Genomic DNA, 98,656 nt, shown 5'->3' with positions numbered 1-98,656 from the left:
AGGAGGCCACGCGGCAGCCAGCCGCGCCCTACCTCCAAGCCCGGCCCTTCAGGGCCGGGTCAAGTTGACTTACCTCAATCCGATCCTCACGGATCTTTCCGGGTTCTCCGAGGGCGAGGTTCCCTACCTTCTCGTCGCGTACGGGGCGGCCACGGTCGTCGGCAACAGCGTCGTGGGGCGCCTGGCGGACCGGTACACCATCCCCGTCCTGACGATCTCACGCTCAACCTCGCCTTCCTCACCGGATTCGCGCTGACCGCCGAACTCCCCGTGACCGCCCTGGTGTTCATGCTGGGTGTGGGTCTCGTGGGGGTCACGATGAACCCCGCGATGGCAACACGTGTGCACCGCGCGGCCGGAAACGCCGGGCCGCTGGTCAACACCGCGCACACTTCGTTCATCACGTTCGGCGTCGTGCTCGGTTCGTCGCTCGGCGGCCTGGCCATCGACGCGTACGGCCTGCGCGCTCCCCTCTGGCTCGGCGCGGGCCTGGCCGCGTGCGGACTTCTCACTCTGCTCCCCGAACGCCGCCGTCGCCCGGCAACGCCCAAGGCGCCTGAGACGCCATGTCAGGGACAAAGCGCGTTGGCCGCGAGGTCGTTCACTGCTCGATCGGTGGCCTCGCTTGCCTCGCTGGTGACCACCAGGGCGTACGCGCGACGGGCGTCCGGCGTGACGCCGCCGCGCGTGGAGTAGCCGAAGGTGTCGCCGGGATGGCTCCAATAGCCGCCGCAAGGCAGCGGAATCCAAATGATCCCCAGGCCGTAGCGCGACCCCGGCCAGGCTTCGTTCAGGTCGCCCGCCGTGGGGATGGTGCGCAGGATCTCGGCCTGTTCTCGCGGCGGGAGCAACCGACCGGCGACCAGGGCGGTGAAGAACCGGTCGAGGTCGTGCGCGGTGCTGGTCATCGCCCCCGCCGCACCGGCGAAACTGGGGTTCACCTCGGTGACGTCGACGGGCTCGGGCTCGTCCGGGAACGTGCGGTAGGCGTGCGGATGCGGTCCTCGGATGTGCTCGCTGGTCGCGGGGGCATCGGTCTGCGCCAGTGCGAGCGGGCCGATGATGCGCCGCCTGACCTCCTCCTGCCACGAGTTGCCCGTGACGCGCTCCACGATCATGCCGGCGAGGTGGTAATTGGTATTGGAGTAACCGAAATCCGTGCCCGGGGCGAAGTCCGGCGCGTGCCGCAGCGCCGTTCCGACCAACTCGGCGGCGGTGTAGGTACGGAACCGCAGTGCACGGAACGCCGACGCGGAGCGTGTCTGCGGGAAGTCCGCCGGGTCGGCGTAGACATCGTGCAATCCGCTGGTGTGCCCGAGGAGTTGCCGAATGCTGATCCGGCGGCCGTCGTTGCCGTTGCCCGCCACCACGCCGGGCAGTCGGCTGTCCACGGTGTCGTCCAGGGACAACTTGCCTTCGGCGGCGAGCTGGAGCACCACCACCGCCACAAACGTCTTGGTAGTGCTGCCGATCCGGAAATGGCTGTGTGGTGCCACCGGATCGGTGCCGTGGAGTTCGGCGCGCCCGGCACTCGCGGCGCGCGCTCCGTACGGTCCGTCGGTACGCGCCAGGACTCCCAACGCACCGGCGTCGTGCACCGCGCGTACGTCGTGCACGAGTTGCGCGGTGTCCCGCAACGGACCTGCCGCCGCCGAGACGGGCGTTGCGGGCAGGGACACGGCTGTGAGCGCGCAAGCCAGCAGAACGACCGGGATCCTCCTGACCGCGGGGGTCACGGCGTCCTCTCGCACAGTGCGCGGTCGACCATCGGCAGGACCAGGCCGGTGTCGGTCTCGGCGATGGTGTGATCCGCGTTGCCGGTGACCGCGACGACGACGCTGCGGCGTCCGTCCGGGGTGACACCGCCGCGCGTGGACGCCCCGAGCACGTTGCCCCAGTGGGTCCAATAGCCGCCTCCGCAGGTGAGGTTGACCCATGTCAGACCCAACCCCCAGCGGATTCCGAAGGATTCGTAGCCGGGTACATCGACCGGTACGGTCCGCTGCATTTCCGCCGTCATGCGGGGCGACAGCAACTCGCCCCGCATCAGAGCGGTCCAGAATCGGCCGAGGTCGGCTGTGGTGCTGACGATGGAGCCCTCGGCGTCCATGTCCTTGACGTTCAGGTCGGTGGTGTCCAGCCACGATTCCCCGGGCGCGAACTGCCGGTAGGTGTGCAGGCGGGGACGAGGGAGAAAGGGGTTGTCGCCCGGAACCATCGTGTCTTGCAGGGACATCGGGACGAGGATGCGCCGCATCACCTCGTAGGCCCACGACTTGCCCGTGACACGCTCGACGATCATGCCGAGAAGCACGTAGTTGGTGTTGGAGTATTCCCACCGCGTTCCGGGAGCCGTGCTCGGCGGGTGGTTCATCGCGAGGCGCAGGATGTGCTCGGGAGTGTGCGAGTCGTAGCGGTGCCGAAGGAATTCGGCGGCGCTTTCGCCGCCGGGCAGATCGAAGACCTGGGGGAGGCCGCTGGTGTGCTGGAGCAACTGCCTCACGGTGATGCGGCTTCCGTCGTTGCCGTTGCCGGTGACCACGCCGGGCAACCAGCGTTCGACGGTGTCCTCAAGTGCGATCCTCCCCTCGTCCGCCAGTTGGAGGACGACCACGGCGGTGAAGGCCTTGGTGGCACTGCCGATGCGCAGCGACGCGTCGGGGGGAACGGGTTGTCCGGTGTCGAGCTCGGCGACGCCGCTGCGTGCCGTCCATCGGCGTTCATCCGCGCGTAGCTCCGCGAGCACGCCCACGGCTCCCGCGGCGGTGACCGCATCGGCGTCGCGCTGGAGCACGCTGCCGGGCCCGCCGATTCCGGCGTCCGGCGGAGCCGCGTCGGGTGCCGTGGCCGCCGGCGCCGTCGCGGCGGCCAGCGCGGCGAGAGCGACGGCCACAACACCGATGCGGCGCCTGATGTGATGTTCCGACACGTTCGTTGGCTCCTCGTCACGTCGGGGACCTCAGGAACCCTTCGGCGCGCGCCGCCTGCGGGCGTATCCCCCGATCGGATGGAGCCGCCGACAACGGGCTCCCGGGACGGCGCTTCGCGGCGGTCCGCATGCCGTGCCTCTTGTTTCACCCGCCCCCTGCTGCCAAGGTGACGCTTCGTCAGTTTCGTGTTCCGGGACGGGCGTAGACGCGGACGACCAGCGGGAGGCCGGGGATGTCGGCGACGGATATCGCGGCCCAGGTGGCCGCAGGGACGCGATGGCCCCTGCGGTTCGGCGTGTTCCTCGCGCCGTTCCACAAGGCCGGCCGCAATCCCGCGCTCATGCTGGAACAGGACCTCATGCTCCTTGAACACCTGGACCGGCTCGGGTACGACGAGGCCTGGATCGGCGAACATCACTCCGGTGGCTGGGAGATCATCGCCTCGCCGGAGGTGTTCATCGCGGCCGCGGCCGCCCGGACACGGAATCTGCGCCTGGGCACCGGCGTGATCTCGCTGCCCTACCACCATCCGCTGCATGTGGCGGACCGCATGGTGCTGCTCGACCACCTCACGCGCGGACGCGTGATGTTGGGCGTCGGTCCGGGTCAACTCGCTTCCGATGCCCACATGTTGGGCATCGACACGGCGCGTCAGCGGGTGATGATGGAGGAATCCCTGGAGGCCGTCGCCGCGTTGCTCGCGGGGGACGCTCCGGTGACCCGCAAGACCGACTGGTTCACCTTGCAGGACGCGCAGTTGCAGCTCCGCCCCTTCCAGCACCCGTCGTTCGAGATCGCGGTGGCGGCAACGTTCTCACCCGCGGGCCCGCGCACGGCGGGTCGCTTCGGTGCCGGTCTGTTGTCGATAGCGGCCAGCCAGGAAGGAGGCTTCGACGCCCTCGCCTATCACTGGGGTGTTGCGGGCGAAGTCGCCGCGCGCCATGGCCAGGTGATGGACCGGCGGCGGTGGCGGCTCATGGGCATGATGCACATCGCCGAGACGGAGGAGCAGGCTCGCCGTGAAGTGGCGTACGGCTTGCGGGATGTGCAGGGCTACCAGGCGAAGATCCTGCCGATCCCGTACGACCCGGCGACGCCGCTGGACGAACGCCTCGACCACGGCAACGAGACCGGTTCGTTCATCTGCGGCACGCCGGACATGGCGGTGCGTCAGATCGAACGGCTGTGGCGGAAGTCCGGTGGTTTCGGCGCCTACCTGTTCATGGGTGCCGACTTCGCGGATCCCGAGGCGACCCGCCGCTCCTACGAGTTGATCGCGCGTGAGGTGATCCCGCACTTCACGGGCCAGTCGGCGGGTCCGTACGGGTCGCAGGCCTGGCAGGTGGAGTTGTCCGAGCGCTGGCGCGACCAGACCGCGCAGGCGGTCGGCGTCGCGGTACGCGACTACGAAGCGGATCGGGCGCAGGCGTCCGGCGGTTCACCGGCATCCGCCCCTGCGGACGAACCAGGCGCGTGACCCGGCGTACCCACAGGGACGCGACGACGCGCGAAGTCACCGGCGAATCCCGGGACGGCAGTTCCACCGGACAAGGTGGGGCCGCCGAGTCGGCACGCGAAGCAGTCCGCCACGCGCACGAGCGGCTGTCGTGGGCAATTCGGGTGGGGACCCTCGTCGGTCGGACCGCGCGGCCCGCAACCGGAACCCGGCTCGGGCCGTGACGCCGTGCGCCCGCCCTCGGCGGGCGTTGACCGTTTGCCACCGCAAGGGGCGACAACTCGCAGCCCTCGCAGCGATTTTCGACAACCATCGAGCGCTGTTGCCGTCCGTTGTCGACCGCTCGGCGGCCGAGTGTGACCGATCCGGCCTCCGACGCCCGCGACGGGTTTTCGCCGCCCTCCGGCCGGGCAGGGAACGGACGCTGCTGGTCGACGCCCCGGGCTCCTGACACCCGGACGTCGCGGCCCCGAGCGGCGACGTGCGCCGACGGCCGGGATCACTCCCCCGTGCCCGGTCGTCGGCCCTCCCGCGATCTCCCCTCAAGCCCCCGGCTGCATTCGTCGGCGTCGGACATGAGGGTCCCTCAACCGAAAACGCGAGGGATATAGTCAATGAATCGCCACAAAACCCCGCCAAGAGCACCCGATCTGCCCTCGCCACCACGAGGGACCCTCGGGGGAATCACAAATAAATGTCCCAATTATCCGTATATCGTGACGCCGATATCCACTGCGCCCAGAGCCCTCAGCCAGGGTGCCCGACGTCAACGGATGGCGTGCCCCATGGCGATCCCCCGTGCCACCGGCAAAAACGGCAGGTCCACCGGAAGCCGCAAGACGGTCGCCCTCGTGACGTGCGCGGAACTCCCCGACCTCGACACCGACGAACGCGCCGTGATCGCCCCGCTGGCCGAGCGCGGCATCGCCGCGGTACCGGCCGTGTGGGACGAACCGTCGGTGAAGTGGGAGGCGTTCGACGCGGTGATCGTGCGTTCCGCTTGGGACTATCCGCACCGGCACGGCGAGTTCCTGCGCTGGGCGGAGACCGTCCCCAATCTCTGGAACCCCGTGGACGTGCTCGCCTGGAACACCGACAAGCACCGGTATCTGCGCCATCTCGGCGACGCCGGCCTGCCTGTCGTGCCGACGATGTGGGTGGGGCCCGGGAGCACCGTGACGCTTCCGTCCACCGGAGTCCACGTGGTGAAGCCCGCCGTCGGCGCGGGATCGCGCGACGTGGGCCGGTACGACATGGGCGACCCCCGCGAACGCGCACTCGCCGCCGGTCTGGCCGCCAACCTGACATCGTCGGGACGGACCGCGATGGTGCAGCCGTACCTCGACGCCGTGGACACCGCCGGTGAGACCGCGCTTCTGTTCTTCGGCGGCCGGTACAGCCACGCGATCCGCAAGGGCCCGATGTTGACCGGCCCCGCCGACACCGGAATGGGCCTCTACAAGCAAGAGAGCATCACCGCACGGGAGGCGACGGACGCCGAACTGCACGTCGCCCAGCGCGTACTGTGTGCGGTGCCGGGCGGCGTGCAACGACTGCTGTACGCGCGCGTCGACGTGATCCCCGGCCCCGACGGCACGCCGGTCGTGCTCGAACTGGAGCTGACCGAACCGTCGTTGTTCCTGGGCTTCGCCGCACAGGCCGCGGAGCGTTTCGCGGCGGCGATCGATGCGCGGCTGAACGCCTGACACGGTCCCGCAGGCCCGTTTCCGACCTCCCACGATGCGCCCGCCTCGAAGCCCGCGCCGGTGTCGGTGTCGGTAGGAACTCCTACGCTCGGCTCCATGGACGAGTCCGCGATCCCGCCCGATGTCCTCACCCGCCTCAGGGCCGTGTGCCTCGGGCTGCCCGAGGCGTACGAGGAGCCGGCCTGGGTCGGCACTCGGTGGCGGGTGCGCAAACGGACCTTCGCACATGTGGTGGCCGTCGAAGAGGGTTCGACGTCGGTCTTCGCACGGGTCTCGGGCGCGGACGGCCCCGCCACGGTGGTCACGTTCCGTGCCGCCGGCGACGAGTTGCAGGCGCTGCGCGAAGCCGGGCCGCCGTTCTTCCACGCCGGGTGGGGCCGCGATGTGCTCGGCATGTTCCTCGACGACGACACCGACTGGACCGAGGTCGAGGAACTGCTCACCGACAGCTACTGCCTGTTGGCACCGCAGAAGCTGCGGTCACTGGTGGACCGCCCGCAACTGCCCGGTGACGACTGAGGGCCGGTCGCGGTTTCCCGGCATGCGGATTTGCGGGCTCCTGCTTCGCGGCCGGGTACAACCCGGTTGTGGAAGACAAACCCGCCGGAGAGTCACGACACGCCGACCCGTCCCAACTGCTGCGCCGACGGCTCATCGAACGGCTCCGCCTGTCCGGCCACCTGTGGTCCCCGGAGGTCGAGCGGGCGATGGCAGCGGTGCCGCGCGACCTGTTCACGCCCCCGGACGCCGATCCCCACGACGCGTACGCCGACCGCGTGATGGTCCTCAGCGCCGACGCGTCCGGCATACCGCTCAGCACGATCAGCCAGCCCGCGATCGTGGCGCTGATGCTCGGGCAACTGGACGTCCGCGCCGGGCAGCGGATCCTCGAAATCGGCACCGGCAGCGGCTACAACACCGCCCTGCTCGCCGAACTCGCCGGCCCACGCGGCCAGGTGACGAGCATCGAAGTCGACGCGGGGCTGCTCGCGGGAGCGGCGGCCCGCCTTGCGGAACTCGCTCCGGGCGGGGGCACGCCGCTCGATCTGCGGCGCGGCGACGGGTGGCTCGGCGTACCGGACGGAGCGCCGTACGACCGCCTGCAATCCACCGTGGGCGTCGACGACCTGCCGCCCGCGTGGCCGGAGCAACTAACCGACGGGGGTGTGCTGGTGGCACCGCTGTGGCTGCGCCCCGGCCTGGAGCTGTCGACGGCGATGCGCCGTGCCGGCCCGGTGTTGCACAGCGTCTCGGTCGCGCAATGCGGCTTCCTGCAACTGCGCGGACCGCACGCCTCCGACCCGCACAGCCGCGCGCTCGGCCGCGACCTCGCGGTGATCGGCGAACATCTCGGCGCGCAGGACGCCGAGCTGATCCGCGCTCTTGCGGACAGCCCCGAGGCACCGACCTGGGCCCGGCACCGCCGATGTCGGAACGCCTGTGGTGGGGCCTGAGCCTGACCGATCCGCGCACCGTGCTGTTCACCGGCCGACACGGCGGCCCCCTCGCCTGGGGCATCTACGAGCCCGCCGGTGCCGAGGGCCCAGGGCTGGCGATGGCGTACGACGGCCGCCTGGTCGGCTACGGCGATCCCCTGGCCGCCGACGTCCTACGGCAGCGGATCGACGACGCTCCGCCCGTCGACCCGAGCAGGCTCACCCTCACGGCGTACCCGACCGGCCACCCGATGCCGGCACGCCCGGCCAACGGCTTCACCTGGCGGATCACCCGGCAGCACCACGTTTACCGGGTTCACTGGGATCCGTCGGGGCCCTGAAGCTCGTCGCAGGCTGTTCGGCGGCGTGTCGGCCTTCGAGTGGTCCGAGTGCCGCGGAGTCTCGGCGCTGTCGGGAAAACGGGCCGTCAGCGCTGCGGCACCGCCCGCATGGCCTGCGTGAACCGCGGGGACCCCGAGACGTGGCCCGTTTGCCCGTGCCACTGCACGTCGAGTGCTTCCACGGCACCCTCGTGCCACCACAGCGGTCGGGCGGCCATCGGGGGTTGCCCGCGCGTCAGTTCGTGACCGGTGGCGAACATGTGGCCGACCATGTCGAGCACGCGCGGGTTGTGGATCGGGATCAGGAGGAGAGTGTTCTCCTCGGGCAGCGTCACCAGGGCCCCTGCGGGCAGTTCCTCGCCGAGGGCTTCGCCGAGCCGGGCGAGCTGCGCGGTGCCGGGCCATGCCTGGCCGGTGAACATCGTCATCGGCACGCCGGACGCGGTGTCGAACTCGCTGCGGGAGAAATGCTCCGCGCGCAGGTTGGTCGCCGATTGCAGCCAGACGTCCTCGGGACCGAGACCCCATGCCTGGGCCATCGGAACCTCGGCGGTGACGATCACACCGTCCGGCAACCGGACGCAGGCGACCGCGGCGACCTCGTCGGTGAGCGGCCACGCGAGCGCGGGCGGGGCGACGTGCGGGCCCACGCGCGTGACGGTGAGCCGCAGATCCTGCCGGACCCGCTCGGCGGGCGCGCCCAGCAGCATGTGCCGGACGTCCGGATGTCCGCCGGATCCCCCGGGCTGGCCGGGCGAACCGGGCTGGCCGGCGGGACGGTTGCGGCGGAAGATCGCCATGCCTCGGGTCCTCTGGAACAGTGCGCGCCCGATCACGGACGCGGCGGTCGACGGATGTGCCCCCTGTGTCTACCCGCCCGCCGACCTGCGGTGCAACCGGCACCGGCCCGAACACGCGGGAGAACCGACCGGTGTACGCACAAGGCGGCGATCGGAGCCGCCCCCGTCGGATTCCCGCTCTCGGTCGAGTGAGCGACGCGGCTGCCATCCCAGGGGAGCGGAGCCCCGGGGCGGTCCTGGGTCGCGACGTGTGGGTGGGCGGTCGGGTCTGCGGGCCGCGGTCGCGTGTCCGCGCGGACGTCCGCAAAGTCGTGCACATGTGCCCGGCTTCGGCGTCTCCCCGCGTGTGACCCGCACGAGCGTGCCCACACATGGGCGACCGCGTGCATGGGCCCGCACACCGCGCGGTCCCGGCGAGCGGCCCATGGTCGTCCGGGTGGGTCAGAAGCCGCAGGCGGCAGCGCGCGGCCTGATGCGGCGACGCCCGCCGACGCACGGTTCAGTCCGATACCTCGCCGCCGTCCGTCGGTGCGGAGGCGGCGAGGGCGTCGAACACGCGGCGCAGCTCGTCGAGGGCTTCCTGCGTGGCGCGCTGCGGATCGGCGGCGCGGCCGATGGTCTTCGCCGCCTCGCTGAGGCCGCCGAAGAGCAGCCGGGCCAACGGCTCGACCGGCCGTGGGGCGATGCAGCCGGCCTCGATCGCGCGTTTGACTCCGGCCCGCATCTGTTTGACGCACAGCACGATCACTTCGTCGACGGCCTCGACGCCGAGCGCGCCGGGGGCGTCGAGCAGGGTGATGCGCTGGACGCCCGGGTCGAGGCACATGACCAGGTACGCCTTGCAGCCCTCGTAGACCGCTTCCCAGCGGTCGCGGGCCTGCACGGCGAGGTACGCCGCGGCCACCGCCTCGGCGATCCTGGCCTCCTCCGCGGTGTAGACCGCGTGGAACAGCGCCTCCTTGTTGCGGAAGTGGTGGTACAGCGCGCCTTTGCTCACCCCGGCGCGCAGGCACACCGCATCGAGCGAGGTGGCCGCGTACCCGTCCGTCGCGAAGAGTTCGCGCGCCGCGGCCAGCAGCTCTGCGGTGGTCGCCCCGGAACGCTCCTGCTGCGTGCGGCGGGTGCGGCTCGTCGTGGTGCCCATCGGACCATTCAACCCCACTCCCGCCGCACTCCCCAGAGCCGCGGTCCGGACCGACGCCGTCAGCGCTTGTTGCCCAGGCGCGCGCCCAGCGTGCGCACCGCGACGGCCGCGGTGTACGCGTGACCGCGGCGGTTTCCGTGCAGGCCGTCGCTGCCGTAGAGGGACGGGTCGGCCGAGCCCGGGTCGTTGGTGTAGTCGAGGTGGATCGCACCGCGCGCGAGGGCGATCTCCCAGGTGCGGTTGTTGAGTTCGTGCAGGCGCGCGGCGAGCGGGGCGCGGAGTTCCTCGGGGATGTAGGGGCTTGCGGTGCAGTCGTACAGGCCCACGGTGACGACGTCGGCGCCGGTGTCGCGCAGCGCGGCGACCATCGCGTCGATGTGCCGGGCGACCGGTTCGATGGCGAATGAGCGGCGCAGCAGGTCGTTGCCGCCCGCGACGACGACGGCCAGGTCGGGGTCGAAGTCGAGGGCGGGGCCGAGTTGTGCGGCGCGGATCTCGTCGGCGCGCAGGTCGCGGGTGCCGAGGTTGAGGTAGGCGAGGTCGGGCGTCGCGCGGCGCAGGGCGTCGGCGATCGTGTCCGTCCAGCCTTGGTCGGGGAAGCCCTCGGTCGGTTCGCCTATGCCTTCGGCGATGCTGTCGCCGATGACCGCGAAGCGCCGCCAGGGTGCGCCGGCGAGGTACGCGTCTTCCTGGGCGAAGGCGAGCCGGTACGGGTTGTCCGGACTGCCGGGGACTCCCGGGTTCTTCGGTCGGTCGTGGGCGACGGTGTCGGCGGTGTTCATGCGGTGATCTCCTCTGGATGGCCGGCGGTGTCCGGTGCGTCCGGTGGGAGGGACCGGTCCCCGGCCCGGCCGGGCGTGGTTCCGGTGGGTGTTGTGTCCGGTGCGGCCTGCGGCCGGGCGGCGAGGCCGAGTCCGGCGGCGGCGGTGAGCACGGCCAGGACCGCGAACATGACGAACAGTTGGGTGAATCCGTCGGTGCCGTTGCCGGCTTCACGGTCCATGACGGTGGCGAGGGCGGCGAGGCCGAGAGCGCCACCGACCTGACGGGCAGTCAGGTTGAGGCCGGTGGCGCCCGCGAATTTCATGGGCGGTGCGGACAGCGCGCCCGCCTGCGACACCCCTGTGCTGACCGCGCCGATGCCGAGGCCGAGCAGCACGCCGCTGGGCAGCCACAGGGACACGAAGGACGGTTCCTCGGGCAGCGTGAGGCCGATCCACAACGCGGTGCCGGCCAGCAGAGCCGAGCCGCCGACGACCGCGGTGCGCGGGTTGACGCGGTGGGCGAACTTCCCGACCGCGAGCCCGGCGGCGGCTGATACGACGGCCGCGTGGGTCATCGCGAATCCGGCGCGGAGTTCGGAGTAGTGCCAGATCTGGGTCAGATAGAGGACGCCGAGCAGCATCCACGGATAGAGGAGCATGCCGAAGAGGAACGAGACGACGTTGGCGTAGGCGTACGGCCGGCTGCGCCACAGGCCGACTTCGAGTCCGGGGCGCGGGTGCCGGGCCGCACGGGCGACGGACGCGAGGATCAGCAGCAGGCCGCCGGCGACGCAGGCGAGTGTGCGCGCGTCGCCCCAGCCCCACGCCGAGCCCTGGGTGACGCCGAGGACGAGGGCGCCGATGCCGGTGGCCAGGAGAGCGGATCCGGCCAGGTCGGGGGTGCGTTCGCCACTGCGGGAGTCATTGGCGGCACGGGTGAGCAGGAGGAGGCCGGCGCCGAGGGGCACGGTGACAAGGAAGACCGAGCGCCAGCCGAAGACGTCGACGAGGATTCCGCCGAGGCTGGGGCCGAGTGCGGCGGCGAGCGACGCGGATGCCGACCATGCGCCGATCGCGGCGGTGCGTCGGGCGGCGGGGATCTGGGCGAGCACGATGGCGAGCGACGCGGGGACGAGCGCGGCGGCGCCGAGGCCCTGTGCGACGCGGGCGACGAGCAGTGTCGTGAGGTTGGGCGCGGCGGCGCAGGCGGCGGACGCGACGGTGAAGACGACGACGCCGGCGCGGTAGAGGCGACGGCGTCCGACGACGTCGGCGAGGCGGCCGGCGGGGGCGAGCAGTGCGGCGAATGCGATGGCGTACAGCGTCATGACCCAGGTCAGGTCGGCGACGGATGCGTCGGTGAAGTCCCGGTGCAGGTCGGGGACGGCGAGGTTGGCGATCGTGACGTCGAGCAGCGAGACGAACGATCCCCCGCAGGCGAGCAGCAGGACCGTGCCGGCGCGGGCGTGCGGCGGTTGCGGTGGGCCTGGTGCCGGTGGGCCTGGTGCCGGTGGTGTCGCGGAAGTTGTCGATGCTTTCGGTACGCCCGATGAGTCGGGCGGTGGTGCGGCGTTGTGGCCGTGCGGATGTGGGCTCATCGTCGAGGGCTCCTTTACATACCGACGGTCGGAATGTTAGGCCGGGGCCTGAGTGTCCGTCAACGTTGAGTGGGTGGTGAGAGCCCGCTCGTACGGTGATCACGCAAGGGGCGCACCACAGGGGCTCGGGGGATACGGGGGACGGCGGCGCGAACCGCCGGGGTGAGGTCCGACGCGGGCACGCGACGCAATGCCGCTCGCTGACGCTCGGTCGGACCTCGCCTACCCCGTCGGCGGACAGGCGGGGCCCGACCAAGTCGGCGCGGCACGGGACTTTGCCCCTCGTGCGCGCAACTTGGCGTCCTCACGGGCCGGTTGGCCACCAAAGAACGCGTGTCAGCGCGGCACGCGCGGCGACGGTTCGCCGGCCAAACAGCTGCCCTGCTCCGCGAGCCGTCCCCGGGCCTCGGCCACGGCGTCGGACCACCGCTCGCGCGGACCGATCACCCACTCCTCGGGCCCGGTCTCGGGCAGCAGCAACGCGTCGGCCACCGCCAGCAGTTCGCGCAGCCCACGGGCCTCGGCGAGGGTGTCACCGCGAGCGGCGGCCTGCCGGGCCCGCGTCAGGGCGTCTTCGGCCGCGGCGATGTCCAGGTACGACCCCTCGGGCAGCCGGAGCCGGTACGCGCCGTCCTCGAACGGCACGAACTCCGATACACCGCGCGGCCCCCGGTCCGGCTCCAGGAACCGGCGCAGTTTGTAGACCGCCGTCTGCAGCCGGTGGAACGCGGCGTCCGCCGGCGCGTCCGGCCACAGCGCGGCGGCCAACACCTCGCGGTGCACGGGACGTCCGGCGTGCAGCGCGAGCAGGCGGAACAACACCCGGCTCTGCGGCGCCAGTTGCAGCAAGTCGAGGGGCTTGCCGGCGAGGCGTGCCGCGAACCCTCCGAAACAGCGGATGTCGACCGGAGTCACCGGCGGATCGGCGGCGACGCGGCGGGCGCGCAGGAACGTCTCCAGGCGGATGCCCAGCCGGACCGCCTCGTCCGCGACGGTGTCGGGATCGACGTCGGGCGCGCCGGGCTCGGCGAGCAGCCGGGCGCAGCGCGCGATGACGAGCGCGCCCGGCAACTTCCTGAGCATGGCCTCGTGTTCGGCGCGACGGGCGAGCTCCGCGGCCTCGGGAAGGGCGAGTTGCGCACGGGCCAGAGCCTCGTAGGCCAGCGACCAGGTCGCCATCGCCGCCATGCCCGCCTCGGCCAGCCGGCGGCCGGATTCGGCGAGCGCGTCCGGGTCGGGTTCGCCTCGCAGAATGCCCGCGCACGCGCCCATGTGTCCCGCGAGGACGCCGCCCCACACGTCGCCGAGGCGGTCGCACGCGGCGCGCACCGCGTCGGCCTCGCCTCGGTACTCCGGAGCTCCGGTGAGTGTGAGCCCCGCGCGGGCCACGCGGCCGAGCCACGCGGGGCCGGTGCGGGCGACCCGCTGTGCCGCCGACTCGACGTCGTGCACATCGGCGCCGTGACCGGAAAGCAGCCCGCACAGCACGCGGAAGAGTCCGGCCGCGGCGGCGGAGGGGCCGTCCTGGTCGAGCAGGAACGCGTCGAACCGGGCGGCCGCGGCACGGTAGTCGCCCGCGCCCATGGGCGACAGCGCCCGGACCATGAACCCGTCGTCGTCCAAAGGAACTTCGGGCACCTCGCCGAAACCGGGGAGCACGGCCGCGACACCTGTCGCGTCCGCATCCGTCGGCGCCCCGGGGGCCGTGCCGCCGACGACGATGCCGAACTCCTCGGCGAGGCGCCGCATCGCGTGGCGGTCGACCGAGGACGCCGAGCCGGCGAACGCGCGCAATATGCCGTGCCAGTGCTCGGGCAGCGCGGCGCCGATCAACATCGGGTGGCGGTCCATGAGTTCGCGAAGCGCGTGCCGGTCGCGGGCGAGGAACGCCGCCCACGCGGCGCCGAGCGGATCACCCGCCGCGCGGAGCCGTGACGCGGCGGCGGCGAACACGGCCGGCGCCTCGGGCGAAGTCGTGGCGAAGCGGTGCACCAGCAGGTGGCGGAGCAGTGGTTCGGCGAGGTAGGCGGCGCCACTGCGCGTCAGGACGCCTGCGCTTTCGGCGCGGCGCAGCAGCGTCGCGGCGGTGGCACGGGCCGCAGGGCTGTCGGCCGACGCGCAGTCGCCCGGGGTGAGTTCCGGCATGATCGCGACACGCATCAGGAAGTCGCGGACGTCGGCCCCGAGTTCGTCGAGGACTTGGCGGTCGAGGTAGCCGGCCGCGAAGGGGACGCCCGGGGCGGTGAGCGTGCGGCGCACCTGACGCGGACCCAGATCACGGGTGCACAGCAGGAATTCGTGGAGCGGGGCGGCCCATCCCCCGGTGAGCCAGGTGGCGTCCCATGCGAGGACCGCGTCGGCGGGGCAGCCGTGTACCTCGGTGAACAGACGGTCGACTTCCCACCAGCGCAGCCGCAGGTCGTCGGGGCCGACGACGACGATGTGCGCGAGTTCGGCACGCGACAGGTTGAGTCCGAGCACCGGGCGCCCCGCGGCGAGCAGGTGTGCCCCGGCGGGCGGGTCCGCGGCGAGGAGTTCGAAGGTGTGCGCGGCGTGCGGCAGAAGATGGAGGTCGTCGAGTACGAGAAGGGTTCCCGGCGCCCGGACACGCGCGAGCACGGCCTCCCGGACGTCCCCGGGCCCTCGGTCGTCGCCGATGGTGAACCGGACGGCGGCGACGGGCCCGCGCCACGTCGCTGCGTACTGGTCGAGCAGCGTCGTCTTTCCGTGCCCGGCGGGCGCCGCCAGCAGCACCGGCCGGCGGTCGCGCACGGCGTCGAGCAGCGCGAGGAGTCGCGGCCGTACCAGAGTGCGCGGCGCGGGAGCCGGGCGTGCGCGTTCCGGTCGCCGATCGTCCTCGGCAGACGAGCGCTGCTCGGGGATCGGCGGGAACCGCTCCGCGTCATGGCCGGGTGCACGGTGGGGTACGAGGGGGAAACCGTCGCGGGGTGCGGGCGGATCGCCCGGGAGATCGAACACCCGGCGGTGCGGCGGCGGTTCGCGCGGCACGTCGCGGTCCGCCACGTCGGATTCTCCCCTTGCTTCCCGCCGGTGAGGGCGCGTCCCCTCGCATGCGTTCGCACAGCCCGGCACCGCCGGAGGAACCGGGCAGGCCGCGTGCGGCAGGAAGGATTGTGGCATGCGGGGCGGATCCCGGGCACCCCGGCGATCAACGGACGTGCGGACAACGATTGTTGCGGCCTCGCGGGCGCGAACAAGCCGCGCCGGCCCGCGGCGTGGTCACCTTGCGGTATGGGCNTGGCATGCGGGGCGGATCCCGGGCACCCCGGCGATCAACGGACGTGCGGACAACGATTGTTGCGGCCTCGCGGGCGCGAACAAGCCGCGCCGGCCCGCGGCGTGGTCACCTTGCGGTATGGGCGTCACAGTGGCTGTGTGCGATCAGCGTTGCCACGAACACCCGGCAGCGGCAACCCGAAACGGCGCCGGGTCCTCCCGGCCCGGCCGAGCGGACCCGGCCCCGCTGAACTTCTCCGCCCTCACCGGCTCGTTCGACTCGGCGGTCGCGTACGACGACCGAAGGGATCCGGATTCGGCGCCCGCTCACCGGCTCGATCGGACATCCGACCGGCCCACCTGCCGGGCCAACTCCTCGCGTGACAGATAGGCGTGCGCGCCCTCGAAGTCCGAGAGGGATCCGGTGCGTCCGGCCAGGAAGCCGAGGCGGATGAAGTCGTCGCCTGCCACTGCGTGCATGGTCCAGTTGGCACCGACCCGCGCACGGGCGCGGAACGACGGCAGGGCCAGCAGGTGGTAGCCGCGCGTGATCGCCTGGGCCGGGAAACCGCGCAGCTCACGCCCGAGGGGGCGGGCGACGGCTTGCTTCCCGCCGAGGTCGACGACCAGCCCGAGGTCCTTGTGGCGGAACTCCCGGAACGGCTTGCCCTTGATGGCGGCGACCACGTTGCACGCGGCGACCTTGGCCTGCCGCAGCGCGTATTGGGCGGTCGGCGGGCACACCGCGCCGTCGCCCTTGTCGAGGTCGGGGACCGCGGCGGCGTCGCCGAGCGCGAAGACGTCGTTGCGGCCCGGCACTGCGAGATCCGCGCCGACGGCCAGGCGTCCGCGCACGGTCTCCGCGCCGAGCGTGGCGATGAGCGGGCTGGGCGCGACGCCGGCGGTCCACACGAGAGTCCGGCAGGGCAGTACGTCGCCGCTGGTCAGCGTGACGGTGTCCGCGGTGACCTCGCGGACGCTGGTCTCCAGGCGGACGTCGACCCCGCGCCGGGCCAGCACCTCCAATGCCGCGCGGCCCAGGTTCTCGCCGAGCTCCGGCATCAGGCGGGGGGCCACGTCCACGACGGTCCAGCGAATCTGCGCCGGGTCGAGGCGCGGGAAGTGGTCGAGTGCCGAACTCGTCACCTGTTCGAGGCACGCGGCGGTCTCGACGCCCGCGTATCCGCCGCCCACGATGACGAACTGGCAGCGCGCGCGGCGTTCGCTCTCGTCGGAGCTGGAATTGGCGAGTTCGAGCTGCGCGATGACGTGGTCGCGCAGCGAGACGGCGTCGGCGAGGTTCTTCATCCCTCGGCCGTATTTGTCCAGTCCCGGGATGTCGAACGTCCTCGTGACGCTGCCGGGACTGAGGACGATGTGGTCGTACGGAATGTTGACCACCTCGCCGGTGATCTTGCGGACGACGCAGACACGTGCCGCGACGTCGACGCCTATCGCGCCGCCGGGCACGATGTGCGTGCGCTTGAGCATGCGGTAGAGCGGTACCGCGATCGAGCGCGACGAGATCACGCCCGCCGCGACGTGCGGGAGCAGCGGGAGATAGAGCATGTACCCGCCGGGGTTCACGAGGGTGATGTCCGCGTCGCGTGGCGAAAGCTGCCGTTCCAGACGCCGTACGGTCTCGAATCCGGCGAACCCCGCGCCGACGACGACCACCCGGGACTGCTGCATGGGTGCCCCTTGTCCTTGGCCGGTTCCGGTCGATCTCGGACTGAACGCGCCGACCGGTTTTGCGGCGGGCAGGCCGGTATCGCCCGCCCTACATCTCCGCGTCTGCCCCGGCCGGCCTGGTCGAAGCCCGCGATCTTCCCCAGGCGTATCCGGCGACGACGGCGACGACCGGCAGGACGATCATCCCGGCGGCGGCGTTGAGCCCGCCGTATCCGGCCGCGTCCAGGACCGGCCCCGACGCCGCGCCGCCGACCGCTCCGGCGAGGTTCATCAGCAGGTCGGAGGTCCCCTGCACACCGGGCCGGTCGCGCTGCGGCACCGACTCGGCCAGCAGCGCCGACCCGGCGACCATCGAGCACGACCAGCCGAGCCCCAGCAGCACCAGGCCGACGACGGTCATCGGGACCGTACGCCCCGACAGGCCCGCGACCAGTACGGCCGCGAGCAGGGTGAGCTGGCCGACGACGATGACCGGGACGCGCCCGATGGTGTCGGCCGCCCAACCGACGACGGGTGACAGGGCGTACATGCCGGCGATGTGCAGGCTTATGGTCAGGCCAACGGTGGTGAGGTCGGCGCCGTGGTGCTTCATGTGCACGGGGGTCATCGACATGACCGAGACCATGACGGCGTGCCCGAGCACGATGGCGGCGAGCGCGAGCACGGCGGGGCGCGAGGACCGGACAGCGGCCCAGGGCGACGGCCTCGGGGCCGATTCGGTCGCCGACTCGGGCGCCGCCGCGGACACAGGCGCCGGTACGGGGGCAGTGTCGGGGTCGGTCGCGCCCCCTGCGGCGTCTTCCTCGGTGGCGAGCCGGCGGGCGGTCAGCAGCGGGTCGGGGCGCAGCAGGAACCACATCAAGGCGCCGCCGCAAGCGAACGACAGCGCCGAGAAGACGTACGGTCCGGCGAGTTCGGGGAGGCCGAACACGCGTCCGACGGCCGCGCCGGGGGTGTTGAGGTTGGGCCCGACGACCGCGCCCAGTGTCGTCGACCACACGACGACCGCCAGCGAACGGGCGCGCGTGGCGTCGTCGGCGAGGTCGGCCGCGGCGTAGCGCGATTGCAGGTTGGCGGCGGTGCCCGCGCCGAAGACGACGAGCGCGGCGAGCAGCAGCGGAAACCAGCCGAGCGCGGCGGCGAGGATGACGCCGAAGGCGCCGAGTGCCGCGGTGGCCCAGCCGATGGTGAGGGCGACGCGGCGCCCTCGGTGATCGGCGGTACGGGCGAGAGGAACGGCGAACAGGCCGGCACCGAGCGTGATCGAGGTGATCGCGAACCCTGACCAGGCCTGGGATCCGGACAGTTGCTCGGCGAGCAGTCCGCTGACCGCGAGTGAGGAGCCGACGCCTATGCCGCCGACGACCTGGGCCAGCACGAGGACCCGGACGGTCCGGCGCTGCACCGAAGCTCGGTCGGGCGGGGCTTCGGCGGCTTCCGCGCGCGGCGTCGACACGGAGCGCTGTGAGGGTGTCTCGGTGGCGGCCTGTTCCCTGGTGGCGGCGTCGTGTGTGCGGCGTATGCTCACGGCCGGTGCCAGACCATGGCGTGCGCGAAGCCGAGATCGGTGAACCGCGCCTCGGGGAAGACCTCCCGGTAGCGCCGCTCGAACTGCGCGCGGCTCAGGTAGCGGTCGCTGAGCAGGTGGGCGAGCCAGGGGCGGCTGGTCCGAAAACGGTAGAGCCACCACGCGTCTCGGGGGCCGAGGCGCAGGATGTCGCGCGGGAGCTCGCATGCCGCGCCCGTGAGGTAGGCCCAGCGCGGGGGTGTGGGGCGCGCGGAGACGTTGTCGACGAGTATCGCGGTGCCGCCGGGTCGGACCAGCGTGCGCAGGTGGCGCAGCGCCTTGTCCAGGTTGGGCACGTGGTGCAGCGTCGCCATGCTGAGCACGAGGTCGAAGCCGTCGGAGTCGGCGATGTCGTGCAGGTCGAGTGCCTGGTAGCGGACCCGGCTGTGGGGACGGCGCAGGCGCGCGGTCTCGATCAGGGCGGGGCTGAGGTCGGCGGCGACGACCTCGTCGTACGCGTCCGCCAGGGACTGTGCGTGGCGCCCCGAGCCGCAACCGGCGTCGAGGGCGCGGGCGCCGCCGAGGGACAGTTCGGCTATGCGCTCGCCGAGCCAGTCCCCGAGGGGATCGTGGAGGTCGCAGTAGCGGTCGTAGTCCCCGGCGAAGGGGTCGAAGGACTGCGGATCCGCATGTGCCCCGCGCATGCCTTGCTGCTCCTTCGTGCGACCGCCTCTTGACATCGTGCCCCCGTACCGGTGCGCTTGACCGTGCTCATTGACACGGTCAAGAAACTTCCGCCGGCAACACCCGACCCGTTCCCACCGACCGCCCGAGGATGCCGCCCCATGTCGTTCGTGCTTGTCGACAAGCCGCGCCCCCACGTCACCCTGATCACGCTCAACCGCCCGGAGCGCATGAACGCGATGGCGTTCGACGTGATGGTCCCCTTCCGTGAGGCCCTGGAGCAGGTCAGTGCGGACAACGATACGCGGGTGGTGGTGCTCACCGGAGCGGGGCGGGGCTTCTGCTCGGGCGCGGACCTGGAGGGCGCCGGACGCGTCCCCGGGATCGGCGGCCTGACCCGCACGAGCATCGCCCGGCGCTCGATGGGGATCCTGGACGACGTGATCACCGGGCTGCGCAAAATGCACCAACCGGTCATCGGCGCGATCAACGGGCCCGCGATCGGCGGCGGTTTCTGCCTGGCCGTCGCGACCGACATCCGCATCGCCGCGCCGTCGGCCTACTTCCGCGCGGCGGGCATCAACAACGGCCTGACCGCGAGCGAGCTCGGGATCAGCTACCTGCTGCCGCGCGCGATCGGCGCGTCGCGGGCGTTCGAGATCATGCTGTCCGGGCGCGACGTGCCGGCCGAGGAGGCCGCGGGCATGGGCCTGGTCTCGCGGGTCGTCCCGGACGACGAACTGCCGGCCGCCTGCTTCGACCTGGCCGACCGGATCATCGGCTTCAGCCGCGTCGGCGTCGAGGTCACCAAGCGCATGCTGTGGGCGGGCTTGGAGGCGGGCAGCTTGCAGGCGCACATGGACGCCGAGGGCCACGCGCAGTTGTACGTGCGGCTCACGACCCGCAACTTCGAGGAAGCGGTCGAGGCACGGAAGGAGAAAAGGGTTCCGGATTACCGGGATTGACGGAACATCAGGCCGGTCGCCCGCGCCGGCCCGGATACCGGAGACGGCCCGCCCGGGACGCTCCCCTCAACTGCGCAGATACTTCAGCACCGCCATGACGCGGCGGTGGTCGTCGTCCGACGGCGGCAGATCGAGCTTGGTGAAGATACCGCCGACGTGCTTTTCGACCGCCCGGTCGGTGATGCGCAGCGCCTTGGCGATCGCCGCGTTGGAGCGGCCTTCCGCCATGCGCGCGAGGACTTCTCGTTCGCGCGGGGTGAGTCTGGCGATGGTGTCCACGCGGCGGTCGCCGCCGAGCAGTTGGCCGACGACCTCCGGGTCGAGTGCGGTGCCGCCCGCCGCCACGCGTGTGAGCGCGTCGACGAAGTCGCGTACGTCGACGACGCGTTCCTTGAGCAGGTAGCCCACACCGGCGGCGTTTTCGGCGAGGAGGCGTGCGGCGTAACGGGTTTCGACGTACTGCGAGAAGACCAGCACGCCCGTCTCCGGGTGTGTGCGCCGCATCTCGATCGCCGCGCGCAGGCCCTCGTCGGTGTGCGTGGGGGGCATGCGGATGTCGACGACGGCGACGTCCGGGCGGTGTTCGGCGACGGCGGCGAGCAGCCCGTCGGCGTCCGCGACCGCGGCGGCGACCTCGTGGCCGCGGTCGGTGAGGAGTTGGACGAGTCCGTCCCGCAGAACCGCGGCGTCCTCCGCGATGACGATACGCATGGTTCGATGGTCTCAGGCCTAAGTCACGTCGTGCGTACGGGAATCTCGACGGTCACCCGGGTCGGGCCGCCGACGGGGCTGTCGACGCGGAGGACGCCGTCGACCGTACGCACGCGCTCGGCCAGCCCGGCCAGTCCGCCGCCGTCTCGCACGCGCGCTCCCCCGCGGCCGTTGTCGTCGACGCCGACGGTCAGCGTGTCGCCGCGCCGGATCGCCGTGACCGCGATCTCGGTGGCGCCGCCGTGCCGGGTGGCGTTGGTGAGGAGTTCGGCGGCGCAGAAGTAGGCGATGGTTTCGAGCGCGGCCGGCGGGCGCCGGGCGATGTCGGTGTGCAATCGGACCGGAACGGCACATCCGGCGACCAGCGTGCCCAGGGCGGCGTCCAGCCCCTGGTCGAGCACGGGCGGATGGATCCCCCTTGCGAGGTCCCGGAGTTCGCCGATGGCGATGCGGGCGTTGCCGAGCGCCGAGTCGACGTGTGTGCGGGCCTTGCCCAGGTCGACGGACTGGCCCGGGTCCTCGGGGTCCAGTTGCTCCTGGGCCTGGCTGAGGTGCATCGCCAGGGCCACGATCCGCGCCTGGGCGCCGTCGTGCAGGTCCCGCTCGATGCGGCGCAAACGCGCGGCGGAGTCGTCGACCGCCAGGGCACGGGTCTCCTCCAGGTCGCGCACGCGTTCGGCCAACCTGATCGGACCGAGCAGCGCGCGCATGAGGCGAAGGTCGACACGGGTGACCAGGCGTACACCCCATGGTGCCGCGAGGAGCAGCACCAGGCCGGCCAGGACGATGGCGAGGATCTCCAATCCGCTGTCCATCGGGTTGTCGCCGAGCACGATGCCGGCGTCGTACACCCGGCCGGACTCGTCGGTCTGGTGGGGGTCGAAAATCGCCAGCAGGACCGGATAGGCCGCACAGACGGCGCCGACGGCCCACAGCCACCACGCGACGGCGATGCCGACGGCGACGATCGGAACCCGGACGACGAGGAAGGCCAGGCCGCGCCACCCTTCGGCATGGCCCAGTCCGGACCCCAGCCAGCCGAACGCTCCCGGCCGGGCCCGGAAGGGACGCGGCGCCGGAACGTCCTCGCGCAGGAGCATACGGGCCATCGCGCGGTGGATCCCGCCCTGGTACCGGGCCAGGAGGACGACACCCGCGAGCAGCGGCAGGCCGACGACGGTGATCGACAGCGGTACCGCGACGGCGACGCCGGCGACGAACACCACGAGGAGCACCACGGTGAGCAGGAACGCGGCGGTGACGTAGAGGAGTTCGCGCAGCGAGCGGAGCCGTGTCGGCTCGCGGAGGAGCCGAACGGGCAGGGAGCGCGCCGACCCGGCGGGCACGACGGCACGAGCACCGAGGCCGCCGGTCTTGGGATCGGCCGATACGCGGGTGGCCTGCCTCGGCTCGGGCCGCCGGGCGTCGCGGTGGTCGTCGGCGGAACGTGGCTGCTGCGGGTCCGGAACTTCGTACATGGACGACATCGTGCCCGTGACCCGCCGAGTGCCGACAGGGCGCGGACTCCCGCCACGGGGGTGCGGCCTGCCCCACCATCGAGGGACGGTCCGCTGCGTCCCCTCGGCTCCGCCCGGCCCCGGTCAGCCCACCCGCCCCCGCCCACGCAACCGCTCGACGTGCCCGCGCCGCCGCCGGCCGTCCGGCCATTCAGTCGGCCAGGAACCGCCGGAACAGGTTCTCGGTCGCCCGCTGGACACGGGGCTCCTCGAAGCGCGGATTGCCCAGTGCCTGGGACCAGCGGAACGTCCCGGCGGTGAACACCAGCCCGCCGGACTCGTTGCGGTGCAGAACGCTCTGCTGCTGTTGCCGCGCGCCGCGCGGGTCGCGGTACGGGGACTCGGCCAGGAACACCGACTCCCCGCGTGGCGTGGCCGCGCGGCCGTGGCGGCGGTCCGCTTCGCCGGAGACCATGTCCGCGAGGGTGTCTCCGTCCCGCAGTCCGGTGCCCTCCCAGAACCAGTGGGACGCCTCGCGCACCACGAGGGGGTGCGAGCCGTCGACGACGCTGACGTACTGAATGCCCAGCAACTCCTGCTCGGGGCGGTGCAGATCGCGCCACAACACGGTCGGGCCGGGCGCCGCACTGTCGGTGGACCATTCGGCGCTCTTGTTGCAGAACACCACGCGGTCGGCGGCGCCGTCGGCGGACGGCCTTATGCGCACGTGCCAGTAGATGTTGTTGGCCGCGAGGAACGCCGCGTGGACACCCGCAACCAGCGCTCGCTCCAACGTCGTTCGCATCTGCCACGACCAATACTCGTCGTGGCCGGGGAAGATGAGCGCCCGGTGACGGCCGGGGTCCACGCGTCCGTGGTGCAGGTCGAAGTCGGTTGCGTAGACCAGGTCGTAGCCACGTTGCTCGGCCCAGCGGATGAACGAGTGGTTCAACTCGAAGGCGTGCGGGAAACCGGCGCCGCTGTAGGGGCGGTCGAAGGACACCGCGCGGGCCTTGAGGTCTGCACTGGCCTTGCCGGTCGACGAATTCTGGCCGTAGTAGAGGCTGCGTCCGGTACGTCCGTCGATGGGGTACTGGTTGTACGCCTGACACGTCATCACCGGCAGAACGACGAGGAAGTCCCCGGCGCGTTCGGGTTCGGTGACGGTGAACTGGACGTAGTTGCGGAACCCTTCGGCGTTGGTCAGGACCGCGAAGTAGGCGCCGCCCGGCCAGTCGTGCGGGATCTCGGTCTCCCAGGTGTCCTCCCACGCGCACACCACCGCCCCGGACTGCGGGTCCTGATAAGCGGGTTCCTGGCGTTTGCCGGGGATGCCGTCGGCGCGTGCCATGAGCCGACCGGCGCTGCCGCCGTAGTACCCCAGGCGGTAGATCTCGACGGAGAACGGCTGGTCGCGGTCGACGGAGACTTTCAGGCGCAGCCGCCCGCCGGGCGGGATGCCGGCTTCGGTCGCGTAGCCCTTGATCTGGCCGATCCGGTCGGAGGCGGGCTTGTCGCCGATCTGCCAACCCCGGTCGCCGCGTTTGGCGTTCTCCTCGGCGATCATCCCCGGCCGGGCGGACAACGCGGCGCCCGACGGCACGGACGGCGCCGCAGGGCCGGGCACCAGGCTGCCGTCCGGGCGTGCGCTGTGGCCGAGGAACGCGAGCCCGGCACCGAGTGCCGCCGCGCCCAGGAACGCGCGGCGCGCCACGACGAACGCGGAGGCGGACTCAGGGACGGGCACGGGAGAATCGGCCGCGTCGTCGCCGACGACGGCGACCTCCGCCGACATCGCCGTCGTTGCGGACGCCCCCGATGACTCCGACACCTCGGGTGCCTCGGTGCTTCCCCCGGACTGCTGTTCCGGGGAGGCCTGTGAATCTCCCCCCGCCTCCCACACCTCGGGAGCACTTGCCGTCCCCGCCGCGTCCGCAGCCTTCGACGCCGCTGCCTTACGGGTGCAACTCGCCTCCGGGTCAAGGGTTGTCACGCGGCGTCACCCACTGACAGGGAGCATTCCCCGGATGTACCGGGGAGAGCACGGAATCCGGGCAGGCCGCGGAACCTGCCGCAGCGCAACAGGTCGCGGCCGTCGTACTGCCGCTGCCGGGAACCGGCGTCCGAGATCGGCTTCGGTCCGTGGGCCGACGTGGCAGCGGGCCCCCGTGTGCCGGGAGACACCTCGTGCGCGGCGGTGGGGCGCGAACGCATCGTGGACCTGACCTCCTCCGACCGGGCGAACGTCGTCGGCACCGCACGCGGATTCGCCCGTACCGACGTTGTCCGGATAAGCCCGTGCCACGGTTGCCGACGGCAAGCCTAAGCGTTGCGCGCGCCGTACCGGTTGGCGGGGCGACGCGCGGCAACTGCGTGTCGTTCAGACGGTGTTGCGGTGGCGACCGGGGGGTGTGTCCAGGACGTCCGCCAGTGCGTCCGCGAGCGCGTCGACCTCGTCCCGCCGCAGCCGCGCAACGGTGATGCGGACCGCCGGGCCGGTCTCGATCCGGAAACGTTTTCCCGGTGCCACAAGCCAGCCTCTGGCGAGGAGTTCGGCGACAGTGACCACTTCGTCGCGGACGGGGACCCACACGTTGATGCCCGAGCGCCCATACGCGGTGACGCCCCGCCGCGCGAGGGCGTCGACAAGCCACGCGCGGCGTTCGGCGTAGGCCAGACGGGCGCGTTCGACCTCGGCGGCGACCTGGTCCGACGTCCACGCCGCCGCGACCGCGTGTTGCAGCGCGTGGCTGACCCATCCGGGGCCGAGCCGCTGCCGTCCCGCGATGCGGCCGATCGTGGTGGCGTCTCCGGACACCACCGCGCAGCGCAGGTCGGGGCCGTACGCCTTGGCACTCGAACGCACGTGCATCCAGTGCGCGGTTCCGCCGGCCACCGGGGCGAGGTCCGGCCCCGCGATGGCGTTGCCGTGGTCGTCCTCGATGACGAAGACGTTCGGTCGGGCGGCGAGGACCGTGCGCAATTCGGCCGCGCGCGCGGGGGAAACCGCGGCGCCCTGCGGGTTCTGTGCGCGAGCGGTGAACACGAACGCGTGGGCTCCGGCGCGCAGCCCGGCCGCGACGTGGTCGGGGTCGGGGCCCTCGTCGTCGACGCGCACCGGTCGCGCGGTGAGGTTGAGCGCGGCCAGCAGGTCGAGGAAGTTGGCCCAGCCCGGATCCTCGACCAGCACGGTGTCGCCGGGCCGCAAGTGGGCCATGAGACCGCGTTCGATCGCGTCCAACGCGCCCGAGGCCGCGACCATGTGGTCGGCGGGCACGCCGTCGCGCGCGAACACCTCACGCGCGGCATCCGCGAGCGGCGGATAGAGCGAGGGGTGGTCGTACAGCGTCCGCCACGTCCGAGGGTCCGGGAACATCGGTGCGGGCAGGAGCTCCGGGTCCGGCTCGCCCGCGGCCAGCACACGCGTGCCGGGCGGCGCGGCGGGGCCTCGTGCGCTGCGCTCGGTCGCGGCGGGTCGGGGGCGCACACGGGTGCCGGCGCGGCCCTGTGTCTCGACGATGCCGCGCTCGCGTAGAAGCCGGTACGCGGCGGCGACGGTGTTCGGATTGACCCCGAGCCCGGCCGCGAGCGCACGGACCGGCGGCAGCGCGTCGCCCGGCGCGATCGTCCCCTGGTTGAGGTCGCGCTCGACGGACGCCGCGATCTCGGCGGCGGTACGCCCGGTCGGGGCCACGGCTTGTCCTCCTGCGTGCGGGCTTTCGGGACCGCACGGTACGCCACCGGGGCCGGTTTTCCGTTGACAGCCCTCACCCTCGCTGCCCTTATTGTACTAGCACTATAAACAATTTGAACTAGTACAAAGGAGCGCCATGGTCGCCACACCCGACCTCCCGCCCGTGTACGACCGCACGACGGCCACCACACCCACCCGCAATCGCGACCGCATGCACTACGACGCCGACACCGTGCACGCGATCCTCGACGAGGCCTTCCTCACACACGTCTCGTTCCAGGCGTCCGGGCGGCCACACGTCCTCCCGCTGATCTTCGGCCGCCACGCGAGCCGTCTCTACCTCCACGCCTCCACCGGCTCCCACCTCGCCCTCGCGGTGCGCCACGCCGGCGACGCGGGCCTGCCGGTCTCCCTCGCCGTCACCATCGCCGACTCCCTGGTCCTGGCCCGCTCCGCGATGCACCACTCGATGGACTACCGCTGCGTCATCGCCCACGGCCCGCTGCGCCGCGTCACCGACCCCGACGAAGTGGCCCTCGGCTGGCGCGTGTTGGTCGACCACCTGATCGCGGGCCGCTACGCCGACTGCCGTCCGCCGACGCCCCGCGAGACCGCCCAGACCGCGTTGTTCGCCCTGGACCTCGCCGACGTCGCCGCGAGGGTCCGTTCCCACGGCCTCTCCGAGGACGCCGCCGACCTCGGCCTGGACCACTGGGCCGGCGTCATTCCGCTGCGCACCACGCCCGGCACCCCACGCCCGGACGACGGTGTCTCCGCCGAGCCGCCCGCGTACCTCCGACGTTGGCTGTCCGCCCGAACGTGACCTCGACGGCCGCCCGGACCGATTGCCGTCGTCCGGGTTGGCCGATACGTTTCGCCTCCTGTTTCGCAATACCTTTCGAGGAGAAGAGGCGCGGCATGCACGGGGGAACGACGAGGGAACACCCGGTGGTTCGGCAACGCACGTGGCGCCGCTTCGCGGGCGCGGCGGTCGTGGGAGCCTCTCTGGTCACAGCGCTGTTGACGGGATGCTCATGGTCGGACGACGATGCGGGCGCCGCCGGCGGGGGCACCGCGGCCCCGAGCGGCACAGGCGCAAGCACGGCACCGGGGACCAGCGCGGACACGGGCATGGGCAACAACTCCGTTACCGTGCCCTCGACTTCCGGCCCGCCGTCGGCCGTGCCCTCGCGTTCGGCGCCCCACGCGACGCCTTCCCCCTCGTCCACCTGGCCCTCGATGCCCGAGGACTGGAACGCGTGGCGCAGCGAACCGCCGGGCCCCGTGGCACCGGACGTGGAGAGCGTCCACGCCGACTCGGTGGCCTGGCTCAACGACCTGGAGGAGACCTACGGCTCGGCGGAGGGCGCCAAGTGCTGGCCCGAACGGCCGACGATGTGGACCGACAAGTGTGCGCTGGGCGCTGCGAAAGCCGGTGAAGCGGCTCGGTCTTCGCTCCAACGCATCAAGCACGAGCCGGCGGGATACTTCACCACGCTGCGGGCGAATGCCGCCAAGGTCACGACTGCGGTGACGGCCTACCAATCAGGCAACTGCGCCTCGGTTCCTGCGAGTTCGGCAAAACGCGCGAAGTGTCAGGAGGCGGCGTACACCATCGCGCAGGCATACATCTACCTGCGCGCGGGCTTCAACGCGGCACTCGCCGGCCACTGACCTCCGACTTCGTCGGCGTCAGTGCCGTCCCGCCCCTCGGCCCGGCACCGTGATCGTGACGGTGTACGGGACAAGGCCGGCGGGACGCCCTGCCCCTGCGGGCGACCGAAGCCCTTGCCGTGCCACGGCCGGCCCGGAAGCGAAGAGGCGCTCGCCCCGACCACCCAGGTCGGGGCACGCCCTCCAGCCGCCTTGTCCTTATATCGATGTGTCACCGAGACGTGCGATCGGCGTATGCGTCGGCTTCCCCGGCTCCTGCGCTTGTGGGAACCGCGACCCCCCGACGGCGCGGGCCTGCGCCGGAGAGCGCCGAGGAATGGGTAGGGTGACCCCTGCCCTAATCCCGACCGGGGGAAGACGTGCTGATCTACCACTTCATGCACCGCGTCGTCGCGCCGACCTCGCGAGCGATTTGGCGTCCGCGTGTGGAGGGGGCCGAGAACGTCCCGCGAACCGGCGGAGTCATCATCGCGAGCAACCATTTGTCGTTCTGCGACAGCCTGGTGATCCCGATCGTCGCCCCACGCAAGGTGACGTTCCTGGCAAAGGCCGAGTACTTCGACGGCAAGGGGCTCAAGGGCGCCGCGAGCCGGGCGTTCTTCGAAGGCCTGGGCGCGGTCCCGGTGCCGCGCGAACAAAAGCGCGGCGCGATGGCCGCCCTGGAGGCCGGCAAGGGCGTGCTGGACCGCGGCATGGCGTTCGGCATCTACCCGGAGGGCACGCGGTCGCTGGACGGCCGCCTCTACCGCGGCAAGACCGGCGTGGCATGGCTGGCCCTGACCGCGAAGGTCCCGGTCGTCCCGGTCGGCGTCATCGACACCGACAAGGTGCAGCCGGTCGGCACGAGGATCCCGAAGCTGCGGCCCAAGGCCCTGGTCCGGTTCGGCGAGCCGCTGGACTTCTCGGAACACTACGGGCGCAAGGACATCGCCAAGGCCCGCCGCGAGATCACCGACGAGATCATGGACGCGATCCAGAAACTCTCCGGCCAGGAAGCAGCCGGCGTCTACAACGAACGCCCGCAGGACGCCTGACCGGCGCGCAAGCCCTCAGCGACACGAGGCGGCGCCGCAGCCCGCCGAACCGGCCGGCCCGCACCACCACACGCCGGCGGCGGTGCGGGTTCGCCCGTCACGTCCTACTTTCCCGCGTCATCACCCTTCACCGGCCACGCGGCAAACCACCCGCTCACCTCCGCCGACGCGAACAGGTGGCACGGGTCACCGACCGGTCGGCCTCGCCCGCTCACCGGCATGAGCGACGCCGCGCCGCCACGCGCAAAGTGAAGCCGCCGTCAGAAGTTCACGGCGTTCGACCGTTCCAGACCGGCGGCCGATCCGCCGCAATCTCGCCTCCCCCTCGACAACTTCCGCCCCACTGGGCACGGCGTTGCCTCCGGATCACCAGCGAGTCCGCTATACCGGAGATATTCGTCATATCCACTGCCACTCCCGCACAAGGGACCGGCACGCATGGAGGGGGTTCCGCCCATGTCGCAATTGGTACGGGCCGCGCTGGTGCAGGCGAAGTGGACAGGTGACGGCGCCTCGATGGTCGACGTGCACGAGGCGTATGCCCGTGAGGCCGCGGCGCAGGGTGCACGGATCATGGGGTTTCAGGAGATCTTCAACGGCCCCTACTTCTGCCAGGTCCAGGAGCAGGAGCACTACAAGTGGGCCGAGCCGGTCCCGGAGGGGCCCACAACCACCCGCATGTGCTCACTGGCACGCGAACTCGGGATGGTGCTCGTCGTCCCGGTGTTCGAGATCGAGTCGTCGGGCTTCTACTACAACACCGCGGCAGTGATCGACGCCGACGGCACCGTGCTCGGCAAATACCGCAAGCACCATCTGCCCCAGGTGAAGGGCTTCTGGGAAAAGTTCTACTTCCGGCCCGGCAACCTCGGGTGGCCGGTGTTCGACACGGCGGTGGGCCGTATCGGCGTCTACATCTGCTACGACCGGCATTTCCCCGAGGGCTGGCGGGCGTTGGGCCTCGCGGGGGCGCAGTTGGTCTACAACCCCTCCGCCACCAGCCGCAGTCTCTCGTCCCACCTGTGGCAGTTGGAACAACCCGCCGCGGCCGTCGCCAACGAGTATTTCGTCGCGGCGATCAACCGGGTCGGCGTCGAGGAGTACGGCGACAACGACTTCTACGGCACCAGCTACTTCGTGGACCCGCGCGGGCAGTTCGTCGGGCCGGTGGCGTCCGACCGCGACGAGGAACTGGTGGTCCGCGACCTCGACTTCGGCATGATCGACGAGGTCCGCGCGCAGTGGGCGTTCTACCGCGACCGGCGGCCCGACGCGTACGGCATCCTCACGGAGGGCTGACGCGATGGCGCGCACCCTGATCCGCGGCGGCCTGGTGGTCACCGCGGCCGACGAGATTCCTGCGGACGTCCTCGTCGACGGCGAGCGCATCGCGGCGATCGCCGCGCCCGAAGTCGCCGAGGCGTGGCTGCCGGACGCCGATCTGGTGCTCGACGCCACCGGGAGATACGTGATCCCCGGTGGTGTCGACGCGCACACGCATATGGAGATGCCGTTCGGCGGCACGGTCGCATCCGACACCTTCGAGACCGGTACGCGCGCGGCGGCGTTCGGGGGCACCACGACGATCATCGACTTCGCGATCCAGCAGGTGGGCGGCTCACTGCGGGCGGGGCTCGACGCGTGGCACGCCAAGGCGGCCGGCAACTGCGCGGTCGACTACGCGTTCCACATGATCCTCGCGGACATCGACGCGGCGGCGTTGAAGGAGATGAACCTCCTCGTCGCCGAAGGGGTCACCAGCTTCAAGATGTTCATGGCGTATCCGGGGGTGCTCTACAGCGACGACGGCCGCATCCTGCGCGCGATGCAACGTGCGGCGGAGAACGGCGCGTTGCCCATGATGCACGCGGAGAACGGCATCGCGATCGACGTGCTGATCGAGCAGGCGCTCGCGGCGGGCCGCACCGCCCCTCGCGTGCACGGGGAAGTGCGCAAGGCACTGTTGGAGGCGGAGGCGACGCACCGGGCGATCCAGTTGGCGCGGGTCGCCGGCAGCCCGCTGTACGTCGTGCACGTGTCCGCCGCGGAGGCGGTCGCCGAGTTGACCGCCGCGCGGGACCTCGGGCTGAACGTGTTCGGCGAGACGTGCCCGCAGTATCTCTTCCTGTCCACTGACGATCTCGCGCGTCCCGGCTTCGAGGGCGCGAAGTTCGTGTGCTCGACGCCGTTGCGGCCCGCCGAGCATCAGGCGGCGCTGTGGCGCGGGCTGCGCGGCGACGACCTGTCGGTGGTGTCGACCGACCACTGCCCGTTCTGCTTCGCCGGGCAGAAGGATCTGGGCCGCGACGACTTCTCCCGGATCCCGAACGGGCTGCCGGGCGTCGAGAACCGCATGGACCTGCTGCACCAGGCGGTGCTGGACGGCCACATCTCGCGCCGACGCTGGATCGAGCTCGCATGCGCCACGCCGGCTCGGATGTTCGGCCTTTATCCGCGCAAGGGAACGCTCGCACCGGGCTCGGACGCCGACCTGGTGATCTACGATCCGGCGGCCGAGCAGACGGTGTCCGCCGCGACGCACCACATGAACGTCGACTACTCGGCGTACGAGGGGCGGAAGTTGACGGGCCGGGCGGAGACGGTGTTGTCGCGCGGCACGGTCGTCGTCACGGGCGGCCGGTACGTCGGGCCGGCCGGACATGGCACGTTCCTGCCGCGCGCGACGTGCCAGTACCTGACCTGACCCGGCCCCGACCGGCACGCGGTCAACCCTTCACCCAGGCAAGCGACAAGGTAAGGACAACGCCATGGACTTCGGTCTCGTCCTGCAGGCCGACCCGCCCGCCGCCGACGTGGTCGCCTTGATGCGCACCGCCGAGCGGGCGGGTTTCTCCCACGGCTGGACGTTCGACTCCGTGGTGCTGTGGCAGGAGCCGTTCGTCATCTACAGCCGCATCCTCGCCGAGACGTCAACGCTCAGGGTCGGCCCGATGGTGACCAATCCGCTCACCCGCGACTGGACCGTCACGGCGTCGCTGTTCGCCACTCTCAACGAGATGTACGGCGACCGCACGGTGTGCGGCATGGGCCGCGGCGACTCCGCGGTCCGGGTCCCCGGCGGCAAGCCGTCGACGCTCGCCCGGCTCGGCGAGGCGATGCACGCCGTCAAGGAGCTGGCCGAGGGCCGCGAAGTCGCCCTGAACGGCACGCATGTGCGCATCCCGTGGGTACGCGAGGGGGCGCGGCTGCCGGTCTGGATGGCGGCGTACGGCCCCCGTGCCCTGGAGCTGGCGGGTCGTCAGGCGGACGGGTTCATCCTGCAGTTGGCTGATCCGTACCTGACGGGATACATGGTGGAGGCGGTGCGCTCCGCCGCCGAAAGCGCCGGCCGCGACCCGGCGGCGGTGACCGTGTGCGTCGCGGCCCCCGCGTATGTGTGCGACGACGACCCGGTCGCGCTGGCCCACGCACGCGACCAATGCCGGTGGTTCGGCGGCATGGTCGGCAACCACGTCGCCGACCTGGTCGCCCAATACGGCGAGCATTCGTCGGCGGTGCCGGAGGAACTGACCGCCTACATCAAGGGCCGGCGCGGATACGACTACGCGCATCACGGCCGCGCCGACAACCCGTCGACCGGGTTCGTCCCCGACGAGATTGTCGACCGGTTCTGTCTCATCGGCCCCGTCGAGACGCATCTCGCCCGGCTGGAGGAGCTGCGCGGGCTGGGCGTCGACCAGTTCGCCGTCTACGCGATGCACGACGCCCGCGAGTCCGTCGTGACGACGTACGGCGACGAGGTCATCCCGCTGATGTCGTAATCAACGTCGGCGAACTCCCGCTGGTGCCAGAGGAGTTCGCCGACATCCGTGCGTGGTCGTACCTCACTCCCCCACGCGGCCGTGGTCGTGGTCGCGCAGCATCATCGTGTGCAGCGGCGCGAGCGGGAACGGCCGCGAGAAGCCGACGGAGCGGTAGCCCTGGGCATCCCAGAAGCCCACGGCCGCGGGCGAACTGGGCCGCAGCGTCAGGGTGGTGCGCGTCCCCGTCCACGGGCCCACGAGGGCTTCGTGCATCGCGGTGCCGAGCCCGAGACGGCGGAACTCCGCCCGGACCACGAACTCGTGGACAGCGAAGGTCTGTAGGCCGTCCTCGACGGTCATCGGCTCGGGCAGCGGATCGATCATGCCGGACCACCAGTGCGTGTCGGCCGTGAGCGCGGCGCCGAGGCCGAAACCGAGCGGCGTCGAGCCCTCCCGGGTACGGGCGAAGACGAGACGGAAGCCCGGGGCGGCGAGGTGGCGCGGAAGGATGTCCGCCTCCCAGACGCGCGCCTCTTCCTCGGTACGCGCATACGGCTCCTCGGCATACACCTCGGCGTAGAGCATCCGAATCGTCTGCCGCATCGCCGGTACGGCGACCTCCTGGGCGGTGAGGTGGTCCAGCGTCCAGGAAACGGGCGCGGCGGTCACGGCGAACTCCTTCACGGGGACGGACGGTGTCGACATGCCAGATGCGGGGAACGGCCGGTCGGTTCCCTGCGCAGGACAGTCCACGCGGAGCAGCCGCCGCACCGCAAGTCCGAACGCCTGTGCGGTGGGCCACGGAAATCCCCGGGACCGACTCACAAACCCGCCGGTACTGTTGCGGAATGATCAGAACCGCCGTCCGCGACGACGTCCCGACCATCCTGCGCTTCATCCACGAACTCGCCGCGTACGAACGGGCCGTGCACGAAGTCAAGGCCACCGAGGAGGATCTCGCCCGTGACCTCTTCGGCCCCGCCCCCGCCGCGCAGGTGTTGATCGCGGACGACGACGCCGGTCGAGCGGTCGGTTTCGCTCTCTGGTTCACCACATATTCCACCTGGCTCGGGCGCCCCGGCCTCTACCTTGAGGACCTGTACGTCACGCCCGAGGCCCGCGGGGCAGGCCACGGCCGCGCGCTGCTCGCCGAGTTGGCGCGGATCGCGGTCGAACGCGGCCACGGGCGCGTCGAGTGGTCCGTGCTGGACTGGAACGAACCCGCCATCGGCTTCTACAAGGCCCTCGGTGCGACCCCGCAGGACGAGTGGACCGTCTACCGCCTCACCGGCGAGGCGCTGGCCGCGCTCGGCGCCCGCTGACCCCCTCCCGGAGGAGCCACATGCCCGTCACCCGCCGAGTCGCAGTGGCCACATCGGCTTTCGGACTCACCAAGGACACCGAAATCCCGCTGGTGGTCGACGCGTTGCGGCAGCGCGGCGTCGACGCGGTCGCCGTGGCCTGGGACGACGGCGACTTCGCGTGGTCGTCGTGTGCAGCCGTCGTCATCCGGTCGACATGGCGTTATGAGGAGCACGTCGAGCAGTTCATCGACTGGGTCGAATCGGTCGGCGCGGTCACCCGGCTGGACAATCCGCCCGAGGTTGTCCGGTGGAACATGCGGAAGACCTACCTGGGCGACCTCGCCGACCGGGGAGTGCCGGTGGTCCCGACGCGCTTCTTCGCGCCGGGCGAGAAGCCGGTGTTCCCCGAGGCGGGCCAGTACGTCGTGAAGCCGACCGTGTCCGCCGGAGCCCGCAACACCGCGCGGTACGCCGAAGAGCACCGCGACACCGCGGCGCGGCACGTCGCCGCACTGCACGCGCGGGGCGCCACGGTGATGGTGCAGCCGTACGTCACCCGTATCGCGGAGGGCGAGCGCGCACTTGTGTTCTTCGGTGGAGAGTTCAGCCACGCGATCCGCAAGCAGCCGGTGCTGACGGACATCGGCGTGGTGGACAACGCCCGCGTCGCCCACCCCGGCATCCTGCCGCACGACCCGAACAGCGACGAACTGGAGCTCGCCGCAAAGGCGTTGGCCGCAGCACCTACCGAAGACCCGCTGCTGTACGCCCGGGTCGACGTCGCGCTCGCCGACGACGGGTCGCCGATGGTCATGGAACTCGAACTGATCGAGCCCAACTTGTTCCTCACCGGAACCAGCGGCGCCATGGACCGCTTCACGGGATTGGTCCACGACCGCCTGAAGTGAGCGGCGAACCGGTGTGCCAGGCAGGGCTGTTCCGTGATGACGCAGGCCCGCCTCGTGTGCGAGTGATCCGAGGCGGGCCCGACACCGTCACCGAGGCGCAGATTCCTCGATGTGATGGCGTGAACACTAACGACCGGCACCGACAACGGATGCGCGGCAGGACGGAATCGCTGTCCGACACACGAAACTTCAGCCGTCCGCGTCGACACCCGCCTCGCGCAGGATGTCCGCGTCGGTGAGAGTCGCCGGTGGCACGCGGTCGCGCGCGTGGCGGTTCGCGAGGCGCTGCACCACGGTGTTGACCGGGGTCGGCACCCCGTGCAGTCGGCCGAGTCGGGCGATCTCGCCGTTGAGGTAGTCGACTTCGGTGGCACCGGTGCCGCGCAACAGGCTCTGGTACGTCGATCCGCCGACCCGGTCCGCGCCGCGCACCGGCAGGTCGACGAGCACCCCGCGGCGCGGCGAGTCGGCCGGTTCGACCAGCGGTTCGATCCCGGCGGCCGCGTAGCAGGCGTCGGCTTCGGCGCGCAGGCGGTCCGCGACCGGACCGCGCCGGGCCTGCGGCCCGCACAGCGCCTCCACGGCGTTCGCGATGTTGTAGCGCAACTTGCCGTATTTCCACGGCATGATGTCCGACCGGGCCTCGGCGAGGAAGGTCGCGTCGGACAGTGCGGCGGCGATCGCGAGGGCGGTGTCGTCGACGCCGCGCGGGTAGCGGCCGAGGTCGATCGTCCCGGCGACAGGAGCCGAATGCACCTGCACGGTGCCCGGTTCGACGAACAGGGCCGGGCAGTTGACGTTCCCGGCGTACACGTTGTCGAACGCGCGCAGCGCCATGTCCTCGTTGGCCACGCCGTTCTGGGCGCACACGATCGGCGTCGACGCCGGTGCCGCGAGCGCGAGATCGCGCAGCGCGTCGGCGCTGTCCTGGGTCTTGACGCTCAGCAGCACGATGTCGCCTGCCGCGAACGTGATTTCGTCGGGCCGCTCGACCACGGGCACCACGACCGTCTGCTCCCCCTCGGGGTCCACGATCCGCAGCCCGCGTGCGCGCATCGCCGCCGCGTGCTCGCCCCGCGCGATCAGCACGACGTCGTGACCCCCGGCATGCAGGCGCCCGCCGACGAGACCGCCGATCGCCCCCGCTCCGTGGACGATGAACCGCATCCGGAACCTCCTTGCGCGACGCGTGGCCGAGAACGCGACCATGATCGCAGGCCCCGGGATCGCAACCGCCGGTGCTACCAGGCGAACGCCTCGGGTGCCGGGCCGGGACCGGGGAAGATCTCGTCCAACTTGGCCAGAAGGTCGTCGGGCAGGCGCAACTCGGCGGCACGCAGGGCGGCTTCGAGCTGGCCGACGGTCCGCGGGCCGATGATCGGCGCGGCCACGCCGGGGCGAGTCAGCAGCCATGCCAGGGCCACCTCCCCGGGGTCGAGCCCGCGTTGGTCGAGCAGGTCCTCGTACGCCTGGACGCGTGCGCGCAGCTGCGGATTCGCCAGCGCCTGGGCGGAGCGGCCGGTCGCGGACCGGGCGCCGGTGCCTTCGCGCTGCTTGCGCAGGGCTCCGCCGAGGAGGCCGCCGCGCAGCGGCGACCACGGGATGACGCCGACGCCGTATTCGCGTGCGGCGGGAATCACCTCCATCTCGGCGCGGCGTTCGGCGAGGTTGTAGAGGCACTGCTCGCTGACCAGGCCGAGGCGTCCGGTGCGGGCGGCGATCTCGTTGGCCTGGGCGATCTTGTAGCCGGGGAAGTTCGAGGATCCGGCGTACAGCACCTTGCCCTGGGTGATCAGGACGTCGATCGCCTGCCAGATCTCCTCGCAGGGCGTGTTCCGGTCGATGTGGTGGAACTGGTAGAGGTCGATGCGGTCGGTGCGCAGCCGCCGCAGGCTGTCCTCGACGGAGCGGCGGATGTTGACGGCGGAGAGTTTGTTGTGATTGGGCCACGCCGGGCGGTCGCCGAGGGTCATGTTCCCGTACACCTTGGTGGCGAGGACGACCTTGTCGCGCCGGTCCCCTCCGAGGGCGAACCACGAGCCGACGATCGTCTCGGTGAGGCCTTTGTCCTCGATGCCGCCGTAGACGTTCGCGGTGTCGAAGAAGTTGACTCCCGCGTCGAGCGCGGCGTCCATGACCGCGTGGCTTTCCGCCTCGCCGGTGAGTGCGCCGAAGTTCATGGTGCCGAGGGCGAGGCGTGCGACCCGGAGGCCGGTCCGGCCGAGCGTGGTGTAGTCCATGGGCCACCAGCCAACGCCCCGCCCCACACCTCGGCAAGCCGGGCGGACGGCTCACGGGCCGGCGAGCGGCGCGTTCAACGGCGGTTCATGTCACCGACGCACGCGGCTGGTAGTAATTACGTCGCGTGAGTACTTCTGACGCGACACCCCCGGCCGTGCCCGAGACGCTTGCACGAAGGCTCGGCACGGGCGACGCCGTGATGGTGGGCCTCGGGTCGATGATCGGTGCGGGAGTGTTCGCGGCGTTCGGCCCGGCGGCGCGCGCGGCGGGATCCGGACTGCTCGTGGGACTGGGCATCGCGGCGATCGTCGCCTACTGCAACGCAACCTCGTCGGCACGGCTCGCGGCCCGGCACCCCGAGTCCGGCGGGACGTACGTGTACGGCCGTGAGCGGCTCGGGCCGTTCTGGGGTTACCTCGCCGGGTGGTCGTTCGTGGTCGGCAAGACCGCTTCGTGCGCGGCGATGGCGATGACGGTCGGCGCGTACGTGTGGCCGGAGTACACCCGCGCGACCGGTGTCGCCGCGGTGGCGGTGCTGACGATGCTGACCATGCGCGGGGTCCAGAAGGCGGCGTGGCTGACCCGCGTCATCGTGGTGACGACGCTGGCCGTGCTCGCGTTCGTCGTCACCGCGGGCCTGACCGCGGCCGACCCGGGGCGGCTCGAACCGTTCCCGGACTCCGGCGCCTACGGGATCCTCCAGTCCGCGGGGCTGCTGTTCTTCGCGTTCGCGGGCTACGCGCGGATCGCGACGCTGGGCGAGGAGGTCCGCGACCCGGAGCGGGCGATCCCGCGGGCCGTACGCATTTCGCTGGCGATCACCCTCACGGTGTACGCGGCTGTCGCCGTCTCCGCGCTGCTGGCCGTCGGCGCCGGTGTTCTCGCGCACGCCACCGCGCCCCTCGACGCGGTGGTGAACGCGACCGACTGGCAGGGCGCGGCACCCGTGGTCCGCGTCGGTGCGGCGGTCGCCGCGCTCGGGGCGCTGCTGTCGCTGCTGCTGGGGGTGTCGCGTACCACGCTGGCGATGGCCCGCGACGGCCACCTGCCGCGCGCCCTCGCCGCCATCGACGAACGCCGTCAGGCGCCTCGGCACGCCGAGTTCGTGGTCGGTGCGGCGGTGGTGCTGCTCGTCGCGCTCGCGGACCTGCGCGGCGCGATCGGTTTCTCGTCTTTCGGCGTCCTCGTCTACTACGCCATCGCGAACGCTGCCGCGCTGCGTCTGCGCACGGACGAGAACCCGCCCCCGCGTGTGGTTCCGCTGCTCGGGCTGGTGGGCTGCTTCACCCTTGCCGCGACGCTCCCTTGGCGCTCGGTGGTCTGGGGCGCGGCGGTGCTCGCCGTGGGTGTGGCGGCGTGGCTCGTGCGGCGCCCCCGACGCGGCAAGGCCTCCTGACGGGCGCGTTTCAGACCGGGGCGAGCGGCGTGTGGGGCTCTGCCGGCAGGACGACGCGGATGACGTCCCCAGGCGCGACGTCGCCGCCGGACACGACGATGCCCATGACGCCCGCCCGGCGGACGACCGTGCCGTCGTCGTCGCGATACAGCAGTCGGGCGAGCAGACCGTGCCGGACGCCGTCGATCTGATGGCACGGGTTGCGCAGTCCGGTGACCTCGACGACCGCCTCGGAGCCGATGTGCAGCCGGGCTCCGGTCGGCAGGCCGAGCAGGTCGACGCCGCGTGTGGTGATGTTCTCGCCGAGTCGGCCCGGGGTGACGGGGAACCCGGCGGAGCGCAGTTCCTCGTGCAGTTCGTCGTGCATGAGGTGGACCTGACGGAGATTCGGCTGACCGGGGTCGCGGGCGACCCGTGAGCGGTGTTTGACGGTCACGCCGGCGTGCACGTCGCCCTCGACGCCGAGGCCGCGCAGGAGCGTGACGCGCTCGCGGTTGGGCTTGGTGAAGGAGTAGGCGGGGTTGCTGCTGACGGCGACGACCGTTCCGGCCGGAGGCTCGGCGGCCGGGTCTTCCCGGGTGGGTTCGCTCATGCCTGCTCTTGTCCTTGCCGCTGCTGGGCCCGAGGATCCTGGGCCCGCCGATCCTGGGCCCGAGGATCCTGTGCGGCCCGGTCGGTCAGGCCGAGGAGTCGGGGCAGCATGCGCATGTCGTCGAAGACGATGGTGTCGGGGCCGGTGAGGCGGTCGACCGGGACCAGGCCGCCGGCGTACGCGTACGCGCGCATGCCGGCCGCCCGCGCGGCCTGGACGCCGTAGTGGCTGTCCTCGATCACCACGCACGTGGAGGGGTCGACGCCCATACGCGCGGCGGCGTGCAGGAAGACGTCGGGCGCGGGCTTGCCGAGCGGGACCTCGGAGGAGCTGAATATGCGGCCTTCGAAGTGTGCGTACAGGCCGGTGACGCCGAGGGTGTGGCGCATCTTGACGTGGCTGCCGCCGGAGGCGATGCAGGTGGCGAAGGCCGGGAGGATGGCTTCCAGGGCGTCCGCGATGCCGTCGACGAGCGGCAGGCCCGCGTCGACCTCCTGCCGGTGGCGGCGGTGGAACGCCTCGTGCCACCGAGCGCCGGTGCCCGGGCCCAGCCGCTCGTCGACCATCACGCAGATCGCCTCGGCGGACCGGCCGATGAATCGGTGGATGATCTCGTCCTCGCTCATCGCCCAGCCGAGCGCCGCGAGGACTTCGCGTTGCACGCGGACGGCAATGCGCTCGGTGTCGACGAGGACGCCGTCGCAGTCGAAAATGACCAGCCCGATGGGTGTTCCGAGCGATGCTGTCACGGCGCACAGTCTAGAAGCGGGGTGTGGCTCGGCGCGTGCCCCGGGGGCCGGAACTGCACTTCTTCGGCCCGGCCGCGCCCACGTGGGCCGTGCTTCCGCACATGCGGGCGACCGGCCGGGGCGCGATCGTCCGGATCGCCGGCACGGGCGGGCAGCTCGCGTTCGCGGGCGTCGGGGGTTACTGCGCCGGCAAGTTCAGCCGACGACCTGACGTCCCGTCAGGCGTCGGACTCCATGGACGACTTCAGGATCGCGAAGACCGCGCCCTGCGGGTCCTGGAGCACCGCCATGCGGCCTGCGGCCATGTCCAAGGGGGCCACGAGCAGCGTGCTCCCGGCGCGTACGGCCGCGTCGACGGTGCTGTCGGCGTCGTCGACCGCGAAGTAGGTGAGCCAGTGCGCGGGGATCTCGGGCGGTGCGTCGCCGAGGACCTGGGCGCCGCCGACGACGCGGCCCGCGGCCAGCATGCCCTTGTAGCTCGGCATCTCGGGCATCGACTCGAACCGTGTGCCGAACACCGCCTGATAGAACTGAACGGCCGCGTCGAGATCGCGGGTGTTGAGTTCGTTCCAGATCAGCGCCCCGGGCTCGTTCACACGTTCGGCCCCGGCGAACTCCAGCCGCTGCCAGGCCCCGGCAACGGCGCCGGTCGGGTCGGCGAAGACCAGCATGTGCCCCTGGTCGGCGACCTGCATGGGCGGCATCAGCGTGGTCCCGCCGTTCGCGGTCACCTTGGCGGCGGTCTCCTCGATGTCGTCCACGGCCAGGTACGTCGTCCACGCCGTCGGCGGAGGCGGCTCCCCGTCCAACGACATCGACGGCCCGATCCCGCCCACGGCCTTGCCGCGCAGCTCGCAGACCGCGTAACCGCCGAAGTCCGCGGGCCCGATCTCGCCGTGCCAGCCGAGCAGGTCGGAGTAGAAGTCGATTGCGGCCTGCTGATCGGGCGCCATGAGGTCGACCCAGCAGGGCGTGCCCTGGACGTAAGGTGCGGTGATCACAGACATGCGGAACCGCCTCCGGGTGGATGGTGATGGTGGATGCGGACCCACCCAATGTCACGCGCCGCATGGCCGCCCGCCACTCGGGCAGCTCTGGGCCCCCTCCCCCTCACGCCGCCAAGAGGCGGCGGATCGCGCGGCGCATACGGTTGGGGGCCTCGGGGTCGGCGAAGAGTTGTATGGCCTGGTTGAAGGCCATGTAGACGCCGACGAGTTCGAAGACGATCTGTTCGGGGTCGGCGTTTTCCGGGAGTTCGCCGTTGTTGACCGCGATGCGGACGTCTTCCGTCAGGCGTCGGCACCACATGCGGAACAAGCGGGCCACCTCGTCGTGCACGGGGCCGCCCCGGGCGTCGAACTCGATCGACGCCGTGGTGAACAGGCACCCGCCGGGGAACGCTTCGCGCTCGCGTTCGAGGTAGGTGATCCAGGCCTCGCAGACGGCGTTCAGGCGTTCGAGTCCGGCGCGGGCGTCCGCGGCCGGCTCCCACACGAGCCGGGTGAAGACCGCCGCGGCACCGTCGAGCGCGGCGAGCTGGAGTGCCTGTTTGGTTCCGAAGTGACCGAGGACCCCCGCCTTGCTCATGCCCAGGTCCGCGGCCAGGCGTCCGATCGTCAGCCCCTGGAGCCCTTCGACCGAGGCGATCGCGGCGCTGTGGCTGACGATGCGTTCGCGGGTGGTGCGGGCCTCGGCGGCGGTCTTACGGGGGCTCATGGCGGTCATGCTAGCGACGCGAACAAATTCAGCGTCCGATCGATCGGTTGCTATTCTCCCGGCACGCACCGTCCACCCCCTTGCCGCCGAGCCGAGGAGAGACAAGTCCGTGCCGGGTTCCCGCATCACCGCTTTGGGTCATTTCCAGCCGACGCGTGTGCTCACCAACGATGACTTGGCCGCAATGGTCGACACCAGCGACGAATGGATCCGACGCCGTACCGGCATCGCGACCCGTCACATCGCGGGCGACGCCGAATCGGTCACCGACCTTGCCGCGGAGGCGGCGGCCAAGGCCCTCGCGACGGCCGGCCTCGCGCCGTCGGACATCGGTCTGGTGACCGTGGCCACGTGCACCGCGATCGACCGTCTGCCGTCCACGGCCGCGCAGGTCGCGGGCCGCCTCGGCATCCCGAACGCCGTCACGTACGACCTCAACAACGGCTGCGCGGGCTTCTGCACCGCGCTCGCCTGCGCCGACCACACGGTGCGCGCGGGCGCGGCCCGGCACGCGCTGGTCATCGGTGCGGAGAAGATGTCGCACATCACCGACTGGTCGGACCGCAGCACGTGCGTGCTGCTGGGCGACGGTGCGGGTGCGGCGGTCATCAGCGCGACCGAGGGCGACGAGGAGGGCGCCATCGGTCCGGTGGTGTGGGGATCGGATCCGACGCGCTCCCACGCGGTCCGGCTGGTCGACGAGTGGCATCCGAAGTTCGCGCAGGAGGGACAGGCGGTGTTCCGCTGGGTTACCGGCGAACTCCCGCACGTGGCAAGGGAAGCGTGCGCGAAGGCCGGCATCGCGCCGGGTGATCTGGACGGCGTGGTGACGCACCAGGCGAACCTGCGGATCATCGAGGCGCTCGTGCGCCAGATCGGTCTGTCGGAGTCCGCGGTGATCGCGCGTGACGTCGTGAACTCGGGCAACACCTCCGCCGCGTCGGTGCCGATGGCCCTCGCCAAGCTCGTGGAGCGGCGCGAAATCGCCCCTGGAGGCCGCGTGTTGCTCTTCGGCTTCGGCAGCGGCCTGTCGTGGGCGGGACAGGTCGTCACCTGCCCCTGAGAGGCTTCGCACGAGGTTCCCCCTCCGCTGTGCGATGACTGCACGGCCCGGTCCCGGGCACGGTCTCCGGGTGGGACCGCTCCGGCGTCCCACCGGGACACGGAAGGGGAACCGACGTGCGGCGTCCGACTTCGCGCTACCAGTACGTCCGACGAGAACCGACGGTCGGTGACTATGTCGCCATGATCGTGCCGGCGCTGTTGGTGACGGCGCTCGGCTATCTGGGCCTGCTCCTGCTGATCGGGGCGGCCGGCCCCGGAGTATCCGCCGTGGTGTGGGTGTGCGGTTTTCTGTTGCTCAGCGGCGTGGCCCACGCCCAGCCGACGCTCTTGTTGCTGCGGTGGGGCTGGCTGGTCGCCGGCGGCTTGGTGGTGCTGACCGTCTGAGGGGTGCAGCGCGCCCCGGACCGAGCCGAACAACCCGGCAGGACAGTCGTGTTCGGTCAGCCCCGTCGGCTCGGCAACCGATTGTCCGGAAAACCGCCTCCGACACCGTTGCGTGTCGATCGGCAATCTTCCCGCCGCGACGGGCACTTCGCGGCCAACGCTTTCGAACGCCCCAGGCCGGGGCGGCCGTTGGGGATCAGGTGCCGTCGATCAGCCGAATGGCGAGAGCCGGGTCGAACTGGCCTGCCGGGATGTCGGGTCCGATGCCGCAGGTGCCGTCCGAATCGCCCGGCGCCTTGATCCACAGCACGAGTTCGGGACCACCGCTGCCGACTCCCCCGGTCTGGCCGAGCTTGCGGCCGGCGGGGTTGCACCAACTGGCCTCGCCCGCGCCCGGGTTGGCGTCGCCGTTGCCGTTGCGGCTGGTGTCGACGATGTACGGGACCGCCTTGCCGCCGTCCGCCTTGAGGGCCGCGTTGACGGCGTCCGCGTAGTCGGCGCTCTGGGCGGTGGCGAGATCGTTCGACACATTGACGGCGAAGCCGCGGGCATCACCGAGACCGGCCTTGACCAGCCGGTCGGCCATCGTTCCGGCGTCCTTCCAGGTCGCGTTGCCGGCGTCGATGTAGATGTACGCGTTGGGCGCGGCGGCCTTGATGCGCTGTACGGCACCGCGGATCAGCGCGAGCCTGGCGTCCTGCGCCGCAGCGTTCGGCTGACAGTCGATCTGCGCGACGGCGTCCGGTTCGACGATCACGATCGCGCGCTCGTCGCCGATTCCCTGCGCGAACTGCCCGATCCACGTCAGGTACGCCGCGTCGGTCGCGGCGCCGCCCGCGGAGTAGCTGCCGCAGTCCCGACCGGGAATGTTGTACGGCACCAGGACCGGCATCTTGTCGGCCTTCGCCGCCCGGCCCACATAGGCCTCGACGTCCGCCTGGATGTCGGTGTTCCAGCCGCCGAACCAGCGGGCACCCGGCTTGTCGGCGATCGCGGTCTTGATGCGCGCGGCGCGCGGGTCGTCCGCGTTGGCGGCGACCCAGTTGGCGGAGTTCGAGTCGCTGTCGACGTACAACCCCGAGGTGCCGGCGAGGGGATTGCCGGCGGCCGGTTCCGACGTGTCGGGCGCCGTCGTCGGCGGAGCCGGGGCCGGCTTCGGGGAAGTACTGCTGCTCGCGCTCGCACTCGGCGCGGTAGTGGGCGTTTCCTCGGGTTCGTCTGCTTCCCGGCCGGTATCCGAGGGCGAGGCGCTCGGCGTTGTCGGCCTCTTGGTGTCCTTCGACGCGGTGCCGCCGGGCTTCGCCGAGACGTCGTCCAGCACGACCGTGACCGGAGCCTTCGCGCCGCCGAGCTGGAAGGTGAGTGCGGCCTTCTTGATGTCCTGCGTGGCGGTGAATGGGAGAGCAACCTCGGTGCCCTCCTTCTTCAGCGGGACGTAGCCGTCGAGGGCCGTGGTGTACGGCGCGGTTTCGAGCTGCACGGTCACCCGGATGGTGACCGGCTCGCTCGCCCGCGCCGTGAAGCGCAGGACGTACGGCTTGCCCTTCTTCAGGCCGAAGCCCGTCTGCCCGACCATGTGGTCCCACGGCTGTTCCCCCGCCGGGGCCTGGACGCTCAGCGCCTTGCCGCTGCCGATGCCCGCGCCGGACACGGTCTTCTCGGTGGCCTGTCCGGAGGCCCACCAAAAGTCCGTGCCGCGCTCGAAGTCGCCGTTGCGGAGGAGGTCGCCCTTGTCCTTGCTGCCACCGTCACCGTCGCCGGCGAAGTGTGCGGAGAGGCCGCCGCCGACCGTGGCCTGCGCGGTGACGCCGCCGCCCAGCAGCACGACGGCAAGCCCGCCGGCCAGGAGGGCTCGCCGTTCCCGCAGGGATCGGTGCGTTCGCATGCGCGATTCCCCTCTCAACGAACTCCGGTGAACGAAACGGAACTTAACGCGCCGCGACGCCCCGCCACTATCCCCCTTGCGCGGGGCTGCGCAGGCGCGCGCGGGTGCGGCTTCCTCGACGAGGCAGAGGGGGAACCGCTCCGCATCGCGTGCTCATGTGAGGGCGGGCACAGGGCCCGCCCTCACATAGACGACGCACCGAGTCCGTCGCGTCTCATCGTCGTGGTGTGTCGAAGAACACCCCGGACCTGAGTTCGTGCCAGAGGACGTCCAGTCCCTCTCCGGTGAGCGGCCGGGGTACGTAGCCGTCGAAGAAGGTCAGCGGCACGTGCGAGGCGACCAGCAGCACGGCGAGGATGATGCCGGCCTGTGCGGTGGTGACCTCGTGGGTGCCGTGGTCGTCCAGCCAGAGCCACAGCACCACGCAGACGTTCGCGATCAGCAGGAATGCCCACCGCTCCTGGTCCCAGCCGCCGACGGAGAGGGCCATCGGTGCGATGGCGGCCGCGATCGACAACGCGGTCAGCCGCATCGGGCGTCGTCCCATCCGGGCGAACACCAGCATGCCGACGGCGGCCAGTGCCATCAGCGGCCACAGGTAGACGAAGATGTCCCACGGGTCGAAGTAGTCGTAGCTGTCGGACTGGGTGCGTCCGAACAGCGCAAGGGCGTCGGGTCGCAACGGGAAGTCGGTCCCGATCAAGATGCGCTCGAACCGGGCCGGGGCACCGGATTCGGACCCGGGGACGATCAACACCATGAGGCCGAGCACGACCGTCGGCGCGATGGCCATGAGGGCGCGGCGCACGGGGAGTTCGCGCATCGCGACCAGGAAGAACAAAGGCAGCACGGTCACGAGCGTGATCTCGTGGATGAGCACCATCGCCGCCATGGTCACCGACGCGGCGATCCACTTGCCGCGGAACAGCAACCACAACGCGCCGAACAGGCCGAGGTACAGGAACTGGTCGAAGTAGCCGATCTCGTGGAACAGGTAGCCCCCCGTGGGGAGCAGCAGAAAAGCAATGACCAGCAGACGCTGCAAAGGCTTGCGGGTACGGACGGCAAGTGTCGCGAGCACCGTGACGAGCGCCGCGAGGACGACGAACGAGACGGCGACGTACAACTCGTACGGGTAACCGGTCGGCGCCGCGAAGGGGCGCAGCACGCTGCCGACCAGGAAGCGCCGATGGAAACCGTCCTGAAGCGAGACCGCCTGGAGCGTCACGGCCCACCGGCTCGGCATCCGCAACCCGGTGTACGCCGCGACGGCCACGCATCCGAGCATGAGGACGGCCATGCGGCGGGACCATGTCGGCGTCGGCTCGGGAGTGTCGCGCGCCGACGGAACCGGGACCGGTGGGGTGTTCTGCTGAGGCGGAGTTGACTTCAGAAGCACGGGGAAACCTCACGAAACGGTTGAAACCGGGATAAATTTCCTGGCTCGGGGCGTGCTTGTGTGCGTTCCGGCTGGGGAACCGGACGGGGTGCTTCAGGGATCCGGAGTCGGGGCGCTCGACGAAGGGCCGGGCGAAGGGCTCGGTGAAAGGCGCTGTCGGCACCGGGCGGTACCCACAGCGTCACGCCCCTATGCCCAGCAGCGCGGTCAATGCCGCGGGCGCGTCGCCATGGCGCAGGATGTCCCGCATCTCCAGCGCGTCGAGAGGGGCAACGCCGTCGTTGTGCGGTTCGGTGGACATCACTTCGGCGACTCCCGTCGGCTCGGGTTGCGGGTGCGCGGTCACGACGACCTGGAGGCCGGTCGGGGAACCGACCGCCAGCGTCTCGATCGGGTCGGGCGGGGCTGAGGTGCCAGGGGGGACGCGCCGGCCCGCGTCGGGGTTGAGGGCGCAGGGGACATTCTGCCCCTCACGAAGGTCGAACGCGCTTACCGGGCAAAGGAGTTGCCGCGATTTTGCGGTTCCTCCCCCGTCATGCAGCACGATATCGATCCAACCGGTGCGCGCACCCCTGGTGTGGAGGTCGATGCGCCAGACGACCGGCCGGACTTCGGTCAGAGCCGTGGCAGGCATGACCGCGATGTCGATGTTCAGCTCGCGCATGTGCTCGGCCAGGTTCCGTTGGACGGCCAGCGCCAGTCGGTCGAGCGCGGGGGAGCCTCCGGCCGAATCGCGGCCGACCGTCGGGGTCGTCGCCTGCTCGGCCGAGTCCCGCATCCACGCGCCGGCGCCCGCGCCGGCCATGACCGCGGTGACGGCGAAGGCAGCGAGCCCGATCTGTATTCTGCGGCGCGCCTTGATGCGCTTCCCCGCAAGGCGGGCGTCGGCAACGAACCTCAGCGGTACGGGGGGCTCCTGCTCCGGGAGCACGGCACGGAAGAATTCGGCGAGTTCGTCGTCCTGCGGCATGGTCGTCTCACCTCCCGGGGCGTCGGTTGCCAGGATCGGATTCATGGGTCGATTCATATGTCGCATTCGGCGGTCGGATGCATGAATCGGATCCGAGGGATGATTTCGGACCGGATGAGGACGGGGTGAATCAAGGGCGCATTTCGCATGGTGAGGAAAGTCTCTGTTCCAGGTATCCCGCTCAGACGCCTGCGCGGGCGCTGACTGCCTATTGCGACAGCCGCCGTGCGGACGGCTGCTGATGCGCCGACTACGTGTGGGCCGGCTTCGACGGACGCGTTTTACGCATGCGCGAAGTCGACGAGGGTCGGCCCGAGGATGCCGCGCAACTGCTCCAGCCCGCGCGTGGTCGCCGAGCGCACCGCGGCGGAGGATTTGCCGAGCAATTCCGCGGTCTGCTCCACGCTTTGGTCCTCCCAGAACCGCAGGACCAGCACGGCACGATAGGCCGGACTGACCTCGGCGAGGGCCGCGAGCAGCGCCAGACGCCGGTCGGAGTCGACGCAGAGCCCGGCTCTGTCGGGTACTTCGCCGACGGGGATCTCGCTGTGACCGCGCTTGCGCGTGTGGTCGACATACGCGCGGACGAGCACTTGCCGCGCATAGGCCGGCCCGGCGGCGGGGTCACGGATGCGGTGCCATTTCGCGTACACCTTTCCCAATGTGATCTGGACGAGGTCTTCGGCGCTGTGCCAGTCTCCGCAGAGCAGGTACGCCGTCCTCCGCAGAGCGCCGTAGCGGGACGTCGCGAACTCGGTGAACGCCTCCTCCTCGTCCGGAGTCACGGCACCGCCCCCTCGGCCCTCGGTCATGGTCTTGTTGCTTAAGAGGACGAAGTACGCCCCCGGAATGTTGCGTCGGCGTACCGGCATTTTTCCCGCCCCGGTTCCGAATGGCCCGCACCACCCCCCGGCGCGTCGTCACCTACGGGCCGAAACCCAACGAATCCGGCGGCAGCCGAAGAATCCGGCGAAAGTCTGGGGAAGCAACGACAGAAACGCCGATGAGGCCCCGGATCACCCGGGGCCTCATCGGCGTTTCCGCCTCGCGCCGCGCCGGTTCAGCCGACCGAGCGCGTGGGGACCTCGTACGGCGGCCTCGGCGGCGTGTACCGCGCCGCGGCCCGGGCGCCGGGGACCTTGCCCGGCCACCAGTTGCGCGTGCCGAGCAGCACCATCAGCGACGGCAGGACCACGATGCGCACCACGACGGCGTCGATGAGCACCGCCGCGGCGAGACCGACACCCATCTGCTTCATGTCCATCATGCTGAGCGTCGCGAAGACCGCGAACACCGAGACCATCACGATGGCCGCGCTGGTGATGACGCCGGCCGAACTCGTGATGCCGCGTTCGACGGCGTCCCGGGTGTTCAGGCCGCGCTCGGCCGCCTCGCGGATTCGGCTGACGACGAAGACGTGGTAGTCCATCGACAATCCGAACAGCACCACGAAGAGGAACAGCGGCAGCCACGAGATGACCGCGCCGTTGGACGTGAAGTCGAGGATGCCTTCGGCCCAGGTGTTCTGGAAGACCGCCACGAGCAGTCCGAAGGCGGCAAGCGCGGACAGCAGGTTGATCGCGATGGCGCTGGCCGCGATCACGACGGAGCGGAAGGTGAACGCCATCATCACGAAGGTGAGCAGCAGCACGAACCCGATGACGAGCGGCAGCTTGTCCTTGACGTGGTCGGCGTAGTCGACGTTCTCCGCGGTCTCGCCCTCCACGGCGAACTCGGCGCCGGCCACCTTGCCCACGGTGCTCGGGAGGATTTCGTCGCGCAGCACGTCGAGGGCGTCCACCGCCTCGTCGCCGGCGCTGCCGTACGGCGACGTGACCTGCACGGAGAAGGCGCGGCCGTCCTGCGCGACCCTGACGGGTGCGGTGTCGTCCTTGACATACAGCGGGTGGTTGCGGGTCTGTGCCACCGCCTCGTCGAGTGCCGCACGTGTCTCGGCGGCCTTGCCCTCGGGGGCGAGCACGACGATGTTGCTGGCGGCGTGCTTGTTCGGGAAGGCCGCGGTCATGCGGTCATATGTCTGCATCACCGACATCTCGCGCGGAAAGTCGTCGAACGACGTGGTCTGCAACTTCATCCCGAACGTCGGCAGCGCGAGCGCTCCGAGGGCGATCACGGAGATGCCGAGAGTCGCCCGCGGGTGGTCGAGTGCGGGACGCAGCATCGCCTTCCACACGCGCGGCTCGCGGTCCTCGCGCGCGCTCAGCCGCCACAACAGCGGCACGCGCGGCCGGTCGATCTTGTCGCCGAGCTTGGCGAGCAGGGCCGGGAGCACGGTCAGCGATCCACCGCACGCGACGACGACCACGATGATCCCGGCGGTGGCGAGGCCGGAGAAGATGGCGTCGCCCGCGACGTACATGCCCGCCATGGAGACGGCGACCGCGAGCGCGGAGACGACGACGGCGTGGCCCGAGGTGGCGGCGGCGATCTCGATGGCGTCGAGGCGGTTGCGGCCCTTGGCGCGCTCCTCGCGTTCGCGGCGCACGTAGAAGAGCGAGTAGTCCACGCCGACCGCCATGCCCATCATCATGATGATGTTCGCGGCGCTGCCGGGGTCGGGGAACACCGCGGAGGCGAGGCCGTAGAGCCCGATCGACGCGGCGACGGCGGTGATCGCCAGGATCACCGGGACGGCGGCGGCGATCAGCGCCCCGAAGGCGACCATCAGGATGACGAGGGTGACGGGCAGGCTGAACATCTCCGCCTGCGCGAGGTCCTTGCCGATCTGCTCCTCGATGGCCTTGCCGCCGGAGCCGTCGCCGATCTGCTCGATGCGCAGGTCGGGGAACTCCTCCTGCACCGCCTTGCGGACGTCGGCCAGGTCGCCGAAGTGGTCCTGGGCCTTGTCGGGGTCGCCCGCGAGGTCGACCGAGACGAGGTACGCGCTGCCGTCGTCGGACGCCGTCGCCTCCCCGACCTCGGCGACGTCCTCCAGGGAACGCGCCTGGTCGGTGATGCGTGCGGCGGCCTTCTGCGCAACGTCCCGGTCGAGCGCGCCGGCCTTCGCGGTGATCAGGATGTTCTCGGCCGCAGGAGCGACCAGCCCGTGCTCGCGGGCGATCTCGCCGGCCCGGCCGGACTGGCCGACGCCGAGGTCGCTCGCACCGGCCTTCTCGGTGCCCGCCGCGCTGCCGATGACGAGGCAGGCGACGACCAGTGCGACCCAGATGCCGATCGCGCGCCAGGGGTTGGTCGCGCTCCATCGCGCGAGGCGGACGGTGGCCGGTGTCTTCCGTGTGTGCTGCGCCCTCATGACTGTGCGGCCCCCTTGTGTCGCGGTTGGTGTCGGTGCGGCGTGTGCCGCTCCGCCGCGAGGTTCGAAGGCGGCGGCGCGGCATGCGGTGTCGCGGAACTGTCCGGCGTGCTCGGTGCGTTCGAGCTGTGCGTGGCTCTCGACGTGTCCTTCACGAAGTCGAGTCTGTTGGCGCGGCGGTCCACGGACATTGCCGCCAGCCGCCGAGCCGGGGTGGGCCTAGCCCCACGTTCGACCGCCGCCTTCCCCCACCCCGGCACCGATGCGATCGAGGCGGACGACGACCGGAGCCCTGCCGCGCCCGGCTCGTCGCCGCCTGGCGTCGGCCGCAGTGGTGCGTCCGGCATACGCACCAGGACGAAGTTGTCTCCGCGCGTGGGCTCGTGCGCCCCGTGCGGCCCCTCGACCGGTGCGGTGCGAGCGGGTACGTGCCCGTTCGGCTCGGCGGCAACGCCACGCGCGCCCGTCACCGCGTCACCGCGCCGATCGGGCGGTTGAATCGTTGGGTGGGAAAACGGGTGGCACGGGGTCGCCCGGGATGGGAGTGGGGATGACCTCCGACCGGCACAGGGACCGGCACGGGTACGCGATGACCGACACGGGCGAGGAGGCCGCCGGTCATCTCGAACGCGCCCTGGAAGCGCTGCTGTTCTTCCGCCCCGAGATGGTCGAGGCGTCGGCGTCCGCGGTGGCGGCGGCACCCCGGTCGCCGCTCGCGCAGGCGTTCGCGGCGTACCTCGGGCTGCTGGGCACCGAGGAGAAGGAAGCGGCTGCGGCACGCGAGCGGTTCGAGCGGTTCCGGGCCCAGTTCGACCGGTCGGGCGCCACGCCGCGCGAACGCGCGCACATCGACGCGGCGTCCGCGTGGCTCGCCGGTGACATCCACGAAGCCGGGCGCGTGTTGGGCGAGTTGGCGGTGGCGTATCCGCGCGACGTGATGGCGCTCGCGGTCGGCCACCAGGTCGACTTCTTCACCGGCGACGCGGTGCGGCTGCGCGACCGCGTGGGCGGCGCGCTGTCCGCGTGGGACCCCGAGGATCCGCATCACGGGCCGTTGACCGGCATGTACGCGTTCGGCCTGGAGGAATCAGGGCTCTACGACCGCTCCGAGGCGGTGGGCCGGGCGGCGGTCGAGGCGAATCCGCATGATGTGTGGGGCATCCACGCGGTGGTGCACACGTTCGAGATGCAGGGCCGGTTCGCGGAGGGCATCGCCTACCTGGACGCGCGGACGAGCGCATGGTCGAGCGGCAACTTCCTTACCGTGCACAATTGGTGGCACTACGCGCTGTACGCGATCGAGGCCGGCGACACCGACCGCGCGCTGGAGATCTACGACGCGGCGTTGCACACGCCCGAGTCCCAGGGCTACGCGCTGGAACTCCTGGACGCCTCGGCGCTGTTGTGGCGTCTGCTGCTGGCCGGCGACGACCAGAGCGCGCGCTGGAGCCGGCTCGCGGACGCCTGGGCGGCCCGCCACGACGGGCCGTTCTACGCGTTCAACGACGTGCACGCGCTGATGGCGTACCTGGGCGCGGGACGCCTCGCCGACGCGGAGGCACTGGTCCGCGACCGGAAGGCGTGGCTGAACACCCCCCACCCGGGAGTGGCGAACCACGCGATGACGCACGAGATCGGCGTCCCGGTATGCCGCGCGCTGATCGCGTTCACGCAAGGCCACTACGACCAGACCGTGGACCTGTTGCTGCCGTTGCGAAACCGGCTGAACACCTACGGCGGCAGTCACGCGCAACGCGACGCGGTGCAGAAGACACTGATCGAGGCGGCGCTGCGCGGCGGGCGCGACGACCTCGCCCGGACGCTGCTGAGCGAACGCCTTGGGGTGCGGCCGAGCAGCCCCTACAACTGGCTGACGCAGGCCCGGCTCGCCGAGCGGTTGGGCCGCGCGGCGGAGGCCGCGGCGGCACGGCGGCGCGCGGAGGAGTTGAGGGGCGGCGCACGGGCGGGGCAGCGGGGCGACGGCGGCGCTTGAGTGAGTACGGACGGCCGCGCACCCGGTCGGCAACACCGCAAGCAATCGGCGCGTTCGCGCAGACGTGCCCGCCTGCGGCCTTTGCGGCGTTGCGTGTGAGCGCCGCCGCCGACCCGCCTGCCCGTCGCGGGCGCGGTGCCCCGGCGATCCCGGCGGCACCGCGCCCGCGCGCTCTCCTTCGCGGACGCCTCGATGTCGGAGTCGTCGCGGAGTCACGTCACCTTGCGAGACTGGTCGCCGTGCTCACCCTCGAATCGCTGCCACCGCAATTCCGTTCCGTGCCATACGTGTCCGCACGACACCCCGGGGCAACCCCACCGGGAGACCTGTCCGGCGGCGCGAACTGCCAGGTGTACGCCTACGCGATCCTGGCCCATGTCGGTTTGCCGGTACCGCCGTTGCGCTCGTCCGAGCTTTGGGCGGACCGCCTGTCGACCGAACTCGTTCCGCAGCCTGCACAGTTCGACCTGGTGCTGTTCGACGGCGGCGCAAGGCCCGACCGGGAGGAAGGGTACGCCGCCCACGTCGGGTTGCACGTCGGCACAGACCGGATACTGCACCTGTGCCGTGAGATCGGAGTCCCGGCGATCTGGTCGTACGCCGAATTCGCGAAACGGCCGCACTACGCACGACTGTTGGGCGCCAAGCGGGTCCGTGCCGCGTCACGGGGCGCCCCGGTGCGGACATTCGGGTGAAACTGCGGCGGTGCCACGGACCACCCGCCACCCGCCCCCCGGCGGCACCCTCGGGCGCATAAAGTCGCGGGATGACCAGCGTTCCCCTGCCCACGACCGACGAGCCGGCGCTGTATGCCGTCAGCGACGTGCACACCGCGATCCCGGCGAACTTCGCGATCGTGGAGGGTGTCCGGCCGAGAACGGACGCGGACTGGCTGATCGTCGCGGGCGACGTTGCCGAGCGCCCGGACGACATCGCCAAGACCCTCGGCCTGTTCGCGGACCGCTTCGCACGCGTCCTGTGGACGCCGGGCAACCACGAGCTGTGGGCGGCGAAGGAGGACGGGCCCGGCCTGCGGGGCGAGGCGCGGTACCGGCACCTGGTCGAACTGTGCCGTGACCTGGGCGTGGCGACCCCGGAGGACCCGTACGAGGTCTGGTCCGGCCCGGGCGGTCCGGTGACCGTGGCACCGTTGTTCGTGCTGTACGACTACACCTTCCTGCCCCCCGGCACGACCACGCGCGAGGAGGCCCTGGAAGTCGCCTACAAGTCGGGCGTCGTGTGCACGGACGAGTTCACGCTCGACCCGGCGCCTCATCCGAGCCGTCAGGCGTGGTGCGAGGAGCGCGTCGCCTACACCGAGGCGCGGCTTGCCGAAGCCGCCGACCCGGCCGCGCCGTTCGTGCTGGTGAACCATTTCCCGACCGTGCGCGCGCCCACGGACGTGCTGTGGTACCCGGAGTTCGCGCAGTGGTGCGGCACCGTGCGGACGGCCGACTGGCACATGAGGTTCCCGACCACGGCCGTGGTCTACGGGCACCTGCACATCCCGCGCACGACGTGGTACGACGGCGTCCGCTTCGAGGAAGTGTCGCTCGGCTACCCTCGCGAACGACGCAACGGCCTGCGCAGGCCGATCCCGCGCCGGATCGTGCCGGCGGAGGAGGGGGACGCATGATCGGTGACGGACTCGACGGCGGTGGGGCGGAGGCCCTGCGCGAGTCACCGCGGACGGTCGGCGGCGCGCATGCCGCCGGGGAGCAGGGCGCGTCGCCCGCCCCCGTACACCACGCCGCACGGGACGCACCTGCCGCACGCACCGCGTTGCTGCCGCTGATCCTTCCGACGGCGGTGGCGGCCGAGGAGTGCTTCGACGACCCGCCGGGGACCGTGCTGTTCCCCGAGGAGGAGGCCTGCCTCGTGCGGGCGGTGGACAAGCGGCGCCGCGAGTTCACCACCGTGCGCCGGTGTGCGCGCCTGGCCCTCGGTCGGCTGGGGGTTGCGCCGGCCCCGCTGGTCCCGGGTGAACGCGGTGCCCCGAGTTGGCCGGCGCAGGTCGTGGGCAGCATGACCCACTGCGTCGGCTACCGTGCGGCGGCGGTCGCCCCGGCGTCGCGGATGTGGACGATCGGCATCGACGCGGAGCCCGCCGAGGAGCTGCCCGAGGGAGTCCTGGACTCGATCTCGTCCGCCGACGAACGCGCGCATCTGGCCGCGTTGGCCCGGCTTCGCCCGGAGGTGCCCTGGGAGCGGTTGCTGTTCAGCGCCAAGGAGTCCGTCTACAAGGCGTGGTTCCCGCTGACGCACCGGTGGCTGGGCTTCGAGGAGGCCGAGGTCGAGTTCGACGCGGCGGCCGGCGCGTTCCGGGCGAGGATCCTGGCCGAGGACCGCCCGGTCGATGTGTTCGCGGGGCGCTGGACGATCGCGTCCGGCATCGCCGCGACGGCGATCGCGGTCCCGCGCACGCACTGACGGTGGACCCTGCCCCGGCCGGCCGGCGCCGTGCGGGTGCGGCCTCACGCAGGTCGCGCGCCCGCCTGTTCCCGACCGACCGGCCGCCACGCGGCCCGCCCCGCGGATCACGGCCTCGGGCCGGCCCGGGGACTACTCGTCACACCGGGCCGCGCCCGTCCGTGTCCCCGGCGCGGCCGGGATCACCAGCGGTGTTCCCGTCTCCGGGTCGTCGATGACGCGGCACGGCACGCGGAAGACCGCCTCGACGAGTTCCGCCGTGACGACCTCGCCGGGCGCGCCCTCGGCCACGATGCGGCCGTCGCGCATGGCGATGAGGTGGGTGGCGTAGCGGGTGGCCTGGTTGAGGTCGTGCAGGACCGCCACGAGGGTGCGCTTCTCCTCGCGGTGCAGCCGCGCGCACAGGTCCAGGACTTCGATCTGGTACGCGATGTCGAGGAACGTCGTGGGTTCGTCGAGCAGCAGCAGCGGTGTCTCCTGCGCGAGTGCCATGGCGATCCACACGCGCTGCCGCTGGCCGCCGGACAGTTCGTCGACCGCGCGGTCCGCGAGTTCGAGGACGCCGGTGGCCCGCATCGACGCGGTGACCACGCGTTCGTCGTCCGGCGACCACTGGCGCAGCAGTTTCTGGTGCGGATAGCGGCCTCGGGCGACCAGGTCGGCGACGGTGATGCCGTCGGGCGCGATCGAGGTCTGCGGCAGCAGCCCGAGGGTGCGGGCGACCTGTTTGGCCGGCATGGACGCGATGTCGCGGCCGTCGAGCAGCACGTGTCCTGCGGTGGGTCTGATCATGCGGGCCAGGGCGCGCAGCAAGGTCGACTTGCCACACGCGTTGGGGCCGACGATGACGGTGAACGACCGGTCGGGGATCGCGACGGTGAGGTCTCGTGCGATGGTGCGTTTGTCGTAGCCGAGCGTCAGGTTGTCGCCGTGCAGTCGCGACGCGCCGCCGTCGGCCGCGTCGTTCGGGTCCGCGAGCCCGGAAGCGGGTTTGGGGGTGGTGGTGGTCACGGTCCGTCAGATCCTTCCCGCGCGGCGCTGGGCCGCGAGCATCAGCACGAGGTATCCGCCGCCCAGCAGGCCGGTGACGACGCCGACAGGCAGCGGGTCGTCGGCGAACGCGCGCTGGGCGATCCAGTCGGAACCGACCAGAAGGACGGCGCCCATGCACAGCGAGGGCAGCAGGTTGGGGCCCGGTGCCGCGGTGAGGCGGCGGGCCAATTGCGGGGCGGTCAGGGCGACGAAGGCGACCGGTCCGGCGGCCGCGGCGGCGAGCGAGACGAGCAGGATCGCGCCGGAGAGCAGCACGAGGCGTACGCGTTCGACCCGGACGCCGAGGGCCGCGGCTGCGTCGTCGCCCATCTCCAGCATGCGCAGCGCGGGTCCGCAGCCGATGATCAGCGCGGGGACCAGCACGAGCATCGCGATCGCGAGAGGCATGGCGTCGTCCCAGTCGCGGCCGTCCAGGCTGCCGGTCTGCCACAGCATGACGCGTGACGCCTCGGCGAGTTTGGCGCGGGTGAGCAGGTAGCCGTTGACGCCGGTGAGGATCGCGGTCAGGCCGATGCCGGTGAGGATGAGCCGGAATCCATGCACCCCCTGCGTCCAGGCCAGCAGGTAGACGACTATGCCTGCGGTGATGCCGCCCGCGGCGGCGCCGAACGCGACCATGCCCGCGCTCCCGCCCAGCACGACGATCGCGAAGAGCGCTCCCGTCGCGGAGCCGGCGGTGAAGCCGAGGAGGTCGGGGCTGCCGAGCGGGTTGCGGACGACGGCCTGGAACACGGCTCCGGCCAGGCCGAGTGCGGCGCCGACGAGGAGCGCGACCCCGGCGCGCGGCAGGCGTAGTTCGCGTACGACGAACTCGTCGGCGGCGCTGCCGTGGCCGAGGAGTGCGTCGACGACGCGGCCGAATCCCATCGCGTAGTCGCCGCTTCCGATGCACGCGACGGCCAGGGCCAACGCGGCGACCAGGCACGCGGTCCCGGCGACCATCGCGCGCGGGCGGAAGCGCACTGACCACGCGCCGACGCGCAGCGAGCGATCGCGGGAGGCGTGCGTCCCGCCGATGCGGACGGAGGCCCGGAAGGACGCTCGGACGGGGTTCATGCGCGCACCACCTTCGCGCGTCGGAGAAGCACGAGGAAGCAGATGCCGCCGATGACGGAGGTGACGGCGCCGACCTGGACCTCGGCGGGCCGCGCGATGAGGCGGCCGATGATGTCGGTGCCGAGCAGGAACGCCGGCGTGAGTACGGCGCAGTACGGGATCAGCAGCCGCAAGTCCGGTCCGGTGAAGGCACGGACGGCGTGCGGCATGAGCAGCCCGACGAACACCAGTGGCCCGCACGCGGCGGTGGCGGCGCCGCACAGCAGCGTGACCGCGACCATCGCGGCGGCCCGGGTGCGGGCGGGATGCCCGCCGAGTCCGCGTGCGGCGTCGTCGCCGAGCGCGAGGGCGTTGAGCGGGCGTGCGATGGCCAGGGCCAGCACGGTTCCGGCGGCGATGAACGGGCCGACCTGGCCGGCGATGCGCATGTCCGCGTTGGCGAGCGATCCGACGGTCCAGAACCGCAGGTCGTCGAGGGCCGAACTGTCGAGGAGCATGACGGCCTGGACGTAGGAGATCAGGGCGGCGTTGAGGGCGGTTCCGGCGAGGGCGAGGCGGGCGGGTGTGGCGCTGCGTCCGCCGCCGACGGCGTACACGAGCACGGAGACGGCGGCGGCTCCCGCGAACGCGAACCAGACGAAGCCGTTGAAGGTGCTCACGCCCAGCAGTGCGATGGCGGAGACGACGGCCGCGGAGGCACCGGCGTTGATGCCGAGCAGTCCGGGGTCGGCGAGCGGGTTGCGGGTGACGGCCTGCATGACCGCGCCCGCGATGCCGAGCGCCGCGCCGACGATGAGGCCGAGCAAGGTACGCGGCAGGCGCATGTCGTGGACGACGGCGTACCCGGCGGATTCGGGGTCGACGAGGCCGTCCCACACCTGCCCCGGGCTCAGGTGCCGGGAGCCGAGCGCGAGGCTCAGCACCGCGGCGGCGCACAGGAGCACCAGCGACACCGTGATGCCGGCGGCGGTCGGAATACGGCGCACCGGCTTAGCCAACTGCTTGGTATCCGCAGCCGATTCGGATGCGTCCGACGCGGCTGCGTCCGACTCGGCCGGCCGCGAACGCGGCGGGCTGCTCGACGGCGCGGGTCTCACTCACGTGCTCCGTTCGCACACCGGCCGGGTGTGACGCTGCTCCCGACCCTCTGGACACAAAGTCAGGTTAGGTTAACCTAAGCTTCCGAACCCGCAGGCAGGCACCCGCCTTCCGCCCCGACCGAGCGACGGCGCGCGCATGGACACGCGCGCCGCGACGCGCACCCCCGCACGTGCAAGGAGCAAGCCCATGCCCAACGTTGCCGCTTCCCCGACCCGGCGCAGAATCCTCGCCGCGGGCGCCGCCCTCGGCATCGGTGCGCTCGCCGCGGCCTGCGGCGACGACAAGGATGGGACGAACACCGGTAATTCGGGCGGTACCGGAAACACCGGCGCTCCGAACGGCGGTTCCACGGGCGGGGCGTGGAGCTTCCGGGACGACCGCGGACAGGACGTGAGCGCCAAGTCGACGCCGAAGCGCATCGTCGCCTTCATCGGCAGCGCCGCCGCCCTGAAGGACTACGACATCGACTGCGTCGGCGTGTTCGGTCCCACCAAGGGCGCCGACGGCAAGCCCGACGTCCAGGCCGGCGACGTCGACGTGTCCAAGGTGGAGATACTCGGCCAGGAGTGGGGCCAGTTCTCCGTCGAGAAGTACGTCGGACTGAGGCCCGAACTCCTCGTCTCGCCGGTCTACGAGGACGAGACGCTGTGGTACGTCCCGGACGAGAGCAAGGACAAGATCCTGCCGCTCGCGCCGAGCGTCGGCATCCGCGTCGCCAAGGTCTCGCTCACCGAACCGCTGCGCCGCAACGCCGAACTCGCCGCGTCGCTCGGCGCCGACCTGAACAGCGCCAAGGCCGTCGACGCCAAGAAGCGCTTCGAGACCGCGTCGGAGACGCTGCGCCAGGCCGCAAAGGCGGCCGGCGGCCTCAAGGTGCTCGCGGCGTCCGCCGCCGCCGAGCAGTTCTACGCCTCCGCCCCGGACCCGTCCGCCGACCTGCGCTACTTCAAGGAGCTCGGCATCCAGTTCGTCATCCCCGACAAGCTGGAGGCCGACGGCTACTACGAGATCCTGAGCTGGGAGAACGCCGGCAAGTACGCCGCGGACCTCATCATGATGGACAACCGCTCGGTCGCCCTCCAGCCCAAGGACCTCACGAACAAGCCGACGTGGAACGAACTCCCGGCCGTCAAGGCGGGTCAGGTCGTCCCCTGGGTGAGCGAACCGCGGTTCACCTACGCCGGCGTCGCCCCGCTCATCGAGGAACTCGCCGCCGCCATCGCGAAGTCCCGCAAGCTCACGTGACACCCCTCCCCCGGCCGCCCTGGCGGCCGGGGTCCGCACGACGACAGGAGTCGCCCATGACGACCTCCGAGAATCCGTTCCGCTTCTTTCACCTGCACGTGCTGCGCACCGAGCAGATCGGCCCCGGTTTCGTCCGCGTCACGTTCGGCGGCGAGGACCTGAAGGCGTTCGTGAGCGACGGCCGTGACCAGCGGCTCAAACTGTTCTTCCCGCAACCGGGCCAGGATGAGCCGGTGGTGCCCGTCGAGGCGGGGGACGACTGGTTCGCGGCGTGGATGGCGATCGACGCAGGCGAGCGCGGCATCATGCGCACCTACACGGCACGCGACGCGCGGCGCGACCCGGACGAGTTGGACATCGACTTCGCGATGCACGGCGACACCGGCCCCGCGTCGCGGTGGGCCGCGAACGCCGTCCCGGGCGCGCGGCTCGTGGCGATCGGCCCGCAGCGGACGGACAACGGCGGTGCCGACTTCGCCCCGCCGAAAGACGCACCGTGGGTGCTCGTCGCCGCCGACGAAACCGCGCTGCCCGCTGTCGAGGGCATACTGCGGTGGCTCCCCGGCGGCCTGCCCGCACATGTGTGGCTCTCGGTCGCGCACGACGGTGACCGGCGCGAACTGCCCGGCCGCGCCGGGACGAACGTGCGCTGGTTCGTCCGCAACGGATCCGGCGACCCGATACCGGAGGCGATCGCCGCAGCCGACCTGCCCGAGGGAACGCCGTACGCGTGGATCGCCGGGGAGGCGAGCATGGTCCGCGCGGTACGCCGCAACCTGGTCCGCGACCGGGGCTACGACCGCAAATCCGTGACGTTCACCGGCTATTGGCGGCGCGGCGCGACCGACGACGACCTGCTCGTCGAGTCCCTGGCCGGTCAGGAGCCGCATCTGCCGGGCAAAGACGACTGACCGCAGGGCGGGCCGAGGCCCGGTCGCCCCGGCCCGCACGGGCAGCCGCACGCGGATCCGTCGCCCACGGAACCGCCTACGCGGCCCCGGAAACACACAGTGACGGTTGTCCGACCAGCCGTCAGGACACCTTGGGGGGCGGAGTGTTTCCGCGCGTGGCGTCGGTGGTGCTCCCCCGAACCGATGAATCCGAGGGAGAAACCGCGCATGACCCACGCACCCACCCGCGCCCTCCTCGCCTCGGTCGGCACGGCGAGCCGACCGCACGGCCACCGGAGGCGCCACCACCGAGGCACGTCACCCGGATTGCTCGTCGACGACGGGCTGCGGATCGACCTCGACCAGCGCACGATCACCGTCGGCGAGACGGCCCTGGACCTGACGTATCTCGAATTCGAGCTGCTGGCCTACCTGTTGCTGCACCCGCGCCAGGTATTCACGCGCCGCCAACTGATGGAGACCGTCTGGGGTTACCCGGAGATCGGCGGCGGCCGGACGGTCGACGTGCACGTGGCGCGCCTGCGGCGCAAGCTCGGTGCGCGGCACCGAAGGCGGCTGACGACCGTGCGCCGGGTGGGCTACAAGTACGAGCCGCACGACCTGTCGGCGGCACGCAGGTTCGCACCGCAGGCGAGGTCGGAGCACCGGTACGCGCAGGCGCGTCACCGCGCCTGACAGTCACCGGAGCCGGGGAGCACAGGATCCGGCGCCGACTCCTCTTCTTCCCGGCTCCGGTGCCCCGGCTCCGGCGCCCCGGCTCCGGCGCACCCTGTCCCCGCGCGTCCCGGGCTACGCGCGACAGCTCAGCGGCCTGCCGCCGTTGTAGACGATCATGTCGAGCACCGCGATCTCGATGTCGACGTCGCGGCCGTCGAGTTCGGCGTACGCGCGGTGCAGGTTGCCGACCAGGCGTTCCGGGTCGGACAGCGCCGCGTACTCGCCCAGATCGGCTTCGCGGGCGGCGTCGAGCGGCGTCAGACCCGCCGCGCGGCCGGCCTCGGCGGTCTCCATGACGAAGCGGACGTAACCGGCCGTGACGTCGATCTGCTCCGGACCGCATACCGGGCCGTGGCCGGGCACGAGCGTGGGCGCGCCCAAGGCGCGCAGCTGTTCCAGCGCGTGCAGCGAGCCGGCCGGCGACCCCATGAGCAGGAACGGCGTGCCGCCGTTGAAGACGAGGTCGCCGGTGAAGACGACGCCGTGGTCGGGCAGCCACACGACCGAGTCGTTCGTGGTGTGCGCCGCGACACCGAAGTGGCGCACCTCCGCGCGCGTGTCGCCCGCGTACAACGTCACGGCATCGCGGAAGGTCAGAAAGGGCGGCGCCACGCGCACCTCACCCCAGTCGACTCCCGGCCACACCGCGTCGTAGTCGGTCAGGCCCTGGCGCAGGATCTCCGTGCGGGTCTCCTCGTGCCCGACGATGGTCGCCGCCGGGAACAGCCAATTGCCGTGCGTGTGATCGCCGTGGTGGTGGGTGTTGACGAGAGTGCGCACGGGCGCGCCGCCGGACACACGCGCGATGGTGTCGGCGTAGGCGCGGGTGCGGTGTTCGGTCGCGCAGGTGTCGACGGCGATCACGCCGCCCCCGCCGACCAGGAAGCCGGTGTTGTTGATCCACCACGTGCCGTCCGGCTGGATGTACGCGAAGACGCCGTCGGCGACTTCCTGCACCTGCGGGGCGGTGTCGGGCCGGGTGGTGTTCTCGGATGCGCGGATGATGTCGTGCGACGTGCTCATGGCGTTCCCCCGGAGTGGTCGGCGTTCATTCGCTCCGGGATACACCGCCGCCGCGGCGCGTGGCCATCGCCCACGCGGGCGAAAAACCACAATCCGGCAAGACTGTTGCCGAGGCGGGCTTCGACTGCCGAAACCTTGGGCGATTAACTATTTGCCTAGGGGTTCCAGGATTGGTTAGCGTCGCGGGTATGAAACCAGTCACCGAGCCGGAGATACGCGCGTCCTTCGTCAACTGCTCGAAGGGCGACGCGAAGCGCCTGGCCGTCCCCCGGGATCTGGCCGAACGCCCTTGGGACGACCTGGACTTCCTCGGCTGGCGCGACCAGTCCGCACCGGACCGCAGCTACCTGGTGGCCGAGCGCGACGGCGGGCTCGTGGGCGTGGCGCTGCGCTTCCCCGCCGGGCAGCGCGGCTTCCTGCACCGCAGCATGTGCACGCTGTGCCTGACCACGCACCCCGGCAACGGCGTGTCGCTGATGACCGCGCGCAGGGCCGGCAAGGCCGGTCGTGAGGGCAATTCGGTCGGCATATACATGTGCGCGGACCTCGCCTGCTCTCTGTACGTGCGCGGTATCAAGGCCCCCGAGCCGGGCGGCCGTTTCCGTGAGTCCCTGAGCCTTGAAGAGCAGGTGGCCCGGACCCACGGCAAGGTCGCGGCGTTCCTCGACAAGGTCCTCGGCACGGCGTCCGACGTCGACCCCACCCCGGCCTGACACGACTCCCGACCCGGCCGGGGCACCCCCTCATCCATGAGCGAAGGCATCTGGGGTAGAACGTCGTTGACCTGACGTCGGGTGCGGGTGGCGGCCCGCTCCGACGTCAGGTCACTTGCCTGGCCTCAGTGCCGCAGTGCCCGGGGCACCGAGGCGGTCACGTTGCTGTCGAGGTCGAAGTGGCTGCGTGCGGTCCCGGTCCCCGTCTTGCCCGGAGCGACGTCCTTGACGGTCAGCACGACGGTGTCGGCGAGATCGTTGTTCGGCTTGCGGAACTCCACCTGGATCAGGAAGTCCGCCGACGAGTCGCCGGTGTTCGTGGCCGTCACCTCGGCGGTCGCGCGTCCGTCGCCGTCGATGGTGACCGACCCGACCTTGACGTCGTTCTTCGCGTCGATGCCGTCGGTGATGTCGTTGAATTCGTCGCCGGCCCGGTTCAGGGCGCTTTCGACCGAGGACGCCGCGTCGTTGAGGTCTTGCGGCTGGTCCTCGTCGCTGCATGCCGCAGTGCCCAGGGCCAACGCCGCGGCAAGCACCAGGGCCCCAGCCGTCGCTCCCGCCCGGCGGCGGCGCTTGGGCGCGATTACGTTCAATCGGGTCATAACGCAGTCGCTACCCGTTAAGGCGGAGGCAAATCGCCTGGTCAGGCGTTATGGCAAAATCCAGGTGAAATCCGAGACATTTCGGCTTGATCGTTTCGGGCCGGTTTCGCGGGGCCGGAGTGGGTAGGCAGCGTATGTGGCCGACAGGCCCGCGCCGAGCCCCCGGGCCCGGCCGATCATGCTGGGCGGCGACAGGCCGTCCCCCGAAGGCATCCACTGCCGGGGCATCCCGCCCGCCCGAAGGAGCCGGGCGTACGGGAGCCCTCCGTGCCACGGCGAGAAGGCGCCCACGGTGACGCACTCGCGCCCTTCCGGGCCGCCTCCCGCGTGGCCGATCGGAGCTGCAAGGAGCCGAAACCATGCCCGCGCACTCCCGCTCGACGGCGACAACCGCGCCGCGCGTCTCTTCCGAACCGCACCGTTCCGAACGCCACCGCCCCGAACGACACCGCGCCGACCAGACCCACGCAGCCGGCGCACTGGCCGACCGCGCCATGCCCGGTACCGACACCGCAACCCGCTTCACGGCGGACGAATTGCGCGGCATGGGCAAGTACGAGGCCCGGGCGCTGAGCGACACGCTCATCCGCCGCCTGCGGGCGCTCGACCCCGAAGCCGTCGAGTACGGGGAGCTGCGCGGCACGATAGTCGAGCTGAACCTCCCTCTCGTGCGCTACGCCGCCCGCGAGTTCGGGCACCGCCGAGAGGCGTACGAGGACATCCTGCAGACCGGCATCGTCGGCCTCATCAAGGCGGTCGACGCGTACGACGTGGACCGCGGCGTGGAGTTCGCCAGCTTCGCGCTGCCCACGATCTCGGGGGAGATCAAGCGCTTCTTCCGCGACACGTCCTGGCCGGTCCACGTGGCCCGCGGCCTCCAGGAACGCTTCCTCGCCGTCACACGGACATCCGACCGGCTCGAACAAAAGCTCGGACGCGAACCGACGACCGAGGAGATCGCGAAGCAACTGGGCGTCACGCCGCAAGAGGTACAGGACGGCCGCGACGCCGGACGCGCGTACCTCGTCGACTCGCTCGACGCCGGACGCGGTGGCGACCACGAGGGCGAGGGCAGCCCGCAGGGCCGCACCCCGCTCACCGACCGGCTCGGCTACGACGACCGCGAACTCGACCTCGTCGACTTCCGGGAGTCGGTGAAACCCCTGATGGGAACGCTGTCCCGGCGCGAACAGCTACTCCTGGAACTGCGCTTCTGGCACGCACTGCCGCAGCGGGAGATCGCGGCACGCCTGGGCATCTCCCAGATGCACGTCTCGCGTCTCCTCTCCCAGACACTCACCTACCTGCGGGAACGCCTGGAAGCGGACGAGCCGACCACCAACAACGGCCGCGCCCTCTCCCGAGGAGCAGCGGCATGAATCCCGGCAGCGCCTCCTACACCCGCGAGCCGGCGACCATCGTCGCCCGCGACGGCAACCGCCTGCTCATGGTCGACATGGGCGGGACGCCGGGCTCGGTACGCGTTGCCCGGCGCACCTGCGCCGACTTTCTGGCCCGCGCCACGACCGCCGGCGGGCCCAGCATGGGGACCGACACGACGACGGACATCCTGCTCGTCGTCGCCGAACTGGTCGCCAACGCATGCCGTCACGCGCCCGGCCCGTGCCGCCTCACCGTGTCGCTGTCCGAGCACGGCGCCGACGTCGCGGTACGCGACACCGGCCGGGGCCGACTGCGGCTCGTGCAAGGCGACACGGCGGGGGGCTACGGGCTCCTCATCGTGGCGCGGCTCACCGCGGGCATCCATGTGCTCCCGGTCCACGACGGGAAGATCGTCCGCGCGACGGTTCCCCTTCCGGGACCACGGGCGCGGCCACTTCCGGGCTGAGCGCGGCCTGAGACCGCGACGAACGGCCAAGGCGCGAACATGCGAACCGTGTTCGTGCCTTGGCCGTTCGTCGTTTGCTGGGATCTTCGTTCGCTCGGACGGACGTTGCTCTCATGGAAGCTGTGTTGCGCCCAGAGACGTTGCTCTGACGGACAGAGTGCCGACAATATGCCGATGCATGCCGACAAGCGATCCGCCCCCGGCCGAGCCGCGGCTCGATCGGGGGCGGATCTTGGCACCTGGCTGTGGCGCCGGGTCAGCGGTCAGCGGTCAGTCGCAATGCAACTCCCCTGTGCGGTCGGTCACTTCGGGCCGCCCGGCAGGAACTCCTGGACCTTCGCCTTCATCCCCTGCTTCACCATCGCGGCCCGGTCGCTGTCGCCCTTGAGCACCGCTGCCGCCGCGGCCTCGATCTGGTCCCACGTGGCGTGCGGCGGGATCGGCGGTACAGCCGGGTCGGTGCGCAGTTCGTACACGCACGGCCGGTCCGCGGCCAGGGCCCGGACCCAGCCGCCCTCGACCTCGTCGCGGTGCTCGGCCTTGACGCCGACCAGGCCGATCGACTCGGCGAAGCCCGCGTAGTCGACGTCCGGAAGCTCCTGCGACGGCAGGAACTGCGGGGCGCCCTGCATCGCGCGCATCTCCCAGGTGACCTGGTTGAGGTCGCGGTTGTTGAGCACCGCGACGACCAGGCGGGGGTCGTCCCATTCGCGCCAGTACTTGGCCGCGGTGAGCAGTTCGCTCATGCCGTTCATCTGCATCGCGCCGTCGCCGACGACGGCGATCGCGGGGCGGCCCGGGTGGGCGAACTTCGCGCCGATCGCGTACGGCACGCCCGGCCCCATTGTGGCCAGCGTGCCCGACAGGGATCCGCGCATCGTGCCGCGCATGCGCAGGTGCCGTGCGTACCAGTTCGCGGCGGAGCCCGAGTCGGCGGCGACGATCGCGTCGTCGGGCAGCAGGTGGTCGAGGGCGTGCACGGCGTATTCGGGGTTGATCGGGTCTGCTTCGACGGCCGCGCGCCGCTCCATGACCTGCCACCAGCGCGCGACATTGTCGGCCACCGATTCCTGCCAGCCGCGGTCGGTCTTGCGCCGCAACAGCGGCATGAGCCGGTCGAGCGTCGTGGCCGCGTCGCCGACGAGGTTGACCTCGAAGGGGTAGCGCAGGCCCACCATGAAGGGGTCGACATCGATCTGCACGGCGCGTGCCTGGCCGAACTCGGGCAGGAACTGCGTGTACGGGAAGCTCGACCCGATCGTGAGCAACGTGTCGCAGTCGCGCATGAGTTCGTACGATGGCCGGGTGCCGAGCAGGCCGATCGAGCCGGTGACGTACGGCAGCGTGTCCGGCAGGACGTCCTTGCCGAGCAGCGCCTTCGCGACGCCGGCGCCCAGGAGTTCGGCGATCGCCTCCACCTGCGGGCGTGCGCGCCGGGCACCTTGGCCGATGAGCATCGCCACGCGTTCGCCGCTGTTGAGGACCTGGGCGGCGTGCGCGAGGTCGTCCTCGTCCGGCACGGGCGCGTAGTGCGGCAGGCCGAGGCTCGACGGCACCATCTTGAACGCGTGGGCGGGCGGCTCGTATTCAAGCTCCTGCACGTCCGCGGGCACGATCACGGCCGTGACGGTCCGCCGGGCGTAGGCGGTGCGGATGGCCCGGTCGAGCACGTTGGGCAGTTGCTCGGGCACCGTGACCGTCTGGCAGTACTCGGCCGCGACGTCCTTGTAGAGGCTCGCGAGGTCGACCTCCTGCTGGTAGGAGCCGCCCATCGCGCTGCGGTCGGTCTGGCCGACGATGGCGACGACCGGCACGTGGTCGAGTTTGGCGTCGTACAGGCCGTTGAGCAGGTGGATCGCGCCCGGTCCCGAGGTCGCCGCACACACTCCGACGCGTCCGGAGAACTTGGCGTAGCCGACCGCCTCGAACGCGCACATCTCCTCGTGCCGCCCCTGGATGAAGCGCGGCTTGTTGTCGGCACGGCCCCAAGCGGACAGCAGGCCGTTGATGCCGTCGCCGGGATAGGCGAAGACATATTCGATGTCCCATGCCCGCAGACGTCCCAGGATGTAGTCGGAAACCTTGGTGGACGTGGACACAATGCCGACCTCCTTGTTCGCTGGCTTGGCTTGGTCACTGCGTCGTCCGAGTCGCCCGAAATCGCCGAGTCGCCGGTATGCCGGTCCTCCGGCCCCGGTGCCGCCGGCTTCGGGCCGGGTCACTGTCGGCGGCGCTCGTCCGGCTCGGATCGCGCATGGGTGCGCGAAGGCAAGTGCGCCGGACTCCTTGGAGCGCTAGCCGCTCTTACCTCCGCCAAACGAGGCAATCCTCAACTCAACGGTTGGTACGGATGGGTGATCTGCGGGGCGATCCGCGGAAAACACGGCGCGCGTCGCACCCGCCCAAGCCGCTCCGGCCGGTAGACCTGTGCCTTGTGTGGATGGGGTCGGCCCGGGCCACGGCGCTTTCGCCGCGCCCCGGGCCTCGTCATGCGCCGGGCGGGGAGACGGGCGGTCAGTCTTCCTTGCGCCGACCGCGCAGTGCTCCCGGCGGCACCTCGTCGCCCCAGTGCGCCTTGCGCGCCCAGCGGAACGCGTCCTTCTGACTGCGCGCGACCACGGCCTCGCGCTTGTCGGGGGCTTCGCAGACGGTGAGGCGGATGTGGCCGGAACGCACCTGGGGAGCGCGCAGCACCCGCGCCGCCGCGTGCGCGGGTGGTTGGCGGGAGGCCGAGATGTACGCGAACTTCTCGTCCTCGAAACCGAGTTCGCCGCCCTTGACGGCACGGTGAACGCCGGACCGAGCGACCCGCGCGGCGAAGTGGCACCAGTCGTCACCCGCCATCGGGCACGCCGCGTCGGACGGGCAGGGGGCGGTGATCGTGGCTCCCTCTCCGATCAGCAGATCGCGAACGCGGCGCAGTCGCCCGAACCCGGCGGGGGTGCCCGGCTCGATGACGACGAGTTCGCCGAGAGTGGCCCGCCACCAGCGCGCCACCACGTCGGCGATTGCCGCGTCGGGGAGTTCGCCGAGCACGAACGACGCGACGACCAGGTCGGCGCGTACCTCGGGCGGCTCGGCAACCGACGTGCGGTGCCATTGCGCGTCACGCACGGCGGACGACGCGGACCGCCGCGCCAACTGCCGCCCGGCGTCGATCATCGCGGTCGCCTGCTCGACACATGTGACGGCCGTGAGCGAGGGAAACACCTCGGCTGCGGCCCATGTCGCGGTTCCCGGCCCGGCACCGAGGTCGAGCAGCGTGGCCGGTCCCCACTCCGGCCGCCGGGCCGCGACCGCGCCGAAGACCGCCCGACCGACCGCCAGCGTCGCGGGCATACGGGCGACGAGATAGGCGTGCACGTGCTCCCGCGTCAACCGCGCGTCACCGGGCGTCGCACCGCCGGTCCGATACAGGTCCGAGAGCTCCTGATACGCGTCAGCGAGCCCACGCGACCTGTCCCCGAACTCCTGTGCGACAGCCGCGACGAGGTCAAGGGTCCGAACGACCTCGTCCGACCGCGCGGCGGACGGGACCGCAGAGGGGCGTGAGCTCATGCGGCGACCCTAACAGCCGGACGACACGCCGAGAGACCGCCGGTTTGGTGCCCCCATGCGTAATCGAGGCGCGGGTCGGGACGCCGGAGGCAACGAGCGCCGGTCCGGGCATACTCGGACGCCGACATGCCCGACCGCTCGACGAGTGGGCGCTCATGCGCGCCCGATCGCGTCCCCGGTCGGCCGGCGAACGGCCCCGCAGCCACGGCAACTTGTCGGTCCCTCCGGGTCCCACCGGCGCCGACCACAAGTCCCGCTCCCTGTCAGTGCGTTCCGTCGCGGCCCACGCGGCCCACCGCCCGCGGCGGCGGCCCGGCATCTTCCTCGTGCATTGCGCGGGCGGTGTGGAAACGGTCGACTATGCGGGCCAGTTCGGTCTCCCGAAGCGACTTGCCCCGCAGCGCCGGATACAGGTCGCGGCGTTCGTGGAGCAGCAGTTCGTCGGCGGCCGCCGCCGCGGAATGGGCCTGGTCAAGGAACCCCGGGCCCTCCGGGCCGAGGCGCTGGGCCGCCGACAGGAAGCCTTCCACCTGCATGTTGGTGCGCCTCGCGTCGTCGATCAGCTCGCCGCGCGCGGGGTCGTGGCGGCGGATGGCCGGGTAGAGAACCTCCTCTTTGGCAGCCGCCGTGGTACGCAGTGCCCGTGCCATGTCAGGCAGCAGCTCGGCGGTGTTCCGCGGTGTCGAGCGCCAGCGCTGGATCAGCGCCCGCAAACTGTCGTTGTCCTCGATAAGTTGCGCGTACGCGTCCACGTTCGACTCCCGGTGCTGGGGTGCGCGGCGTCCCCGCACGCCCGCACCACGCGTGGATTCCCTGACGGGGCGGCTGCCCGCTCGCACCGCGACGACACGCACGTATCGCGTGGCCGAGGCGGGGCAGCCGCAGGTCATGAGGATCACGAATGTCATGGCACCCCTGGAGAACGCGGAGGCCCTGGACCGCCCCGCGTCGTGGCTTCGCGAGCTTGCGGCGAAGATCCCGCGCGGGCCGGTACGCGACACCCTGCACGGCGTGCCGATCGGACACCCGATGCATCCGGCGGCGGTGCAGCTTCCGATCGGTGCGTGGGTTTCGGCGTCCATCCTCGACTTCGCGCCGCGTACCGGCCCGGCGTCGGCGCTCCTGATCGCGGTGGGCCTGGGCGGCGCGGCGCCGGCCGCCGCGGCCGGGGTGGTGGACCTGGCAGCCACCCGCAAGCCGCAGCAGCGGGTCGGTGTCGTCCACGCGGCGTGCAACGTCGCCGCGGTCGGGCTGTACAGCGCGTCACTGATCGCGCGCATACGGCGGCGGCCGTGGCGGGCGCGCAAGTGGTCGACGGCCGGGCTCATCACGGTGGCGGCCGGCGGTTTCCTCGGCGGGCATCTGGCCTACCGCCAGGCGACGGGAGCCAACCACGCCGACCACGTCTCGTTCACCGTCGACGACCACGAGTGGCACGCGGTGGGGCCGCTGGAAGACCTTCCCGACGGCCGCGCGGTACGCCGCCACCTGGGCGACACGCCGCTGCTCGTGGTGCGCCGGGGCAACGGCGTCGACGTCCTCGCCGACCGCTGCGCGCACCTCGACGGCCCCTTGTCCGAGGGCGATGTCGAGGACGGGTGCGTAGTCTGCCCCTGGCATGAGAGCACGTACCGGCTGTCGGACGGCGAAGTCGTCCACGGCCCGGCGACGGCTCCTCAGCCGGTTTTCGAGACGCGCCTGGACGACGGCAACGACGTGTGGGTGCGGATGCCGGCGTGACCAGCGACGCAACACGGCGGGACCCGGCACCGCACGATGCCGCCCTCGCGGCACCCGGCCGAACAGGGACCGTCGCGTCGGCAGCGAGTCCGTCCTCGAAAAGCGCCACATTGTGGGGCCCATAGCCAGCTCTCGGACTACTGCCGATCACGCCAGTCGTGCGGCCCCACAGCTCCCCCTCGTTCCCTCTCGGTTCGGATCACCGTGTTCGGATCACCGCCTACCACGCCACGTCGTAGGGCCCACTCTCGGATCACCACCGTTCACGCCACTTCGTCGGGCTGAACGGGGTCTGCCCCTTGCGGCTCCCCCGGCCGGCCGGGGGCCTCCGCCCCCTTCCCCTGTGTCGTCGGCGCTGCCGCGTCCGTCGCGTCGGCGAGCGCGTCGACGACACCGATCAGTCCCCCGGACCGCCGGCAAACCGCACGCTGCCGGTCCGCGCCGGTCCCGTGGTCGCGTACGCGGTCCAGCAGTTCGTACACGGTCTCCAGGTCGCCCATCGCCTCCAACGCCGGCGTCGCGCGGGCGACGAGGCGGTCGAGCAGGACGGACGTCGGCGTAGGGGTTCCCGTCACGGGGTCGATCCCGAGGCCGGTGAGCCCGGTCTGTGCGGCACGGCGGTGCGCGGCGGCCAGGAGCGGCGTCCACACCGCGGGCGACGGGCGGCCGTCGCGTATGTCCGCCAGCAGCGCCGAGGCGAGCCCGCGGAGCAGCGCCGCGATCAGGACGGTCGTGTCCGGGTCGGCGCACACGTCGGCCACCCGGATTTCCAGGGTCGGCACGTGTTCCGACGGCCGGGAGTGCCAGTAGAGCATCGCGCGGTCGAGGATGGTGTCCGATTCGACCAGGGCGTCGACCAGGCGTTCGTAGTTCTCTTCGTCCAGCGGTGGCGCGGGGCCTACGGTGGGCCATTGCGCCCACATGACCGAGCGCCAGCTCGCGTACCCGGTGTCGACCCCCGCGGCGTACGGCGAGTTCGCCGACAGCGCCTGGATCACCGGCAGCCACGGGCGCAGGCGGTTGCCGAGGGCCAGCGCGCCCGCCCGGTCGAAGGTGCCGAGGTGGACGTGGCAGCCGCACAGCCCTCCGCCGAGCTGGTCGACCAGGGCGCCGAAACGGGCGGCCATGTGGGCGTAGCGGGGTTTGTCGGTGACCGGCACGGCACGGTCCGGCGCGAGGACGGGCGTTCCGGACGCGACGACGCGGCAGCCCTCCGCAGCCGCGGCCGCGGCGACGGATCGCCGCAGGCGGGTCAGCTCGGCACGCAGGGATGCCAGGCTGGTCACCGGCTGTGTGCACACCTCGATCTGCGAGGTGAGAAATTCGGCCTGCACTTGGTCGCCGAGGGCGTCCTTGGCCGCCTTGACGACCTGGGGAGCCCGGTCCTCCAGGACACGGCTGTGTTGTCCGACGAGGAAGAACTCCTCTTCGACTCCGATGCTCGGCCGAGGAAACGCGGTGCTGCGCATGCCGCACCGCTACCCCGTCGCCGCGTGGGCAACCGTTGCGGCGGGTGACGGCCCGGACAACCAGCCGGTGGACATGGCGTCGGAAATTCCGACAAAACGGGAGGTTCCCTGCATCGCGATCGAGTTTGACAATGAAAGGACCCGAGCCATCCATCGGAGGTGGGCAGCATGTCCGAAATGAAGCACTGGACGGTCGAGATCCATCTGACCGAGAAGACCGGCGTCGACGAGTTCGAGAGCGGGGTCACGGTACGCACGCACGCCGAGGCGCGCCTGAGCACCGAGGAGGGCGAGGCCATGCGGGGATGGGGCAACGCCCGCAAGCACCCCGCGGACCGGGACGTGCCGCAGATCGGCGACGAGTTGGCCGCCGCCCGTGCGCTCTCCGACCTCGCGCACCGCCTGTTGCACGCCGCCGCGGCCGACATCGAGGCGTCGACCGGCGAACTCGCCTCGCCACGCTCGTAGGACGCGTAACAGGGCAAGTCCCTTTTCCGGCAGGCGGGTTGGGGGTGTCCGCGGTGCCGCCGGACTGCATGAACGCGCAACTTCGTTGGGAGACCATACAGTTCGCGCCCAGCAGCGCGCCGTGCGGTGACCCGCGTGACGGAGGCGCCAAGCGGGTCGGGTCTGCACCGGACACCCGGCGCAGACCCTTCCCCCTTGCCCTTCCTCCTTTTCGCCTTTCAGCCTTTCCGCCTCTTCGCCTTTTCGCCTTTTCGCCTTTTCGCCAACGGCGGCACGGCAGACCGGTAGGCGTCGGCCGCGACACGAACGCTTCAGAGCCGGTCGGGCACTTCCCCGCGCGCCCGACGCATCGCGGGTTCGTCCAGGCGGAACGCCGGTGTCAGATCGGCCTCGTCGTAGTAACGGTGGTACACGGGCGTGAGACCGCCCGAGACCGGCGGGACGATCCAGCTCCAGTCGACCGGGCAGACCCGGCCCGCCTCCTCCTCGCGGTGCACGTGACGCAGGAAGCGCTCCGATTCGGTGTGGTGGTCCGTGATGGTCGCGCCGGCGCGGTCGAAGGAGTGCAGGACCGCGCGGTTGAGTTCGACCAGCGCGCGGTCGCGCCACAGCGTGCGCTCGCTGGAGGTGTCGAGGCCGAGGAGCGCCCCGAGTTGCGGCAGCACGTCGTAGCGGTCGGCGTCGACGAGGTTGCGCGCGCCGATCTCGGTTCCCATGTACCAGCCGTTGAACGGCGCGGCACCGTAGGACACTCCGCCGATCTCCAGGCACATGTTGGAGATCGCGGGAATGGCGTGCCACATGAGGCCAAGCAGGTCCAACTCGGCGAGTTCGGGGTGCTCGATGCGCACTTCGTGGACGGCGTCGCGCGGCAGCGGGAACCAGCGGACCGGCTCGTGGTCCGTCTCGATGAGCAGCGGCAGGATGTCGAAGTCGGTTCCCGCCCCCTCCCAGCCGAGCTTCCGGGCGTACGCCGTGATGCCGGTGTTGCGGCCGTCGCCGGTGCGGGTGCCGTCGTCGTGCTCGTATCCGGCGTAGCGCACGAGCTGTTCGTTCCATATACGGATGCGGCGGCCGGCCGGGGTGTCCGGTGCGAAGATGGTGATCGTCGGCCGGATGCGCCCGCCGCGCCACGTCGTGCGCAGGTGTTCGAAGCATTCCGCGGCGACTTCGTCGGCCCGGCCGACGTGTCGGCGGTCGCGAATGTGCAGGCTGTTCCAGTAGAGGCGGCCTATGCACCGTGCGGAGTTGCGCCACGCGACCTTGGCGCCCCATGTGAGTTCCGCGGTGGTGTGCGAGTAGGTTCCGGTGGCCTCCAGTTGGCGGCGGACCTCGTGCCGGCGTTGTTCGAGTCCGGCCAGGCCGTTCTCGTGGTGGAACTCCTCCAGGAAGGCGTACGCCTCGGCGGGGTCCACCGGATCGCCGACCGGAGGCGAGGGCGGATGGGGGGCCGGTGGAACGGCCGGACGGGGCGGCGGGAAGCGCGTAATGCTCTGCTCGGTCAACGTGCTCCTTGCGCTGTGCGAATTTCCGGTCGGGTTGGGGGACTTGGGAGGCACTGGGCGCGGACGGGCGGGTCGGTCCGCGGGAACGGAGTCGTCTTCGCGACGGGGGGCGTGGCGCGAAGTCGGCATCCGGAGCGGCCGCGGGGGCCGATGTGCCGCGGGGGTGTACCGCGAGGCGTCACCGTGCCGCCCCGATGCGGTCCGCGCTGGGCGGCGGTCCGAAGCGGGTGAGCACCGGGTCGTGGTGGATCTGTTCGGGAGGCAGTCCGAGGCGGCGCAGGACGCGGGCGCTGTCGAGGACCATCTCGGGCGGTCCGGACAAGTACGCGTCCCAGTCGTGGCGCGGTCCGTAGGCCGCGAGCACGTCGGAGACCGCCCCGCTGATGCCCGCGATGGCGAGGTCGTCGACCGCGGGTCTGATGGTGAGCCAGGGACTTCGCTGGGACAGCCGCAGCAGATCGTCGAGGCCGTAGAGGCCGCTGTGTTCGCTGGCTCCGTAAAAGAGGTCGACGGCCCGGTACAGCCCGGTGTGCGCTATCTCCTCGACGATCGCCTTGAGCGGTGCCAGCCCGGTGCCGCCGGCGACGCACAGCACGGGGTGCCCCGCATCGTGGTTGACGACCATCTCGCCCAGCGCCGGCCCGAGTTTGATGCGGTCGCCGAGCTGGGCCTTGCGGACCAGCGCGTTGCTGACCCAGCCCGCGGGGACGGCGCGGATGTGGAAGGTCAGCAGACCGCTGTCGTCGGGCGCGTTCGCGATCGAGTACGCCCGCCAAACCCTCGGCCACCACGGTGTCTCGATCGTGGTGTACTGCCCGGCTCGGTACGGGAAGTGCTGTTCGGGGCGCACGGTGACGACGGCGATGTCGTCGGCGGGACGTTCGTGCGCGACTATTTCGGCGGTCCAGTACGGGGGATTGACCATGGCGTCGGCCTCGGCCGCGCCGATCATGAGGGCCGCCGCCGCGGCGTAGGCCCTCCCCCACGCGTCGGCGGTCGCCTGGTCCCACGCGTCCCCGCTGAAGCGGGCGATCGCGGCGACCAGGCATTCGCCGACCAGTGCGTAGTGCTCGGTGACCACATCGAACTTGCGGTGGTCGCGCCCGAGCCTGCCCAGATACCCGGACAGTGCGTCGGCGTTCTCCAGGTCGCCGACGATTCGGATCAACGCCTGCACCAACCTGTCGCGCTGGGTGTCCATCGCGGGTGGGAACAAGTCGCGCAGCGACGGTTCCCGCAGGAAGAGCAACGCGTAGAAATGTGCGGTCAGATCGGCCGCCCGAGGGGCGACCAGATCCAGATTGGCTCGTATGAGTTCTGCATCCGGTGCGGCCAAGATCGCCCTATCGCTTGGGACTTCGCAATGTGGCGACGCGTCGGAGGCCCACCGCAAGATCATCGCGGTAGGCCACTGGACGACTACAATTTCGTCACGTGACGCCGTGCGCAAGTCGCGCGACCGGATATGGGTTCGAGAACGTCGGATGTCGCTTTCAGAAGGCTTTCATGCGGTTGCAGGCACCGTGACAAAGCCGTACTTAGGCGTATGGAAGGTGCGCCCGTCAGTTGGCGCCGGCCTCACGCTCGGCGGCTTTGTCCGCTTGGAACCCGTCTTCGTCCCGGCCGCGACGCCAATATCCGGACACCGAAAGGTCATCGCGCGCGACGCCGCGTTCGTCCAGGAGATGACGGCGCATCACCTTCACGGTGTCCGCCTCGCCGTGCACGAAGGCCTGGACCCTGCCGGGCGGGAAGTCCATCGCGCGCAGTGCCTCGGCCAGGCGCGACGAACCGTTCGAGCGGTGCAGCCACGTGATCCGGGCGTCGCCTGCGGTTGTCAGCTCCTGCTCCTCTTCGGGGGAGGCGACCTCGATCAGGGCCCGCACCGGCACGCCTTCCGGAACGCGGGCCAGCGAGACCGCGATCGCGGGCAGAGCGGCCTCGTCGCCGACGAACAGGTGCCAGTCGGCGTCGGGGCCGGGGGCGTACGCACCGCCGGGACCGAGGAGGCGCAGCGGGTCGCCCGGCTTGGCGCCGGCCGCCCAGGGGCCGGCGAGGCCTTCGTCGCCGTGGTACACGAAGTCGATGCTCAGCTCGCGCGCGACGGGGTTGATGTCGCGCACGGTGTAGGTGCGCGTCTGCGGCCACTGCTCGCGCGGCATCTCGGCGCGGATGACCTGCATGTCGAAGGGCTCGGGGTAGGTCACCCCGGGACGCGGGAACAGGACTTTGACGTAGGCGTCGGTGTAGCCGTTGTCGACGAACCGCGCGAAGGCGTCACCGCCCGCGGTGACGCGCACCATGTGCGGCGTGAGCCACCGGGTCTCCCGGACGACGAGGTCGATGACCGCGCGGCCCCTGCGGGCGGGGGCGGCGGGCGGGTTGGCCGGCTCACCGGCACCGGGCGTGCTGGGGTTGCTCATGAGGTCTCCTCCACCGGCCGGAGGCGACGTGGGCGGGGACCCGACGGGATTACCGCCTCGACCGCTTGTTAGGCAAGCCTAACCACAGCCCCGGGCAGCCATGCGCCACGCCCGGGAACCAGCGGAACAACCACTGACAAAACGGACTTCAGGCATCGTCCGTGAGGCGACCGCGCGAACAATCGGCGGACACGGTGCCGCCCTGGAGAAAGGGCCCCCGCCGCGCGCCTCAGACCCGCGCGACCCCTCCGTACACCCAGCACTGCGCGGCCCGCTCCCGATCTCCTCGTCGCCGTCGGGCAGCCGGTACGCTTCCCTGCCCCCCGTCGCCCTCGCCGCTCCGGCCCTCGTTGCGCTCGCCCGACATCGCCCCGCTCCCCTCGTCCCGAAGTGCCGCCAGACGTAGCGCCGGGTCCCACAGGCCACTTGAACACCTCGAACCCCTTTGCGAATTCGCCGAGAGCGTGATGCCACGAATCGGTTGGTAACGGACAGGGCAGCGCATCGCCCCCACCCGATTGGCGGACCGCCTCCTTAGACTTCCCGAATGAGTACGCTCGACGACGCCGACGCCGCGCACGAGACCCTGCGCCGCGTTTTCGGCTACGACTCCTTCCGCGGCGACCAGCACGCGGTGATCGACCACGTCGTCGCGGGCGGCGACGCCCTCGTGCTCATGCCGACCGGCGGCGGCAAGTCGCTGTGCTACCAGGTCCCCGCACTGGTCCGCGAGGGCGTCGGCGTCGTCATCTCCCCGCTCATCGCACTGATGCAGGACCAGGTCGACGCCCTGACGGCACTGGGCGTACGCGCCGGGTTCCTCAACTCGACACAGCTCCCCCACGAACGCCAGGTCGTCGAACAGTCTTTCCTGGCAGGTGACTTGGACCTGCTCTATCTCGCCCCCGAGCGACTGCGCCTGGAAGCGACGCAGCGGCTTTTGGACCGCGGCACCGTCTCGCTCTTCGCAATCGACGAGGCGCACTGCGTCGCGCAATGGGGCCACGATTTCCGCCCCGACTACCTGGCCCTGTCCGACCTGCACGAACGCTGGCCGAAGGTGCCGCGCGTCGCCCTCACCGCGACCGCGACTCCGGCCACGCACGCCGAGATCGCATCGCGCCTGAACCTCGAAGGCGCGCGGCACTTCGTCGCGAGCTTCGACCGCCCGAACATCCAGTACCGCATCGAGCCGAAGCAGGAGCCCAGGCGGCAGCTCCTGCGCCTGATCCGCGAGGAGCACCCCGGCGACGCCGGAATCGTCTACTGCCTGTCGCGCGCGTCGGTGGACAAGACCGCCGCCTTCCTGGTGCAGAGCGGCGTCACCGCGCTGCCGTACCACGCCGGGCTCGACGGCCGCACGCGCGCCGAGAACCAGGCGCGGTTCCTGCGCGAGGACGGCGTGGTGATGGTCGCGACGATCGCGTTCGGGATGGGCATCGACAAGCCCGACGTACGGTTCGTGGCGCATCTCGACCTGCCGAAGTCCGTCGAGGGCTACTACCAGGAGACCGGCCGGGCCGGACGCGACGGGCTGCCGTCGACCGCATGGCTGGCCTACGGGCTCCAGGACGTCGTGCAGTTGCGCAAGATGATCGACGACTCCGAGGGCGACGCCGCGCACCGGCGCCGGCAGAGCGCGCACGTCGACGCGATGCTGGCGCTGTGCGAGACCGTCGAGTGCCGCCGGGTGCAGTTGCTCGCCTACTTCGGGGAGAAGTCCGGCCCGTGCGGCAACTGCGACACGTGCCTGGACCCTCCGGCGGCCTGGGACGGCACAATCGCCGCCCAGAAGCTGCTGTCGACCGTGTTCCGGCTCGCGCGCGAGCGGCGGCAGAAGTTCGGTGCGGGGCAGGTGATCGACATCCTGCGCGGCAAGAAGACCGCGAAGGTGATCCAGTTCGACCACGACACGCTCACCGTTTTCGGCGTGGGCCAGGAGCTCGACGACAACGGGTGGCGCAGCGTCGTCCGGCAACTGCTCGCGCAGGGCCTGCTGTCGGTCGAGGGCGACTACGGGACCCTCGTGCTCACCGAGGCGAGCGGCGACGTGTTGGGACGCCGCCGCGAGGTCATGCTGCGACGCGAACCCGAACGCGCCCAGCGCGCGCCCAAGGCGACCGCGAAGGCCGGGGCCGCCAAGGGCGGTGCCAAGGCCGCACCCGCCGACCTGCCCGACGAGGCCCTGCCTGTGTTCGAGCGCCTGCGCGCGTGGCGGGCGGCGACGGCCCGCGAGCAGGGGGTGCCCGCGTACGTGATCTTCCACGACGCGACGCTGAGGGAGATCACGGCGACGGCCCCCAAGACCCTCGCGGAGCTCGCGGGTGTCGGCGGCGTCGGCGAGAACAAACTCGCCAAATACGGGCAGCAAATCCTTGACGAACTCGCGGAGTTCGCGGCCGGACGCGCGCCGGAACCGGACGACGCGGCATTCGACGACATGCCGACGGACGCCGACGTCCCCGACGACGGCGAGCCCCCGATATACGACGAATGACCGGCGACAACTCCGGCCGGGTCAACGCGTTACGGCTGGTCGGGGCGGCATCGCGGTGGCGCGGGTACATGACGCGAGCCGATGACGCAGGCTCCCGTTCCGCGGCCCTGCGATGCCACGCACCGGACCCCTCCCGTGCCGCTCCGGCGACCACGCCACCTGGCGTCGCCGCAAAGCCGCGGACCTCTCCGACACACCGTCACCCGGCAACCGCCGGCGCACCCCCGAAACGTTCGCCTCAACTCCTCGGTTGGCAAAGAGTGTTGGCGCACAGAACCCCGCAGCCGAACGATGCGGCATCCCCCGGTTTCCGTCCCGCCTGTCGGGTGAGACCCACGTGTGGGCCGCTCGCCGCTGTTCGGATCGGCCGCATCGCGCCAAACCGGCAGCGCCCACGACGTTCCCGTATCGTCGCGATGATCCGATTTGCGGTATCTCAGGAGGAAATGATGGGTTCGGGCGTGCAAGCGGACGTCACCGAGGCAGCGGACACGACGTACGACGTGATCGTGCTCGGCGCCGGGCCGGCCGGTGAGAACGTCGCGGACCGGGTCCGTGCCGGAGGCCTGTCGTGTGCGGTCGTCGAAAGCGAACTGGTCGGCGGCGAATGCTCGTACTGGGCGTGCATGCCGAGCAAGGCGCTGCTGCGCCCGGTGCAGGCGCTGGCCGACGCCCGCCGGGTGGCGGGGGCGACGCAGGCGGTCGCCGGTTCCCTCGACGCCGCGGCGACGCTGGCCCGCCGCGACGAAACGGTCGGCAACTGGGACGACAGCGGGCAGGTCCACTGGGTCGCGGCCATCGGCGCCGAACTCGTGCGCGGGCGCGGCCGCCTCGACGGTCCGCGCCGCGTCACCGTCGAGCGGTCGGGTGCCGCGCCGCTGCGGCTGGCCGCCCGGCACGCGGTCGTCGTCGCGACCGGAAGCCGGGCGCTGGTGCCGAACCTGCCCGGCGCGGACGCGATCGGCCCGTGGACCAGCCGCGAGGCCACCTCTGCGAAACAGGTCCCCGAGCGCCTGGCGATCGTCGGCGGAGGTGTGGTCGGCGTCGAGATGGCGACGGCGTGGCAGGCGTTGGGGTCCCGGGTGACCCTGTTGGTGCGCGGTTCCGGCCTGCTGCCCCAATACGAGCCGTTCGCCGGGGAGTTGGTCGCCGAGTCGCTCGCCCGCGCGGGCGTTGACGTGCGCATCGGGGTGTCCGCCGCGTCGGTGGAGCGGCCCGGGCCCGACGCGCCGGTCACGGTCGGCCTGGACGACGGCGGTTCGGTGGTGGCGGACGAGGTGCTGTTCGCGACCGGGCGGGCGCCGCGTACCGACGACATCGGCCTGGAGACCGTCGGGCTGCGGTCGGGCACGTGGCTCAAGGTGGACGAGAGCTGCCGGGTCACCGATGTCGGCGAAGGGTGGCTGTACGCGGTCGGCGACGCGAACCACCGTGCGCTCGTCACGCATCAGGCGAAGTACCAGGCGAGGATCGCGGGTTCGGCGATCGCCACGCGCGCGGCGGGCGGTACGGCCGACATGTCCGCGTGGGGTGCGCACGCCGCCACGGCGGACTCCGCGGCCGTGCCGCAGGTGGTGTTCACCGATCCCGAGGTCGGCGCGGTCGGCTTGTCGGCGCGGCAGGCGGAGGAGGCGGGCCTGCGCATCCGCGTCGTCGACCACGACCTCGGCGCGGTTGCGGGCGCGGGCCTGTACGCCGACGACTACCAGGGCCGGGCGCGCATGGTGGTCGACGAGGACCGCGGCATCCTCGTCGGCGTCACGTTCGTCGGCCCCGGCGTCGGCGAACTCGTGCACTCGGCGACCGTCGCGGTGGTCGGCCAGGTCCCGGTGGCCCGACTGTGGCACGCGGTTCCGGCGTATCCGACGATCAGCGAAGTGTGGTTGCGGCTTCTGGAGGCGTATCGCGGTTGACCGACTGGAGCGGCGAGGCGATGTCCTCAAGGGAGCGGCGTTCCGCGCGTACCGCAAGGAACGCCGCGACGATACCGGCGGCGGTCATCAGCGACGCGCCGATGCAGAAGGCGAGCACGGTGTCGGCGACGACGCCGGTCTCGGTCAGATCGGAGAAGACCAGCGGCCCGGTGATGCCGCCGGCGGCGGTGCCCACCGCGTAGAACAGCGCGATCGCGGAGGCGCGGGCCTCCATCGGGAAGATTTCGGAGACGGTCAGGTACGCGCTGCTCGCGCCGGTCGAGGCGATGAACAGGACGACGCACCAGCACGCGGTCAGCGTCACCTCGTTGAGGTGCCCTTGGCCGAACAGCCATGCGGTGACGAACAGCGCGAGGCCGCTGCCGATGTACGTCGTGCTGATCATCACGCGCCGGCCGATGGTGTCGAACAGGTGCCCGAGCGCGAGTGGGCCGAGCAGGTTTCCGATCGCGATGACCGCGAAGTAGTAGCCGGTGTGGCCGTTCGGCACGTCGTAGAACGTTTCGAGGATGGAGCCGAATCCGAAGGTGATGGCGTTGTAGAGGAACGCCTGCCCGATGAAGAGCGAGAGGCCGAGGACCGTGCGCTTGGGGTAGTCGCGTACGACGGTCCGTGCGATCGTGCCGAGGCCGGGGGCCTTGCGCGCGTCGATGGTGAGTTCGCCTTGCGGTTCGGCGAGTTCGAGGGGCTTGCCGGTCGATTTGTGGGCGTGCTCGCGGATCTGGGCCTCGGCGTCGTCGACGAGTTCTTCGGCTTCCTCGGCGCGGCCGTGCATGCACAGCCAGCGCGGTGATTCGGGGACGTGGCGGCGGACGAGCAGGATCACGAAGCCGAGGAACGCGCCGAGCGCGAAGGTGAGCCGCCAGCCGACGTCGGCGGGGAAGATCGCGGTGTTGAGCATGAGGACGGACAACAGGGCACCGCCCGCGGCGCCGAGCCAGAAGGTGCCGTTGACGCCCAGGTCGACGCGGCCCCGGTAGCGGGCGGGCATGAGTTCGTCGATAGCCGAGTTGATCGCGGCGTACTCACCGCCGATGCCGAGCCCGGTGATGAACCGGAAGACGAAGAACATCCACGCTTCGGTCGACAGCGCAGTCAGCGCGGTGCCGGCCAGGTAGACCGCGAGGGTGACCATGAACAGCTTCTTGCGGCCGAACTTGTCGGTGAGCCACGCGAACACCAGGGCTCCGGTGCACGCGCCCGCGACGTAGAGCGCGGCAGCCGGGCCGGTGACCTGGGCGGAGGTGATGTCGAGTCCGCTGCCGGGCTCGGACAGCCGGCCGGCGATGTTGCCCACGACGGTGACTTCGAGTCCGTCGAGGATCCACACGGCGCCGAGGCCGATGAGGATCCTGTTGTGCCAACCCGACCAGGGCAGGCGGTCCAGGCGGGCGGGGACCTGGGTGGTGACGGTTGTCTTCTCCACGGTTGTCGACACGCTGTTCCTCCGTTCGCCGCCAGGCCAGGGAGGGACCCGTGCGCGTGCCTGGTTCCGGCGCCGGTGTGCGCGCTGCCCCGCGCGCCCGGCGGGGAAACGTCGTCACGTACGCGCGACAGCGTCGACCGCTGCCGTGAAGACGCGCGGGAAGCGTGCGGCGGCGGGCACGATGCGGCGGGCCGTCGCGGGGTGGCGGCGGGCACCCAGCAGTGCCCCGGTGAGCAGGCGGTAGCGGCGGGTCAGGCGGAGCCAGGCCGCGTCGTACGCCTCGGGGCGGCCGCGAACCAGGCAGGAGACGAGCGCTTCCGCGCCGGCGAGGGCGAGCGCGACACCCTCCCCGGTGACGGCGTCGACGTAGCCGGCGGCGTCACCCGCGAGGAGTACGCGCCCGAGTCTGCGGCGGGTCGCGGCCTGGCGGAGCGGCCCGGCACCGCGCACCTCGGTGACCGGCTCGGCGTCGGCGAGGCGGGCCGCGAGGGCGGGGAACGCCGCGAGCTGCCGGTGGTAGGGGGCGCGTTCGCAGGTGAGGAGGGCGACGCCGACCAGGTCGGGGGCCAGCGGCGTGAGGTACGCCTCCGCCCGGGCGCTCCAGTGCACTTCGACGAACTCCGAAGCGGGCGCGACCGCGTAGTGGCGGCGGAGTCCGTAGCGCGCCGGTGCGCCGGTCGGCGCGTCGAGGCCGAGGGCGCGGCGCAGCGGTGAGTGCAGCCCGTCGGCGGCGACGAGCCAGCGTGCGCGAAGGAGTTCGCGGACCTGCGCGGCCTGGGGGGTGGCGTACGCCGTGACGCCCGAGGGGTCTTGGTCCACACGGGTAACCTTGAGCGGCAGGATCGGCACTCCGGCTTTCGCCGCCGCGTCGGCGAGCGCGTGGTGGAGGTCGGTGCGGCGGATGGCGAGTCCGGTCCCGGAGCGGAAGCGGGCGTCGGCGGTGTGCCGGCCTTGCACGTAGCGGATTCCGGCGAACGGGAGGCCCGGCGGGTGGACGCCGAGCGCGTGCAGGGCGCGGACACCGCCGGGCATGAGGCCTTCGCCGCAGGCCTTGTCGACGGGAGTGGGGCGCGGTTCGGCGACCGCGACGGAGAATCCGGCGCGCGCGGCGTGCAGGGCGGCGGCGAGTCCGGCCGGTCCGCCGCCGGCCACGAGGATGTCGACGTCGTGAACTGCCTTCATGCCGTGGCCGGTTGGCGAAGTGCGGTGTCCTCGCAGGGGATTCGCACCGACATCAGGGCCGCGTTCGCGCAGGTGAAGATGAGGGCGGTCAGCCAGGCGCCGTGGACCAGCGGGAGCGCGGCACCTTCGACGGCGACGGCGACGTAGTTCGGGTGGCGGAGCCGGGGAAAGCGGTAGGGCCCGCGGCGGACGGGCGGCACACCGGGGACGACGATGACGCGCGTGTTCCAGTAGGGGCCGAGGCTGCGGATGCACCACCAGCGCAGGGCCTGCGACGCGGCGACCAAGACGACTGCGGTCCATCCGAGGGCGGGGATGAACGGGCTTGCGGTGACGCCGGGTTCGAGGATGCAGCCGACGAGGAGGCCGGTGTGCAGGGCGACCATCCACGGGTAGTGCTCGCGGCCGTACTCGACTCCGCCGCGGACGAGGGTCCATGCGGAGTTGCGTCGGGCGACGGCGAGTTCGGCGACACGCTCGGCGGCGACGGCGGCGATCAGGAGGTAGTACCAGTTCACGGGCGGCTCTTCTCGTAGGAAGGGGGTGAGTTGGGACGCGAACTACCAGCGCAGCAGCACCAGTTCGGAGCAGAAGCCGGGGCCCAGCGCGAGGAGGAGCCCCCACGAGTCGGGCGGCGGCCGGTGTGCGTCGCGGGTCTCCTGGAGGACGTGCAGCACGGACGCGGACGACAGGTTGCCGACAGTGCCCAGTGACCGCCACGTGACGTCGAGCGCGCCGTCCGGGAGTTGCAGTGTTTCGGCGACGGCGTCCAGAACCTTCGGGCCGCCCGGGTGGCAGACCCACGTGGCGATGTCGTCCGGTGTGAGGCCGTGGTCGCCGAGGAACTTTGTGACCCCCTCCCGCAGGTGCCCCCGGACGACAGCCGGGACGTCGGGGCTGAGCACGACGGAGAAGCCCCGCGCGCCGATGTCCCAGCCCATGACGTGCTCGGTGCCGGGATACAGCGCGGCCCGCGAGTCGACGATGCGCGGTCCGTCGGCGGTCGTGCCGGCGACGTGCTCGGCGCCGAGGGCGACGACCGCTGCGGCGCCGTCGCCGAACAGCGCCCCCGCGACGAGGTTGGCGGGCGACGCGTCGTCGCGTTGCAGCGTCAGGGAGCACAGTTCGACGGCGAGCAGCACCGCGACGTCGCCGGGGTTGCCGCGCAGGTGGTCGTGGACGCGCGCGAGGCCGGCGGCGCCGGCGACGCAGCCGAGGCCGAACAGCGGGAGCCGCTTGACGTCCGGGCGCATGCCGAGGCGCACCGCGAGCCGGGCGTCGAGCGAGGGCACGGCGAGGCCGGTGACGGAGGTGCAGGCGATGAGGTCGACGTCGTCGGGGGCCAGTCCGGCCTGTTTGAGTGCCCCGGTAAGTGCTTCCTCGCCGAGGTCTTGCGCGACGTCGATCCAGGCGTCGTTGGCTCGGTCGAAGTCGTGGAGGTCCGCGTACCGGTCGATCGGCAGGGCGAGGTGGCGGGTCTGGACCCGGGCGGCTTCGTGGATGCGGCGCAGCAGTGCGGGGTCGGCGCGGGGCGGCAGGCAGTGTCGGCGCAGGTGTTCGGTGATCTCGTGCTGGTGGTAGCGGTGCGGGGGTAACGCGGTCTGGACTGCGGCGATCGTGCCGGTGGCCTGGTGTCGGTACGAGCTGCGCATCGGACGTTGCCTCTCGTCGCGTTGTCGCCCTGGGTTCGTGTTCCTGCCCGGGTCGCAGCGCCCGTGCCGTCCCGGCGGCGCTCGGCGGATGATCGCGGCGCCGCCCCGGTTCGGGCTCTGCGGCGGTGGGCGACTACCCGCCTGCGTCGGTCCGACGCGCGTCGCGGCGGAGGTTGCGTCAGGCGGGTCGGGTGTTCGGGCGAACGAGGGAGGACGATGTGCGCCGATGGGTCGGGGCCTTGGGGCGGGCCTGCCATCCTCTGCCGACGGTCGCGGTGACGGTGTTCGTGACCGTCGTCGCGGTCGCCGCGGGTCGTGGCGCGGCCGGTTCCGCGGGGGTGGGGGCGGCGGTGCTGGCGGGTCAGTTGTCGGTGGGCTGGTGCAACGACGCGGCCGATGCGCGGCGCGATGCGGAGGTGGGGCGTACCGACAAACCGGCGGCCACGGGCGAGTTGCCGGCGCGGGTGGTGGGCGTCGCGGCGGCGGTGGCGCTCGTGGCGTGCGTGGCACTGTCGCTGCTGAGCGGCTGGGAGGCCGCCGCCGTCCACATGGCAGGTGTGCTGCTCGGCGGGTGGGCGTACGACCTGGGCCTCAAGCGCACGGCGGTGTCTCCGCTGCCGTACGCGGTGGGTTTCGCGTCGCTGCCCGCCTTCGTGACGCTGGGTCTGCCGGGGGCGCCGTGGCCGGCGTGGTGGGCGGTCGCCGGCGCGGCGCTGCTCGGGGTGGGCGCGCATCTGCTGAACGTGCTGCCGGACCTCGCCGCCGACCTCGCGACCGGCGTGCGCGGCCTGCCGCACCGCCTCGGGGATCGCTGGTCGCGGCGGATCGCCGCTGTCGTGCTGGGCTCGGCGGTCGCGGTCCTGGCGTTCGGACCTGCGGGCGCCCCGGGTCCGTTGGCGTGGTTCGTCCTCATGGTCGCGTCGCTGGTGGCGGCGGTGGGCGCGGCGGCGCCGGCGGGGCGTTCGGCGGCCCCGTTCCGGGCGGCGGTCCTGGTCGCGGCACTCGCGGTGGCGCTGTTGGTGGCGCATGCGGGCCAGTTGGCCTGACCGGTGGATGTCTCGGTGCGCGGGCCCCGGCGTACGGACGGGTCACCGGCCGGAACAGGCACACGTCGGCCTGTGGGTGCCGCGTCGTGGCATCACCGTGGTGGCTTCCCGGCGGACGCCGCCGGGATATCGCCCGTTAGCCGGGCTCCTGGCGGCGTGTGGAATGCCACCAGGCCCAGAGCCAGTCGCCCGCGATCACCAGCGTTGCGGCCCATACGACTGCCGCGGCGACGGCGATCGACACCGGGCCGCCGCTGAGCGTCGCGGCGAGCATGACGAGGGACAGCGGGCACAGGACGATCAGGCTGTAGACGCGCACTTGCCGACGGAATCTGCCGGCCGGTGCTCGGCCGCTGGGCGGACTGACGAGATTCATGGTGCGCAGTTGCCGGTCGAGTACGGCGTCGCGCTGCAATTCGAGTTCGATGGCATGCAGCTGCTGCCGCTCACGACGGCTGAGCGCGGGGCCGCCGGGCATGGTCGCCACCTCCGGACGGGGACATGGTGACGGAACTGTCATTACGCTGCCCGGGTGATGTGGAGTTATTCGTTGGCCGTGTGCGCGCGGAAGGGACGGGCATACCGGTCGTTCTGCCTGGTCATACCCGCGTGCATGGTCGTCCGGCGGCACCCGCGCGGGCGGTGGAGACACGGCTGAGAACGTGGTCCGCCGTCCGCGCGGGGCCGGTCCGTGGGGCCGTCGGGCGGCGCGGGGATCAGGCGGGGCGGGTGGCGCCCGCGATGGGCATCGAGTCGACGGGAACGATCTTCACGACCGAACGCGAGTTCGGGGCGTGGATGATCTGGCCGTCGCCCAGGTACATGCCGACGTGGCTGATGCCGGAGTAGTAGAACACCAGGTCGCCGGGCTGAAGGTCGGATATCGCGACCTTGTCGCCGGCCGCGTACTGGTCGGTGGTGACGCGCGGGATCGACACGCCCGCGGCCTTCCACGCCGCCTGGACGAGGCCGGAGCAGTCGTACGCGTCGGGCCCTTCGGCCCCGTAGACGTACGGCTTGCCGAGCTGGGCCTTCGCGAACGCGATCGCGGCGGCGGCCTTGCCGGCCGCGGGGGCGGCAACCTGCGTCGCCGTCGAACCGGCGGTGGACTGCGTGGTCGGGGCGGTCGTCTCGGACGTCTCGGTGGTCGCGGCCGTCCGGGTGGCCGTCTGCGACGAACTGCCGGTCTCGGCCGGTGCGGTGCCGGTCAGCTTCAGGATCCGGCCGATGTCGAGCCAGTCCGGGCCTTTGGTGAGCTGGTCGCGGTTCAGGTCGTACAGGGCCTGCCAGCTGCCGGCGACCCCGTTCGCGTCGGCGATCCTCCAGAGGGTGTCACCTGACACGACGGTGTGTGTCGCGGCGGTGGAGGTGGCGGCGGATCCGGTGTCGGCGCCCGTCTCGGCGGCGGGGTCCGTGGGGGCCGCAGCGGTGGTCGCGGCCTCCGGCTGGGCCATGGCCGGAGCGGCGTGGGTGGCGGTGGCGGTGAAGGCCGTGCCGAGGCCGGCGATGCCGGCGGCGGCCACCAGGCGGCGGACGCTGTGGGCAGACAGCATGAAGTCGTTCCTCTCCTGCCGCCTGCGAGGTGAGCTGTCGGATTCGGACCGGAGACGGCCCGGCCGCGCGAGCGCACGGCTTCACCCCGAGCCGGACCCGACGTGTCGGGTACGGCGTACCACCTGGTTCCCCCGCTCCCGTCCGGAAGTGCTCTCGCGCGCGCCGGGACCGGGGACGGGATTCGGCGTTCCGGTCGGCGCATTTCGCCGTGGTCGGCGAAACCGGGGGTGACGCTAGACAAATCGCCTTGTCGTCCACAACTCGCCGGCCGTGCATCACAGGTGCGTAAAGGCGGCGTTCGGCCTGGTCTCACCTGCGGGGATGCTTCGGACACCCCGGGATGACATGCGGATATGCCGCAGAGTGACCGTGACGGATCGGTGACCGAAAAAGATCTGAATTGCTCATGACCCGCCCGCCGGGCGAATCATTACACGTCCAATCTTGTCCGCATTTACGCAACCAGATGGATTGTCCGTTCACTCGAACGGCCTTCCCCGGCTGCCCGGCGCTCTCGGCGCGCCTACCGTCGAAGTCATGCCGCAACCCGGACAATTCGCCGGTTTTCGTCGCACTGGGCCCTGACGGCCCTTCCTCTCGTCGCCCGAGGCGCGATCGGCGGGAGGACCGTCACTACCTCGCGCGTTCGCGAGACGGGGAACTTTTCCGGCCACGGCACTTGCTCATCCAACGCTGGCGGGGAGGCCCGGTGTCCCGATCCCAACGCTCGGTCGCGAAGTCCCCGGAGCCGGCGAATTCCGCGCCGGCGTCAGCCGATCCGGTCGGCGACTCGCGGGACGAACCAGAAACGTCATCCCGTCGTTCGGTGACCTCGCTCCTCCGCGCGGTGGCCGACTTCGCCGACCGGTCCGCCACCCGCGCCCGCTGCGTCGCGCTCGCGCTGCTCTGGGCCGTGAACATCGGCGCGCTCACCCTGATGTGGTACGGCCTGCCGAGTGGCGGCGCCGGCCCGTTCCCCTGCGCCCTGTTCGGCCTGGTGCTGGCGGTGGCCGCCGGGGTCGTCGGACTGGCGCTCGCGCTCCCGGGGTTGCGTGCTTCCGAACCGGAGCGGGCCGACAACGGCTGGGCGTTCGCGTGGCTGTTCACGACGTTCGTCGGCGCGGCCGGCGGGTTCCTCGTCCTGGCGTTCGACCAGTTCACCCGTTTGTGGGCCGGGGCCGGACTCGGCCCGTGAACCGTGGCCCGATCAGACCCAGCCACCGGGCGCGGGGACGGCCGCAGCCTGGCGCTTCTTCCACACGGCGTACGAGATCAGGTATCCCACCGTCCACATGCCGCAGCTCAACAGCACCCCGATGACGTGGACGGTATGCGGGAACGGCCGGGCGACGTAACCCGGTTGGCCGCCCCCCATGGTGTGCCCGCCGAGGTTGCCGCCGAGCGCGGTCGACGCGTTGGCGACCTGCGGCGGAACCCATGACGCGCCGGCGGTGGCGGCGGCGGTTGGCGGGAGCCGCGTGGGCTGCGACCCGCTGCGGAAGGTCACGCCGTACAGCAGGCGCACCCGCTTGGCCTCCCAGACCGACATCGCGGTGATGGTCACGGGTGCGCCCAGCGTCACGATGGCCGCGACGACGGCGGGCACGCGGTTGTGGCCGGGCGCCGCGAGGTCGACCGCCGCGACGGCCCACGACAGGGTCGGGGCGAGGAGGCACGGCATGAGCAAGTGCCCGTCGGCGGCGGCGAACAGGTGGCGCGGGACCATGAAGAAAGCGGTGATCGCGAAGAAGCCGCACCAGATGAGTGCGATCCACCCCAGCACGACCAGCACCATCAACGCGCCGCCCGGCCGCATTTCCACGACCCCGACCAGCGCCAGCGTGGTCAGCACCGCGCCGGCGCCGATGAACGCACCCATCGACTTCATCGGGTAACGCATGCTCCGGCGCGTTTCCCGGCGTTTCGCCGGCTCGGTCAGGAGCACGAGGATGAGCGCGGTCAGCGGTACGGCCACGACGGCGACGACCACCGAGATGGTCACGTGCATGATGGCTTCGCTGAAGATCTTCTCCGCCTCGACGGAGTCGTACTTCAGCGCGACCCACGCCACGACGCCCATGCCGAGCAACGTCCTGATGAGCCGGACGTGTTCGATGCGCGGGTCGGGCGGCGCCAACCGGTTCTGCGCCTTCAGCGCGGCCTTGGCGGCACTCGACGGATTGATGACCTGGACGAAGCGCCAGAACAGCGGCGCGCGCGGAGGTCGCGGCGGAGCGGGGACGAACTGTCCACCCCCGGCGGCCGGTCCGCCCCCGTATGGCGGGAATCCACTCGGCTGGTGAGGGAATTGACCGGTTTGCTGGGGTGGCGGGGCAGGCTGCCAGGGCGGGGGCACATGGCTCAAGAGATTCGTCCTTGTCTCACCGTTGCCTGCGTCGCGAGAGCACGACGGCCCCGCGGATGACACGGATGGGCACCGCGATGCGCGCCGCGCCCGGTGCCGAGTCCGCGAAGCAGTATGTCGGAACGCGCGTATGGGGGGACAGCGGGATGTCCCTCGCGTGTGGGGCGCAGACGGCGCGGCGCCACCCCGCGGACCTGCCGAATCGGCCGCCCCGCATCGCCGAACGCCCACACCGCGCCTGGCCCGCAAACGGCGAGTCTGCGGTGGACAGGCCAACGACGTCTTCGCTCCGTCACTCCTCCGCGAAGCGCCGCCACGCGCGTTCGGCCGCGCGGGCGATCTCCGCCGGGTCGTCGCCGATGTCGACCACGACGCCCGCCTCGTCGGGGCCCAAGGGCTCCAGCGCGGCAAGTTGCGAGTCGAGGAGGGCCGGGTCGAAGAAGTGCCCCCGGCGGCCGTCGAGGCGCTGCGCGATCAGGTCGCGCGGGCCGTCCAGGTGCACGAAGAACGCGTCGGGGCAGTCCCGGCGCAGCCGGTCGCGGTACGCGCGCTTCAACGCCGAACATGTCACCACCGCACCGGCGTTCGCTTCGTACCGCCTGCGCAGCCACTCCCCCAGCGCGTCGAGCCAGGGCTGCCGGTCGGTGTCGTCCAACGGCTGCCCGCTGCGCATCTTGGCGATGTTGGCCTCGGGGTGGAAGTCGTCACCCTCGCCGAGGTCGGCGCCGCATCGTGCCGCCAACTCGGCCGCCACGGTGGTCTTTCCGGTGCCGGATACACCCATCACGACGATGTGCGGCGGCCGTTCGGCGAAAGTGTCGGCCGCGTTCAAAAACCGAGCACCGCCATCGCGGCGTTGTGGCCGGGGATGCCGCTCACCCCGCCGCCGCGCCGGGCGCCGGCTCCGCAGAGCAGGATGCGTTCGTGGGCGGTTTCCACACCCCATGCGCCGGCGTCGTGGTCGTGTTCGGCGTACGGCCAGGCGAGGTCGCGGTGGAAGATGTGCCCGGCGGGAAGCCCGAGTTCGCGGTCGAGGTCGACCGGCGTACGGGCCTCGACACAGGGGCGGCCGTCGGCGTCGCGCAGCAGGCAGTCCTCCACGGGTTCGGCCAGGACCGCGTCCAGCGAGTCGAGGGTGGCGCGCAGGGCCTGCGCGCGGGCGGTGTCGTTGTCGGCGGCGAACAGCCTTGCGGGCATGTGGAGTCCAAAGAGTGTGAGGGTGTGGATGCCCCGCTCGCGCTCCGCGCGGCCGAGGATCGTGGGGTCGGTGAGCGTGTGGCAGTAGATCTCGCCGGGCGGCGGAGCGGGGATTCGGCCGGACGCGGCTTCCCGGTATGCGGCGGCGAGTTGGTCGTACCCCTCGTTGACGTGGAGGGTGCCGGCGAAGGCCTCGCGCGGGTCGGCGCGCGGGTCGCGAAGCCGGGGCAGGCGGGCGAGGACCATGTTGACCTTGAGCTGGGCGCCCTCGGGCGGCGGGGCGTCGGGGGCCTCGCCGAGGAGGCGGCGCAGCGTGGCGGGTGCGACAGCCGCGAGGATGTGCCTTCCGGTGACGCGGAGTTCGTCGTCCTCGGTCGTGTACGTCACCTCTCCGTCGGAGGTGATCGCGGTGGCCGTCGCGCGGGTGCGCAGTTCGGCGCCGGCGGCGCGGGCGGCGTCGGCGAGCGCCCGGGTCACCGCCCCCATGCCGCCGACCGGGACGTCCCAGTCCCCGGTGCCGCCGCCGATGACGTGGTAGAGGAAGCAGCGGTTCGGGCGTAGTTCCGGGTCGTCGGTGGGCGCGAATGTGCCGATCAACGCGTCGGTGGCGACGACGCCCCGTACCGTGTCGTCGGCGAACTCGGCCTCCAGCGCCGCGGACAGCGGGGATGCGAACAATGCGTTCCAGGCGTGGTTGTCGTCGACGATGCGGCGGAACTCCTTTTTCGTACGCAGGGGTTCGGTGAGAGTGGGGAAGACGCGCACGGCGAGGCGGCCGGTCATGGCTCCCCAGCGCGCCCAGGCGTCGGCTTCGGCGCTACCGGCGAACCGGGTCAGTTCGTCGCGCGTGCGGGCCGGGTCCAGAGCGTCGACGAGGAATCCGGTGTCGCCGCGCGGTGTGTACGAGCCGACGCGGCGCCGACGCAGCTCGATCGGGAGCCGCAGGTCGTCGATGATGCGCCGGGGGAACAGACTGACGAGGTACGAGTAGCGGGACAGCCGCACGTCGACGCCGGCGAACGGACGGCTGGACACCGCCGCACCGCCGACCTCGGGCCTGCTCTCCAGCACGACCACCGAGCGTCCGGCGCGCGCGAGGTAGGCGGCGGCGACCAGTCCGTTGTGTCCGCCGCCGACGATCACGGCGTCGAAGTCGCCGCGGACACGGGCCATGTGCGTCTCCTGCATGCGTTTGCCAAGTGTTCCGGATGGGGCCGGGGGCGTTGCCCCCGTACCCCGGGCGATGCTACGGCTCGGCGAGGAATTCGATCAGGATCGGGCCCAGCGCGTCGGCGGACACGTCGTGGCCCTGGCCGGGCAGCGTGACGTGGCGGGCGCCGTCGACGGCGAGCGCGGTCGTGCGGACGGCGTCGCGCATGAAGGGCGGGCTCAGGGCCCCGTCGACGAGCAGGGTCGGCGCGGTGATGGCGGCGAGGTGTTCGGTCGGCACCCGGCTGTCGCCCATGATCGCGAAGTCGTGGGCCAGCGTGGGTGCGACGGCGACGAGCCCGGCCCACGCGGGGGTGCCGCGCATGGCGGTGACGGCCTCGGCCGGGATGCCGGTCGAGGCCAGGAAGCGTTCCAGCGCCTCTTCGGCGCGGCCCTGCCGGATGAGTTCGGGTACCGCGGCGCCCTGCGCGGACTGCGCGGCGCGGGCGTCCTCGGACACGACGTAAGGCGGGTCGTACGCGATCACCTTGGTGACGGGCAGCCCGGCCGCCGCGGCGCGGAGGGCGAGCGCCCCGCCGGAGGAGATGCCGTACACCGCCGCCCGTCCGCCCGCGGCGCCGATCAGCGCCGCGATGTCCTCGATCTCGCGTTCGACGGCGTAGGGCGGAGTGTCGCCGCTTTCGCCGCGCCCCCGGCGGTCGTAGTTGACGACGGTGAAGTGCGGTGCGAGGAAATCCGCGAGTTCGCGGTGGATTCCGCGGTCGCACAAAGCACCGCCGACGAGGACCACCGGATCGCCGGCGCCCTGCCGGTCGAACGCGATCACCGTGCCGTCCTGCGAGATGGCCTTGCCCATCCTCGGTCCTCCTCGTGTGTGGCTGAGCGTGTGGCTGAGTCTGTCGGTGGGTGTGTGGGCGAGCGCCTCGGCGCGACTCCCACCGAATACAGACCGCGTGTCCCCGGCGAACTCATCGGCGAACCGGGACCGATTTCGGCCGACTCCCATCCCGGCGCGCCTGGACAATCCGCGGAATCAGGTAGCCCAATTTGCTTTGCCCGCGAACTCCTGCGGCTGACACGACGGTTCGTTCGGTTCAGTCGACGCGACCGACGTAGTCGACCGTGTCCGCCCCGCGCGCCGCAAGCGCCGTCCGGTGCGGGAAGCGCCGCAAGGCGGCGGTCGCCCTGGTCGGGTCATCCAATGCGCGGCTGTTCCGGACCTACGAAAAGCTCGCGCCGCTTGGTCCCGACCAGACAATGCGTCCCCGGCGGTCGCCTTCTGTTGGGCCGCGGCCTTCCCGCTCATGGCGCAGTACCTGTATCAGTGGTCGCCGCCCGTCTGCGCCGGTACGCGTGGCCGTCGACACCGTGAGCGCCTCCAGCTCGCGAACTTCTCTGTGGGAGGCCACACTTCGCCGATCTTGTCACGGCCGTGACGGCGCCATAACTTGACGAAAGCCAATATCGCCACGGCTGCGGACGCGCGTCCGACCCGAGCCGAGGATTGCCCAGGCCGCGCCCTGCGAGCTGACGCACCGTCACTTGGCTGCCTTCCGAGGAGAATTCGTATGCCCGACGAGGTACTGGTCGAACACGCCGACGGCGTCACGCTGATCACTCTCAACCGCCCGTCGGTCCGCAACGCGGTCAACCGTGCGGTCAGCGACGGGATGGCCGCGGCCCTGGACGAGTTCGAGGCACGCAAGGACCTCGGCGTGGCAATCGTCACCGGCGCCGCCGGGACCTTCTCGTCCGGAATGGACCTCAAGGCCTTCGTCGCCGGCGAAAACCCCATCCATCCGAGACGCGGCTTCGCCGGAATCGCTGCCCTGCCGCCGCGCAAGCCGATCATCGCCGCCGTCGAGGGCTTCGCACTCGCGGGCGGCTGCGAAATCGTCCTCTCCTGCGATCTGGTCGTCGCGGCGGACGACGCGCGGTTCGGCCTGCCCGAGGTGCGGCGCGGCCTGACGGCGGGCTCCGGCGGCCTGATGCGCATGCCGCAGCGCATCCCGTATCAGGTGGCGATGGAACTCGCCCTGACCGGTGACTTCCTGTCCGCCCCCGACGCCCACCGCCACGGCCTCGTCAACCACCTCACCGCCCCGGGTGAAGCGCTCGCCGAAGCCCGCCGGCTCGCCGCCCGTATCGCCGCCAACGCCCCTCTCGCCCTGGCCGCCACCAAGGAGATCATCGTCAACGCACCCTCGTGGCCCGCCGAGGAGGCCTGGTCCCGTCAAAAGGCCGTCGTGGACGCCGTCAACTCCTCAGCCGACGCACGGGAAGGTGCCACCGCGTTCTCCGAAAAGCGCTCGCCCGTCTGGCGCGGGGAGTAGCGCGGCACGAACCGGCCCGAGCACAGACTGCGACGGGCTCACAGAACGTGTGCCCTCCGCCGCTCCGGACCGGTCTCCGGATGGTCCGCCCGGTCGTGTCGCCGACACCCGTCATGAACTTCGGTACAGCGCCTGCAATCCGCCGCCGAGCGAGACGAACTGCGCACGTGGACAGGGCTGTTGCCGCAGCTTCACCGGCGCCGAAACTCCGACGTGACGATTGAGGCACCACCGGTCGGGTGCGCCGACCGATCGTGTCGGCGGTTGCCTTCGCCACGTGTGTTCGCCGGTGACTCCGCATGTCGCGGCATCGACACGGCACTCGGCGGCGGCGCGTGTGCGACGTCCGTCCCGCCGCGGTCGCCACACCCGCACACACGGCTGTTCGCTTGCTGCCGCACGCCCGGCAAGCACAAGAGTCCCGGCCGCGAACGGAGGGGCGGACCCGATCGCCCGGTTCTCACGTCTCGCCGGAAGGCCGTCCGCGTCGCCGGAAGGGCAGCCGTTTCGTCCGGGACCACCAGGGCAGCCGCGTTGGGAGCCTGTCGCGACGACGATCAAGGGGACCTCCATGTCCGACCGATCCTCCCCGGGTGCCGCCCTCCTGGCCGGGCCGCGCGAACTGGGTGAACTCGCCCGCGAGCTGCGCGTCGACTCCGTCCGCGCGGCGGACGCCGCCGGTTCCGGTCACCCAACTTCGTCTCTGTCCGCGGCGGACCTCATGGCGGTGCTGCTCGGCCGGTACCTGCGCTACGACTTCGACAATCCCGGGCGTCCCGGCAACGACCACCTGATCTTCTCCAAGGGCCACGCCACCCCGCTGCTGTACGCGATGTACCGCGCGGTCGGTGCCGTCACCGACGAAGAGCTGATGACGTTCCGCCAGGCCGGCAGCCGCCTGGAAGGACACCCGACGCCGCGGCTCCCGTGGGTCGACTTCGCGACCGGCTCGCTCGGCCAGGGCCTGCCGCTCGGCGCCGGGCTCGCCTGGACCACGCGTCGCCTCGAAGACGGGCCCGCACGCGTGTGGGTGCTCAGCGGCGACGGCGAGACCGCCGAGGGCTCGGTTTGGGAGGCCGCCGAATTCGCCGGGTACCACCGGCTCGACAACCTGACCCTGATCGTGGACGTCAACAGGCTCGGACAGCGCGGGCCCACACGGCACGGCTGGGACCTCGACGCGTACGCGACCCGCTTCAACGCCTTCGGCTGGCACACGCGGACCGTCGACGGGCACGACACGGCCGCGATCGACGACGCGTACGCCGACGCGATGGACACGAACGGCCGGCCGACCGTCATCATCGCGCGCACGCTCAAGGGCAAGGGCGTCCCGGAGGTCGAGAACCGCGAAGGCGCGCACGGCAAGCCGGTGCCGCACGCCGACCTGGCGATCGCCGCGCTGGGCGGCGAACCGCAGGACCGCGTCGGCGCCCACCCGCGACCGCCGATCGACGCGGCGCCGCCCCGGCGTACGAGCCACGCGGACGCCGCGGCCCCGACGTTCGAGGTCGGCGGCTCGCTGGCGACCCGCAAGGCGTTCGGCGAAGCACTCGCGGCACTCGGCACCGCACGCGGCGACATCGTCGCCCTGGACGGCGAGGTCGGGGACTCCACGGGGCTGCAAGCCTTCGCCGACCGGCATCCTGAGCGGTTCCTGGAGTGCTACATCGCCGAACAGCAGCTCATCGCGTCCGCGGTCGCGTTGCAGACGCGCGGCTGGGTGCCCTTCGCGTCGACTTTCGCCGCGTTCCTGACGCGTGCACACGACTTCCTGCGCATGGCCACGATCGGGCGCGCCGACCTGTGCGTGGTGGGTTCGCACGCAGGCACGTCGATCGGACAGGACGGGCCGTCGCAGATGGGGCTGGAAGACCTGGCGATGTTCCGGGCGCTGCACGGCAGCACGGTGCTGTACCCCTGCGACGCGAACCAGACCGCGAAGCTCGTCGGCGCGCTGGCCGCCGGCTCCGGCATCCGCTACCTGCGCACCACGCGCGGCGCGACGCCGGTGATCTATGGCCCCGATGAGCAGTTCCCCGTCGGCGGCAGCAAGCTGCTGCGCGGCGGCTCCGACGACCGGGCCACGGTCGTCGCCGCCGGAATCACCGTGCACGAGGCCGTCACCGCCGCCGACGCACTGGCGGATCGGGGCATTCCGGTACGCGTCCTCGACTTGTACTCGGTCAAACCCGTCGACGCCGATGCGCTGCGCGAAGCGGCCGAGGTGACCGGCTGCCTGATCAGCGTCGAGGACCACCATCCCGAAGGCGGACTGGGCGACGCGGTCGCCGAGGCCTTCGCGGACGTCGACCCGGCGGCACCGGCCCGGCCCATGCCGCGTCTGGTCCGCCTCGCGGTCCGCCATATGCCGGCCTCGGCGTCCCCCGAGGCGCAGCTCCGGGCCGCACGCATCGATGCGAAGGCCATCGAAGCGGCGGTATTGGGGACGCTGGGCGAAGGCGCGTAGAGCCGGCCCCCGGGCAGGACGGAAACAAGGACGAGAAACACGCCCCGGTCTGCCCAGCTGCGGAATGCCCACAGCCGGGCATGTCGGAGCCGGGCAGACTGGGCGCGGACCGGCACAGCGGCAGCACAGACGGGTGGGCTCGGCAGCGGCTGCCGACGCGGCGGGCGTGAAGAAACGCCGAAGGGGCGTACGGCTGATCGCCGTACGCCCCTTCGCAGCATCCGCTTCCCCCACCTGCCCCGCAGGTTGGCGCGGCGGAGCAGGTTGGCGCGGCGGATTCCTCAGACTTCGCCGCGCCACTTCCCGGTCGGCGTGCCGTCGCGTGTCTCGATGAATTCGCGGAACCGGTCGAGGTCGCCGCGCACCTTGCGCGAGATGAAGCCGAGTTTGTCGCCTACGTTCTCGGCGAGCCCCTCGGGGTCGTGTTCGAGCTGGAGCATGACCCGGGTGTGCGTCGGGTCCAGGCGGTGGAACGTCACCACACCGCCCTGTTCGGGGCCGGTCCTGGCCCGCCAGGCGATGCGCTCGTCAGGGATCTGCTCGGTGATCTCGGCGTCGAACTCACGCGCGACGCCGGAGATTTTGGTGACCCAGTGCGTATGCGTATCGTCGATCTGGTCGACGCGTTCGACACCCGCCATGAAGCGCGGGAAGTCGGCGAACTGCGTCCATTGGTCGTAGGCGGCGCGTACCGGAACGGCCACATCGACCGACTGTTCGATCTTCGTCATCGGCTGTCTTCCTCCGGACGTGCGGATGCCCTTTCGGGCCCGGTCCTCCAGCACGCTGCCCCGGAGGATCGCGGTCAATCAGGCGGTTCGAGTCGGCCGTCCGGGGTAGCGGTGACCGGGCGAAACCACTCACCGACGCGGTCGACCGGACCGCGGGAAAACCAGCGAGGTGGAAATCCATGGCCGAATTCCTCACTGACGTCGAGGAACTGCGTGCGAAGGCCCGGCGCGAGTTGAACAAGGGCCCGGTGACCGAGGCGTACGGCGCCGATGTGGACCGCGTCATCGATGTCCTCAATGTCGCGCTGGCCACCGAGGTCGTGTGCACTCTGCGCTATCGGCAACACCATTTCGCAGCGAAAGGTCTGGACGGCGAGACCGTCGCCAACGAATTCCTCGTGCACTCCAACGAGGAACAGGAGCACGCCGACAAACTCGCGGCGCGGATCGCCCAACTCGGCGGGAAGCCCGATTACGACCCGACGACGCTTGCCACCCGGGCCCACTCGCAGTACGAGACCTCGTCCGACCTGACGGAGATGATCCGGGAAAACCTGGTCGCGGAGCGCATCGCGATCCAGTCGTACACCGAGATCATCAATTGGCTCGGCACCGGCGACCCGACGACCCGGCGGGTCTTCGAGGACATTCTGTCCGTCGAGGAGGAGCACGCCGACGACATGCTCAATCTGCTGGAAAAGAGCTGAACCGAAAGTTCTGCATGACGCACTGAACGGCCGGGGGCCCGGCGGGATATCCCGCCGGG

General features: G+C 71.4%; 85 protein-coding genes, 1 pseudogene and 1 riboswitch. Of the genes and pseudogenes, 37 read left to right on the top strand and 49 right to left on the bottom strand.

The annotated features are described in order from the left end of the window. Positions 1–256: pseudogene (locus ACRX5W_RS28120) on the top strand (hypothetical protein); the annotation flags it as partial. A 313-nt stretch (positions 257–569) separates the two neighbouring features. Here the strand turns inward: ACRX5W_RS28120 and ACRX5W_RS28115 are convergent. Together ACRX5W_RS28115 and ACRX5W_RS28110 are read right to left on the bottom strand one after the other, a co-directional pair. Next, positions 570–1,679, bottom strand: coding sequence for a serine hydrolase domain-containing protein (locus ACRX5W_RS28115; RefSeq protein WP_436791151.1), 1,110 nt, complete (start codon positions 1,677–1,679; stop codon positions 570–572). Between the two features lie 53 nt (positions 1,680–1,732). Further along, a complete protein-coding gene (locus ACRX5W_RS28110; RefSeq protein ID WP_436791150.1) occupies positions 1,733–2,929 on the bottom strand; it encodes a serine hydrolase domain-containing protein in 1,197 nt (398 codons plus the stop codon). A 233-nt stretch (positions 2,930–3,162) separates the two neighbouring features. Here ACRX5W_RS28110 and ACRX5W_RS28105 point away from each other — a divergent pair, with 233 nt between their 5' ends. The 5 genes from ACRX5W_RS28105 (at position 3,163) to ACRX5W_RS28085 (ending at position 7,869) form a co-directional block, all read left to right on the top strand. Continuing rightward, a complete protein-coding gene (locus ACRX5W_RS28105; RefSeq protein ID WP_436791149.1) occupies positions 3,163–4,407 on the top strand; it encodes an LLM class flavin-dependent oxidoreductase in 1,245 nt (414 codons plus the stop codon). Between the two features lie 764 nt (positions 4,408–5,171). Further along, positions 5,172–6,092 (top strand): ATP-grasp domain-containing protein, encoded by a 921-nt coding sequence (locus ACRX5W_RS28100; protein ID WP_436791148.1) that lies wholly within the window; start codon positions 5,172–5,174, stop codon positions 6,090–6,092. Between the two features lie 96 nt (positions 6,093–6,188). Further along, complete coding sequence (locus ACRX5W_RS28095) at positions 6,189–6,611, top strand: MmcQ/YjbR family DNA-binding protein (protein WP_436791147.1); 423 nt, start codon at positions 6,189–6,191, stop codon at positions 6,609–6,611. Between the two features lie 68 nt (positions 6,612–6,679). Further along, the gene (locus ACRX5W_RS28090; RefSeq protein ID WP_436791146.1) at positions 6,680–7,546 is read left to right on the top strand and encodes a hypothetical protein; all 867 of its coding nucleotides are present in this window, start codon (positions 6,680–6,682) and stop codon (positions 7,544–7,546) included. Continuing rightward, on the top strand, positions 7,519–7,869 hold the full coding sequence (locus tag ACRX5W_RS28085) for a hypothetical protein (RefSeq protein WP_436791145.1): 351 nt from the start codon (positions 7,519–7,521) through the stop codon (positions 7,867–7,869). Before ACRX5W_RS28090 ends, ACRX5W_RS28085 begins: the two co-directional genes overlap by 28 nt. An 86-nt stretch (positions 7,870–7,955) precedes the next feature. Here the strand turns inward: ACRX5W_RS28085 and ACRX5W_RS28080 are convergent, their stop codons facing one another. The 8 genes from ACRX5W_RS28080 to ACRX5W_RS28045 all read right to left on the bottom strand — a co-directional run bounded on the left by ACRX5W_RS28080 (position 7,956) and on the right by ACRX5W_RS28045 (position 19,315). Beyond that, positions 7,956–8,669 carry a hypothetical protein gene (locus ACRX5W_RS28080; protein WP_436791144.1) on the bottom strand — a complete coding sequence of 238 codons (714 nt, stop codon included), beginning with the start codon at positions 8,667–8,669 and terminating at the stop codon, positions 7,956–7,958. A gap of 499 nt (positions 8,670–9,168) precedes the next feature. Further along, positions 9,169–9,813: a TetR/AcrR family transcriptional regulator gene (locus ACRX5W_RS28075; RefSeq protein WP_436791143.1), complete on the bottom strand. Its 645-nt coding sequence runs from the start codon at positions 9,811–9,813 to the stop codon at positions 9,169–9,171. Positions 9,814–9,872: 59 nt separating this feature from the next. After that, on the bottom strand, positions 9,873–10,595 hold the full coding sequence (locus ACRX5W_RS28070) for an SGNH/GDSL hydrolase family protein (RefSeq protein ID WP_436791142.1): 723 nt from the start codon (positions 10,593–10,595) through the stop codon (positions 9,873–9,875). Then, on the bottom strand, positions 10,592–12,175 hold the full coding sequence (locus tag ACRX5W_RS28065; protein WP_436791141.1) for a DHA2 family efflux MFS transporter permease subunit: 1,584 nt from the start codon (positions 12,173–12,175) through the stop codon (positions 10,592–10,594). The genes ACRX5W_RS28070 and ACRX5W_RS28065 overlap by 4 nt, the downstream gene beginning before the upstream one ends. Before the next feature lie 336 nt (positions 12,176–12,511). Next, positions 12,512–15,199 carry a winged helix-turn-helix domain-containing protein gene (locus ACRX5W_RS28060; protein ID WP_436791140.1) on the bottom strand — a complete coding sequence of 896 codons (2,688 nt, stop codon included), beginning with the start codon at positions 15,197–15,199 and terminating at the stop codon, positions 12,512–12,514. 540 nt (positions 15,200–15,739) lie between these two features. Next, positions 15,740–17,104 (bottom strand): NAD(P)/FAD-dependent oxidoreductase, encoded by a 1,365-nt coding sequence (locus ACRX5W_RS28055; protein ID WP_436791139.1) that lies wholly within the window; start codon positions 17,102–17,104, stop codon positions 15,740–15,742. A gap of 88 nt (positions 17,105–17,192) precedes the next feature. Beyond that, entirely contained in the window at positions 17,193–18,632 is a 1,440-nt protein-coding gene (locus tag ACRX5W_RS28050; RefSeq protein ID WP_436791138.1) for an MFS transporter, read from the bottom strand. Then, the gene (locus ACRX5W_RS28045) at positions 18,629–19,315 is read right to left on the bottom strand and encodes a class I SAM-dependent methyltransferase (protein WP_436791137.1); all 687 of its coding nucleotides are present in this window, start codon (positions 19,313–19,315) and stop codon (positions 18,629–18,631) included. Before ACRX5W_RS28045 ends, ACRX5W_RS28050 begins: the two co-directional genes overlap by 4 nt. 141 nt (positions 19,316–19,456) lie before the next feature. On the opposite strand from ACRX5W_RS28045, the gene ACRX5W_RS28040 reads away from it, so the two are divergent. After that, the gene (locus ACRX5W_RS28040; RefSeq protein WP_436791136.1) at positions 19,457–20,260 is read left to right on the top strand and encodes an enoyl-CoA hydratase; all 804 of its coding nucleotides are present in this window, start codon (positions 19,457–19,459) and stop codon (positions 20,258–20,260) included. A 66-nt stretch (positions 20,261–20,326) separates the two neighbouring features. Here ACRX5W_RS28040 and ACRX5W_RS28035 read toward each other — a convergent pair whose 3' ends face one another. From ACRX5W_RS28035 to ACRX5W_RS28020, 4 genes are all read right to left on the bottom strand, one after another. Further along, the gene (locus ACRX5W_RS28035) at positions 20,327–20,971 is read right to left on the bottom strand and encodes a response regulator (protein ID WP_436791135.1); all 645 of its coding nucleotides are present in this window, start codon (positions 20,969–20,971) and stop codon (positions 20,327–20,329) included. A gap of 23 nt (positions 20,972–20,994) precedes the next feature. Next, entirely contained in the window at positions 20,995–22,449 is a 1,455-nt protein-coding gene (locus ACRX5W_RS28030) for a sensor histidine kinase (RefSeq protein ID WP_436791134.1), read from the bottom strand. 190 nt (positions 22,450–22,639) lie between these two features. Next, on the bottom strand, positions 22,640–24,421 hold the full coding sequence (locus ACRX5W_RS28025) for a N,N-dimethylformamidase beta subunit family domain-containing protein (protein ID WP_436791133.1): 1,782 nt from the start codon (positions 24,419–24,421) through the stop codon (positions 22,640–22,642). A 387-nt stretch (positions 24,422–24,808) separates the two neighbouring features. Continuing rightward, a complete protein-coding gene (locus tag ACRX5W_RS28020) occupies positions 24,809–26,122 on the bottom strand; it encodes an aminotransferase class I/II-fold pyridoxal phosphate-dependent enzyme (RefSeq protein ID WP_436791132.1) in 1,314 nt (437 codons plus the stop codon). A 136-nt stretch (positions 26,123–26,258) separates the two neighbouring features. On the opposite strand from ACRX5W_RS28020, the gene ACRX5W_RS28015 reads away from it, so the two are divergent. The 6 genes from ACRX5W_RS28015 to ACRX5W_RS27990 all read left to right on the top strand — a co-directional run bounded on the left by ACRX5W_RS28015 (position 26,259) and on the right by ACRX5W_RS27990 (position 32,612). After that, positions 26,259–26,945 (top strand): pyridoxamine 5'-phosphate oxidase family protein, encoded by a 687-nt coding sequence (locus ACRX5W_RS28015; protein WP_436791131.1) that lies wholly within the window; start codon positions 26,259–26,261, stop codon positions 26,943–26,945. 416 nt (positions 26,946–27,361) lie between these two features. Next, entirely contained in the window at positions 27,362–27,796 is a 435-nt protein-coding gene (locus ACRX5W_RS28010) for a hypothetical protein (protein ID WP_436791130.1), read from the top strand. A 359-nt stretch (positions 27,797–28,155) separates the two neighbouring features. After that, positions 28,156–28,830 carry a lysophospholipid acyltransferase family protein gene (locus ACRX5W_RS28005; protein WP_436791129.1) on the top strand — a complete coding sequence of 225 codons (675 nt, stop codon included), beginning with the start codon at positions 28,156–28,158 and terminating at the stop codon, positions 28,828–28,830. Positions 28,831–29,286: 456 nt separating this feature from the next. Next, positions 29,287–30,129 (top strand): nitrilase-related carbon-nitrogen hydrolase, encoded by an 843-nt coding sequence (locus ACRX5W_RS28000; protein ID WP_436791128.1) that lies wholly within the window; start codon positions 29,287–29,289, stop codon positions 30,127–30,129. A 4-nt stretch (positions 30,130–30,133) separates the two neighbouring features. After that, positions 30,134–31,534, top strand: a complete 1,401-nt coding sequence (gene hydA, locus ACRX5W_RS27995) for a dihydropyrimidinase (protein ID WP_436791127.1) — start codon at positions 30,134–30,136, stop codon at positions 31,532–31,534. A 64-nt stretch (positions 31,535–31,598) separates the two neighbouring features. Beyond that, on the top strand, positions 31,599–32,612 hold the full coding sequence (locus ACRX5W_RS27990; protein WP_436791126.1) for a TIGR03842 family LLM class F420-dependent oxidoreductase: 1,014 nt from the start codon (positions 31,599–31,601) through the stop codon (positions 32,610–32,612). A 63-nt stretch (positions 32,613–32,675) separates the two neighbouring features. Here the strand turns inward: ACRX5W_RS27990 and ACRX5W_RS27985 are convergent, their stop codons facing one another. After that, complete coding sequence (locus tag ACRX5W_RS27985) at positions 32,676–33,263, bottom strand: GNAT family N-acetyltransferase (protein WP_436791125.1); 588 nt, start codon at positions 33,261–33,263, stop codon at positions 32,676–32,678. A gap of 179 nt (positions 33,264–33,442) precedes the next feature. Between ACRX5W_RS27985 and ACRX5W_RS27980 the strand changes: the two genes are divergently transcribed. Continuing rightward, positions 33,443–33,916 carry an N-acetyltransferase family protein gene (locus tag ACRX5W_RS27980; protein ID WP_436791124.1) on the top strand — a complete coding sequence of 158 codons (474 nt, stop codon included), beginning with the start codon at positions 33,443–33,445 and terminating at the stop codon, positions 33,914–33,916. 20 nt (positions 33,917–33,936) lie between these two features. Continuing rightward, positions 33,937–34,806, top strand: a complete 870-nt coding sequence (locus ACRX5W_RS27975; protein ID WP_436791123.1) for an ATP-grasp domain-containing protein — start codon at positions 33,937–33,939, stop codon at positions 34,804–34,806. A 189-nt stretch (positions 34,807–34,995) separates the two neighbouring features. Here ACRX5W_RS27975 and ACRX5W_RS27970 read toward each other — a convergent pair whose 3' ends face one another. After that, a complete protein-coding gene (locus tag ACRX5W_RS27970; RefSeq protein ID WP_436791122.1) occupies positions 34,996–35,973 on the bottom strand; it encodes a ketopantoate reductase family protein in 978 nt (325 codons plus the stop codon). Between the two features lie 74 nt (positions 35,974–36,047). After that, positions 36,048–37,046: an aldo/keto reductase gene (locus tag ACRX5W_RS27965; protein WP_436791121.1), complete on the bottom strand. Its 999-nt coding sequence runs from the start codon at positions 37,044–37,046 to the stop codon at positions 36,048–36,050. Between the two features lie 200 nt (positions 37,047–37,246). Here ACRX5W_RS27965 and ACRX5W_RS27960 point away from each other — a divergent pair, with 200 nt between their 5' ends. Next, positions 37,247–38,443: an APC family permease gene (locus ACRX5W_RS27960; RefSeq protein WP_436791155.1), complete on the top strand. Its 1,197-nt coding sequence runs from the start codon at positions 37,247–37,249 to the stop codon at positions 38,441–38,443. Positions 38,444–38,453: 10 nt separating this feature from the next. Here ACRX5W_RS27960 and ACRX5W_RS27955 read toward each other — a convergent pair whose 3' ends face one another. The 4 genes from ACRX5W_RS27955 to ACRX5W_RS27940 form a co-directional block, all read right to left on the bottom strand. Continuing rightward, positions 38,454–39,035, bottom strand: a complete 582-nt coding sequence (locus ACRX5W_RS27955; RefSeq protein ID WP_436791120.1) for an MOSC domain-containing protein — start codon at positions 39,033–39,035, stop codon at positions 38,454–38,456. After that, positions 39,032–39,784 (bottom strand): HAD family hydrolase, encoded by a 753-nt coding sequence (locus ACRX5W_RS27950; protein ID WP_436791119.1) that lies wholly within the window; start codon positions 39,782–39,784, stop codon positions 39,032–39,034. Before ACRX5W_RS27950 ends, ACRX5W_RS27955 begins: the two co-directional genes overlap by 4 nt. A gap of 218 nt (positions 39,785–40,002) precedes the next feature. Beyond that, entirely contained in the window at positions 40,003–40,791 is a 789-nt protein-coding gene (locus ACRX5W_RS27945) for a VOC family protein (RefSeq protein ID WP_436791118.1), read from the bottom strand. 103 nt (positions 40,792–40,894) lie between these two features. Then, on the bottom strand, positions 40,895–41,500 hold the full coding sequence (locus ACRX5W_RS27940) for a TetR/AcrR family transcriptional regulator (RefSeq protein WP_436791117.1): 606 nt from the start codon (positions 41,498–41,500) through the stop codon (positions 40,895–40,897). Positions 41,501–41,609: 109 nt separating this feature from the next. Between ACRX5W_RS27940 and ACRX5W_RS27935 the strand changes: the two genes are divergently transcribed. Both ACRX5W_RS27935 and ACRX5W_RS27930 read left to right on the top strand, forming a co-directional pair. Next, the gene (locus tag ACRX5W_RS27935; protein ID WP_436791116.1) at positions 41,610–42,563 is read left to right on the top strand and encodes a beta-ketoacyl-ACP synthase III; all 954 of its coding nucleotides are present in this window, start codon (positions 41,610–41,612) and stop codon (positions 42,561–42,563) included. Positions 42,564–42,679: 116 nt separating this feature from the next. Further along, positions 42,680–42,949, top strand: coding sequence for a hypothetical protein (locus ACRX5W_RS27930; RefSeq protein ID WP_436791115.1), 270 nt, complete (start codon positions 42,680–42,682; stop codon positions 42,947–42,949). A 196-nt stretch (positions 42,950–43,145) separates the two neighbouring features. Here ACRX5W_RS27930 and ACRX5W_RS27925 read toward each other — a convergent pair whose 3' ends face one another. The 5 genes from ACRX5W_RS27925 to ACRX5W_RS27905 form a co-directional block, all read right to left on the bottom strand. Beyond that, positions 43,146–44,834: a glycoside hydrolase family 6 protein gene (locus ACRX5W_RS27925; protein ID WP_436791114.1), complete on the bottom strand. Its 1,689-nt coding sequence runs from the start codon at positions 44,832–44,834 to the stop codon at positions 43,146–43,148. 214 nt (positions 44,835–45,048) lie between these two features. Continuing rightward, positions 45,049–46,233, bottom strand: a complete 1,185-nt coding sequence (locus ACRX5W_RS27920; protein WP_436791113.1) for a hypothetical protein — start codon at positions 46,231–46,233, stop codon at positions 45,049–45,051. A 181-nt stretch (positions 46,234–46,414) separates the two neighbouring features. Next, a complete protein-coding gene (locus ACRX5W_RS27915; RefSeq protein WP_436791112.1) occupies positions 46,415–47,248 on the bottom strand; it encodes a hypothetical protein in 834 nt (277 codons plus the stop codon). Positions 47,249–47,484: 236 nt separating this feature from the next. Then, positions 47,485–48,075: a SigE family RNA polymerase sigma factor gene (locus ACRX5W_RS27910; RefSeq protein WP_436791111.1), complete on the bottom strand. Its 591-nt coding sequence runs from the start codon at positions 48,073–48,075 to the stop codon at positions 47,485–47,487. A gap of 188 nt (positions 48,076–48,263) precedes the next feature. Next, entirely contained in the window at positions 48,264–50,477 is a 2,214-nt protein-coding gene (locus tag ACRX5W_RS27905; RefSeq protein ID WP_436791110.1) for an MMPL family transporter, read from the bottom strand. A 550-nt stretch (positions 50,478–51,027) separates the two neighbouring features. Between ACRX5W_RS27905 and ACRX5W_RS27900 the strand changes: the two genes are divergently transcribed. The 4 genes from ACRX5W_RS27900 to ACRX5W_RS27885 all read left to right on the top strand — a co-directional run bounded on the left by ACRX5W_RS27900 (position 51,028) and on the right by ACRX5W_RS27885 (position 54,900). Further along, on the top strand, positions 51,028–52,470 hold the full coding sequence (locus tag ACRX5W_RS27900) for a tetratricopeptide repeat protein (RefSeq protein ID WP_436791109.1): 1,443 nt from the start codon (positions 51,028–51,030) through the stop codon (positions 52,468–52,470). Positions 52,471–52,757: 287 nt separating this feature from the next. Continuing rightward, positions 52,758–53,165 (top strand): cell wall hydrolase, encoded by a 408-nt coding sequence (locus ACRX5W_RS27895; protein ID WP_436791108.1) that lies wholly within the window; start codon positions 52,758–52,760, stop codon positions 53,163–53,165. Positions 53,166–53,236: 71 nt separating this feature from the next. Beyond that, a complete protein-coding gene (locus ACRX5W_RS27890) occupies positions 53,237–54,106 on the top strand; it encodes a metallophosphoesterase family protein (protein ID WP_436791107.1) in 870 nt (289 codons plus the stop codon). Between the two features lie 146 nt (positions 54,107–54,252). Next, entirely contained in the window at positions 54,253–54,900 is a 648-nt protein-coding gene (locus ACRX5W_RS27885) for a 4'-phosphopantetheinyl transferase family protein (RefSeq protein WP_436791154.1), read from the top strand. A 132-nt stretch (positions 54,901–55,032) separates the two neighbouring features. Here the strand turns inward: ACRX5W_RS27885 and ACRX5W_RS27880 are convergent, their stop codons facing one another. Genes ACRX5W_RS27880 through ACRX5W_RS27870 form a run of 3 tightly spaced genes read right to left on the bottom strand, consistent with a single transcriptional unit; the run spans position 55,033 to position 57,995 of the window. Further along, positions 55,033–55,911 carry an ABC transporter ATP-binding protein gene (locus tag ACRX5W_RS27880; protein WP_436791106.1) on the bottom strand — a complete coding sequence of 293 codons (879 nt, stop codon included), beginning with the start codon at positions 55,909–55,911 and terminating at the stop codon, positions 55,033–55,035. 6 nt (positions 55,912–55,917) lie between these two features. Next, positions 55,918–57,009: a FecCD family ABC transporter permease gene (locus tag ACRX5W_RS27875; RefSeq protein WP_436791105.1), complete on the bottom strand. Its 1,092-nt coding sequence runs from the start codon at positions 57,007–57,009 to the stop codon at positions 55,918–55,920. Beyond that, the gene (locus ACRX5W_RS27870; protein ID WP_436791104.1) at positions 57,006–57,995 is read right to left on the bottom strand and encodes a FecCD family ABC transporter permease; all 990 of its coding nucleotides are present in this window, start codon (positions 57,993–57,995) and stop codon (positions 57,006–57,008) included. Before ACRX5W_RS27870 ends, ACRX5W_RS27875 begins: the two co-directional genes overlap by 4 nt. Before the next feature lie 301 nt (positions 57,996–58,296). On the opposite strand from ACRX5W_RS27870, the gene ACRX5W_RS27865 reads away from it, so the two are divergent. The 3 genes from ACRX5W_RS27865 to ACRX5W_RS27855 all read left to right on the top strand — a co-directional run bounded on the left by ACRX5W_RS27865 (position 58,297) and on the right by ACRX5W_RS27855 (position 60,941). Beyond that, entirely contained in the window at positions 58,297–59,355 is a 1,059-nt protein-coding gene (locus ACRX5W_RS27865) for an ABC transporter substrate-binding protein (RefSeq protein ID WP_436791103.1), read from the top strand. A 56-nt stretch (positions 59,356–59,411) separates the two neighbouring features. Beyond that, a complete protein-coding gene (locus ACRX5W_RS27860; RefSeq protein ID WP_436791102.1) occupies positions 59,412–60,266 on the top strand; it encodes a siderophore-interacting protein in 855 nt (284 codons plus the stop codon). Positions 60,267–60,473: 207 nt separating this feature from the next. Continuing rightward, entirely contained in the window at positions 60,474–60,941 is a 468-nt protein-coding gene (locus ACRX5W_RS27855; RefSeq protein WP_436791101.1) for a winged helix-turn-helix domain-containing protein, read from the top strand. A gap of 114 nt (positions 60,942–61,055) precedes the next feature. Here ACRX5W_RS27855 and ACRX5W_RS27850 read toward each other — a convergent pair whose 3' ends face one another. After that, complete coding sequence (locus tag ACRX5W_RS27850; RefSeq protein WP_436791100.1) at positions 61,056–62,006, bottom strand: MBL fold metallo-hydrolase; 951 nt, start codon at positions 62,004–62,006, stop codon at positions 61,056–61,058. Between the two features lie 188 nt (positions 62,007–62,194). Here ACRX5W_RS27850 and ACRX5W_RS27845 point away from each other — a divergent pair, with 188 nt between their 5' ends. After that, the gene (locus ACRX5W_RS27845) at positions 62,195–62,719 is read left to right on the top strand and encodes an FBP domain-containing protein (RefSeq protein ID WP_436791099.1); all 525 of its coding nucleotides are present in this window, start codon (positions 62,195–62,197) and stop codon (positions 62,717–62,719) included. A gap of 125 nt (positions 62,720–62,844) precedes the next feature. On the opposite strand, the gene ACRX5W_RS27840 is transcribed toward ACRX5W_RS27845, so the two are convergent. Beyond that, entirely contained in the window at positions 62,845–63,321 is a 477-nt protein-coding gene (locus ACRX5W_RS27840; protein WP_436791098.1) for a hypothetical protein, read from the bottom strand. A gap of 359 nt (positions 63,322–63,680) precedes the next feature. On the opposite strand from ACRX5W_RS27840, the gene ACRX5W_RS27835 reads away from it, so the two are divergent. Together ACRX5W_RS27835 and ACRX5W_RS27830 are read left to right on the top strand one after the other, a co-directional pair. Continuing rightward, on the top strand, positions 63,681–64,700 hold the full coding sequence (locus ACRX5W_RS27835; RefSeq protein ID WP_436791097.1) for a SigB/SigF/SigG family RNA polymerase sigma factor: 1,020 nt from the start codon (positions 63,681–63,683) through the stop codon (positions 64,698–64,700). Beyond that, positions 64,697–65,170: an ATP-binding protein gene (locus ACRX5W_RS27830; RefSeq protein WP_436791096.1), complete on the top strand. Its 474-nt coding sequence runs from the start codon at positions 64,697–64,699 to the stop codon at positions 65,168–65,170. The genes ACRX5W_RS27835 and ACRX5W_RS27830 overlap by 4 nt, the downstream gene beginning before the upstream one ends. 302 nt (positions 65,171–65,472) lie before the next feature. Here the strand turns inward: ACRX5W_RS27830 and ACRX5W_RS27825 are convergent, their stop codons facing one another. The 3 genes from ACRX5W_RS27825 to ACRX5W_RS27815 form a co-directional block, all read right to left on the bottom strand. Continuing rightward, the gene (locus ACRX5W_RS27825; protein ID WP_436791095.1) at positions 65,473–67,269 is read right to left on the bottom strand and encodes a thiamine pyrophosphate-requiring protein; all 1,797 of its coding nucleotides are present in this window, start codon (positions 67,267–67,269) and stop codon (positions 65,473–65,475) included. Between the two features lie 415 nt (positions 67,270–67,684). Then, positions 67,685–68,728 carry a small ribosomal subunit Rsm22 family protein gene (locus tag ACRX5W_RS27820; RefSeq protein ID WP_436791094.1) on the bottom strand — a complete coding sequence of 348 codons (1,044 nt, stop codon included), beginning with the start codon at positions 68,726–68,728 and terminating at the stop codon, positions 67,685–67,687. 263 nt (positions 68,729–68,991) lie between these two features. Then, positions 68,992–69,636 carry a hemerythrin domain-containing protein gene (locus ACRX5W_RS27815; protein ID WP_436791093.1) on the bottom strand — a complete coding sequence of 215 codons (645 nt, stop codon included), beginning with the start codon at positions 69,634–69,636 and terminating at the stop codon, positions 68,992–68,994. Between ACRX5W_RS27815 and ACRX5W_RS27810 the strand changes: the two genes are divergently transcribed. Then, entirely contained in the window at positions 69,635–70,468 is an 834-nt protein-coding gene (locus tag ACRX5W_RS27810; RefSeq protein ID WP_436791092.1) for a Rieske 2Fe-2S domain-containing protein, read from the top strand. The genes ACRX5W_RS27815 and ACRX5W_RS27810 overlap by 2 nt on opposite strands. A gap of 263 nt (positions 70,469–70,731) precedes the next feature. Here the strand turns inward: ACRX5W_RS27810 and ACRX5W_RS27805 are convergent, their stop codons facing one another. After that, positions 70,732–71,937 (bottom strand): carboxylate-amine ligase, encoded by a 1,206-nt coding sequence (locus ACRX5W_RS27805; RefSeq protein WP_436791091.1) that lies wholly within the window; start codon positions 71,935–71,937, stop codon positions 70,732–70,734. A 168-nt stretch (positions 71,938–72,105) separates the two neighbouring features. Between ACRX5W_RS27805 and ACRX5W_RS27800 the strand changes: the two genes are divergently transcribed. Next, a complete protein-coding gene (locus ACRX5W_RS27800) occupies positions 72,106–72,405 on the top strand; it encodes a dsRBD fold-containing protein (protein ID WP_436791090.1) in 300 nt (99 codons plus the stop codon). A 311-nt stretch (positions 72,406–72,716) separates the two neighbouring features. Here ACRX5W_RS27800 and ACRX5W_RS27795 read toward each other — a convergent pair whose 3' ends face one another. The 3 genes from ACRX5W_RS27795 to ACRX5W_RS27785 form a co-directional block, all read right to left on the bottom strand. Continuing rightward, positions 72,717–73,910 carry a nitric oxide synthase oxygenase gene (locus tag ACRX5W_RS27795; RefSeq protein ID WP_436791089.1) on the bottom strand — a complete coding sequence of 398 codons (1,194 nt, stop codon included), beginning with the start codon at positions 73,908–73,910 and terminating at the stop codon, positions 72,717–72,719. Positions 73,911–74,088: 178 nt separating this feature from the next. Then, entirely contained in the window at positions 74,089–75,246 is a 1,158-nt protein-coding gene (locus ACRX5W_RS27790) for a globin domain-containing protein (protein WP_436791088.1), read from the bottom strand. 226 nt (positions 75,247–75,472) lie between these two features. Beyond that, the gene (locus ACRX5W_RS27785; RefSeq protein WP_436791087.1) at positions 75,473–76,333 is read right to left on the bottom strand and encodes a siderophore-interacting protein; all 861 of its coding nucleotides are present in this window, start codon (positions 76,331–76,333) and stop codon (positions 75,473–75,475) included. Between the two features lie 547 nt (positions 76,334–76,880). Here ACRX5W_RS27785 and recQ point away from each other — a divergent pair. Further along, on the top strand, positions 76,881–78,830 hold the full coding sequence (gene recQ, locus ACRX5W_RS27780) for a DNA helicase RecQ (RefSeq protein WP_436791086.1): 1,950 nt from the start codon (positions 76,881–76,883) through the stop codon (positions 78,828–78,830). Between the two features lie 449 nt (positions 78,831–79,279). Beyond that, complete coding sequence (locus ACRX5W_RS27775; protein ID WP_436791085.1) at positions 79,280–80,743, top strand: dihydrolipoyl dehydrogenase family protein; 1,464 nt, start codon at positions 79,280–79,282, stop codon at positions 80,741–80,743. Here ACRX5W_RS27775 and ACRX5W_RS27770 read toward each other — a convergent pair. From ACRX5W_RS27770 to ACRX5W_RS27755, 4 genes are all read right to left on the bottom strand, one after another. Beyond that, complete coding sequence (locus tag ACRX5W_RS27770) at positions 80,700–82,202, bottom strand: MFS transporter (RefSeq protein WP_436791084.1); 1,503 nt, start codon at positions 82,200–82,202, stop codon at positions 80,700–80,702. The two genes, ACRX5W_RS27775 and ACRX5W_RS27770, sit on opposite strands and share 44 nt — an antisense overlap. Before the next feature lie 102 nt (positions 82,203–82,304). Further along, on the bottom strand, positions 82,305–83,372 hold the full coding sequence (locus tag ACRX5W_RS27765; protein ID WP_436791083.1) for an NAD(P)/FAD-dependent oxidoreductase: 1,068 nt from the start codon (positions 83,370–83,372) through the stop codon (positions 82,305–82,307). Next, positions 83,369–83,890, bottom strand: coding sequence for an isoprenylcysteine carboxyl methyltransferase family protein (locus ACRX5W_RS27760; RefSeq protein WP_436791082.1), 522 nt, complete (start codon positions 83,888–83,890; stop codon positions 83,369–83,371). The genes ACRX5W_RS27765 and ACRX5W_RS27760 overlap by 4 nt, the downstream gene beginning before the upstream one ends. 42 nt (positions 83,891–83,932) lie before the next feature. Beyond that, positions 83,933–85,024, bottom strand: a complete 1,092-nt coding sequence (locus tag ACRX5W_RS27755) for a type III polyketide synthase (protein ID WP_436791081.1) — start codon at positions 85,022–85,024, stop codon at positions 83,933–83,935. Between the two features lie 218 nt (positions 85,025–85,242). Here ACRX5W_RS27755 and ACRX5W_RS27750 point away from each other — a divergent pair, with 218 nt between their 5' ends. Beyond that, positions 85,243–86,070, top strand: coding sequence for a UbiA family prenyltransferase (locus ACRX5W_RS27750; RefSeq protein WP_436791080.1), 828 nt, complete (start codon positions 85,243–85,245; stop codon positions 86,068–86,070). Between the two features lie 136 nt (positions 86,071–86,206). Here ACRX5W_RS27750 and ACRX5W_RS27745 read toward each other — a convergent pair whose 3' ends face one another. Next, entirely contained in the window at positions 86,207–86,548 is a 342-nt protein-coding gene (locus tag ACRX5W_RS27745) for a DUF3040 domain-containing protein (protein ID WP_436791079.1), read from the bottom strand. A 238-nt stretch (positions 86,549–86,786) separates the two neighbouring features. After that, positions 86,787–87,623, bottom strand: coding sequence for an NlpC/P60 family protein (locus ACRX5W_RS27740; RefSeq protein WP_436791078.1), 837 nt, complete (start codon positions 87,621–87,623; stop codon positions 86,787–86,789). A gap of 5 nt (positions 87,624–87,628) precedes the next feature. Continuing rightward, positions 87,629–87,821, bottom strand: a riboswitch (cyclic di-AMP (ydaO/yuaA leader). A gap of 629 nt (positions 87,822–88,450) precedes the next feature. Here ACRX5W_RS27740 and ACRX5W_RS27735 point away from each other — a divergent pair. After that, positions 88,451–88,819, top strand: coding sequence for a hypothetical protein (locus ACRX5W_RS27735; RefSeq protein WP_436791077.1), 369 nt, complete (start codon positions 88,451–88,453; stop codon positions 88,817–88,819). Positions 88,820–88,831: 12 nt separating this feature from the next. Here ACRX5W_RS27735 and ACRX5W_RS27730 read toward each other — a convergent pair whose 3' ends face one another. From ACRX5W_RS27730 to ACRX5W_RS27715, 4 genes are all read right to left on the bottom strand, one after another. After that, positions 88,832–89,989 (bottom strand): hypothetical protein, encoded by a 1,158-nt coding sequence (locus ACRX5W_RS27730; RefSeq protein WP_436791076.1) that lies wholly within the window; start codon positions 89,987–89,989, stop codon positions 88,832–88,834. 292 nt (positions 89,990–90,281) lie between these two features. After that, positions 90,282–90,773: a gluconokinase gene (locus ACRX5W_RS27725; RefSeq protein ID WP_436791153.1), complete on the bottom strand. Its 492-nt coding sequence runs from the start codon at positions 90,771–90,773 to the stop codon at positions 90,282–90,284. A gap of 44 nt (positions 90,774–90,817) precedes the next feature. After that, a complete protein-coding gene (locus ACRX5W_RS27720; RefSeq protein ID WP_436791075.1) occupies positions 90,818–92,359 on the bottom strand; it encodes a phytoene desaturase family protein in 1,542 nt (513 codons plus the stop codon). Between the two features lie 73 nt (positions 92,360–92,432). Continuing rightward, complete coding sequence (locus ACRX5W_RS27715) at positions 92,433–93,212, bottom strand: alpha/beta fold hydrolase (RefSeq protein ID WP_436791074.1); 780 nt, start codon at positions 93,210–93,212, stop codon at positions 92,433–92,435. Positions 93,213–93,924: 712 nt separating this feature from the next. Here ACRX5W_RS27715 and ACRX5W_RS27710 point away from each other — a divergent pair. After that, a complete protein-coding gene (locus tag ACRX5W_RS27710) occupies positions 93,925–94,689 on the top strand; it encodes a crotonase/enoyl-CoA hydratase family protein (RefSeq protein ID WP_436791073.1) in 765 nt (254 codons plus the stop codon). Between the two features lie 571 nt (positions 94,690–95,260). Further along, positions 95,261–97,159 carry a transketolase gene (locus ACRX5W_RS27705; protein WP_436791072.1) on the top strand — a complete coding sequence of 633 codons (1,899 nt, stop codon included), beginning with the start codon at positions 95,261–95,263 and terminating at the stop codon, positions 97,157–97,159. 281 nt (positions 97,160–97,440) lie between these two features. On the opposite strand, the gene ACRX5W_RS27700 is transcribed toward ACRX5W_RS27705, so the two are convergent. Then, complete coding sequence (locus ACRX5W_RS27700; RefSeq protein WP_436791071.1) at positions 97,441–97,890, bottom strand: SRPBCC family protein; 450 nt, start codon at positions 97,888–97,890, stop codon at positions 97,441–97,443. Between the two features lie 179 nt (positions 97,891–98,069). Between ACRX5W_RS27700 and ACRX5W_RS27695 the strand changes: the two genes are divergently transcribed. Then, positions 98,070–98,597, top strand: a complete 528-nt coding sequence (locus ACRX5W_RS27695) for a ferritin-like domain-containing protein (RefSeq protein ID WP_436791070.1) — start codon at positions 98,070–98,072, stop codon at positions 98,595–98,597. Positions 98,598–98,656: the final 59 nt, after the last annotated feature.

This window comes from Yinghuangia sp. YIM S10712, assembly GCF_051388935.1.
Classification (GTDB): Bacteria; Actinomycetota; Actinomycetes; order Streptomycetales; family Streptomycetaceae; genus Yinghuangia.
This window is presented reverse-complemented; position numbering and strand designations above follow the sequence as displayed.

What these genes read in the sequence shown, in the direction of transcription:
- ACRX5W_RS27960 (WP_436791155.1), top strand. Translation starts at nt 37,247, where the DNA reads ATGGTGGGCCTCGGGTCGATGATCGGTGCGGGAGTGTTCGCGGCGTTC.
- ACRX5W_RS27980 (WP_436791124.1), top strand. Translation starts at nt 33,443, where the DNA reads ATGATCAGAACCGCCGTCCGCGACGACGTCCCGACCATCCTGCGCTTC.
- ACRX5W_RS28010 (WP_436791130.1), top strand. Translation starts at nt 27,362, where the DNA reads ATGCCCGAGGACTGGAACGCGTGGCGCAGCGAACCGCCGGGCCCCGTG.
- ACRX5W_RS27800 (WP_436791090.1), top strand. Translation starts at nt 72,106, where the DNA reads ATGTCCGAAATGAAGCACTGGACGGTCGAGATCCATCTGACCGAGAAG.
- ACRX5W_RS27965 (WP_436791121.1), bottom strand. Translation starts at nt 37,046, where the DNA reads ATGGACTACACCACGCTCGGCCGGACCGGCCTCCGGGTCGCACGCCTC.
- ACRX5W_RS28100 (WP_436791148.1), top strand. Translation starts at nt 5,172, where the DNA reads ATGGCGATCCCCCGTGCCACCGGCAAAAACGGCAGGTCCACCGGAAGC.
- ACRX5W_RS28085 (WP_436791145.1), top strand. Translation starts at nt 7,519, where the DNA reads ATGTCGGAACGCCTGTGGTGGGGCCTGAGCCTGACCGATCCGCGCACC.
- ACRX5W_RS27705 (WP_436791072.1), top strand. Translation starts at nt 95,261, where the DNA reads ATGTCCGACCGATCCTCCCCGGGTGCCGCCCTCCTGGCCGGGCCGCGC.
- ACRX5W_RS27940 (WP_436791117.1), bottom strand. Translation starts at nt 41,500, where the DNA reads ATGAGCCCCCGTAAGACCGCCGCCGAGGCCCGCACCACCCGCGAACGC.
- ACRX5W_RS27905 (WP_436791110.1), bottom strand. Translation starts at nt 50,477, where the DNA reads ATGAGGGCGCAGCACACACGGAAGACACCGGCCACCGTCCGCCTCGCG.
- ACRX5W_RS27725 (WP_436791153.1), bottom strand. Translation starts at nt 90,773, where the DNA reads ATGGGTGTATCCGGCACCGGAAAGACCACCGTGGCGGCCGAGTTGGCG.
- ACRX5W_RS27815 (WP_436791093.1), bottom strand. Translation starts at nt 69,636, where the DNA reads ATGACATTCGTGATCCTCATGACCTGCGGCTGCCCCGCCTCGGCCACG.
- ACRX5W_RS27765 (WP_436791083.1), bottom strand. Translation starts at nt 83,372, where the DNA reads ATGAAGGCAGTTCACGACGTCGACATCCTCGTGGCCGGCGGCGGACCG.
- ACRX5W_RS28105 (WP_436791149.1), top strand. Translation starts at nt 3,163, where the DNA reads ATGTCGGCGACGGATATCGCGGCCCAGGTGGCCGCAGGGACGCGATGG.
- ACRX5W_RS27850 (WP_436791100.1), bottom strand. Translation starts at nt 62,006, where the DNA reads ATGAGCACGTCGCACGACATCATCCGCGCATCCGAGAACACCACCCGG.
- ACRX5W_RS28040 (WP_436791136.1), top strand. Translation starts at nt 19,457, where the DNA reads ATGTCGTTCGTGCTTGTCGACAAGCCGCGCCCCCACGTCACCCTGATC.
- ACRX5W_RS27775 (WP_436791085.1), top strand. Translation starts at nt 79,280, where the DNA reads ATGGGTTCGGGCGTGCAAGCGGACGTCACCGAGGCAGCGGACACGACG.
- ACRX5W_RS28055 (WP_436791139.1), bottom strand. Translation starts at nt 17,104, where the DNA reads ATGCAGCAGTCCCGGGTGGTCGTCGTCGGCGCGGGGTTCGCCGGATTC.
- ACRX5W_RS27970 (WP_436791122.1), bottom strand. Translation starts at nt 35,973, where the DNA reads ATGCGGTTCATCGTCCACGGAGCGGGGGCGATCGGCGGTCTCGTCGGC.
- ACRX5W_RS27875 (WP_436791105.1), bottom strand. Translation starts at nt 57,009, where the DNA reads ATGAACCCCGTCCGAGCGTCCTTCCGGGCCTCCGTCCGCATCGGCGGG.
- ACRX5W_RS27955 (WP_436791120.1), bottom strand. Translation starts at nt 39,035, where the DNA reads ATGAGCGAACCCACCCGGGAAGACCCGGCCGCCGAGCCTCCGGCCGGA.
- ACRX5W_RS27915 (WP_436791112.1), bottom strand. Translation starts at nt 47,248, where the DNA reads ATGAATCCGATCCTGGCAACCGACGCCCCGGGAGGTGAGACGACCATG.
- ACRX5W_RS27845 (WP_436791099.1), top strand. Translation starts at nt 62,195, where the DNA reads ATGAAACCAGTCACCGAGCCGGAGATACGCGCGTCCTTCGTCAACTGC.
- ACRX5W_RS27860 (WP_436791102.1), top strand. Translation starts at nt 59,412, where the DNA reads ATGACGACCTCCGAGAATCCGTTCCGCTTCTTTCACCTGCACGTGCTG.
- ACRX5W_RS27695 (WP_436791070.1), top strand. Translation starts at nt 98,070, where the DNA reads ATGGCCGAATTCCTCACTGACGTCGAGGAACTGCGTGCGAAGGCCCGG.
- ACRX5W_RS27720 (WP_436791075.1), bottom strand. Translation starts at nt 92,359, where the DNA reads ATGGCCCGTGTCCGCGGCGACTTCGACGCCGTGATCGTCGGCGGCGGA.
- ACRX5W_RS28080 (WP_436791144.1), bottom strand. Translation starts at nt 8,669, where the DNA reads ATGGCGATCTTCCGCCGCAACCGTCCCGCCGGCCAGCCCGGTTCGCCC.
- ACRX5W_RS27700 (WP_436791071.1), bottom strand. Translation starts at nt 97,890, where the DNA reads ATGACGAAGATCGAACAGTCGGTCGATGTGGCCGTTCCGGTACGCGCC.
- ACRX5W_RS27890 (WP_436791107.1), top strand. Translation starts at nt 53,237, where the DNA reads ATGACCAGCGTTCCCCTGCCCACGACCGACGAGCCGGCGCTGTATGCC.
- ACRX5W_RS27830 (WP_436791096.1), top strand. Translation starts at nt 64,697, where the DNA reads ATGAATCCCGGCAGCGCCTCCTACACCCGCGAGCCGGCGACCATCGTC.
- ACRX5W_RS27855 (WP_436791101.1), top strand. Translation starts at nt 60,474, where the DNA reads ATGACCCACGCACCCACCCGCGCCCTCCTCGCCTCGGTCGGCACGGCG.
- ACRX5W_RS27990 (WP_436791126.1), top strand. Translation starts at nt 31,599, where the DNA reads ATGGACTTCGGTCTCGTCCTGCAGGCCGACCCGCCCGCCGCCGACGTG.
- ACRX5W_RS28070 (WP_436791142.1), bottom strand. Translation starts at nt 10,595, where the DNA reads ATGAACACCGCCGACACCGTCGCCCACGACCGACCGAAGAACCCGGGA.
- ACRX5W_RS27910 (WP_436791111.1), bottom strand. Translation starts at nt 48,075, where the DNA reads ATGCCGGTACGCCGACGCAACATTCCGGGGGCGTACTTCGTCCTCTTA.
- ACRX5W_RS28035 (WP_436791135.1), bottom strand. Translation starts at nt 20,971, where the DNA reads ATGCGTATCGTCATCGCGGAGGACGCCGCGGTTCTGCGGGACGGACTC.
- ACRX5W_RS27820 (WP_436791094.1), bottom strand. Translation starts at nt 68,728, where the DNA reads ATGAGCTCACGCCCCTCTGCGGTCCCGTCCGCCGCGCGGTCGGACGAG.
- ACRX5W_RS27865 (WP_436791103.1), top strand. Translation starts at nt 58,297, where the DNA reads ATGCCCAACGTTGCCGCTTCCCCGACCCGGCGCAGAATCCTCGCCGCG.
- recQ (WP_436791086.1), top strand. Translation starts at nt 76,881, where the DNA reads ATGAGTACGCTCGACGACGCCGACGCCGCGCACGAGACCCTGCGCCGC.
- ACRX5W_RS27835 (WP_436791097.1), top strand. Translation starts at nt 63,681, where the DNA reads ATGCCCGCGCACTCCCGCTCGACGGCGACAACCGCGCCGCGCGTCTCT.
- ACRX5W_RS27900 (WP_436791109.1), top strand. Translation starts at nt 51,028, where the DNA reads ATGACCTCCGACCGGCACAGGGACCGGCACGGGTACGCGATGACCGAC.
- ACRX5W_RS28015 (WP_436791131.1), top strand. Translation starts at nt 26,259, where the DNA reads ATGGTCGCCACACCCGACCTCCCGCCCGTGTACGACCGCACGACGGCC.
- ACRX5W_RS28030 (WP_436791134.1), bottom strand. Translation starts at nt 22,449, where the DNA reads ATGTACGAAGTTCCGGACCCGCAGCAGCCACGTTCCGCCGACGACCAC.
- ACRX5W_RS27810 (WP_436791092.1), top strand. Translation starts at nt 69,635, where the DNA reads ATGGCACCCCTGGAGAACGCGGAGGCCCTGGACCGCCCCGCGTCGTGG.
- ACRX5W_RS27975 (WP_436791123.1), top strand. Translation starts at nt 33,937, where the DNA reads ATGCCCGTCACCCGCCGAGTCGCAGTGGCCACATCGGCTTTCGGACTC.
- ACRX5W_RS28065 (WP_436791141.1), bottom strand. Translation starts at nt 12,175, where the DNA reads ATGAGCCCACATCCGCACGGCCACAACGCCGCACCACCGCCCGACTCA.
- ACRX5W_RS27740 (WP_436791078.1), bottom strand. Translation starts at nt 87,623, where the DNA reads ATGCTGTCTGCCCACAGCGTCCGCCGCCTGGTGGCCGCCGCCGGCATC.
- ACRX5W_RS27840 (WP_436791098.1), bottom strand. Translation starts at nt 63,321, where the DNA reads ATGACCCGATTGAACGTAATCGCGCCCAAGCGCCGCCGCCGGGCGGGA.
- ACRX5W_RS27805 (WP_436791091.1), bottom strand. Translation starts at nt 71,937, where the DNA reads ATGCGCAGCACCGCGTTTCCTCGGCCGAGCATCGGAGTCGAAGAGGAG.
- ACRX5W_RS27925 (WP_436791114.1), bottom strand. Translation starts at nt 44,834, where the DNA reads ATGCGAACGCACCGATCCCTGCGGGAACGGCGAGCCCTCCTGGCCGGC.
- ACRX5W_RS27715 (WP_436791074.1), bottom strand. Translation starts at nt 93,212, where the DNA reads ATGGGCAAGGCCATCTCGCAGGACGGCACGGTGATCGCGTTCGACCGG.
- ACRX5W_RS27785 (WP_436791087.1), bottom strand. Translation starts at nt 76,333, where the DNA reads ATGAGCAACCCCAGCACGCCCGGTGCCGGTGAGCCGGCCAACCCGCCC.
- ACRX5W_RS28000 (WP_436791128.1), top strand. Translation starts at nt 29,287, where the DNA reads ATGTCGCAATTGGTACGGGCCGCGCTGGTGCAGGCGAAGTGGACAGGT.
- hydA (WP_436791127.1), top strand. Translation starts at nt 30,134, where the DNA reads ATGGCGCGCACCCTGATCCGCGGCGGCCTGGTGGTCACCGCGGCCGAC.
- ACRX5W_RS27945 (WP_436791118.1), bottom strand. Translation starts at nt 40,791, where the DNA reads ATGTCTGTGATCACCGCACCTTACGTCCAGGGCACGCCCTGCTGGGTC.
- ACRX5W_RS28095 (WP_436791147.1), top strand. Translation starts at nt 6,189, where the DNA reads ATGGACGAGTCCGCGATCCCGCCCGATGTCCTCACCCGCCTCAGGGCC.
- ACRX5W_RS28075 (WP_436791143.1), bottom strand. Translation starts at nt 9,813, where the DNA reads ATGGGCACCACGACGAGCCGCACCCGCCGCACGCAGCAGGAGCGTTCC.
- ACRX5W_RS28045 (WP_436791137.1), bottom strand. Translation starts at nt 19,315, where the DNA reads ATGCGCGGGGCACATGCGGATCCGCAGTCCTTCGACCCCTTCGCCGGG.
- ACRX5W_RS27755 (WP_436791081.1), bottom strand. Translation starts at nt 85,024, where the DNA reads ATGCGCAGCTCGTACCGACACCAGGCCACCGGCACGATCGCCGCAGTC.
- ACRX5W_RS27710 (WP_436791073.1), top strand. Translation starts at nt 93,925, where the DNA reads ATGCCCGACGAGGTACTGGTCGAACACGCCGACGGCGTCACGCTGATC.
- ACRX5W_RS27745 (WP_436791079.1), bottom strand. Translation starts at nt 86,548, where the DNA reads ATGCCCGGCGGCCCCGCGCTCAGCCGTCGTGAGCGGCAGCAGCTGCAT.